Consider the following 115,343-nt stretch of genomic DNA (forward strand, 5'->3'; position numbering starts at 1 on the left):
AACTCCGGCAGCTACCCCGCGGATAACTTCTTCCCGGCCACCTTCGCGGCCGTGGGCTTCACCGACCAGGCCGGGGGCGATTACCGCCTCGCCGCCTCCAGCCCCTACAAGGGCGCGGGCACCGACGGCAAGGACCTCGGCGCGGACATCGGAGCCTTGACCGACGCCACGGGTGGGGCCGTCTCCGGGGTGATGCCCGTCGCGGTCGCCTCCAATCCGCCCGCCCAGCCCTCCGTGACGCCCCCGTCCTCCGATCCGGTCCCGTCCAACCCGGCTCCCTCGACGGCCTCCAACACATCGTCCCCCACCCCGTCCACTGCGACCTCCAGCGCGACACCGTCGACCGTGTCCAGCACCGGCAGCACCAGCTCCACCACCACCAGCCCCGCCGGCAGCAGCAGCGGCGTCAGCTCCGGTGGAGCCGCCGGCACCGGCTCCGGCCCCGCCGCGATCGCGGCCACGAGCGGGGGAAGCGGCGGCGGAGGAGGAGGGGGGGGCGGGTGCACGATCCGCTTCCAGCCGGGCGAGGGCGAGGGCTGGCTGAGCGGCCCCCTCAACATGCTCCTCCCCTGGCTGCCCCTGCTCCTCTTCGCGACGCGCCGCCGCTGCCTCAAGGCGAGGGCCCGCGTCCAAGAAGCGTGAGGGGCGGATGCTCCGGGCGGGGATGTGGGCGTATGGCCGGGGGGAGATGCTCGACGCGTCGATGGCGGCGCTCATGTTCACGGCCTTCGCCGGGAGCGCGGCCCCGCTGGCCCAGGGAGCCAGCCCCCCGGTGCCCCCGTACGCGGTCACCGCGATCGCGGGAATCCTGACGGCCGCCGGCTGGATGGGCTGGAAGCAGATCGGCCCGAAGGAAATGGGTTTCGCCTGGACTCTCCGGACGGCGCCCTGGACTCTCGCGGCGCTCGCGCTGGCGCTGCCGGGCGCGGCCCTCTGGGCCTGGACGGCGGGGGGAGATCGGGGAGGGGCCCCGGACGGCCTCCGGATATGGCTGGCGCTCATCGGCTTCCAGCTGCTCTGGGTCGCGCTCCCGGAGGAGCTTCTCTTCCGCGGGGCGCTTCAGGGGATGCTGCGGAGGGGAGACAGCGCCCAGGATCCTTTCCCCATTCCTCTTTCCGTCATCTGCTCCGGCATCCTCTTCGCCCTGGTCCATGTGATGGCGGAGCAGTCGGTGGGGGGACTCAGGGTCTTCGCGCCGGGGATCCTCTTCGGGGTCCTGCGGGAGCGGACGGGTTCCCTCCTCGCGCCCATCCTGGTCCACGCCGCGAGCAACGCGGCGCTGGCCGTGTTCCTGGGGCGCGCCGGCTGAGACTTCTCGCGGCACAACGGGTGCGGCACAACCGGCGGGCGCGCCGCCCGCGCGGCGGCGGACGGCCCGTCCCATGAGGGAATCGATGAAACCGCTTCCGGCCGTGCGAAAGACCCTGGCCGCGCTCGCGCTCCTCGCCGCGCTCGGCGCGGCCCTCCCGGCCGCGGGCGCTCCGGCCGGCGGCGAGGACCCCCTTTGGATGGGCCGGGGGGCCATGGAGAAGGAATGGGGCAAGGTCCTCCGCCTGAGCGGGGAGATTGGCCCCGCGGCGTACCGCTACGAAGAGCACTTCGGCGCCACGTCGAGCCGCTTCGAGTCCGAGGGAGTGTCCTGGACGCTGTTGGGGGAACTGGAGCTGCTCCCTCCGCTGGGGGTGGGCGCCGCCCTGGAGGTCACCCGCATCGGCCGGGACATCGAGACCTGGAGCAACCTCCCGGCCGGCACCGTCATCGGGACCCAGGTCGACCAGACGAACGACACCCAGGTGGACGTCGGCATGCTGGATATCTACGCCAGCCTGGCCGTCGTCCGCGCCGCGAGCCTCGAGCTGGAATTCCTGGCGGGGTGGCACTTCCTGCGCCACCGGTTCGAGCGGTCGAACTTCGCCTTCCAGGTGTCCGGGTTCACCATCCATTCCATCCTGGGGCCGGTGAGCGAGGACGTGTCGGCGGACGGGCCCTCCCTCGGCGCCCGCCTCACCGCGAAATACAACGGGTTCGTCCTGGGAGGGGGGCTCCAGTGGGCGTACCTTCCGAACCTGAGGGCGGAGAACAGCCTCCTCGGCAACATCGAGTCGGAGGGAAATTCCCTGCGCTGGAGGCTCGGCCTGGGCTACCGGGCGCGGGAGTGGCTGGAGCTGGGCCTTAGCTACCGGGGCACCTACATCGAGGTGGAGGAAGGCCGGAGCGTCAACGCCGTCCTCCCCAACAACCGGACCTACATCAACTCCATCTTCTTCCAGGCCGAGATCCGGTTCTAGCGGCGCCCGGTGGGCCGGGGCGCTCAGCCCTCCGCGGAGACGAGCCCGATCCGGATCGCGTAGCGCACCAGGCCGGGCACGTCGAAGATCTGCAGCCGCTCCATGATCTGCGCCCGGTGGGCCTCCACCGTCTTCGCGCTCACCTGAAGCGTGAACGCGATCTCCTTCGTGCTCTTTCCCTCCGCCATGAGCTGGAGAATCTGCCGCTGCCGGGGCGTGAGCGGGTCGAAGGGGCCTTTCGACTCCTCGGCCCGCTTCAGGTAGTCGTTCACCACTTTCCTGGAGATCCGGGGGCTCAGGTAGCTCTCCCCCCGGCAGACGGCCTGTATCGCCACCTCGAGCTCCGCCGGGACGGAATCCTTCACCAGATAGCCGGCCGCTCCCGAGCGCAGCGCCTGGAAGACGTACTCTTCGCTGCTGTACATGGAGAGGATGATGACGCGGACGCGTGGATGCTCCTTCACGATCCGGGCCGTCGCGTCCAGGCCGTTCAGCCCGGGCATCGCGATGTCCATCAGGATGACGTCGGGGGCGTCGCGCGCGGCGACTTCAAGCGCCTGGGGGCCGGTCGAGGCCTCCCCCGCCACCTCGACCCCGGCCATGCGCTCCAGAAGGGAGCGGATGCCCGCACGGACGATGGCATGGTCGTCCGCCAAAGCCACCCGGACGCTCGTCATCCAATTCCGGCCTTGCTTCGCCCTTGGATCCCTTCGTTCGAGGGCCGAAGGGGCACCTTGAGGCATATGCGGGTTCCGTTTCCGGGGGTGGACAGGATGTCGAGAGAGGCCCCGATGAGGGCGGCCCGCTCCTGCATCCCGACCAGCCCCATGCTCAGCCCGGCGGCGGCGTACCGCAGCTTGGATTCGGCGTCGAAACCCCTCCCGTCGTCCTGGACGACCATCTCATAGGCGCCGCCCGCGCGCCGGAAGGTGAGCTCGACCTCCTTGGCCTCCGCGTGGCGGCTGACGTTGGTCAGCGCCTCCTGGGCGATGCGGAAGCAGGCGGTTTCGACCTCGATGGGGAGCCGGCCGCCGACCGGATCGGCGTCGAAGTGGAGGCGGAACCCGCTGCGCTGGGCCTGGCGCCCGGCCGACCACCGGAGGGCGGCCACCAGCCCCAGGTCGTCCAGGATGGACGGGTGCAGGTCGAGCGAGAGGTTCCGGACCTGCCTCAGTAGGCTGTCGGCGAGGTCCGCGCTCTCGGCCAGGTACTTGGCGTTGGACATCGCCGGCGTCTGCAGGGCGAGGTCGAGGTTGATCTTGAGGGCGGTGAGGGCCTGGCCGGTTTCGTCGTGGAGCTCCCGGGCGATGGCCCGGCGCTCGGTCTCCTGCAGCTCCAGCAGCCGGCGGGAGAGGAACTGCAGCCGGTCGGCGTACTCCTTGAGCTTCTCCTGCTCTTCCTTCCGGGCGGTGATGTCCTGCGTCACCTTGGCGAAGCCGCCGAGCTGGCCGTCCTCCGTCCTCAGCGCCGCCATGAGCACGCTGGCGAAGAACCTCGATCCGTCCTTCCGGACGCGCCAGCCCTCCTCCCGGTGGCGCCCGTTCTCGGCCGCCAGCCGCAGCGCCTCCTCGGGCCTCAGATCGCGGAGGTCCTCCTGCGTATAGAAGCAAGAGAAGTGCCGGCCGACGATCTCGTCGGCGCGGTAGCCCTTGATCCGCTCGGCGCCGTCGTTCCAGGTGATCACGTTCCCGTGGGGGTCGATCAGGCAGATGGCGTAGTCCTGCACGCCCTCCACCAGCAGGCGGAACCGCTCCTCGACGCGCCGCATCTCATCCAGGGTCCGCTGCCGCTCCACCGCGATGGCCGCCATGCGGGCGGCCGACTCCAGCAGCTCCCGGTCCTTTTCGCTCGGGGAGAGGTGCGGCGAGGGGTGGTGCATGATGAGGGCCCCGAGGACCTCCCGCCCGGCCGAGACGATGGGGGCGCCCCAGCACGCCGGGAAGCCGTGCCGCGCCGCGAGACGGCGGTACTCCGCCCAGGGCGAGGCCGGCAGGGCGCCGTCCGCCCCCTCCCCCGGGACCGCGGGCAGGAGGGTGGAGGGGAGGTCCGAGTCCGGGGAGAGGGCCAGCTCCGGAATCGCCTCCGCGAACGCGGCGGGCAGGCGGGGCGCGGCGGCGACGCGCAGCCGCGTACCCTCCGGACCGTGCAGGAGAAGGGCGCAGAGGTCCCCGCCGCTCTCCCTCGCGGCGAAGGAGGCGATCGAATCGAGGATGGCCGGAAGGGGGGCGCCCGAGGCCATCTGGAGGAGGATCTCGTTCTGGTCCCGCACCAGGGCCTCGGCGTGCCTGCGCTCCTGTATCTCGGCGGCCAGGGTCCGGTTCGCCCGGGCCAGGGAGAGCGTCCGTTCCTCCACGCGCATCTCGAGCGATTCGTTGACCCTCTGGAGCTCCTCGGCCGCCCGCTTCCGCTCGCTGATGTCCCGGGTGAAGCAGCGCGTGTGGACGAGCCGGCCGTTCTCCCGGTGGGCGTTCAAGTCGAGGAGGACGTGCACGAGCGAGCCGTCCTTGCGCCTCAGCCGCGCTTCGTAGCCTTGGACCTCCCCGCCCCTCTCCAGCCTCCGCAGGATATCGTCCACCATCCCCGCGTCGGCGTGGAAATCGGCCGCCCGGCGGCCGATATACTCCTCCGGCGCGTATCCCAGAAGGGCGAGCTCGGCCTTGTTCGCCCAGATGATGATCCCCTCCGCGTTCACCCAGTGCATGCCCAGGACGGCGTTCTCGAGGAAGTTCGAGAGCTCCTCCTCCCGCCGCCGCAGCATCTGGTGGGTGGCCTGCCTTTCGTGGACGGAGGCCGCGAGGGAGAGGGCCATGAAGGAGATCAGCCCCAGGAACACCTGCAGGGAGAGGAGGGACTCGTGGCTCCAGGCCTCGTAGTCGGTCAGCCTGCCCCAGACGGCCATCCCGGAGAGGACGAAGACGGCGCCGGCCGTCTCCCGCGGGCCGAACCGGATGGCGGCCCAGAGCAGGGGGGAGACGCAGAGGTAGGAGAGCGGGTAGGGGCGCTCCCAGAGGGGGAGCCCGCTCTTGAACACGAAGATTCCGACGGCCAGGGTGAAGGCCGCGAGGGCCGCGAACTCCGGCAGCCGCCCGGGCATGCCGAGGTGGCGCTCCCGGACGGCCGCGAGCAGGATGAGGGGCGCGATGGTGAGGACGCTGGTCCCGTCCCCGAGCCACCAGGTGAGCCAGACCACCCCAGCGCCCGCCTCCCCGAAGGCCCCTCCCAGCCAGATGCTGAACAGCCCCACGGTGGCGCTGATCGAGGTCGCTCCCATCCCGGCGAGGATGGCGTACCGGAAGGTGTCCTGCGGCCGGTAGAAGCAGTCCCGCCCGTTCGCGAACCGGTTGACCAGGGCGGCGCCGGCCAGGGCCTCGAGCGTGTTCCCCATGGCGATGAGGAACGAGGGGAGGAGGGCTCCGTCGACCGTCGCGTTCGCCAGGAGCGCCCCCAGGAACACCCCGGGCCAGGCCCGGTGGCCCAGGAGCAGCAGGGAGGCCAGGGCGATCCCCGTGGGGGGCCACACCACGGTGGCATAGGGGCTGACGGTCGCGAGCTGCAGCCCCAGCTTGGCCGAGCCGAAATAGGCGGCCGCGAGGAGGGAGACGGCGGCGGCGTACCGGAGGGAGCCGCTCGCGGCCATCCGGGATATCCGGGGGGCGGGGCGGGGAATCGCGGGCGCCGGGGGACGCGCCTGGGCGGGATGAGTCTTTGCGTCCTGCGCGCGAGGCAGCATGAAGGGAAATGCCTTTCAGCAACGGACGGCGCAGGGCTCAATTTTTGTAAATTGAGACGGCCGCCTCTCCGGGCACCGTTTAACGTTCGTTTAATTTAAAAATCAGGCGGTTAGATTCTAAACCCGGAAGGAGCAGGAGAGATATCGGGGAAAAACCGGAGTTTCAATTAGCGAAACGAAATGGTTTCATGGCGGCGGCGCCCGGGAATTCGGCATTAGCTAAATGAAATCAACCGGTTGCGGACGGACGGCGCGGGTTTAGGTGCGGACCCGGGAGGCCCAGCTCCGGTTCGCCATGTATCACTCGACCAAGCGGGCCACCCCGTCCCCGAAGGCCACCTGGGGCCGCCAGCCGAGGAGGCGCCCGGCCTTCTCGATGCTGGCCCAGGTCTTCAGGACGTCGGCCTGGTGGCGATCCTGGTATTCGATTTGCGCCTTCTTCTCCAGCCGCTCCTCCACCTTCCGGACCGCATCCATGAGGACCACGGGCCGGTCCGAGCCCAGGTTGCTGGTCTCGTAGCCGAGGAGCTTGACCGCCGCGACAATACCTAGTCTATATAAAATCCAAAGAAAATCTTCTCTGCAAGTGTCCCAAAATCTGTCCTCAAACCTATAATATACGCCCCAGGCGCGAGGAGTTGGACGGGCGGCGTAACATGGAATGACCGACGACCCGTGAGAAGCGATCTGAGCCCACCACCCAGGTGGAAGCGAAGCCCCGAAGAAAGGAGGCACGGGCTGATGGCCGTATGTGCTTCGGAGGACTGGTATAGACCCTCTGGGCCGGGGCGTTAAGGCCGAAGCACTCAACAGGGGCGGTCGGAGATTCCAGCGCTTCCGTCAGCATCGGAAGGCAAAAAACTTGCTCCGTTCGGTTCTCCGGTTATGGCTGCCGTTGCAGAAGGTGTATCATGGAGTATTGTAGCGCTACCCGGAGATAGGTCACAGGAAGGTCGGGAGGACATTGCCCGGCGACTGCAAGGAAAAAATTGCGTATCATGGGGGTTAATTGTGGCTATCCTCCTTCTTGGTTGGAATTCCAAGCTCGGCTCAGCTTTGTACGAAAAAATCATCCATTCGGATCAAGAAATTCGGACCGAAGGAGGGGCAACAGAAGGCCTAGATTATGCGAAAGATCCGCCATTTCGTACGCTTTTTGCCAAACATAAGCCAAGGTGGATTATCAATTGTAATGCCTTGACGTCTCACAGCGAATGTGAGCACAACCCCGCCAAGGCTTTTGCGGCAAACGCATGGGCACCCGCACTTCTTGCAAAATTATGCCAAGAAGAAAATGTGGGATTGGTTCACTTGTCTACCAATTTTGTTTTTTCGCGTCCTCCGGCACATGGAGGATTTCTGACCGAAGAGGATCCTGTAGAGCCTTTTAACATTTATGGAAAGACCAAAGCCGAGGGGGAACGCTTAATTCAAGCGGTTATGGAATATTCTGATTGTTCTTATTATATTGTTCGTTCTTCATGGCTGTTCGGAAAGGGAGCGACCTGCAATCAGGTCGATGCCGATTTATTAGAGGACATGGCAAGAGCCGCGCTGCCAAACAGAAGAGTAAAAGCCACCTCGTTCGGATTTGAGCGGCTGTATGCGCCTACCAATGTGCATGAACTTGCTGACACTATCTTGCAAATGATTAATCAGACTCCTCCAAGAGGCATATATCATGCCGCAGGGTCGCTTGCATCACCAATCGGTTCTTTAGCTCAATACGTTTCGGAAATTGTCACGGAGATCACCAACGAATTAGTGCATGCCGAAATCGACGTGCAGCCGTTGGTCCCGAATGGCCGATCCCAAGTCCCTTGCAATGCAATTCTAGATTGCAATAAATTAAGAAATCAAGGAATTCGGACGCCGAGAGCTTGGATCGAGGGAGCCGAATCCTACATTAGAGATGTTATTTTTCAGTTGCTCAGCGAAGAGATGCAAGCATAATTTTTTCGATTCTTCGAAATTTTTGACCTGACAAGGTGATGTCCCAACCTTCCTGAAAAAGTGAAGCGGTGTAGGCTACCTTTCGCGGTCGAGCAATCAGCCCAAAGCACCTTGCAGGAGGGGCGGAAAGGAGGCCTACGCCGATGAAGAGGATACTCCCCCAAGGAGGCAGATAGGGGAAAAGAGTTTTCGGAGCGGCTCCGGGAGGGAAGCGGGGGCCACCTCCTGGACGAGGTGTTCACCTTCTCGGCTCGCCTCATGCTCCAGGAGGCAGTGGGGGGGCTGACGGCCTATTTGGGCTGGGCCCGCTACCGCCGGAGAGGCGGCAGCTCTGAGTGGCGGAACGGCTACGAGCCGAGGCGGCTCAAGACGACCGAGAGTTCTCTTCTCGTCCACTTTCCCAGGTGCGCGGTACCGGGAAGCCCTTCCACTCGCGCCTGGTGGAGGGCTTGGCGCAGGGCTCGGCCCGCCTTCAAGGGCTCGCCGCCCAGATGTACCTGAAAGGGCTCTCTGCGCCCGACGCCACGGGCGAGCAGATTCTGAACAAGAGCACCGTGAGCCGGGTGACGGAATCCTTGAACGCCGACTTCGAAGTGTTCAAGCGGCGGGCGCTCTTGGGGCTGGCGATGGCCCTACCTCTTCCTGGACGCCCTCTACCTGCGGTTTAGGCAGGGAAGCGCCGAGAAGGAGGGAGTGCTCCGCGCCTACGAGGTGCTGGAGGAGGGGAAAAAGGTCCTCCTGGGGCTGACGCTGGGAAGCAGGGAGTCACATGACGGTTGACCTTCCTACCCTACATGACTTGGCGGAGCGGGGCCTCAAGGAACCCCTTCTTGTGTGTTCGGATGGAATGCCTGTCCTGAGGCGCGCCCTCCTGGAGGTCTTCCCCCGCGCACTCAAGAAGCGCTGCCAGGTGCAGAAGATGCGGGACATCATCGCCAAGCTTCTCCGCCAGGTGGGCCGAAATCACGTCTTCACGGCCGGGAGCTTCGAGAAGGGTCTGCGGCGGGGCAAGTCCCTAATCGCCCTCTTCAGGGGGCGATTCCCCCGTGGCGATGGAAGCATTAGAGGTGAAGGACCTGGAAGAGGCTCTCGCGCACCTTAAGTGCCCACGTGAGCATCACAGGTACCTTCGGACCACGAACCTCTTGGAGCGCCTGATCGGGGAGGGCAGACGAAGGAGCAAGGTGTTCCCCGCTTCCCAGGCGGGCAAGCCTGCTTGAAGCTCCTCTACGCGAATCTGGTCGAGTCGGCCGGGGAGGGGCTCCTCTATGATTCTATAATTTCAACATCTTCTTGACGATGGAGGCCTTGATGGCACAGCGGGTGCTCATCACGGGCATCACTGGTTTCGCTGGAAGCCACCTAGCCGATCATTTGCTCTCCCTTGGCCACATAGTTTCGGGTCTCGTCCAGCCGGGCGCCAGCCTCGACAACGTTGCCCATCTCATTGGCCGGATCTCCCTCCTCGAAGGCGACCTTCTCGACGCTGGGCGGATTGCCGAAATTCTGGACGCCGAGCGGCCCCATCGGGTTTTCCACCTCGCAGCACAGAGCTACGTTCCGTCCTCTTGGGAGGACCCCGTCGCGACCTTCGGTGTTAATGTCACGGGTGGGATCCGCCTTTTGCAGAGTTGCCTCCCCTTTCGGGAGAGACTTCGTTTGGTGGTGGTGACCTCCGCCGAGATTTACGGAGGCGGTCCCCCCGACGGCCTTTTGACGGAAGAGTCTCCCTTCCTCCCCCGCAATCCGTACGCCGTGAGCAAGCTTGCACTCGATCTGGTGGTCGGCCAGTTCGGGAAGGCGAAGGGGTTACCGATTGTGAGGTTGCGGCCCTCAAATCACATCGGTCCGCGGCAGTCCCCTCGCTTCGTCATCTCGCGTTTCGCCAAGGAGGCGGCCGAGATCGAAGCGGGGTTGCGGGAACCCCTCATCCGAGTAGGGGATCTAGAAATCGCACGGGACTTCACTGATGTGCGCGACGTGGTGCGGGCCTACGCGCTCGTGGCCGAGCGGGGAAAGCCTGGTGAAGGCTATCTCGTCTGCTCGGGGATTCCGCGTCGGGTGGGGGATGGGCTCGACCTTCTTCTCGGAATGCTCCAGGTGCCCGTGCGAGTGGAGCGCGATCCTTCTATTGGCCGCGCGGCCGACAGCTCGCACCAGCGCTTCTCTTATGCCCGGTTGGAGGCCGATGCGGGCTGGCGGCCTGAAATCTCCTTCGATCAGACCCTGCGGGACACTCTGGCTTACTGGCGCGGAAAGGTCCAGGCAGGCTCTTGATCTCCTTGGGACGAACCAGCAACAAGTTAGGGGGAGAACGTGCTACACAGTCTGTATTCCGGCGAAATACGGTAATTGGATTCATTGTCTCAGGTCCGGATCTGAGAAGTCCAACTCCGGTTGGCCATGTACCACTCGACGAGACGGGCGGCCCCGTCCCCGAAGGGTACCTGGGGCCGCCAGCCGAGCAGGCGCTCGGCCTTCTCGATGCTGGCCCAGGTCCTGAGGACGTCGGCCTGGTGGCGGTCCTGGTATTCGATTTGCGCCTTCTTCTCCAGTAGCTCCTCCACCTTCCGGACCGCGTCCATGAGCATCACGGGCTGGTCCGAGCCCAGGTTGATGATCTCGTAGCCGAGGGGCTTGAGGGCCGCGACCGTGCCCCGGGCGATGTCCTCCACGAAGGTGAAGTCTCGCTCCTGGCGGCCGTCCCCGAACACCTGCACGGGCTTCCCCTCCGCTATCCACTGGACGAAGCGGAAGAGGCTCATGTCGGGCCGGCCGGCGGGGCCGTAGACGGTGAAGTAGCGCAGCACCGTCACGTCGATGCCGTACAGGAAATGATAGGTGCTGCAGAGCACCTCGGCCGCCTTCTTGGACGCGGCGTAGGGGGAGAGGGGCCGGTCGGTGGGTGCCTCCTCCCGGAAGGGGACGGGCGTGCCATCCCCGTACGCGCTCGAGGTCGAGGCGAGCACAAACTTCCTGACCCCGAACTCCCGGCAGAGCTCGAGGAGGTTCAGGGTGCCCATGACATTCGTCTCGTAATAGACCCAGGGGTTCTCGACGGACTGCCGTACCCCCGCCCGGGCCGCCAGGTTCAGGACGGCGGCCCAGGGGGGCTCCCCGGCCCGCGGGGCGCCCCGCTCGAAGAGGGCCCTCAGCCCGGCCAAGTCCCCGATGTCCAGCCGGTGGAACTCGAACCCCGGCCGCCCCTTGAGCTGGCCCAGCCGCCACTCCTTCAGGCGCAGGTCATAAGCGTCGTTCAGGTTGTCGAGGGCGACGACCCGGTGGCCCTGCTCCAGGAGCCGCTCGCACACCTTCGAGGCGATGAAGCCCGCGGCGCCTGTGACGAGGTGGGTGGGCAAAGCGGTATCCTGCTCATTACTCATGAAGGGGCGAATTCATATCAATTTGGGGCCGCTGCGCTTGCCAAAGCACATTATCATGGCCTGGATGGGCCCGAGTATGCAAGATGAGCCTGGCGGGAAAGTTGCCAGAACTTTCTCGTCCGGCTATTTTCATTTCGCAGATCTGAGCCAATCGCCATTGAGGCAATCATGAATCGCGTGGCCATCACCGCGAGGCTATTCGCAGAAGTGGACCGCGCACCTCTCGCCCTCCTGGAAAAGGCAGGGGTGGAATGGGCGCTCAATTCATCGGGAAAGCATCTGGACGAGGATGGAATTATCGCCCTGGCCGCGGATTCCGAGGCCTTGATCGCGGGCACCGAACCCATCACGGCGCGTCTTATGAGCCGCTTGCCGCGGCTTCGCCTGATCTCTCGGGTCGGGATCGGGCTGGACAGCGTAGACCTGGCGGCGGCGAAGGCACAGGGGATTCAGGTCGCCTATACGCCGGATGCCCCTTCCACGGCCGTAGCGGAGTTGACCGCCGCCTTCATGCTCTCGATGCTGCGGGGCATTCCCATCGCCGACGCCTCCATCCGGCGGGGTGAGTGGAGCCGCGTCCTCGGACGCTCGCTGTCGGAGACGACCGTCGGCGTCGTGGGAGTGAACCGGATCGGAAAGAAACTGATACGGCTGCTGGCCCCTTTCGGGCCTCGCTTCCTGGGGAATGATCTCGTGCGGGACGAGGCCTTCGGCGCCGAGTTCGGCCTTCAGTGGGCGGAAAAAGAGCGGCTTTACCGGGAAGCCGACGTCATCACCCTGCATGTGCCTCTCACGGCGGATACGAGGGGCATGATCGGCGCGCGGGAGCTGGCGATGATGAAACGGGATGCCATCCTGATCAACACGGCGCGCGGGGGGGTGGTGGACGAGGCGGCCTTGGCCGAGGCCCTGCGGCAGGGTCGCCTGGGCGGGGCGGCCTTGGACGTTTTTCAGAAGGAGCCCTATGCGGGCGAGCTTGCCCGGCTCGACAACTGCCTCCTCACCTGCCACATGGGCTCGAGCACGCGGTCCTCCCGCCTGCGGATGGAGATGGAGGCAGCCGAGAACGTGGTCGCATTCTTTATGGAAGGCCGCCGCGCGACCTTGATCCCGGAGCACGAATACGATTCAAAGGGGCAGGACTGAAGCTTGGTCCTGACAAGACTGCGGCGGAGACCCGATCGCTGAAGATCTACGGGGTCATCGGGGGACGAGCGCCCGCTTCTCCTGCCCGGCGGCCTTCAGCACGACCCCTCCCAGCACCACATGCATGGTCTCCAACATTTGTTTTCCTCTCCGCCTCCCCCCGTGGCAGTCCACGAAGGTGAACCTCCCCTCCTTCACCCGGAAGACGGCGGCGTCCCCTCGCGCTCCGGGCCGCAGGGTGCCGATTTCCCTCTCCAGGCCCAGCCAGCGGGCCGTCGTCTGGGTGCTGAGCCGGATAACTTCCGCTAAAGGAAAACCGAGCGCCAGGAACTTGCCGATGAGGTTCGGGAAGCTCCACACCGGCCCGTTGATGCAGTGGGCGTGGAGGTCGGTGCTGAGGTTCCCCGGCATGAGGCCCTGGGCCATGGCGGTCTCCAGGGTCTCGAAGCGGAAGCTGGCCTGGCCGTGCGCCACGTCGAGGAGGATGCCCCGGTCCCGCGCCTCCCACACCGCCCGGCGCACCTTCCCCCGGCGGTCCAGGATGCTCTCCCGCCGCCCGTGAAAGGCGTGGGTGAGCACGTCCCCCGGCCGGAGGCGCCGGAGAATCTTGGGGAGGCTCTCCGGGGTGTCCCCCACGTGGACCATGAGGGGGACGCGGAGGGCCTTGGCGGCCTCCAGGGCCGGGTCGAGGGGCCTCCCGCCGCTGCGGCCCACCACGTTTCGGCTCAGGCGCACCTTCATCCCCACGAGGAGGTCACGGTGCGCCTTGTAGCATTCGAGGGCGCGCTCCACGCCCAGGGCGCGCATGTCAATGTTTTCTCCAATGCCCGGCAGGAGGAGGCCCCCCGCCGAGATGTTCAGGAAGGCGCGCACCGTGGGCCGGGCGGCATCGAGAATCCATCGGCGAAAGCTGGGGAAGGTTTGCGCCCCGGCGCTGCCGGTGTCCACGGCGGTGGTCACCCCCCGGGCCAGCATGCCCTTCTCCAGAGAGACTCCATAATGCGAAATTCCCTCGAAGAAATGGCAGTGGAGGTCCACCAGCCCCGGGGTCACGAGCTTCCCTCGGGCGTCGAGGGTGGGCATTCCCCGCAGCTCGATGTGGGGGGCAATGCGGCGGACGCGTCCCCGGCGGATCTCCACGTCCATCGTCCCCTCGATGCCCTGGGAGGGGTCGGTGAGGTACCCGCCGCGGATGAGGAGGTCGCCAGTCATCGCCTACTCTCAACCGCTCTTCTCGAAGTCTAAAACGACGTGGTATGGCAGTCGAGGAGACTTTGCGCTCGCCTTCACAGGACTCTCACCACTGCTTCTTTGTCATGAGAGTTCTGGAAGACTATCCTATACAAGTCCTGCCGTCGGGAAAAATAATCTAACAACGTATTATAATAATGTCCTCTAAGGAGGATATAATCGACGGAGTGGCGCTTTAAATACGACATAAGCTGAGGATCTTCAATCTCATAGGGTTTTTCCATGGGTTTAAACAAAGGATGTTCCATCTTCTTGGCCTGGCTGTATGTATTGGCAAATGCGAATAAAGGTGTTTTCGCTGGAACAATAACAAGATCATGGGGTGCATAAATGGATACGACATCCCCTCCGAGAGGATCGACCAAGATGTTGCTATATGGGAGCGAGCGAATAAAGCCAATCAAGTCCCCGGAAACTCGAAGGGGATTTCCTTTCCCCCACCAGTCCATGGCAGGTCTTTTCCTGAGAAAAATATCGCTAAGCGATCGAACGTAATTTGCGCTGAATAGTGGCAGCGTGAGCAGAAAAATGCCGAGAACGGTCGAAAATACATTAGGAGCGGGCCAACGGTGTTCGCGCAAGATTCTCTTCCAGGGAGTGAAAGGGATGAAAAAAATAGAAAATACAAATCCGAGAGTTATAATTGTAGTGCCTGTTCCTGCCAATATCATCCCGCTCCTCCACCACAACCAAAGCAACAAACCCAAAACTAGCATTATCGAAAGGGGGGCAGCCATACCCGAAAAATGATCGGCGCATTTTGCGAAAATCATTCGGGTGAATCTGGCGAAAGCGGCGCCGATTACGAGATAAGAAAAAATGTAAAGCAACCGGATCGTCGACACGAAAAATTCACTATACGTCAAATAAAGAATCACAAGCAGGCTAAAGTTCCATGCGAGGGATAAAAACCAGAATAATACATAAAAGTAAGCCAGATGCCGCTCCTCCTTATCTCCGGCAAAGAGCAACCAAAGGGCCGAAATGGCGGAAATGACCAAAAATGGGGATATGTCCCACCCCTTGTATAAAAAAGGTTCAGAAGAAGGAGGAGAAATGTACACTGGGGAAACCTTGGCGGGAAAATTAAAAATATTCCTGAAACCCACGAGGTTTTCAGGCCGGAGGAGAAGTTGAACCGCCCCCGACTTAACTCGCCTTTCGTTCTGTGCTGACCAATTCATCGAGACAGACGGAGACAATACAAAATGATAGAAAATCCCGAATGAGACGGCCACGGCGAAAGCCGCCGCCCATCTTGTCAACGCGGCTTTTCTTCGGCGAAGAGGAAACAATACAAGCGTGAGCCCAAGCATTCCCAGATACAAAGCGGTTTGGACATACTCCCTGGGATGCCATAGGAACGTCGCCACCATCCCACCAAGAACCAGAAGGCCGTTCTTCCAGTCGAAGCGCCTCACCGCCTGTATCATTAACCCGATAATTAACGCCAGCAGAATATCCATGGCCGAATCGCCGTGATGACTGGAACCCATAAAGATCGTCGCAGCGCGCAAATGCACCCATATCCATGCCCAACGAGTTGGTGGGACGAAAATGAGGGCACCGAGGCACATCATGAGGACTGCCCAGAATATTATCTCGCATTTCTTTCTGTGGATGAATATTCTGGCCGTCATCAGATAGAGACCCGAGAGCCCCAGGACGGGGATTACGAAGCGCGCCCTGAAAATGAGGGGGAGAGGATCCAGATTGACAGAACGCGCCCAGGCGGCGAGGAGATACTCCCAAAACTGAACTAAATTCGGGGGGAAATCGGCCGGACTAAGCCCCAACTGATCCATTACCATTGGGGCACCGAAATATTTCCGTACGAATATGGCTTGAAGGAGGATTTCCGCTGCAATGTCTTTAACTGTTTCCGTTCCCCAGCGGTAAGTCCCGTAGGCCATGAGGATCAAGACGAGAAGAATCCCCATCGAGCTCCAATTTAAGGGAGCCGGATATTTCCACAGGGCAAAGGATGGAAATATGAAGTCTGACCGGCCGGAACGGAAAATCTTCAAGGTTGACAGAAACAGACCCACCGCGCTGATCGAAAAGAGCAGCATGACCCAGGTGCCTATTCTTGCGCCAAGATAAAAGGGAACAGGCAGAAGAAAAACCTCGATCGTCATCGTCAGGGCAAAAGAAAGAGCTGTGGCTTCCAGGAAGTGGCGGGAACGGAAGCCCAGCGCCTCGCCCCAGAAAAGCCCCGGAAGCACAAAGATGAAGAGGCTGCCCCAGAGGATGCGTACGTGTTGCTCTGCCGTCAGAGGAGGGCCGCCCGCGGCGAACCAATAAAAGGGGACGCCTAGAAAGATCAGAGATATTCCCAGGTATAGGAAATGAGATCTTCGCTCAAGCTTCACGGAAGATGGTTCCCCTCGCCATCTGCCTCATCCTCTGCGTGGGTTGGATCGGGATGAAAAATGAACGCGCCAGCACTCCCCGACGGCAAGCATGTCCCATTCCGTGGGAAGGCAATCCGTCAAGCGTCGTGACCCGTGCAATTATATGCGCAGTTCGATCTGACACAATATCTAGAGTTTCTCAAATTCGCAGCGATGAAACAACTAATAAGGGCGCCCCGCCCCCTTTCTCGTCCGGGACCCGTCTGCCAGGAGCACTTGCCCTGAATAAAAATATCCGGCAAGCTTAGGCTCACGCAATGTCCCGGCCGCGAAGGAGAAAGGGCCCTCAGTAGGGGAGGCACATCGGGTTGGTTGCCTGGAACGGGCCGAACCGGCGGAGGATGCTCTTTTCCCTCCGGGCAATGCTATGTGTGGCCCTCTTGTTTCTCCTCTACCGCTACTTTCCGGCCGAGGGTTTCCAAAAAGAACTGTTCCGGCTGCGGCTTGCTCCCCTCCTCCTGGCCGCATTGGGATATCTGGCCATCCAGCTCGCCGCATCGTTGCGGTTTTCCCTCGCCCTGGGGGCGATGGGGTTCCGCGTGCCCCTCGCGCGGGTGATTCATCTTCATTTCGTCTCTTTGTTCTTCAATATGCTCCTGCCCGGGGGGATTGGTGGGGACGCGGCCAAGGGCTACTACCTGCGGGCCTCCTCCGACCACTGGGGCAAGGGAATCCTCGCCGCCCTGCTGGATCGCTACCTGGGACTCGTCAGCCTCACGGCGCTCGCTCTCGCCTCGGGTATCATGCTCCACACGCCGGGACTCCGCGGCGCCGCCCCTCTTCCCTGGATCCTGGGCTTCTTGGTCCTCACCTCCTCGGCCCCCTACGCCTTGAGGGCCGGATGGCTCCGGGGGATCCTCCGCCGGGGGCTCGGGCGGTTTGCCTGGGCGTCGGGCGCCACCGGCGCCGCGGATGAAGGCATCCGGGCCGCCCGGCGTCCGAGGCTGCTCGCGCTGGGAGCGATCCTCACCCTCTCGTATTACATGGGTTCCTCGGTTGTCCATCTGCTCCTGGGGAAAGCCTTCGGGGCCGAGCTGGAGTACTGGCCGACGTTCCACCTTCTCATCGTCGTCGCGCTCGTATCCTCCCTCCCTCTCCTGCCGGGCGCCCACGGCCAGCGGGAGGCAGCCTACGTCGTCATGTTCACGGCTTACGGCCTGAGCCGGAGCCAGAGCTTTCTCCTCGCCGCCCTCGCCCTGGGCATGCTCCTCCTCGGGGCTGTGGTGGGGGGATTCCTCTATTTGACGCTTCGGGCTTCCCGAGAGGATGGCCTCACAATCCAGAGGCCGACTTTGGTATCTTGAAACGGATTTCACCTTCTGGACGCCGGGATTGGCGCTCGGCCAGCGGGTCCACGCCGGATGGCTGGGCCAGCCTCTCGCACCCGTGATCAGGAGCGCTATGAGTCCCGCCCTGCTCCCCAAATTCCCGCACTCCATTTCCCTCCTCACCTGGGGCTATGACGAAGAGGCGCTCATTGACGAGTTCATGGAGCGGGCGCTCCGCATGCTCGAATCCGTCGCCGATGAGTTCGAGATCATCTACGTCAACGACGGAAGCACGGACCGGAGCGCGGAAATCCTCCGCAGATGGGAGGCCCGCGAGCCGAGGCTCAGGGTGATCACGAATGAAAGGAACCTGAACGTCGGCTGGAACACGCGGATTGCCGTTGCGGCGGCGCGGAAAGACTATCTTCTCTGGCAGATGGTGGATTGGTGCTACGATATTTCTTCTTTGCGGGACCACCTCGAATTGCTGAATTCGGTTGACGTTGTACAGGGCGTGCGGATAGGCCCCTCCATGTGGATTTACCGCGTCCCGATCCTGGGAGCGATCATCTGGGGCGTCCGCCGATCGGACAATCTTTACAAGGGCTTCATATCACTCATGAACTACGCTCTCTTACGGATCCTTTTCCGGGTCCCATTCCACGACTTCCAAAACGTGACGATTTACCCTCGCGGGCTTGCGCAGTCGCTTCATCTTGAAAGCACCACCTCATTCATTAATCCCGAGATGCTCTTGAAGGCATACTGGAGCGGTGCCAGCTTCGTCGAGGTACCCGTTGAGTTCATCCCGAGAGATAAAGGAACAGCCAAGGGATCCAAGCTAGGCTCGATCTTCAGATCTGTGCGCGAGATATTGGGATACTGGTGGAGATGGACCGTCCGCGGAGAAATCAGAGACCGGAACAGGGGGAAAATCGTCAGACTGAGTCAGATTCTCAAGGAACTCAGGAAGAAGGAAGTTGCCATCAGGGAATGGGCCCGATAGCCACGGGCCTCCTCCGCCATCTTTTACGCGAGAGCGGCTGATCAGGGTTTGTTGTATGCGGTGCGCTCGCTTTCAAACCTGTCAGCGGTCATGTCCACGGGCGGGGGAAAGAGCAATCCCTTCATCGCGGCGAAGTACTGGTCCACCTTGTCCCATCTGAAGTTGCTCAGTTCCCTGAGGATGACCCGCTTGCGGAACATGGCCTTCCGCATCCCGATTTTCTGGAGGCGAATCAGGTCCTTGTACGTCCTTCCCGCGGGAACGTATGCGGCCTTTCCCCCCGTATACGTGGGGTAAGAAGTGTATTCATTGAAGTCCATGTTTGTTAATTCCCCTCTCGCCTTAAGCACATCCCACAGCTCGGAACCGGGATAAGGAACGAAGAGGTTCAGCTTGATGTGATCCAGATCCAGCGACAGCGCGAAATTGATGGTGTCCCATGTGTCCCGCTCCGTCTCCCCCGGAAGGCCGATGATGAAGAGCCCTTCCGTCTGGATGCCGGCCTTCCGCGTCCAATCCACGGCTCTTCGGACCTGCTCGATCGTGAATCCCTTCTTGATGGAATCCAGCATCTTCTGGTTCCCGCACTCGATCCCATAATCTATCCGCGCGCACCCCGCCTGCTTCATCTTGACCAGCAGCGGGTAGGTGACGCTGCTAACCCGGGTTTCGCACATCCACCGGGTCGGCAAGCCGCGTGCTATCAGCTCGTCGCAGAACTGAATTCCGAGACGCTCCGAGATGGGGAAGGTCAGGTCCATATAATAAAAGGTTTCGACGCCCCATTTGCGGTGAAAGTACTCCATTTCGTCAACGGTACTCTTGGGAGTCCGCATCCGGTACTTGTTGCCGATTGTGTTGATCGGCGAGCAGAATGTGCACCGGTGAGGGCACCCGCGCGTAGCCAGGATCCCGAGGGCTTGCACTCCCTCGTCGTGTATCCGCTTCTTGGAACCCGGCGCCTGGAGCCGGATGTCCGGCCGGAATTGATCGACCGGAAAAAGGTCCCAGGCGGGGTACGGCATTTCATCCAGGGACATCTTGTCGATCCAGGGCCTGTCAGGGTTATGGATGATCTGTCCGAACACGTTCCGGTAGGAAATTCCCTTGACATTCGACGTGCCCCGGCCGTCCCGGAGGGATTCCACCAGCTCCAGCATGGTGAACTCGCCTTCGTGATGGACCATGTAATCCGCCAAGCCGTTCGACAGATAATGATCGGCGAAAGCGGAAGCATGAATATTGCCCAGCACGATCTTAAGCCCGGGCAAGCGCTCTTTCAGCAGGGGAGCGAGCCGGTCATACAAGGGGGCGGCCGGAGTGAGGAGGGAGACTCCCAGGACATCGGGGGCCTCGGCCACAATCCGGTCGCGCATCTCCTCGACGGTGAGGCATTCTATGAAGGCGTCAAGGCCGACAACCTCGAAATCATTCTGCCGAAGAACGGCCCCCACGTAGGCGAGCCCGATGGAGGGGATTGGGGTATAGAACTTCTTCAGGGTCCCGAACTGCTTGTCGAAATGGACAGAGGGATTGAGCAGAAGAATTTTCATCGTTCGCGCCCTTCCATTCTTGCCGATCTTTTGAAGGACCTATTTCGCAACTCACATGCAATCATCGCAGGCTTGGGAACAGCGACGTCCCACTTGCTTGCGATGAGGTAATCTCTCTCCCAAGACCAATTTCCGCTTCGGCTGGTCGCGTTACGCGGAACAGATTTCTTGAATTTGGAATTCATTCTCATCCCGAACTCACTTGCGACTCCCAGGCTTAGAAATCCTGGAAGTCGGCGAATCGATCTGCAATAAATCCAATGAAACCTGGTATCCATCCTCCGTTTCGGACTCCGCGAGTGCCTTAAAGCCTTGTCCCAGTTCATTGGGCGGAATCTGAGTGGCCGAAGAGGGCATCGGGCGAAAATCAAGAAGTTGCCTGATGATACCACGAATGAACCATCGCAACCAATCTGGGCTTGCATCCATTACAACAAGGCACGTAGATAAGATAGGCCTGAGAATCTTGGCAAGCCGTGAGCGCTTCAGACCGACCAGCTTATACGCGAAGGTTTCTGCAATGACCCGGTTCCTAAGTTTGACCAACTTCTGATCGTCAATATTGGTTAGGTTGATGAAAGGTCGATTCGTGAAGTCAATATGGGCAAGAGTACCAAAATAGGAAGACCAATCCTTCACTTTTTCGGAGGCGTATTCATGAAACATCTTCGAATTCGGGAAAAGCGTGGTGAACGTGGGCAAGTATACCAAATCCATCTTCTTGCAAAACTCGACAGTCTCTCGGATGGTTTCCTCGGTTTCTCCAGGATGGGCAAACATGAAATTCGCGATGAAATTCATCCCTACTTTTCGCGCGCTGTTGAGCCCAAGTATCACTTTCTCTTTCTTGGCATTCTTGTGCATCAGGTCCATCATTTTTTGACTGCCCGTTTCGACCCCAAAGAGGACATAGCGGCAACCGGCTGTGCGCATGGCATGCAGCTTTTCTTCTGTCGCCCAGTCCGCGCGCCCAGATGTTGACCACGTAATGCCAAGAGGCCGGATGGCATCGCACACCTCGAACAGGCGCGATTTGTGAGTGATAAATTCCTCGTCCGCAAAGTGGAAGTCGGAGATGCCGTAATTGCGCCGCAGGAAATCGATTTCCTTTACAATGTTGGCCGGAGAGCGGAAGCGTTGCGCCGCGTTGTTCCGCTCGTCCACTATGCTTCCATGCAATTGCTTCAGAAAATCATTGTCGTTCAGCACAGAGTTGATGCAGAATGAGCATCTAAAAGGACACCCCCGAGATGTCATCATATGGATCGAGCGGGAACCCTCGCCGTTATACGACCGCTTGCATATGTACTCGATATCGAAATGATGGAATGCTGGAAAGGGGAGTTCATCTAAGTCTACCTGGACCGGGCCTTTGGGGTTTTTAACGAAATTTCCGTTCTTCTTATATACAAATGTAGGCACATGCTCAAAGGGAGCACCAGCCTCGATCGAGGCGAGCATGTCTGGAAGAACGGCTTCGCACTCCCCAATCGCAACGGCGGAGGCGCCGGTGTAATCCAGTGCGATTTCGGGAATGTCGCTGACGCCTACACCTCCAATCACCACGGTTGTCCGGGGAGAGAGTTCTCGCACGAGACGCGCGACCTCACGCATCCCCTGGACTTGCATGGCGAAACCTCCCATGAAGCATAAATCATATTCATCCTTCCGCAGCTCTTTCTCTAAAATCCTCATCGGCAGTCTCAGATTATGCATATCAACTACTTTGACCCGATGGCCCTGCTTTTCCGTGATCGAGATAACGTAGCCCAAACCAAGAGGCATGAAGACAATCTCTCTCTTGCCTGGGTACGGCGGGTTGACAACCAGGATATTTAGCGCCATTTCCTGAACTCCTTGCTCCAGTTTCGTTTCAGAGGAAACCTCCAGGAGATTTGACCTTCGTGAGAACAGCTCAACTATATCCAACCCTCCTGGATAATACACACTCCTAAATTCGCGAAGGCGAACCGAGTCGCTTAACTCATTCCATTTCAATGGGTTCAATGCCCACTGCCAAATAGCACGGCATCAGGGAAAGCGCAGGCCTTGAGGCCATAAGCGGTCCACCAGACCTGCCGGAACAACGCGACCAGATGGGCCCGCCATATTTCATGGGAACTTCTATTCATGGGGACTTCTAATGGTACACAGTTTTCCCCGGCTCGAGCTCGATGGGGATCGTTCGCATCCAGAGCTGATCCTCCCACCACTTCCGGTTTTCCTTGTACCAGGTGATGGCACGCTCCAGTCCCTGCGCCAGGCTTATCCGGGGCTCCCAGCCGAGGAGCCGCTTGGCCTGCTCGTTGTTCGCGGTGTGCCGCTCGACCTGGCCAGGGCGGTCGGCGGTGAGTTCGATGTGCGCGCGGGGCACGTCCATGGCGTCCGCGATCATCTCGGCCAGGCGGACGATGGACGTGCTGGTGCCCGTTCCAAGGTTTATGGCCTTGCCCGCCACCTTTTCGATGGGGCAGTGCAGGAGGCTCTCCAGCGCCCGGCAGGCGTCCTCCACGTACATCCAGTCCCGCGAAGCCTCGCCACTCCCGTGGACTCTGAGCGGCTCCCCCAGGAGGCATCCGGTGACGAACCGCGGAATCGCCTTCTCCAGATGCTGGTAGGGGCCGTAATTGTTGAAGGGGCGGACGATGACGACGGGAAGGTTGTAGGTGCACCAGTAGGAGTACACCAGCCGGTCGGCGCCCACCTTGGCCGCCGCGTAGGGGCTCCGCGCCAGGAGCGGATGGTCTTCGGCCATCTTCGGCTGGACAGCACTGCCGTACACCTCGGAGCTGGAGATGTGAATGAAGCGTTCGATCCGGTCCCGGTGGGCCAGGACGGCGCTGGCGAGGACCTGCGTCCCCATGACGTCCGTCTCGAAAAAGAGGGAGTTGTCGAAAATGGAGCGGGTGACGTGGGTCTCGGCCGCGAAGTGGACGACGGTCTCAACCCGGGAGACGAGCGCGGAGACAATGGCGCCGTTGCGGATGTTTCCATAGTGGAAGTGAAGCCTTCCCCCTTTCCCCGAGTTCTCGGCGAGGGGAAGGTTCTTGATGCTGCCAGCGTAGGTGAGGCAATCGAGGACGTGGATTTCGCAATCCTTGTAGCGATCGAGCATGTGGCGGACGAAGTTTGAGCCGATGAAACCCGCGCCGCCTGTCACGAGAATCTTGCGCATGTACGGCTTTTCCCCTTCTGGAGGAGGAGATTCAGGCTATACGGAATCCTTCACTCATAGCCCCCGTCTGCCGCTTGTCGCACGGCTGCGATCACGTCCTCGACATCCTGGTCGGTCATCGCCGGAAAGAGCGGTATAGAAAATACATTGTCTCCCACCCGTTCGGCAATGGGAAAATCTCGCGGGCGAAACCCGTACGCCCGGCGGTAGTAGGGGTGCAGGTGCACGGCCCGGAAGTGGACGCCAACGCCGACCTTGGCGTTCTGGACCCGCTCCATCATCTCGTCCCGGGTGAAGCCCAGCTTCTCGGGATCCACCAAGAGGACATAGAGGTGATGGGGGTGCGACCAGCCGGCGGGCACCTCATGGGAGAGTGGGCGAAGGCCGGGGAGGCCCGCGAATGCCGCGTCGTAGCGGGCGGTAATCTCCGCCCGCCGCGCGTTGAATTCGGCCAGCCTGGCCAACTGCTGAAGCCCGAGGGCGGCCTGCAGGTCCATCATGTTGTATTTGAAGCCGGGCTCGATAATGTCCCAGTGATGGTAGCCGGATTCCCCATAGCGCTTCCAGGCGTCGGCGCTCAGGCCGTGGAGCCGAAGGACCCGGGCCCGCGTGGCCATCTCGTCATCCTCTAGGACGAGCATGCCCCCTTCGCCCGTCGTCATGTTCTTGGTCGCGTAGAAGCTAAAAGAGGTGAGGTTCCCGCGCGCCCCAATGGGGCGACTGGCGTAGACGGATCCGGCGGCGTGCGCCGCGTCCTCGATGAGGACGAGCCGGTGCAAGCGGCACAGATCCTCGAACTCCTCCATGAGGCATGGCATGCCGGCGAAGTGGACGACTATCACGGCGCGCGTCGCGGGGGTGATGCGCGTTTCCACGTCGGCCGGATCGAGGTTGAAGGTGCGCTCGCTCACCTCGGCGAAAGCGGGGCGCGCCCCCGTGTGGACGATGACATTCACGGTGGATGCAAAGGTGATTGGGCTCGTAATCACCTCGTCTCCGGGCCCTATGCCGTGGAGGAGGAGGGAGAGATGGAGGCCCGCCGTGCACGAGTTGAGGCCGACGGCGTGCTTCGCCCCGACACTCTCGGCGAATCGCGCCTCGAACTCGCCCACCTTGGGGCCGGTCGAGAGCCAGCCCGAGCGCAGGGACTCGACGACGACGCGCTCCTCCGCAAGGCTCATCGAGGGACGCGCAAAGGGAAGGAACGTCTCGCGGACGGCTTGAATCGCACGGCTCATGGAAGACGCTTACGCCTCACTGGAAGAGGGGAGGGGATGGACCCCCTGGCTCAAGATGATGGCCATGGAATCTTTGCCGTGGTTGAACAGCAGGTCGATCACCGACAGGTGTGAAACGAATCCCGGGTACTGCTGCGCATACACGGGGTGCTCATAGTCCTGGTATGCCAGTTGCACGCCCGCACGGGTGAAACGCTCCTCCTCGATGTAGTTGCGTCCCGAGGCACCCTCGTACAAAGAGGATGCGCCCACCGCCAGGCAGATCTCGACGAGCCGCTCCGTCGGGTTGAGATTCTCGGGAACCCTGAGCTCCGACGACAAGCACACCTTGCGCTCAAGCCCAAGCCAGCCTGCCGCGAGGTGCAGCAGCTCCAGGTTCAGGCCGAGGAGCGGTCCATGAGCGTGTAGAATTGCACGCTCGAGCTGAGGGTAGTGCAGATCGAATGCTTTCGTCATTCCGTAGTGCTGCCGGATGGCACCGAGATGCTTCTTCTTCCAGCGCCCGCCCTCGGAGATGCGCACCTCATTGTTCCGCTGACCGAACCGGCCCTTCGTCTGGACGGGCACGGTGAGCCACTCGGTGCCCTCCTTCGTGCGTATCCGGTTGCGGTTTCGCCAGCCGTGCTTGTCAAACTGGACATCGTCGTACACGACGAAAACGTCCGCTTGGTGGAGCTGCTCGAAGTATCCCACCCAGGGCAGGTATGAGGGCTGGAGGATAACTGCTCGCATCGAATCCCCCGGAGAGCAACAGCTCGAACTTTATCTTATTGAGATATAGAGAATTACGAGGGCCTTCTAGCACAAGGGACTTGCTTATTGCAAACCGGCCGTGACACGCTGGCACTCATGGTCGGAACAGAATCCGTGTGAAGAAACTCCGGTTCCTAGCCACCATCCAGTAGGCTGTCTCCACCGCCCAGACGAAAGGAGGAAGTGAAAAGACGGCGGCGGTCCTTCGCCAGCCGATGATTCTCAGCGCGGCCAGCACTGCACGGCCAGCGGAGAGAACGGAGCCATCCGGCTGGACGACCTGCACCGCCCGCCCGCACCGCTCGTAGAGCTGCGGCGTCATGGGGGGCGAGGGCACCCGCTGGTAGGGGAACGTCTCGATGCGGCCCTCGGGGTCCCGCGCACGGAGCCACTCCACCGAGCGGCGGCAGAAGCCACAGTCCCCATCCCATAGCAGCAGGGGTCTGTTTTGGGAGGAAGCGGGTGACGGCCTCATAGGGGCTCCCCCTCAGTGGATATAGCGCTCGTACCAGAGCTGGAATATGGTGAGCATCCAGAGCTTGTTGGCTTGGAGGTGCCCGCCGTCCGGCCGATCCGCAAGTAGCCTGGCTACATACTCCCCCTGGAAGAAGCCGTGCAGCCCCAGGCGCTCCGGAGCCAGGGTCTCCTCCACGAAGGGGCGCAGCTTCTCAGGCATCCACTGGTGGATCGGCATCACGAAACCCTCCTTCGGCCGGTTGACGACCTCGGGGGGCAGCACTTGGGCGAGTGCCTCCTTCAGGATGTGCTTCACCCGGCCGTTCTGCATCTTGAGGCGGCCGGGAATGGTGGCGGCGAACTCCACGAGGCGGTGATCCACGAATGGAGGACGCACCTCGACGGAGTGCGCCATCGAGAGCCGGTCCACGAAAGCCAGCACCTGATCCGGGAGAATGTGGCTGCACTCCACCTCAAGCACCTCGTTGAGGGGGTCTCGGGCCGTCGTCTGGCCGTACCACTCCCCCATCGTGGCGAGGGATTGGGCGTCCGCCATCTCGTCTTGGATCGCAGGGCTAAAGAGCTGTCGTTTCTCCTGGTCCGGGAAGACGGAGAGGCGGTGACGCCACCGCCAGCCCTCCTCTCGAGCGAGAGAGGCCAAGAAATCCATCTGCCCAGCGAAGGCACCGAGTTCTTGGCGATCCTCTGCGTTCAGGGGGTGCGAGAGGACATGTCCACCGAACCGCTTCCGGAAGTAGGCGATGGGTTGGGCTAGGCGGTGGGGCAGGTAGCTTCCGAAGATCTCGTCCGCACCGTCCCCAGAAAGAGCGACCTTCACGTGCCGACTGATGAGCCTCGTGATGAAGTAGGTCGAGATCACTCCAGCAAAGGGCTCGTCGAAGGCGCTGACGATGGCATCAAGGCTCTCGATCAGGTCCTGGTAAGACAGAATGCACTCATGGTGGGCGGTCCCGAAGCGCTGGGACATTAGGCGGGCGTGATGGAGATCGGCCTCCTTGTTCTTGAAGCCGTCCTCGTAACCGAGGGAGAATGTCATCACTGGCCTGGAGGAGTGACGGCTCATCAGGGCCACCACGGCGCTGGAATCCATCCCGCCGCTGAGGTAGGCGCCGATGGGCACGTCGCTCACCATGTGGGACCGCACCGCCTCGTCCAGGCGCGCGAAGATGCCCTCGGCCGCCTCGTCGGCGGTCATCCGCTCGTTCTCCTGGTAGCGGACCTTCCAGTACTGCGACCGCCGGACGCTTCCCTCCTCCGCGATCAGGCAGTTCCCCGGCCGCAGGCAGCGGATCCCGGAATAGATGGTTTTCGGACTCGGCACATGCTTGAAACTGAAGAAGTCGTTCAGGGCAGCAAAGTCGATGCCGCGCGAAACCCACGGGCAGAGGAGAAGGGCCTTCATCTCCGAGGCGAAGGCGATCTTTCCCCCTGGGGCCTGGTGGAGGTAGAGCGGCTTGATGCCCAGTCTGTCCCGAGCCAGCAGGAGGCGCTTCCGCTGCTGGTCCCAAATGGCGATGGCAAACATCCCGTCCAGGAGGGAAAGCAGCCCCTCGCCCTCCCGCTCGTAGAGATGAACGAGGACCTCGGTGTCCACGCGGGAGTGAAAGCGGTGCCCCTGAACCTCCAGGCGCCGCCGCAGGGCTGCGGCGTTGTAGATTTCTCCGTTGAGGGCGGCCCAGACGGTGCCGTCCTCATTGGTGACGGGTTGGCGGCCACCTTCAACGTCGATGATGCTGAGGCGCCGGGCCCCCAGCACGATGCGATCATCCGCAAGGACGTGGCCGTCGTCCGGCCCCCGGTGGGCGATCTTCAGGAGCATCCGCTCCATGACCTCGAGGTCCGGAGCGCCGAGGATGCCCGCGATGCCACACATGGAAGGGCGTTCTCCTTCGGGTCAGACGCGGGGAAGGAACAAGGGCAAGAGCGGACCCGCCGGAATGGGGTGGAAATCCCGCTCAGTCACGCGGGTGGATGGGGGCGGGCGCGTTAGCCCTCGGCTCGCGGAGAAGGCTATCGGAATGCTCCAGGCCGCCGGCAGGCCAGGTGGCTTCACCGGCCATGCGGAGGGGGGCCATGTCCCGGCGCTTGGCGGAGTTACGCAGCACCTTCTCCCAGTTGTGGTTCCAGGAGCGGTACTGCCAGTCCGGGCACTCGCGGCACAGAGGGATCTCCCCTCCCCGGCCCTCGGCGTGCATGCGCCGCCACCAGTCGAACATGGGGCCCAGCCAGATTTCCCGGATCGAGCGCTCCGAGATGTCCCCGAAGTTCGTCCGGCCCGAGATGTCGTACCCACAGACCTCCACCTTGCCCCGGCTGTCGATGTTGAGGCGGTGGAAGGGGTAGGGGCAAGGCTCTCCCTCGAACTTGTCGAGATACGCCGACGGGTCAGCCGACTGGGAGGGGTCGAGAGTGGTGTTCGAGCCCCAAGTCAGGAACTTGCGGCGGATCACCTCGTCCACCCCGATGTCCTCGAGCCAGAAGTCGGAGATTCCGTCCATCTTGTCGCGCACGATGGCCTGGTTGATGACGCTCACCACGATCCGAGTGGCGCTCCCGATCTCCCGGCGGATCTCCAGCAGGCGCCGCAAGGAGGCCACCAGGCGGTCCCAGTCCAGCCCGGCGCGGACGATCTTGTAGATGCCGGGATCAGCGGCGTCCACGCTGCACTCGATCATGTCCGTGCCGCAGGCGAGGAGGCGCCGCATGTTCTCCTCGGTGAAGAGCGAGCCGTTGGTGTTCAGCCACACGCGCGAGTTCACGCTCTTGGCGTGCGCGATGAGCCGGGACATGTCGTCCGGGTGCATCATCGGCTCTCCGCCCCCGGTGATCCGCAGGTAGGAGCCGTACTGGCCGCATTCCTCGGCGATCTTGCGGAACAGATCGGGGAGTATGTAGGGCCGGTCGGCGTACTTCTTCCGGATGTCGGAGTTCGTCTCCGTGTAGGGGCAGTTTGGGCACAGCGCGTTGCAGGGGTATGCGACGGAGAGCACCACCATCTTGGGGAACTCCTCCGCCCCCTGTTCGATGCCGTACTTCTCCCGCGTGTGGACGATCAGGGAGTCGCCGCGCACCGCGAAGGCGACGCTTTTCTCCCGGCTGGGGCCCAGGATCAGGGGGGACTCGCCGAGGAGGCTGGCGGCGTCCCCGGGCGCGACGTGGATCTGGATCATGCCGTCCTTGGTCTTGACGTCGAGCCGCTCGCCCTGCTGCCGGGCGATCAGGCCGGGCGCGACCTCGTAGGAGTCCCGGTTCAGCATCTCGCTGCCGAGGATGCGGATCTTCCTGTCACCCAACCAGGTGAAAGCACCGGGGTAGGGGGTCGTGCCACGGATCCGGTTGTAGATCTGAGCGGTAGGCTCGTTGAACTGGATCAGGCCATCGCGCTCCATGACGCGCGGGAAGTAGGTCACCTCCCCGCCATGCTGCGGCTTGGGAATAATGGACTCGCCCCGCTTCATGGCCCGGAGGTACTCGCGGATCACCTCCTCAGTGAGTGCCGCGAGTTTTTGGCGCAGCCCTCCGTCCGTGTCCTCTATCGAGACGGGGCATTCACGCTGGAGCAGGATATCCCCCGCGTCGATCTGGTTGGTGAGGACGTGGAGCGTCACACCGACTTTCTCCTCCCCGAAGATGATGGCCCAGTTCGTGGGATTGGGACCCCGGAGCTTGGGCAGGAGGGAGGGATGGAGGTTGACGCCGCCCAGGGGAGCGATCTGGATCAGCCGGCGCGGGACGATGTGGTGGTAAGTCGCGCAGAGGATGAGGTCCGGGGCGAGATCGCGGACGAGGTCGTGCGCCGCCGTTTCCTTGAAGGAGATGTCCTCATGGACGGGAATCCCGAGCTCCCGGGCCTCCTCCGAGATCGAGCGCTCTGCGTAGTAGGGAAATGGACCGGATTCCGCGCGCGTGAAGACACCTGCTACCGGAACCGATTCCGAGGCGAGGGCGCGGAGCGCGGCGTTGCCGAATCCCGTCAGCCCCATCAGGAGGACGCGGGGCGCCCGGGCCGCTCTTACCGGTCCATCCGCCATGATGTTTGTCTCCTCTCCTATTTCACGGGAGGGGTGGAGCGCGCGAGGGCTCAACAAGTCAGACTTGGGGAGACACCTCCCCGCCCGCAGCCAGGGATGAATTGTGCTCTTGAAAGAAGACTCTTCCCTGGCGAATATAGGTTTCGTAGCGTTCCTGAGTCGCCGCATCGGGGAAATAGGCGTGCGCCCGCTTCACCTGCCAGTCCGGGCATTTGCGGCAGATCTCGGGCAGCTCCATGAAGCGGCGCCGCATTTGCAGCTCCCTCATCCACTTCAGGGGACCGTTCCAGATTTCCTTGAGCGGCTGTGACTCGACGTTCCCGGCCACGTACTTGCCATCGCAGTCAATGGCACACATCACAACGTTCCCGTTCCAATGGATAGCGCAGGTGTCGAGAGACCACAGACATGGCAAGCGGAGGTTGGAGTCGGTGATTATCCTCGAATCGCCCCCCTCGACCGAGCCCGACCAGTGGAGTTTGGGCCGCACTTTCACCACCACGTTCCGCCCCAGCCAATGCTTGATGAAAGCCTCGGTCTCGTGTTCGTTTTCCTCAAATATGGAAAACTGCATCTCAATGAGAGGAACTTCTGACCCAAACTGGCCAATTGATTCAAGAAGTAGGTCCATTCCGCGGTAGATGACATCCAATCCACCGGCCGATTTCAGCCCAGGGCGAACCCGGGCGTGCGTTGCCGGAGTGTGGGCATCGCAACTGATGATCAGCCGATTAATGCCGCATGTCAGGATTCGTGGAATGGTCTTCCGGTTAATTCTGGTTCCGTTCGTATTTAGGGTGATCTTTCCACAGCCAGTTTCTCGCGCAAACTCGATCATATCGAATAGGCGGTCTCCCAGGAGCATCGCTTCGCCCATGAAAGTCGGCCAGATCTCGGTGTAGGGACTTTCTCGCCCGGATTCGGACGCGATTCTCTCGAACAGGGCGCGCGCCATGGTTTTCTTAGGCCGATCCATGTAGGTGTGGCCACAGAAGACGCAGAGCTGGTTGCAGGCGGCCGTGGTTTCGATGATGAGCTGCTGGGGGAATTCGGTGTGGAAGTAGCCCTGCTCTCGCTTGGGGGCGAACGACCGGCCCTTCTCGTCTCGCCGGTGTCCGACCCGGAGGGGGAGAGCGTCAGCGGCCAATTTATTTCCCTCCTCGGGGGCATGCAATGAGAACGTGTTGCTGCGTGATACCAAGCCACGAAGACATCCACAATCGGAAAAAAGAGTAACAAAATTCCAATCTAGAAACAAACTTGGAGTATGTCCCATCCTTAGTTGAGGTTTGGGGTGGTTCCGTCCCCTGTGGTTGCATGGTGTCGCCAAACGCCATCCGCCCACAAGGGAGGAACCACCGATGGAGAGCATTCTACAGATAGCCAAAAGGCCAAGAAGGGCCGCCGGATGGGCGAGCCCCGGGTGCTGAGCCGGGAGAGGCCGAGGGCCCGGAGGTGAACGCCCGGGCCGAGATCATCCGGGCCCTCATCCCGCTGGGTCTGATCGGGGCGTATGAGATGTTCAAGGCCGAGCTGGAGGAGCTGACGGGGCCCGGTGGGCACCGAGAGCGCGAAGGTGTTGGCCCCCTTCCTAATGGGCCTCCTGGAGCGGGGCCTAGACGTCTCGCGGGGGATCCTCGTGGTGATCGACGGGGGCAAGGGCCTGCGCAAGGCGGTGGAGCTCGTCTTCAACCGGGGGGCTCGGCGAGCCCTGGTTCAGCGCTGCCACTGGCACAAGCGCGAGAACGTGGTGAAGCCGCTTCCCACTCGCGCCAGAAGCACCGCTGGCTGACCGCCTCCCTCCTCCGACATCGAGGGGAGGCTCAATCGCGTCATGGGCTACTGTCATCTGCCAAAGCTTCGCGAGGCGCTCCAGCGGGAGCTGGGAATCGGGAAGGAGCGTGCGGCTTCAGAGGAGACCGCCTGACGTGCCACGGGACGGCGCCACTTCAAACGCAACTAAAGTTGGGATTGACTCCAAACTTGGTCCCAACCGCTGAATCTTTGCAAGGATGATGAATCTTCGGCAGAAGCGTCTCACCCGACACCTTTTGTCTTTTCCGCTTGCTTTTGACACTCTTCAGCCGAATATAAGTCCTTCGCCTAGGGCACGGATTGGCCGGATGCCGCACTTGCTTTGCCTGGGGAGAAGAATATTGATGCCCATCATGCAGGTCAGAACGCCAGGCGCGTCTCCTTTTCCCCGCGCGGAGATCATTGCCGCGGTGATAGTGGGGCTTGTGGCCCTCCTTTTCCGAATCAGTTGGGGGGGAATCTACTCCCTGCACGATCACTATAGCCAGTGGGCCTATTTCAATTCTGTCCTGGACCCGGTGCTTTCCGCGGCGGACCCGCTCATTCAGACCGCAACGTTCAACGCCCCTCCTTTGACGCTCCGTGCTCAGGCGTTCATTTATTCTCTCGGAATGTATCCCGCCTTCGCCTTTTTCCTGATTCATGCCTGCATCGCCGTCTCGTATGGGACGAGCTATCTGCTGTTCCGCGAGGGAGGTGCATGGCGCCCATTGGCCGCCGCCGGAGTGATTGCCCTTCCGTTCACGATGGAGACCCCGCTGGGGCTAGCGGGGGGTCTGAAATTCTACAGCGGCCCTATTTTTTTGGTTTTCGCCACCGGCGCGTTACTCTCCATTTCGAGGCGGGGATATCTCTTCGGCGGGCTCCTCCTGGTTGTCTCGTTCCTGAGCCACCCGATGAATTCTTCCCCCTTCATCCTTGCTGTCATCGCGTTCACGGTGCTTCGGGCCCGGTCGGACGGTTGTTCCTGGAGCGGATCGCTCAAGGCCGGGGCGCTGTGCGCCGCCCCCTTCATGCTCTACGCCCTCTGGTTCTTTTTCGGGAAGCTGGCAGGTGCGGGTCATGCCGCGGGAATTCAAGCCGCCGGCCAGCCCCTGGGCATCCTGGAATGGAGAAACCTATGCTGGCTGGAGGATCCCGACGACTGCACCGTGCTGTTCTGGCTCTTCCACGGGTATCCAACGTGGCGCGCCTGGATCTGGCTGCCGGCCGTGGGGGCGTCCGTCATCGCCTTGGCGGTGCACCGTTGGTCTCCCGCGAAAGGTAGAATCCCCGAGGCGCTGCTGCTGACGATATGTGGCTTCATGGCCCTTGGAGCCATCATGGAGCTCACGCTCTACCGGATTTTTCCCGGGCAGCTTCTGACGCTGGCCCTCCCGGTTCAGTTCCGGAGGTTGTTCTCCTGGGTGAGCTATGCCGCCATCTTCGTGCTGGCCGTGGCGGCCTCGCGGGTGTTGGAGGATGCGGAGAAGCGGCAACGCATAGGGTTGATCGAGATGCTGATCGCCCTCTTCACCACCATGTTGCTCTTGGCCCCGCGCGTGCGTTACTTCGTTCCCACGGTCCTGCTCTTCGTGCTTTGGCCGGTGTCATCCAGGCTCCCGTTCGTCCGGGGCTGGTACTGGCAGATCTCCGCTCGCGCTTTCGCGTGGACGGTGCTCATCCTCATTGTGTCTCTCTGGTCGATCCAAAACGCAGCGGCTGTCCGTCAAGCCCTTTTGATCACCTTCCCCCAAACCATCAGGATGGTGAAAAATCTGCCTAAAGGGGACCTCTTCACCCAGATTGCATCCTCCGGTGAGTCGCCTTTCTATATCGGACTGGCGGAAGGCCTTCGCATCCGGGAGTGGCTGGAGAAAAGCACTCTTCCCGATGAAATCCTGATCGTACAGGATGAGATTTCAACCCCGCGGATGATTTTCCGCCGCCCCGTCCTGTCGAACATCAACGACGCTGGGCTCGCGAACGTTAACTACGACGCCGGCAAGGTGTGGTGGAACCAGGTAAGGGTGCTGTACCCGATCCCCGACGCCACTGTCTCGGCCCTCCACGAGAACCTTTCGCCCTTGGATTTTATGACCAGGGCATGCTCCCCCGGTAAGAAGGACCCCCGTTGCATCCCCCGGATCAAGGAAATGGACCAGCGCATGATTCCAGCCGAGCGGCTGAAAAAGGCGAAGGAGATATTTGGCGCGAGGTTCTTCATCTCCCGGGAACGGAGCGAGCCCTTTCTGGTCCCCGTCTTTCAAGCGGGTCCCTGGGTGATCTACCGGATTTCTTAGCTCTCCATGGTTATTACTTAGCGGGGGCATAACTTCCAGGCCGAGACGATTCCGTCACGGGCCAGCGAGGCTGAATTTCCCGGGAGAAGAGCGTCTCGTCGAGTATTTCGCGGACAATGGTTCCGGAGGCTGGATCTACGGTGAATTGCGCGAGCGGCCGATGGACAAAGCGCCCCTTCTCTTTCAAGAGCACAATGTACTCGAAGGACAAAACCGAATTTCCCGGGCAGCCTAATGTCCAGGCAAAGCGCATCAGGCGTTCCGCGAACAAGTGCGGCCTGCTCGGGTAGTACTTCAGGGTCGTGAAGAGGGACGCCAGCGCGATGCTCTCGGCCACATGGCTGAAGCGCAAGCCCCCCGCGCGCCAGCCGAACCGAGTGACCTCTTTTTCCGCCGCTTCGGGCTGACCCCGTTCCCGCTGATAGATCCGGACAAAGAAGTTCACGATATCGATAGAGAATACCCGCCAAATCAAGATGCCGAAAAGATTTGTATAGGCCTCCAGCGCGCTCTGGAGCCAAAGCCACGGCAACTTCCGGCGCAGATAGAGGTTGTAGTAAAGCCCAGCGTGCGCGAACGGCAACAGGATGAGGTACATCCAGAGTGCTGGCTCGAGGAGAGCGGCCACCCAAGGTGTGATCGCAGGTGCCTGTATGACGGCGGGCGCCGCCTCGCCTATGAATCCGCTGACAAAAGTATCTCCAGCGCTTCCTGGGTGGAAGAACAACACGCAACCCGTCACGACCATCTCGGGGAGCAGGCAAAGCCGGATCTGGGTCGCGACGAAGAGGAAGCTCAGGAGGATTAGCATGGCGCCGATGAAGCGCATCGACGGGATCAGCATCATGATTCCCGCTGCCACTTCGGTGGACCATGCCATGTGGTTCAGGGTCCGTATCATCCAATGGTTCACCGGCATCTTTAGATAAGCCTTCCACCAGTAGCCCCACATGGGATTCGCCAGCCCCAATTCCATCCCATCATTTTTCGCGTAACCCGAAGTCAGCTTATAGATACCTGCCGATAGCATGATGAGTGCGAAGTCAGTCTGCACCACGAGCAGTGCCAGAGGACGCACGGAAGGAGCCAGTTGCAGGGTGCACTCCAGCAGAAGCACAGCGGCCGCGAGCCAGTACGTCATGAAGCCGGGAGCCCCCATCCCACGGAGCAGGCTTTTCCACCGCATGTGGATGAAGTAGTAACGACATAGGGCAAAGTTCAAGAGAGCCGCCAGGAGGATCCAACGGCCTATGATGAGCAGCACGGCGCAGATCAGCCAACCCCCGAGGATCCAAGGCATTCTTTTTGGATGGTGAAGCAAGTTTACTGTCCAATCCGAGTACGCATAACCGCCCCAGCGCTCGCCCAAGAAGTAGCGGCGCGCGTGGGGCAGTACAGAGAGCAAAGTGCCGAGCAGAAAAATGCCATATCCAGCGCGGAAGAAAGTCTGCGTCGGGATAGAAAGTGCAGGGAAAAAGAAACTATCAGGAGAAAGGATGGTTGGCATATGGCCAAGTCCTTGTTAGCCGAAGGATGCGTAAATAACTGTGTTTCGCCAGTGAAGATTCATCGGGTGCATTAGCCTGTCAATCGTTCCCGGCCGAAGCTGGTTCCATGGTCCGGACAGCCGACCCGTGGCAGCGCATCGGCTTATGCCGGGGCTCGGATCATGAGGTCCATGACGAGGGGGAGTAGGTGAGCCTGGTAGCCGCCACGGATGAGGAGGTCGCCGGCCGCCGGATGTTTGGTCAAGGAAATCCTCCCGCGGGGCGCAGTGGGGACCTCCTGCGGCATGATACGTGAACCCAGGCGAGAATCTTACCCCGATTGCACACCGGCGGGAGGATCTAAGGACAATGTTTTTATCGAAGCCGGGGCGCCAACCGAAGCGGATGTGACTGGAGGCCATGGGGGCACGGGCGGACCCATCGGTCGTCTCGGATTTCCATCCGCAGGCCATCGTTGCAGGAGTATCGACCGGCATTACCCATGGGGGGAATTCTGGCGCAGATGCGAGGGTAGGCGGCAATGATCGGTCTCGGTCGAAACGCCAATTTGCACGCCTGTTCGGCTGATTTATCCTGTTGATTTCTCGCCCCTGCCCGAGTTGCACCCCTTTTCGATAGATTGCCGCAGGGTTGCCTCTCCTCCCCTTTTCGGGGGCGTGGAAAAAGCGAAATTAAGACAAAAACATTCTGCCGCAGTCGAGAAAAATTTATTCATGTGCCTTCATGCTAACATTGACAACCTGCTGTGGAACAAAGTAATTTCTCGGTCGGTTCAGTGATTGAACACATGGGGATTCGTGGTGCCCGTTGATTTCCCGGGCTCCGGGGTAGATGCCTTGTCCGTGCTTATGCCAGAAGCCAGGCATTCGTTCTCCCTCCATGAAGCTTGGTCCTCGTGGTTCGTGGTCCATACCCGCAGCCGCCACGAGGACAAGGTCGTCGATCTCCTTCGCGAAAAACGCATCCCCGTATTCCTCCCCAAGATGCAGGTCTGGAGCCGTCGGCGGGACCGCCGCCTGAAGGTCCAGGTGCCGCTTTTTCGCGGCTATTTGTTTGTGAATCTTCCCGAGCCGGAATTCAGGTGGTCCAATCTCCTTCAGACTCGCGGAGTGGTGCGTGTCCTGGGGGCGGGGGGAAAGCCCGTCTCGCTGGTCCAAAGGGAGGTTGAATCCATCCTCCTGATGGTGGCGAGCGGCGCCGACCTCCATCCGCTGGACGCCTTGGTCCGGGGCGACCGCGTCCGCGTGGTCGATGGGCCGCTGGCCGGGGTGGAGGGGGTGGTTCTCCGCCGGAAGGGGAAAGAGCAGATCGCGGTCTCTATCGATCTTCTGGCGCGCTCGGTCGCGGTCGATTTGAACGAGAGCCAACTGGAAAGAGTTGGACGTCCAAGACAGCGAAACGCGCACTCGTAATCTTGAACGCCGGCCAAGGCCGAGTTCGATGTAAGTCATTTATTTTCAGTTTGTTGCATGTTTTCTTTCATGTAACCGAGAGGGCGGAGCTGTCTCTATTTCCCCATCCGCCGGCCTATCATCCGCATCCCATTTCCCTCTCCAAGGAAACCCTGTTGCGCAAAGAAGACCTCCACCAATTCCGTCTTATGGAAGAGGTGGAAAAGGAAGGGGGCATTGTCACCCAGCGCGATCTGGCGAGGCGTCTCAACGTCTCGCTGGGTCTCACCAACGCGTTCTTGAAGCGGATTGTTCGGAAGGGTTATTTCAAGATCACCACGGTCCCGGGACGCACGGTGCGTTACATCCTCACCCCAAAGGGCTTTGCGGAAAAGTCCCGCCTGACGATGGAGTATATTCGCTATTCCCTCGCGCATTACCAGGAGATCCGCCACCGGACGAGGCTCTTGGCAAACGTGCTGCGGGAAAAGAACATTCAGCGCGTGGCGATGGTGGGGACGGGCGAGCTGGCAGAGCTGTTCTATCTGAGCCTTCGAGAAGCGGCTATCGAGGTGATGGTTGTTGTTTCGCTCGGCGCCGAGGAAGGATTTTTCCTCGGCTATCCAATCATGTCTCCCGACAGCCTTCGTGAATCCTCGGCTGATGCAATCTGCGTGGTGGACATGGATGAGGAGCATTTCGCCTTGTTCCTCTCCCGTGCCGGGGAATTGGGCCTGCCGAAAGACAAGATCATTCGCGTCGGGGCCAATTCCGGAATGGAAAAGGCACCGACAGGCAAGACCGCGGCGGTCGGTTCACCGTCCGAATCCCATCACAGATGAGCGAGGCAGTGAACTCATTCGACGGAAAATCCATTTTGGTGACCGGGGGCACCGGCTCCTTCGGGCGGAAGTTCACGGAGATAGTTCTGAAGCGATATCATCCTCGGAAGCTGATTATCCTCAGCAGGGATGAGCTCAAGCAGCATGAGATGCGTCAAGTCTTTCCCGATGGAGACGATTCGCCGATGCGCTATTTCATCGGCGACGTCCGGGACCGCGAAAGGCTCCACCGGGCATTCTACGGCGTGGACATCGTCGTCCATGCCGCCGCGCTGAAGCAGGTCCCCGCGTGCGAGTACAACCCCTTCGAGGCCGTGCAGACGAACGTCATGGGGGCGCGGAACGTCATCGACGCGGCCACGGATCGCGGGGTACAGAGGGTCCTGGCGCTCAGCACGGACAAGGCGGTGAACCCCGTCAACCTCTACGGCGCCACCAAGCTCTGCGCCGAGAAGCTCTTCGTGCAGGGGAACGCCTACTCCGACCTCGACCGCACGCGCTTCAGCTGCGCGCGTTACGGCAACGTGATCGGCAGCCGGGGAAGCGTCGTCCCCCTGTTCTTGGAGCAGCGGAAGAATGGCACCGTCACCGTAACGGACCCCCGGATGACGCGCTTCTGGATCACGTTGGAGGAAGGCGTCAACTTCGTTCTGAACTGCATCGAGAGGATGCAGGGGGGGGAGATTTTCGTCCCTAAGATCCCAAGCATGGAGATCATGGACCTGGTGCAGGCCCTCGCGCCCGGCTGCAAGGTCAACGAGATCGGCATCCGCCCCGGCGAGAAGCTTCACGAGGTTCTGCTCTCCGAGGACGAGGCGCGGCATGCCTTCGAGCTTGATGACATGTACATCGTCGTCCCGTCCCATCCGTGGTGGAAGATGCAGGAGATTCCGGGAGCCAGGCCGGTTCCCGACAACTTCCGCTACACCAGCGACGTAAATCCCCTCCGGCTCTCGACGAAGGAGCTGACCCGCTTGGTCGGACAAGGTTGAACCCGGGCCGGAGGCAGATGGCGGACCCGCTGGCCATCCACGGCGGCAAGGCCGTCCGCGAAAAGCTGCTCCCCTACGGCCGCCAGTCCGTCGACGAGGAGGACATCCTCGCCGTTGGTGAGGTGCTGCGCTCCGATTGGCTAACCACCGGCCCGAAGGTGGATGAGTTCGAGGAGGCATTCGCCGGGTATGTCGGCACCCGGCACGCGGTGAGCTTCAGTTCCGGGACGGCGGCGCTCCACGGAGCGGTCTTCGCCGCGGACCTCGGGCCCGGGGACGAGGCGGTGACCACCCCGATTACATTCTGCGCGACGGCGAACTGCCTCCTCTACCAGGGCGCTTCGCCGGTCTTCGCCGACGTGAGCCCCGACACGCTGAACCTCGATCCTGACGGACTGACGCGCCGTATTACCCCTCGGACGAGGGCGATCCTCCCGGTGGACTATGCGGGCCATCCGGCGGACCTCGGGCCCATCATGGAGCTGGCCGGGCGGCACGGCCTGACGGTCATCGAGGACGGATGCCACGCCCTGGGCGCCGAGCTGGGCGGGCGCCGGGTCGGCCGGCTGAGCCACATGACCGTATTCAGCTTCCACCCGGTCAAGCACCTCACCACCGGGGAAGGCGGGATGGTGGCGACGGACGACGAGCGTTTCGCCCGCCGGCTCCGCCTCTTCCGCAACCACGGGATCGACAGCGACGCCCGGGACCGCCAGTCCCGGGGCGAGTGGTTCTACGAGATGGTGGACCTCGGCTGGAACTACCGCCTGACCGACATCGGGTGCGCGCTTGGGCTGGTTCAGCTCCGGAAGCTGGACCGCAACCTGGCGCGGCGGCGGGAGATCGCGGCCGCCTACACTGAGGCGTTCCGGAAGATGGAGGGCATGGCTCCTCCTGCGGTCCGGCCGGGGGCGAATCCGGCTTGGCACCTCTATCCGGTGCGCATTGAGCCGGACAAGCTTGCCGTCGGCCGGCGGGAGATCTTCCGCGCCCTGCGGGCGGAGGGCCTGGGCGTGAACGTGCACTACATCCCGGTCCATCTCCACCCGTATTACCGGGACAAGCGGGGCCACCGGAAGGGGGAGTGCCCCGTCGCCGAGGACGCCTATGAGCGCCTGATCTCCCTGCCTATCTTCCACGGCATGACGGACCAGGACGCCGAAGACGTCGTGCATGCCATGGGCAAGGTGATGGAGCACTATGTCCGGTAGCCTCGCCCTTCGGTTTCTGGTCGCCGGCTGCGGGTCCGTCGGAAAGCGCCACCTCCGGAACCTTCGGACGCTCGGCGTGACGGACCTCCTGACGTTCGATGTCCTGGCCGAGCGGTGCCGCGAGGCGTCGGCGGAGCTTGGCGTGGAGGCCGTGGCCAGCCTGGAGGAGGCTTGGGCGCGCGGGGTGGATGCCGTTCTGGTGACGGTCCCCACCCGTGAGCATTATCCGTTGGCGCTCGAGGCCGCGCGGCAGGGCTGTCACCTGTTCATCGAAAAGCCTCTGTCGGACCGCCTGGAGGGCCTGGACGCTCTGGCCGGGATCGCGGCGGAGAAGAGGCTCATCGCCCTGGTCGGCTGCAACATGCGCTTCCATCCCGGCCCCGCCGCCGTGAAGCGCCTCCTGGACGAGGGGGCCATCGGAGCCCCCGTTGCCGCCCGGCTCCAAACGGGCTCCTACCTGCCGGACTGGCGGCCAAGCGTGGATTACCGCCAGAGCTACAGCGCGTCGGCCGAGGGCGGGGGTGGCGCGGTCCTCGACTGCATCCACGAAATTGACCTGGCTCTCTGGTATTTCGGCCCGGCCGAGGTCGCGGGCGCCGCGGTTCTCCCGGCCGAGAGCCTCGGATTGGACGTGGACGGGCTGGCCGAAATGCTGCTCCGGCATCATTCAGGCGTGCTTTCGAGCGTCCATCTCAACTTCGTCCAGCGTGACTACCGGCGCGTCTGCCAGATCATCGGCACCGAGGGAACCCTGTACTGGGACTTCGAAGAAGAGGCCGTCCGGTGCTACCGCCCGAAGGAAGGATGGCAAGCGTTCCCCCAGCCGGCCGGGTGGGAGCTGAACCGGATGTACCTGGACGAGATGCGCCATTTTCTGGCCTGCCTCGTCGGCGAGGAGAAGCCCCATGTGGACGTGACCGGGGGGTGGCGTGCACTGGAAATCGCCCTGGCGGCGAAGGCCTGGCCCGGCGCGCGCCCGGTGGTGGGGGCATAGGAATCCGTGATGGGGAAGCCGAAGGTCGTCGCCACCGTCCAGGCCCGGATGGGCGCCACGCGCCTTCCGGGCAGGTGCTCGCCGAGATCTCCGGCCGCCCCATGCTCTGGTACGTCGTGGAGGAGGCCCGGATGGCGGCGGAATTGAAGATAGGTGCCCTCGTTCCCGTCCGGCTTGCCTCGGAACGGCTACCCCGGAAGGCACTTCAGCCTATCGCTGGACGGCCGGTGATCGTGCATCTCTTGGATCGCTTCTGTGCGTCTAAATTCCTCGCACCCGAGCGGGTGGTGGTGTGCACTACCGAGGAGCGGGAGGACGACCCGCTTGTGCCTGTTGCTGAGGCGGCCGGGGTATCCGTCTTTCGCGGCAGCCGGGACGATATCATCGACCGCTTCCACCGGGCAGTGGAGCACTTCGGCTTCGGCGCTGTCATCCAGGCGGATGGAGACGACCCGTGCACCGACCCCGCATACATGGACCTGTGCATGGAGCGCCTGCTGGCGGATCCCTCGCTGGATATCGTTTTCGGGGAGGAATTGCCCCTCGGGCTGGCCTCCAAGGCGATCCGGGCCTCCGCCATCCGGAAGGTCCGGGAGCATTACCTGACGGAACGGAACGACACCGGCTTCATCTACTACTTCACCAAGACCGGGCTGTGCCGGGTGGACAAGGTTCGTCCCGTTTCCGAGGCGCACCGCCACGAGACAGCCCGCCTGACCTTGGATTACCCGGAGGATCTGATGTTTTTTCAGGCTCTTTTCGACGAGCTCTATGAGGAGGGGAAGGTTTTCGGAGTTGGCGAGATCGTCGCATTGCTGCGCCGCAGGCCCGATCTTCTCGCGATCAATGCGGGGCTCGCTGAGCGCTACATGAAGCGAACGCGCGAATTGGCTCGGCTCGAGTACCGAGTGGATGGGCAGGTTCACAAGGTGCAGGTCTGATGCGCTACGGGGTGGTGGGTCTGGGCTCCATGGGCAGCCGGCGGGTGCGCTGTCTTGCGGCGCTGGGCCGCGAGGTTGTGGGGTTTGATATCCGTCCCGACCGGATGAGAAGCGCAGAGGAGCGGTTTGGCATCCGCACGGCGGAGAGTTTCGAGGCGATGCTCCGGCTCGAACCAGAGGCCCTCGTGATCTCCACCCCTCCGGACCAACATTTGCCTTATTACGAACGCGCTTGCGCCCTGGGGCTTCCGTATTTCAGCGAGGCAAGCATCTTCGTCCCCCGAGCGGAATGGTTCGCCACCCGCGAGAAGGAAAAGGGAGCCAAGGGCTATCCCTCGGCAACGTGGCGGTTCTACCCTTGGCTGCGTGAGCTCCACCGGCAGCTCCGGCACGAGGGGCGGCCTCGTGTGCATACGGTCCACTACGCCTACGGAGGTTTTCTGCCCCGCTGGCACCCCTGGGAGCCTTACGAAGACTTCTACGCCGGCCGCGAGCGCAAGACCTGCGCTGCCCGGGAGACGGTTCCCTTCGATCTCGAGTGGCTATGCTGGATCTTCGGCCCGGTGCGGGCGGTCTCCTGCGCGTATGGACGGACGGCGGAGTGGCGGACCGACATCGACGATACCTATCTCCTCCTGCTCGAGTTCGAATCGGGATTGCTCGGAACGATGACGGCCGAACTGCATCAGGTCGCCCCGTTCCGCAGCGCCCGGGTGGGCTGCGAGGGGATGAGCTTCGAGCTCGATTTCACGACCCACAAATTGCGTACTTGGGGGCAGGAGGAGGCGCAAGGGCGCATACTGAAGCCTGCGGAATCGGAGGGGTCCGAGAATTTCGACTTCGAGCGGGTCTACATGGCCGAGTCGAGCGCCTTCGTCGATGCGATGGAGGGCCGTTCAACCTACCCCAAGACGTGGGTTGAGGAGCGGCATCTTTCCAATGTCCTCTACGCGGCGGAGGAGAGCTGGCGCCGGAGGGCATGGGTGGATGTAGCCGAAGCTGAGAGCGCCCACGACGGATGTTCGTGGATAGAGGTGGATAGCTGATGATGTTTCCGCGCCGTCTGTGCCCGGCCGGGCGCGGCGAACGGCGCCTTCTGCCAGCCGGATGTATTGCGATTGCTTGACCAGGAGCCTGCCTTGGGGAATCTCAACGCCGCGGCGATCCGCAACGAGGGTTACTACAAGTCGCTGGCCGCGGAGCCGCCCATCCCTCCGCGCGATCGGAGCCTGGCCCGCTCCCTCGCGCTGAAGGCGAAGGCTGAGTCGCTCATCCCCTCCTGCTCGCAGACCTTCAGCAAGGGGCCGACCCAGTTCGTGCAGGGGGTAGCGCCGGTGTTCCTTGCCCGCGGCAAGGGGAGCCGGGTGTGGGACGTGGACGGAAACGAGTACATCGATTTCCCCATGGCCCTCGGCGCCATCATTCTGGGGCACGGCTACCCCGCCGTGGACGAGGCGGTTAGGCGCCAGATGGAGGAGGGGAGCACCTTTTCCCTCCCCCATCCCCTCGAGGTGGAGCTCGCCGAGCTTCTCACCGGGGTCATCCCCGGCGCGGAGATGGTACGGTTCGGCAAGAATGGCTCGGACGCAACCTCCGGGGCGGTGCGAGTCGCCCGCGCGGTCACGGGGCGGGAGGTGATCGCCTGCTGCGGCTACCACGGCTGGCAGGACTGGTACATCGGGACGACCACCCGATCCAAGGGCGTGCCGAAGACGGTCCGGGAGCTGACCGTCCCCTTCGAGTACAACTCGCTGGAGGGCCTCGAGTGGATTTTCGAGGCGCATCCCGGCCAAGTGGCCGCGGTCGTCATGGAGCCGGTCGGGGTGGTGGAGCCGCGGGAGGGTTTCCTGGCGGCTGTGCGCGACCTCGCCCGGCGGGAGGGGGCGCTCCTCGTCTTCGACGAGATCGTCACGGGCTTCCGGGTGGCCCTGGGCGGGGCCGCGGCGCACTACGGCGTGACGCCCGACCTCACGTGCATCGGCAAGGCCATGGCGAACGGATTCCCCATCTCGGCGGTCGTGGGACGGCGGGAGATCATGGAGGCGTTCGACGAGATCTTCTTCTCCTTCACCTTCGGCGGCGAGGCGCTCTCCCTGGCGGCGGCCCTCGCAACGATCCGCGAGATCCAGGACAAGGGCGTGATCCCCTACCTGTGGGGCCAGGGACGGAAGCTGAAGGATGGCTACAACGCCCTGGCGAGGGAGTACGGCATCGAACGCTTCACCCAATGCATCGGTATCCCGCCACGCACCGTCATGACGTTCCGGGACGAAGCAGGAGCGGAGTCACTTCTCTTCAAGAGCCTCTTCCAGCAGGAGTGCCTCAAGCGGGGGGTGCTCTACTCCGGCGGCCAGAACATGTGCTTCAGCCACACGGAGGAAGACATCGAGCACACCCTGCGGGCCTACCGGGCGGCGATGGAGGTACTGGCCGCGGCCATCGAGCGCGGCGACGCGCGCAGCCGGCTGGAGGGAGAGCCCGTGCAGCCCGTCTTCCGGAGGGCCTAGTGGGCGTCCTGTCGGGCATTATCGAGGTGGGCGGCCGCCGCATCGGCGCGGGGGAGCCCTGCTTCGTCATCGCCGAGGCGGGCAGCAACCACAACGGGAGCCTGGAGAAGGCCCGGGAGCTCGTCGAGACCGCCGCCTCGGCCGGCGCCGACGCCGTGAAATTCCAGGTGTTCCGGGCCGAGCGTCTCTACCCCAAGAGCGCGGGGCTGAGCGGCTACCTGAAGCTGAGCAAGCCCATCTACGACATCATCGCCGAGATGGAGATGCCGCTCGGCTGGCTCCCCGTTCTGAGTGATCTCTGCCGCGAGAGGAGGATCCAGTTCCTGGCCTCGGCCTTCGACGAGGAGTCGGCCGACCGGCTCGACCCCTACACCCACGCCTTCAAGGTCGCCTCCTACGAGATGACGCACATTCCGCTCATCCGGCACTTGGCCCGGAAGGGGAAGCCCCTCATCATTTCGACCGGGACGGCCTGCCTCGACGAGGTGGCCGAGACGGTGGAGGAGGTCCGCGCGGCGGGCCGTGCGCCGCTGGCCCTGATGCAGTGCACCGGGGCCTACCCGGCCCCGCTTGAGTCTCTCAACGTGCGGGCCATCCCCACCATGAAGTCCGCCTTCGGGGTTCCGGTCGGGCTCTCCGACCACTCGCGCGATCCCTTGGTCGGCCCGCTCGCGGCGGTCGCCGTGGGGGGGAGCCTTCTGGAGAAGCACTTCACCCTGAGCAACGACCTCCCCGGCCCCGACCACCGCTTCGCGGTGGAGCCCGGCGAGCTGCGCCTGATGGTCCGGAAGGTGCGCGAGACGGAGCGGGCGCTGGGGAGCGGCGAGAAGGTGGTGGACCCGGCCGAGGAGGAGCTGCGGAGCTTCGCCCGGCGGAGCGTCTTCTCCCTGCGGGCAATCGCGGCGGGCGAGTTGCTCTCCCTGGGGAACATCGCCGTTCTGCGCTGCGGAAACCTCCCCGCCGGGGTGGAGCCCAGGCGCCTGGGTGAGATCCTGGGGAAGCGCGCCTCGCGCGCCATCCCGGCCGAGCAGGCCCTCCGGGAGGGGGACTATGTCTGAGGCCGGCATCCGCCTGCGCCCCGCCGGCCCGGCGGACTCCCGCCTCCTCTGGGAGCTGCGGAACGAGGACTCGGTCCGCCGGGCGTCCTTCCACCCGAAGGCGATCCCGATCGAGGAGCACGAGCGGTGGTTCGCCCGAAAGATGGGCGACGCCCGCTTCCGCGCCTTCGTCGCGGTGGACCCTGCGGGGAAGGACGTCGGCTACGTCCGCTTCGACCTCGATGGCGAGGAGGCCGAGATCAGCGTGGCGATCGACAAGGGGGAGCGCGGGAAGGGCTACGGCCTCGCGGCCATCCGCGCGGGGTCGGAGCGGATGCTGGCGGAGGGCCCGGCCCGCCGCGTCATCGCCCTCGTCCGCCGCGACAACCCCGCCTCCCTCGCCGCCTTCGAGCGCGCGGGCTACCGGGCGGCGGGCGGGAAATCCCTCCAGGGCGTTGAGGGCATCGTGCTGGTGTTCGGCGATGGCGGCTAGGGCCGGCTCGGCCCGCCGCGGCGGGGTGCTCATCCGGGCGGATGCCGGGCCTGGGGTCGGCCTGGGCCATCTCCAGCGGTGCCTCTCGCTCGCGGAAGCCCTCCGGCGCGGCGGCGCGGAGTGCGCGTTCGTGCTGAACGAGAGGGCCGGGGCGGCCGGGCGCGTCGAGGCCGCGGGTTTCGAGGCCCCCGAGGCCGCGGGGGCGCCGTCGTGGTCCGGTGCAGACATGGAGAGGACGATCGGCCTCGCCGCCCAGCGAGGATGCACTGCCGCCGTCGTTGACGGCTACGGCGCGGGGCCAGACTTCCTGCGCGGCCTCCGGGAGGGCGGGCTCTATGTCGCAGCCGTCGATGACCTCTGCCGGGAGCTCTTCCCCTGCCAGCTCGCCGTCAACGGCGGGGTGCACGCGAAAGAACTCCGGCCCCAGTCCTCCACGGGAGACACGGCGTTCCTGTTCGGTCCGGAGTATGCGCTGATCCGGCCGGAGCTCTGGAACGTACCCGCCCGCGCGGTGCGGGCGGAAGTTTCTTCCATTTTGCTCACCTTGGGGGGGACGGATGATTTTAATCTGATGCCAGTCCTCCTCCGCGCCCTGGACGCGCTTCCCGGGGTCTTCGCCGTGACGGCGATCCTCGGCACCTACTTCACGGATGGGGAGGCAATCCTTCGGGCGGCCGCCGAATGCGGGAAGAAGGTCCGCCTCGTGGAGAGCCCGACCTCTGTCCGGGACCTCATGCTCGGGGCCGACCTCGCGGTCTCGGCGGGCGGGCAGACGCTCTATGAGCTCGCGGTGGCGGGCACCCCGGCCGTCGCGATCCAGCTCGCGGAGAACCAGGCGGGGCAGCTGCGGGGCTTCGCCGGGGCCGGGTTTGCCCGCCTCGCGGGGGTGGCGGGCCGGGACGACGTCGTGGCCGGGGTGCGGGAGCAGGTCCTGCCCCTCCTGGCGGATGCCGCCGCGCGGGAGGCCATGGCGGCCGCCGGCCGGGCGCTGATCGACGGGAGAGGGGCGATCCGCGTGGCGGAGAGGATCCTCGGGGAGGTGTCCCCAGCGGCCGGGCGCCCCATTCCTTCCCGGCAGGGGGCGGTGGGGTGAAGCGGCTCATCCTCACGCGGCTCGACCCGGTGGCCGAGGACGGGCGGGCGGTTCACTTGGGCCCCTGGTCCCTGTCGGAGGCGGAGCACCGGAGCGGCGCCTGGAGCCGGTACGGATTCCAGCGGCCCTTGCCGAGCGAGGCCGTCGCCGGGACCGCTTCGGCCTTGGAGGCCGTCTCCGAGTATCTCCTGGCGGGCCTCCGCGAGGAGCTGAACGCGCGGCACCGGACGAATCGCTCGATCCGGTTTTGGCGCATCCTCCTGATGCCGTGGCTCATCTGGCTGGCGATGTGTGTTTTCGAGCGGTATTTGCGGCTTCGCGGCCGCGCGGGAGAGGGCATCCCCTACGAGGTCTTCCTCTCCCCCCCGGGGGAGCGCCTACCGCTCGATTCCACGCGGCACTTCAGGAACCTCCTTCAGGACGATTCCCTGAACCGACTGGTCCTCACCCGGATCATTGAGGACCTGCGCCCCCCCGGGTGGGTCCTGAGGCCGGGGCCGCCCGCCGCGCCCGAGGGCGGCCTGGTGTCCGTGAACCGGCGGCGGAAGCTCGCTCTCGTCCACTGGGCCTCCCTGCTCGCCTCCAACCTAGGGCGGGTCCAGTTCTGCATGGTGTACGGGATGACCCTCTGGGACACGGCGGCGCTCGCCCTTCGCCTCGCGCTCCGGCCCGGCCGTAAGCTGGAAAGCGGGTCCGCGGGGCTCCGCTGGCAGTCGCCCCCCGTCCCGTCTCGTACGGAGGCGGCCGAAGGGCTCGAATCCGCCGCCGGACTGGCCGGGGGGGAGGGGGAGCGGTTCCTGCGCATCCTCGAAGGCCTCTCCAAGGAGACGTTGCCTAAGACATTCGCCGAGGATTTTCCCCGAGAGGTCCGGCTCGCCCGCGCGAAGCTCGCCCTCACGGCTCCCTGGACGCGCGCGATTGTGTGCGGCCCCGCCCTCGGGGCGGACGACGAGGCCAAGTTTTACATCGCTCACATGGTGGAGCTCCGGGGGGCGGCGCTGATCGGCCACCAGCACGGCGGCAACTACGGCCTCATGGAAACGTTCACCTACGTGAACCAGACCGAGTACCAGACGTGCGACCGGTACCTCTCTTGGGGCTGGGAGGCGCAGTCGGGGTACCCCCTCCGGGCGGTGCCTGCCGCCTCCCCCCTCCTCTCCAAGCTCCGGCGGGGCGGGGAGCGGAACGGGAGCCTCCTGCTCGTCACGAACGAGCCGCCGCTCTACACCCAGGATATCTCCTCCAACCTCTTCCCCGAAGATGTCGAGAAATACAGGGAGGACCAGGCGGTGTTTGTCCATGCCCTGGAAGAGGGCCCCAGGGCGTCGCTGGTGTACCGCCCCTACATGAGCCGGCTCGGCCGCGTCTACGGCGAGGCGTTCATGCGGGAGCGTTTCCCCGGCCTCCAGTTGTTCAAGGGCACCCTTTCCCGGAACCGGAAGGGCTGGCTCTCCCCCTTCGTCGCTGGGTGCCGGGCGTGCGTCGTGGACCACCCGGGGACGACCGCCGCCATGACCCTCGCCGCCCGCATCCCGACCGTCCTGTTCTGGGACGAGGACGTGTGGCGGACCCAGGGGGAGCAGAAGCGGGCGCTCGACGGCCTCCGGGCGGCGGGCGTCTTCCACGGGACGCCCGAGTCGGCGGCCCGGCACCTGAACGCCGTCTGGCCCGATGTCGAGGCGTGGTGGGGCGATCCCCGCAGCCGGGAGGCGGTGGATCGGTTCGCCCACAGCTACTGCCGGTCGAACCCGGGGTGGATGAAGGAATGGGAGGCGCTCCTCGCCTCGCCGGACTCGCCCCTGTGGAGCGGTCTTGGCGGAAGCCAGGAGGCGGGCCGCGTCCGGAGCGGGGAGGGGGAGAAGGAGCTAGCCGGCGGCGGGGCGCGCCGGCGGGCCTGATGTCCGGTTCGGGGCAGGGCACACGAGCGGAGGAGGGTGATGCGGATTTCCCTGACCAAGGACATCTTCGGGAAGGTCGAGGTCCCTGAGGGCCGCCTCGCCGGCGCCTACGGCCCCCGCCGGCCGGAGCGTCCCGGCCTAGAGGATGGGGATCTCCGGGACCGGATCCACAACCCCATCGGCACGCCCCCGCTCCGGGAGATGGCGCGCGGGGCCCGGAGGGTCCTCATCGTAACGGACGACATCACGCGCCAGACCCCCCTCTACCGCGTCCTGCCCCTCATTCTGGAGGAGTTGGCGGAGGCCGGGGTTCCGGAGAGCGGGGTCCGCTTCCTGATTGGGCTGGGGACGCACCGGGGGATGACGGAGGAGGAGATCGCCGTGAAGTTCGGCGAGGCCATCCCCAAGCGGTTCCCGGTCGTGAACCACGCCTGGGACGATCCCTCCGCCCTGGTTTCCATGGGCCGGAGCGGGCTCGGCTTCGAGGTGATGATCAACCGGCTGGCGCTGGAGACCGACCTCCTCATCGGGGTGGGGAGCATCATCCCGCACGCGACGGCGGGCTTCTCCGGCGGGGGCAAGAGCATCATGCCGGGAATCTGCGGTGAGGCCACCATCGAGGCGACCCACTGGGCGGCCCTCGGTTACGAGATGTCGGAGATCCTCGGGAACTTCGACAACAAGGTCCGCGAGGCCGCGGTGCAGGTCTGCCGGAAGGCGGGGCTGCGCTTTATCGTGAACACGGTGATGTGCGAGGGCGGGCGGGTCTATGGCCTGGTCGCGGGCGACGTCGAGGAGGCCCACCGGGCCGGGGTGCGGCTTTCGCTCGAAGTGTACGGCGTGCCGGTCGCCGGGACGGCCGACGTCGTGATCGCCGAGGCCTATCCGACCGACATCGATCTGCGGCAGGCGATCAAGGCCGTCTGCTCGGCCGACATCGTCTGCCGGGACGGCGGGGTCGTCATCCTTCCGGCGGAATGCCGGGAGGGGGTCTCGCCGCAGTTCCCGGATTTCTCGCGCTACGGGTTCCGGGAGCCGGAGGCGCTCTACCGGGCGGTCGAGGCGGGGGAATTCCGCCAGAAGCTGCTCGCCTACACCCTCGTGGCCATCGGGCGGATCATCTCCCGGCGGGTGAAGGGGATGCTCGTCTCGCCCCATATCGGCGAGGCGGAGGCCGCGCGCATGGGTTTCCTCTGGGCCCCGACCCTCCAGGCGGCGGTGGACCGCGCGCTGGAGATGTGCGGCCCCCGCTCCCGGGCGATGGTCCTGCGGGAGGCCGGGGAGATCCTTCCCCTGGTCCCCGCCTCCGTCCCTTGAGACGGTGCCGGCAATGAGTGTGAATCGGTGAGAATGCTGTTCTTCGAGTCCTATTCGATCCTGCAGATCGTTTTTTTGTGGCGGGCGATCCGCCGCGCCCGGCGGATCTGCTTCCACGAGAAAATCTATCCTCCGCTGCGCCGGAGGTTCCGCCTCCCCCGGCACGAGGCCATCTGCCGGGCGCTCATCCGGCTGATCAACCGGGAGGTCGAGTTCGTCCGCCCGCCGGAGGAGTTGCTGCTCCGGCACAACTGGGAGATGAACAAGCGCGCCATCCCTGTTACGGACCGGATGGAGGAGATCCTCTCCGGAACCGGCGCCTGCCGGGCGCTGCACTCCCTGCTCAAGGATGATGCGCTCGTCCGCTTCTTCCAGGGCCTCTATGTGAGCCACGCGGCCGAGCGCCTGATGTTCTACGCGGTGGGGAGCTCCCTCCGCGCGGAGGATAAGGGTTGGGTGCTGGTACCCGCCTGGAACGGGGGGGACCGCTACGCGGCCGAGGTGGAGGGCGGGGCGGAGGCGGCGCGCCATTCGGCGGAGGTCTCCTTCGTCAACGGCCTCCGGGAGGCGGTCCGGAAGCTGCTGATCTTGACTGCGGCCCTCGCTTATCCCCTGATTTTCGTCCTCTCCCGCCTCATCCGGGGGAAGGTGGCGCTGCGCCCGCCCCGGCGGCGGGAATATGACGTGCTGCAGCCCGTCCTCTGGGGAATCTTCGAGGCCGGCTCCGGCCGGATGATCTCCGGCACCAAGAAGGCCCAGGACGACAGCTACCTCCAGTGCGAGCGCCTCTCCCCGGATCGCATTCTTTATCTCTTCCGAAAGTGGAGAAGGAGCCTTGAAGAGGAGGCGGACCTCAAGGCGAAGATGGCGCGCAACGGCTGGCCGTTCGCCGACAGCCGCGACTTCGTCCTCACCCCGTCGTTCCTGAGATACGCCCTCCGGGTCCAGTGGTGCGCGCTCCGGCTCCTGGCGGGGGGGCTCGCGGGGGGGGACGGCGCCGGCATGTGCGAGTCGGGGGCGCTCGCGGTCCGGGCGATCCTCCACAAGCGGCTCGAGATCGAGAACGTCGCCTGCAAGGTCGAGTTCGTGCGGGATGACTACAACGCGGGCCATGTGATCGAAACGATCCTCAACAACCGCGCCGGCCGGCTCTCGATCGGCATCCAGCACCACATGAACGCCTGGGACTACCCGGCGCTCTCCTACGTCCACTTCGACAAGTACATCGTCTACGGCGACCTGACGGCCCGCACCTTCCGGCCCCACTGGGACCGCCTGGATCTGCAGAAGACCGGGCGGGAGAACATCGACTGGGCCGTCTCCCTCGTCCGGGACCGGGAGGCGGTGGAGCGGATCGCCGAGAGGCTCGACGCGCTCTACGGCAAAAGGCGCGCCCGCGTGCTTTTCGTCCTCCCCACTCGCAGGCCCCTGAACCGCCGGAAGAAATGGGACGAGCTTTACGCGGCGCTGGAATGGCTCACCCAATCCGAGCTGGAAATTCAGGTGTTCCTTCGCTTCCGGAGCCTCTCGGACCTCGAGGCTTCCCGCCTCGCGCGCTTCCGCGGCCTGGCCGGACGGGATCCCCGCGTCATCATCGACCAGGAGAACTTCACCACCCAGGAGCTCATGGCCGCGGTGGACGTGACCGTGGGCAACACGGTCTCCTTCTCCATCTGGGAAGCGGCGGCCGCCGGGCGGAAGGTATTTTCCTTCGACATGATCGGCGTTACCCCCTATTATTTCGCCGGCTATGGAAAGGACTTCGTCCTGACGGGCGAGGAAGCGCTGCGCGCCCTTTTTCGCGCCGCCGTGGAAGGCCTCGCGGGCCTCGACGTCCGCTGGGAGGACCTGGCGCGGGATTGCAACTACCATGCCGACGGCGGGAACCTCCGGCGGATCCAGGAGGTCGTCGTGGAAGGGGTCGCGGAGGTGAACGGCGCCGGCGAGGGCCGGCGCGCCGCCGCGCATTCGGGTGGCGAGGGGGCCGAGCCTACGCAGGCCGCTCCGGCGGAGGAGCTTCGCCCCCGCCCTTTCCCCGCCAAGACCCAGCGCTAAATAAAGAGGAATCGGAATGCAGTTCTGCAAGCGATGTTTGGTCCCCACGACGCGCCCGGGCATTACGTTCGACGCGGAAGGCATCTGCTTCCCGTGCCGGGTGGCGGAGAGGCACGAGGCGATCGACTGGGACGCCCGGCGCAAGGAGCTCGAGAAGATCGCCGAATGGGGGCGGGCCAACAGCCGGTGCGACTACGATTGCCTAATCGGGGTGAGCGGCGGCAAGGACAGCACCCGCCAGGCCCTCTTCGCGCGGGACGATCTGGGCCTCCGGCCCCTGCTGGTCTGCTGCACCTATCCCCCAGAGCAGCAGAGCGACCTCGGGGCCTACAACCTCAACAACCTGATCTCGCTCGGCTTCGACACGATGGTGGTGGGGCCTTCGCCGGAGAAGTGGAAGCGGCTGATGCGGAAGGCCTTCTTCAAGTACGGGAACTGGGCGAAGCCGACCGAGATGGCCCTCTACGCCATCCCCCCGCGGATCGCGATCGCCTACGGCATCCCCCTGATTTTCCTGGGGGAGAACAACGCCCTGGCGTCCGGGGACCTCGGCGGGTCGCATACGGGCGATGCCAACCGGATCAAGTACAACAACACCCTCTCCGGCGGGGACCCGAGCGAGTTCCTGGGGGACGGGATCGCCGAGAACGACATCTACTGGCACACCTTCCCCTCCGACGAGGAGATGGCCCGGGCGAACATCCGGATCGTCTACATGGGCTACTACATCATGGACTTCGACCCCTTCGTGAACACGGAGATCGCCAAGGCGCACGGCCTGAGGGCCCGCGACGTGAAGGAAGAGGACATCGGCGCGCTGAACCTGAACGAGGACCTCGATGAGGATTTGGTCCACGTCAACCAGATGCTGAAGTTCATGAAACTCGGCTTCGCCCGGGCGACGGACGATGCCTGCCAGATGATCCGGCGCGGCCTCCTCACCCGGGAGGAAGGCGCCGATCTCGTCCGCCGGTACGACGGGAGATGCGCCGACCGCTACGTGAGGATGTTCTGCGATTACCTGGGGATCACCGTGGAAGAGTTCTGGCGCCATGCGGAGAAGTTCCGGAACCCGGACATCTGGGAGAAGAACGGCACGGGGGAGTGGCGGCTCAAGCATCCGGTCGAATGATCGAACACTGAGGAAGCACGGAGTGGAAAAGAAGAAAATAGCCATCGTCAACTACGGCCTCGGCAATCTCCAGTCCGTGGAGAACGCGGTGCGGTACTTGGGCGTGGAGGCGGTCCAGGTGGCGCGGAAGGAGGAGTTCGAGGAGGCGGACGGGTACATCCTTCCCGGCGTCGGGGCCTTCGGCGAGGCCATGAAGCGGCTGAGCCGCTCCGGGATGATCCCCTCGATCGAGAAGGAGGTGCTCGGGCGGCGGAAGCCCTTCCTGGGCATCTGCCTCGGGATGCAGCTCATCGCGATAGAGTCCTGCGAGAACGGCCGGCACAAGGGCCTGGGCTGGTTTCCGGGCCGGGTGAACCAGCTCGCATCGAGCGACCAATGGCGGCTGCCGCACGTGGGGTGGAACGAGGTCGAGGTGAGGCGGGAGTCGCCGCTGCTCCGCAAGGTGAAAAGCGGCTCCACCTTTTACTTCGACCACAGCTACGCCCTGGAATGCGACCCGCAGTTCGTCTCGGCGACGTGCGAGTACAGCCAGTCCGTGGTCTCCGTCATCCAGAAGGACAACATGTGGGGCACCCAGTTCCATCCGGAGAAGAGCCAGAAGAACGGGCTGCGGGTGCTCTGGAACTTCATCGGCCAGTTGGGCGGCGGCGCGAACGGAGCGGGCGGATTGAACGGGGAGGCCCGCCGCCCCGGCTTCATCCTCCCGCAGGCGGGGCCTTAGGGCTCACGAACGGGGCGGGGCGGTTATCACAATGCTGAAAAAGCGGATTATCGGGTGTCTCATCGTCCGGGACGGCATCGTCGTCCAGAGCATCAATTTCCGGTCCTATCTCCCGGTCGGGAGGCCGAAGATCGCGGTCGAGTACCTCAACCGCTGGAGCATCGACGAGATCGCCGTCCTCGACATCACGGCCGGGCGGAACGGGGACGGGCCGAATGTCCGGCTCGTGAAGGAGGTCTCGGACCGGTGCTTCGTTCCCCTGACCGCCGGCGGCGGGATCCGCAGCCTCCGCCACGTCGAGATGCTCATCCAGGGAGGCGCCGACAAGATCAGCGTGAACACGGCGGCGCTGGAGACCCCGGAGCTGATCACCGAGGTTGCCAATGCCTTCGGGAGCCAGTCGGTCATCGTCTCGATCGACGCCGTATCCGACGGGCGGGGCGGGCACCGGGTCTGGTCGTTCCGCGAGCGCCGGGCGCTCGACGCCACCCCGGTCGAGCATGCCCGCCGGGCGGAGGGCCGAGGGGCGGGGGAGATCCTCCTGAACTCGGTGGATCGGGACGGCTCGAAGGCCGGCTACGACATCGGCCTCGTCGGAGAGCTCGCCTCGAAGGTGGGAATTCCGGTGATCGCCCTGGGCGGAGCGGGGCATCCGCGGCACTTCGCCGAAGTGTTCCAGAAGACCGCCGCCGCGGCCGCCGCGGCCGCCAACTACTTCCATTTTACCGAGCACAGCGTCATCACGACCAAATCGTTCCTGGAGAGGGACGGCTTGGGCGTCCGCCTCGACGGGGAAGTGAACTATCAGGACTCGGGGTTCGCCCGCACGGGCCGGATCCGGAAGAAGGACGACCTCGTCCTGGATGAGCTGCGGTTCGTCCCGGTGGAGCCCGACGAGCTATGAAATACTGCAAGCGCTGCCTGTACCCCGAGAACCACCCGCTGAACCTGACTTTCGACGACGCGGGCGTATGCAGCGGCTGCCGCGTGCACGAAGAGAAGGACGCGCTGGACTGGGAGGAGCGTTTCGCGCGCCTGGAGCGCATCGCCGGGGACCACCGGCGGAAGGCCGGGCGGGGCCCCGACTGCATCGTCCCCGTCAGCGGCGCCCGGGACTCCTATTTCATCGTCCACATCGTCAAGAACGTCCTGAAGCTGAACCCGCTCCTCGTGAGCTACAACAAGCAGTACAACACGAAGCTGGGCATCCGGAACTTGGCCTACCTGCGGACCCTCTTCGACTGCGACTACGTCATGAAGGCCCTCGACCCGAGGTTCGTGAAGCGGATCAACCGGGTGACGCTCAGGCGCATGGGCAGCATGTACTGGCATTGCCTGGCTGGGACCACCGTGTTCCCGGTGCAGATGGCCGCCAACCTGAAAATCCCGTTGATCATCTGGGGGGCGCACCAGGGCCTGGACCAGGTGGGGATGTTCTCCCATCTCGACGAGGTCGAAATGACCCGCAAGTACAGGAAGGAGCACGATCTCATGGGCTGGGAGGCGGAGGACCTCGCGGCCCTGGGCGAGGGACTGTCGGCAGGGGATCTGGAGCCTTTCGCCTACCCGGACGACAAGGAGCTCGAGGTCGTCGGCGTCCGGGGGATCTACCTCGGCAACTACATCCGCTGGGACTCCAAGAAGCAGCACGAGAAGATGATCCAGATGTACGGGTATGAGTCGCGGGAGCAGATCCGGACCTTCGACACCTACAATGACGTCGACTGCTTCCACTATTCGGGTCTCCACGACTACATCAAGTTCCTCAAGTACGGCTTCGGCAAGGTGACCGATCACGCCACGCGGGAGATCCGCCTGAAGCGCCTCACCCGCGAGGAGGGAATAGGCCTCGTGGAGCGCTACGCGGGAGCCGAGCCCTCGGACATGGCTTTCTTCCTCGACTGGATGGGGATGCCGAAGGAGGAGCTGCTCGAGTGCGTCGACGCCCACCGGGACCCGACGGCCTGGGAGAAGGGCGGGGCGGGCGAATGGCACCTCCGGGACAGCGTCACGAAGCACCTGAATGACGAAGGGGTGGAGGAAGCCAGGCTCAGGAAGAAAGAGGACTGCCGTTTCGTCCTGACGCCTTCCCGGAGGCCGGGCGAGGCCGAGGATCGGTATGTGATCCTCGCGAAAGGATATGTGAATTGAATCTCCCGGCCGGCGCCCGCCCAGCGGCGAAGGCATGCGGGCGGAGGTCCTGAGATCATGACGGGCGATCCCGGCGCGCCCCGCCTGCTCGAGGGCGGGAAGGTCTTCCTGCGGGCCCTCACCCGGGCGGATATCCCCGTCTGGCACGCCTGGTTCAACTCGGCGGAGGTCACCGAGCACCTGAACAAGGGCGCCTTCCCGGTCACCGAGGAGGCGCAGGCGGACTATTTGGCGCACCTCTCCAAGAGCCGGGCCGACGTCCAGCTCGGCATCGGGGCGAAGGAGGGCGGGCAGCTCATCGGGGTCATCGGGATCCACAAGATCGACTGGGTGCACCGCCACGGCGACATCAGCATCGTGATCGGGGACAGCCGGTGGTGGGGCAAGGGGGCCGCGACCGAGGCTATCGGGCTCATGGTCCGGCACGGCTTCGAGAAGCTCAACCTGCACAAGCTGACGGCGGGCATGTGGGCCACGAACGAGGGCTCCCGGCGGGGCTTCGAGCGGAACGGCTTCGTCCTGGAGGGCACCCTCCGGCAGAGCTACTTCCACAAGACGGGCTACGTGGACGAGTGGCGCCTCGGGCTCCTGCGCGCGGAATGGGAAGCCAAGGGGGGAGGAAGGGCCTCGTGAAGGTCGTCGCCACCATCGAGGCCCGCATGACCTCCAAGCGCCTGCCGGGGAAGGTGCTGCGGGAGTTGGATGGCGCCCCCATGCTCCAGCGCATCATCGAGCGGGCGGGCCGGGCCGGCCGGGTGGACCAGGTGATCCTGGCCACCACGGTGAACCGGACGGACGACCCTCTGGAGGACCTCGCCCGCCGGCTGGGCGCCGCCTGCCACCGGGGGAGCGAGGACGACGTGCTGGATCGGGTGCTCCAGGCGGCGCGCTCGTCTGGAGGAGACCTCATCGTGGAGCTGACCGGAGACAGCCCCTTCACCGACCCTTCCCTGATCGACGACATGGTGGACTTCTACCGGACGGGCGGGTACGACTACGTGGCCAACACCGCCATGCGCCACAGCGCCCAGTGGGAGAAGGACCCCACCTTCCCCATCGGCACGAGCGTGGAGATCTTCTCGGCGGATCTGCTCGGCAAGGTGGCCGGATGGACGCAGGACCCCATCGACCACGAGCACGTGAGCTCCTACATCTTCGAGCGCCCGGACCGGTTCCGCCTGGGGGCCTTCGAGGCGGAGGGCAAGTGGGAGCGCTGCCGGCGCCCGGACGTGCGCCTGACCGTGGATACGCCGGAGGACCTCGCGCTGGCGCGGGAGGTCTACGCGCGCCTCCATCCCCGGAACCCCCGGTTTACGCTGATGGACGTCATCGAAGTCTTCGAGAAGGAGCCGGAGCTCCTGGCCATCAACGGCCAGGTGGTCCAGCAGCGGGTGTTTGAGCAGCGCCAAGCCAGCGCTTAAAGCTGCGGTCATCGGGTGCGGCAACGTGGCCTCCCGCTACGACCGCCTGTCCGACGGCTCCTGGACCTCCACCCACGCGGGGGCCTACCGGCTGTGCGCCGCGACGGAGCTGGCCTGCGCGGCCGACACCGACGCGGGCGCCCTGCGGGAATTCGGCCAGAGGTGGGGGGTGTCTTCCCTGTATCCCGACTACCGCCGGATGCTGGAGCGCGAGCGGCCCGACATCGTGAGCATCTGCGTCCCGACGCCCCGGCACGCCGCCGTGTTCCATGACGTGTGCGCCTCCGGCGCGGCGGCGGTGTTCCTGGAGAAGCCCGTCGCCGCATCCTCCGCGGAGGCCCGCGGCTTTCCGGCGGCGGCGGCCGGGCGGCCGGTGGCCGTCAACTACTTCCGCCGCTGGAACCCGGCGCTCGCCGCGTTGCGGGAGGAGATGGCGGCGGGCGGGCTGGGCCGCCCGTTCCGGGCCACCGTCTATTACGTGAAGGGCCTGCTCGGGAACGCGTCCCATTACATCGATCTGATGCGCTGGTTCTTCGGCGAGCCGGCGAAGGTCCGGGCCTGGCGGCGGTTCGCCCATCCGGGCCAGGAGGAGGCTGCGGATTTCGAGATGGAGTTCCCGGGCGGGATGATCGCCGCCTTCCTGCACGTGCCCCCGCCCGGCTACGTGTTCCTGGAGGCGGACATCCTCCTCGAGCGCGGCCGGGTGGTCATCGGCCAGCGGGGCCAGCGGATCGCGCGCTACCCGGTCGCCGACGAGCCCCACTTCGGCATGTTCCGGATCCTGGCGAGCGAGGGCCGGGGCGAGGAGACCGGCTGGCGGAACTGCCCCCTCCGGGCGGTGGAGCAGCTGGTCGCCTGCGTGGAGCGGGGCGGGGAGCCCGCCTGCGCGCTGGAGGACGGCCTGCGGGCCCTCGCCCTCTGCGAGGAGATTCTGGATTCCCATGATGGGGAAGTTCTGACGGAGAGCGCGCCGCGGTGAGCCAGAAGCTCGCCTTGCTGGGGGGGGAGCCGGTCCGCAGGGAGCCCTATCCCGTCCACTCGACCATGATCGGGGAGGAGGAGGAGCGGGAGGTCCTGGAGGTCCTTCGGAGCCAGCACCTCTCGGGCTTCTCCGGGACCTTCACCGACCGGTTCCTGGGCGGGGAGAAGGTCCAGGCCATCGAGAGGGCGTTCGCGGATTTGTTCGGGGTGCGGCACGCGGTCTCGGTGAACTCGGCGACCTCGGCCCTGCACTGCGCGGTCGCGGCCACCGGGGTGGAGCCGGGCGAGGAGATCATCACCTCCCCTTATACGATGAGCGCCACGGCGAGCAGCATCCTGATGGAGAACGCCATCCCCGTCTTCGCGGACGTCGAGGATGAAACCTTCTGCATCGATCCCGCCTCGGTGGAGGCCTGCATCACCCCGCGCACCCGGGCCATCCTCACCGTCAACATCTTCGGGCACCCCTCCGCCCTGCACGAGCTGCGGGCCATCGCCGACAAGCACGGCCTCATGCTCCTCGAGGACAACGCCCAGGCGCCGCTCGCGGCCTGCCGCGGCAGGATGGCGGGGACCGTCGGGGAGATCGGCATTCAGAGCCTGAACTACCACAAGGTTATCCAGACGGGCGAGGGCGGCATCGCCCTCACGGACGACCCCGAGATGGCCCTCCACATGCAGCTCAAGCGCAACCACGGCGAGGTGGTGGCGGGCCCCATGGGGCGCGAGGACCTTCCGAACATGGTGGGGTTCAACTACCGGCTGACGGAGGTGTGCGCGGCGATCGGCCTGGGGCAGATGAAGAAGCTCCGGCGCCTGACGGACATCCGCGCGCGGCTGGCGGCCCGCCTGACCCAGCAGCTCCGGGAGTTCGACTTCCTCACCCCGCCCGCCGTGGCCGAGGGCTGCACCCACGTGTACTACCTCTACACGATGAAGTTCGACGAGGCGAAGGCGGGCATCCCCCGCGGCCTCTTCGCCAGGGCCCTCCGGGCGGAGGGGGTGAACGTCCTGGAGGGCTACCTGCGCCCCATCTACATGGAACCCATCTACCAGAAGCGCTCGGCCTACGGGACCCGGGGGTTCCCTTTCCGCCAGGGTTCCTGGGAGAGCCCCGTCTCCTACCGGGAGGGCGCCTGCCCGACGGTGGAGCGGCTCTGGAAGCGCGAGGCGCTCGTCACGAACATCTGCCGGCATCCCAACACGGAGCGGGAGGTGGAGGAGTTCGTCCAGGCGGTGGACAAGGTACGCCGGAACCTCGACGAGCTGCGAGGGATGGCGTGAGCCGCCGGGAGCCCCTTCTTCTCGTCTACGCCCAGGACGCGGGCGGAGCGCGGGCCCTCGCGCCGGTGGTGCGCCGGCTGCAGGGCCGGCCCGGGTGGAGGGTCCGGGCCGTGACCCATCTGTTCGCGGGGGAGGTTTTCCGCGAGGCCGGGATCGAGGCGGCCGACCTGGCGGGGTGCGCCGGTGCGATCCCGCTCGATGGAGAGGGGGCCTCCCGTTTCCTCGATGAGGCGTCCCCGGCCGCCCTGGTCTGCACGACCTCGGAGAACCGCCACGACCCCTCGAACGGGATGCTCATCGAGGCGGCGGGCCGGGCGGGGCTGCCCTCCTTCGCCCTCATGGACCACTGGAAGGGGTGGGGCCGCCTGCACCGGGAGCCGGGCGACCTCTCCTACCTCCCGGGCGTTCTGGGCGTCATCGACGCGCCCTCTTTCCGCCGGGGAACCCGCGAAGGAGTTACGCCGGATCGGATGGCGGTGGTGGGCCACCCTCATCTGGAGATCCTTGCGGAATCGGGAGAAGGAGACCGGGAGGCGCTCCGGGCCGAATTGGGAATCCTTCGGGGGGATTTCGCGGTGGCGTTCTTCTCGCAGCCGGCCGTGGGCGCCCCGGGCGAGGGGCCGCTGGTCCGGCCCTTGCTCGAGGGGGCGAGGAAAAGAGCAGTGAATGAACTGGCGCTCCGTCTCGCCCAGCTTCTGGAACGCAGGGGCCGCCGGTCGCGGTTTCTCATCCGGCTGCACCCGCGGGAGCGGGGCGGGGGCCGGCCGGACCTCCGGCCCGCCGCCGAGTGGGCCGAAGAATCCATTCCCTCGCTCGGCCTCGCCCGGGCGGCGGACCTGGTCCTGGGCCTGGATTCGATGATCCTTTATGAGGCGTGGGCTTGCGGAAAGCCGGTGCTATCCCTGCGGTTCGGGGAATTCGCGGACGTGCCGGGCGCGTTCGAGGACGATCCAGGGTTGCTCCCCTGCGTGGAGGGTCCGGCCGGGGTGGAGGCGTTCGTGGAGGAGCAGCTGAAAGGAAGGGCGACGCGGGCACATGCGGGATATCCGCTGCCCGCGGGTTCCCCCGAGGCCTGCGAGCGGGCCATCCGGGGGTTGATCGAGCCGGGCGGGCATGCGGCCCGCCGAGAGGAGGCCGGAAGGTGATCGTCGCTGTCATTCCCGCCAAGGGCGAATCCGGAAGGCTTCCGGGGAAGAACACCCGGGAGATCGCGGGGGTCCCACTCCTCGTCCATTCGATCCGCTACGCCAAGGCGGCCCGGAAGGTGGACCGGGTCTACGTGTCGACGGACTCCGACGAGGTCGCCGCGGTGGCCGAGCGGAACGGAGCGGAAGTCATCCGCCGGGGGCCCGAGCTTGGCGGCGAGGCGCCGGCCGCGGCGCTGTGCGTCCACGCCTGGGAGGCGATCGGGCGGGAGAAGGTCGAGTACATGGCCTTCATCCAGCCCGACCACCCCGGCCGGCGGAGCGACCTGGACCAGGTCCTCGATCACGTCCGGAAGAGCGCCATCGATTCCCTCTTCACGGTGGACCGGAACGGGAAGCGCAACGGCTCGCTCCGGGTGCTGAGCGCCAAGGCTCTCGCCGGGGATCCGTACCTGCTCTCTTACAGCCTGATGGACGATTGCGTGAACGTCCACACGCAGGCCGACCTCGCCATGGCCGAGCACGAGCTCTCCCCCTACCGCCGGGAGATCCAGGTGGAGGGACGCAGGATCGGGGAGGGGCACCCCGCCTACATCATCGCCGAGGGCGCGTGCAACCACATGTGCGACCTGGGCATGGCGCGCCGGATGATAGACCTGGCGGCCGAGGCGGGGGCGGACGCGATCAAGTTCCAGACCTACAAGGCGGAACGGCTCACCCGGAAGAGCGCCGTCACCTACTGGCAGGGGAAGGAAATCCCCCAGATCGAGTACTACAAGCGGCTCGACCGCTTCGGGACGGAGGAGTACGAGGAACTCTTCGCCCACGCGCGGGAGAGGGGCATCGTCGGCTTCTCCACTCCGTTCGACCTCGACAGCGCCTCCATGCTGAACGACCTGGGGATGCCGCTGTTCAAGATCGCCTCGTGCGACCTGCCCGACAGCCGGCTGCTCCGGCACGTCGCCGGGTTCGGGAAGCCGGTCATCCTCTCCTCGGGAGGCTCCACCCCGGAGGAGATCGACCGCGCCGTGGCCACCATCTTCGAGACGGGGAACCACCAGCTCATCCTGATGGCCTGCATGCTGAGCTATCCCACCACGAACGAGAACGCCCACCTCCTGCGGGTCCGCTCCCTGAAGGAGCGCTACCCGAGCATCATCATCGGCCTGTCGGACCACACCGAGCCCGACCCCCACATGGTCATCCCCTCCCTCGCCTTCGCCCTCGGGGCGAGCGTCATCGAGAAGCACTACACCCTGGACCGGTCCATGACGGGATCGGGCCACTTCTTCTCGGTGAACCCGGAAGACCTGAAGAAGATGGTCGCCAACATCCGGCTGGCGGAGACCGTCCTGGGAAGCCCGAGCCTGGGCGTCGCCCGCCAGGAAGAGGCGGCCCGCAACAGCGCGCGCCGGAGCGTCGTGGCCGAGCGGCTCATCCGGGCGGGGGAGGTGATCGAGTCCTCGATGCTGGGGATGAAGCGGCCCGCGGACGGCCTGCCCGGCTGGATGATGGACCAGGTCGTGGGCAAGCGCGCCAGACGCGACATCGAGGCCGACGAGGCCCTTTCCTTGGAGGCGGTCGAATGATCGGCCCCCGCCGGCTCCCCCTTTCCGCTGCGGTGATTCATGTCCGTTAAGGTCACGGTCTACATCCCGACCCACAACTACGGCCGGTTCCTGGATCGGGCCGTGCAGAGCGTGCTGGCGCAGACCATGGAGGACTGGGAGCTGATCATCGTCGATGACGGCTCGACGGACGACACTCCGGAAATCCTCGGGCGCTACCGCTCGCATCCGAAGATCCGCATCCTGGAGCAGGAGAACAAGGGCCTCAACGTCACGAACAACATCGCCCTCCGGCTGGCCATGGGCGAGTACATGATGCGCCTGGACGCGGACGACTACCTCGACGAGAACATCCTGCTCATCCTCTCGAACGTGCTGGACACCAAGCCGGAGGTGGGCTTGGTATACCCGGATTACTACCTCGTGGACGAGAAGGGGGAGGTGCAGGAGCTGGTCCGCCGCAAGAAGATCGGCGAGGAGGTGGACCTGCTCGACCTGCCGGCCCACGGGGCTTGCACCATGATCCGGAAAGAGATCCTCCTCGATCTTGGAGGCTATTCCGAGGAGTTCAGCCGCCAGGACGGCTACGGTCTCTGGCTCAAGTTCATCCAGCGATACCGGCCATACAACGTCAACGTCCCGCTTTTTTACTACCGTCAGCACCCGAACAGCCTCACCCAGGACCGGGCCCGCCTCCTCGAGACGCGCAGGCAGGTCAAACGGCGCTTCGTGGAGGGGTCCAATGCCACGCCTCTTCAGGTGCTCGCCGTCGTGCCGGTCATGGCGGACCCGCCCTTCACGCTGGGGGCGCCCTTCACAAAGCTGGCGGGGAAACCGCTCATCGAGTACACGCTGGACGAGGTCGTGAAGGCCAAGCTGCTCACCCGGACGGTCCTCTCTTCCTCGAGCCCGGAGGTCCTCCAGGCCGCCGGCAAGTACCCCGGCGTGGTCCCTCTCCTTCGCCCCCGGGAACTGGCCAAGCAGACGGCCTCGGTGGTGGACCTGCTCAACCACATTCTGGCTTCGCTGGAGGGCGATGAAGGTTTTCGCCCCGACGCAATTTGCATCTGCTACATCAACGCTCCTTTCCGGCAGGCCGGGCACATCGACAAGGCCATCGACACGATGGCCATCTTTGACGTCGATTCGGTGATTTCGGTCCAGGAGGAGCTCTCTCTTTGCTACCACCACGGCCGCCATGGGCTGGCGCCTCTCAACGGGTCCCGCGACCGCCGCATGCGCCTCGAGCGGGAGGCGATATTCAAGGAGAACGCGGCCATCTTCCTGTCGCGGATCGAGGTGATCCGGGCGGGACGCTTCCTCGGCGATCGGATCGGGCACATCACAATGCTTCCCGAGGAGAGCGTCCGGATCAACAGCGAGTTCGAGTTCTGGATGGCGGAAAAAATCGCCATCGAGCGGGAAGAGCGCCGGCTCACCCTGGAGAACCAAGGCTAATGGATCTCTCATCGAAGGAAAGATCGGGCCACTCCCGCCGCGCCGAGATGGTGGGGCGCTACCGCCACCTCCCGATGCGGGAGTGGCCGCAGGAAGCCTACGATTCGGTCGGCATCATGAATCCGGTGACGACGGGCAATCTCCGCTTCTGGCTCCAGCTCCTGGAGGAGACGAAGGGAATGGGCGGGGCCGTCGTGGAGTGCGGAACCTACAAGGGGGAGAGCATTGCCCCCCTGGCCTGGATCATGCGGGAGACCGGCGATGACCGGCCGCTGTACGGCTTCGATTCTTTCGAGGGCCTTCCCGTGCCCCGCCCGGAGGACGCCACGAAGTCGGGATACGAGGGCCGCCCGGCGCAATACTTCGCCCAGACGAGCCTCGAATACGTGCGGGGTCTCCTCGATGCCCTGGGGGTGTCGGACCGGGTCGAGCTGGTCAAGGGGTTCTTCGAGGATACCTTGCCCGGCGCGGCCACGGGGCCGATCAGCGTCCTGATCCTGGACTGCGACCTGTATGAATCCTACAAGGCTTGCCTCCAGTACCTCTACGGCAAGGTCCTCCCGGGCGGCTACATCGTCTTCGATGAGTATTACTCGCCGAGGTACCCTGGCGCCCGGATCGCCATTGATGAGTTTTTCGCGGATAAGCCCGAGAAGCCCACGCTGGCGAGCCACCTCCTCGAAATCGACCCTTACGAAAGGTGGTTCGTGCGAAAGCGGTAGCCGCGAAGCGAGGGCCCATGGCCTTCACATCGGCGAGGGAATCCATGCGCGGTGATGTGAGAGCCGACGTTGGCTCAATAGCGGAATCCAGGGGGTGGTTTTGAACATCGTGTCGTCCTCCCGGAAGATCCTGCCCCATCTCCGCCCCTTCGCTGGCTTGATCCTTCTCGCGGTGGCGGCGTTTGCGGCCGCGATGCCCCTGGGGAACACGGGCGCCGCGCCCGAAGCCATCCGCCTGAAGATCGGCTCCGGCTATCCCGTCGCGAACAACGCCTGGGTGCGGGGCGCCCAGGAGATCTTCAGGCCGACCGTGGACCGTATCCTGGCAAGGCGGGGGCGCTACCGTATCGAGTGGACGCAGATCTACGGCCCCTCCTTCAGAGGGCTCGGGAACGTGGCGGACGCGGTCCGGGAAGGTGTTGTGGACTTAGGGCTGATCATCTATCCCTACGAGGAGACCCGGTTTTTTCCGCACAACTTCACGTTTTATGCGCCCTTCGCGACCTGCGATCAGGTTTTGGTCCAGCGCATCGCCGCCGAAATGCACCACCGATTCCCCCGGCTTCGGACGATCGCCGAGGAGAGGCTGGGGCAGAGGTGGCTCGGCGTCATGGCGTCGAGCTGCTACGGGATGATCGCGCGCTTTCCCTGGAGAGGCTTCCGGGAGCTGAAGGGCCGGGCGATCGGTGCGGGAGCCCAGCATATCCTGTGGCTTCCCGGCGCGGGGTTGGACGGCGTGCTCGCGGGGATCACGCGCGCCCGCGCCAGCCTGGAATCCGGCCGATACGACGCATTGGTCGCCTCGCTCGATGCCGTGCGCCGCTATTCGCTGGCCGAACCGGCCCGCCACTGGATCGAGACGGGCTTCGGCGCGGTCGCCCCGTACGCCCTCACCATGAACCTCCCCCGGTTCCGAAGCCTTCCGCGAGAGGTGCAGGATGCCATCGTCGAGGCCGGGAGGGCGTGGGGGAGCGGATCGACCGCGCTCGACCAGGAGCTGGCAGAGGCCATCGCGCGCCGATTGCGGGAGCAGGGCGTGCAGCTTCATGAAGTTCCCCTCCAAGAGCGGATCGAATGGATGAACGCGATGTCCAATGTTCCGAACGACTGGGCCCAAGAGGCGATCCGGAGGGGATATCTCTTCGGCCCGGACCTCATGCGCGCCTACATCGGGGAATTGGAAGCGGCCGGAGCGAAACAGCTCCGGCGATGGAGAATCGATTGAGTCCCGACTCGCGGCCGGATGCAGGAGGCCGTTCATGAATATTTTTCGCTCCTTTCGGGTCATCCTGCCCCACCTCCGGCCGTTCGCCGGGGTGATGCTCATGGCGGTGGGGATGATGCTGGTCATGTCCCTCGTGGAGGGATTCGGCCTCGGCATGCTCGTCCCCATCCTCACGGTGATGCAGGACGGCGACCAGGGGCCGGGCCGGGACATCTTCAGCCAGTACAGCGCGGCCGCCATCTCGTTTCTTGGCCTGAACTACACGTTCCTCACCTTGGTGGCCTTGTTCAGCGCGGTCATGGCCGTCAAGTTCGCCCTGCAGGGCCTCCTGGATTACATCGGAAGGTACCTGAGCTCGACCGTGCGGTACCACCTGTGCGGGAAGATATTCGGCGGGATGATGCGGGCGCCGATGTCGTTTTTCTACCAGAGGACGACTGGAGACATGATCTCCACGGCGCACAATTCAACCATCTTCGCCGGCTCCCTCGCCGACTCCTCCGTGCGCATCGTCTCCGGGATCCTCTCCCTTGTGATTTACTTCGGGCTCCAGCTCATCATCTCGGTGCCGCTGACGCTCACCGCGCTCGTCCTCTCCGGCATCTCCTACTGCTTCATCGTCCCCCGCTTCCGGGTCGCGTTCGACATCGGGGAGGACGCCAAGGCGGTAATGGACAAGATCGTATCCTATCTGCAGCAGACCATCTCCGGGATGCGGACCGTGAAGTCCTTCCGCCGGGAAGAGAGCCACATCGAGGAGTTCGACGGAATCATCTGGAGCTTCCGCCAGATGGCGATTGCGGTGATGCGGAACAAGGTGATCGCCAACCTGTTCATCGAGCCGTTTTCCACCGCCCTCGTCGTCGTCCTGATGGTCATCTCCGTCACCGTCCTGAAGGTTCCATTCGCCCCGCTCCTCACGTTCTTCATCGTGTTCAGCCGGCTGGCGCCGAAGTTCAAGCAGGTCTACAACGAGATACTGGAGATCCTCCAGTATCTCCCGCACTTCATCAAGGTGCATGAGTTCATCGAGGCCACCGGCGTCGAGGTGCCCGAGCGGACCGGCGATCCGGAGATTCCCTCCGGGGCCATCCGCTTCGAGGACGTCTGGTTCCGCTACGAGACGCGCGAGGAGCCGGCCCTGGCGGGCGTGAGCATCGAGATCGGCGAAAACCGGACGGCCGCCCTCGTGGGCTCCTCGGGGGCGGGGAAGACGACCATCGCCGACCTCCTCCTCCGCCACCAGGCTCCCAGCCGGGGGCGCATCACCGTCGGCGGGCGGGACCTGCAGGAGCTCGACCGGGGCAGGTGGCTTGAGCGAGTGGGCGTGGTCGAGCAGGAGCCCTTCCTCTTCAACGCCTCCGTCGGCGACAACATCCGCTACGGCAAGCCGGACGCGGGCCAGGAGGAGGTCGAGGCGGCCGCCCGGATGGCGAACGCCCACGCATTCGTCATGGAGCTCCCGAAGGGCTACGAGACGGTGGTGGGCGACCGGGGGGTGGCGCTCTCGGGAGGCCAGAAGCAGCGCATCGCCCTGGCGCGGGCGCTCATCCGCGACCCCAAGCTGCTCGTCCTGGACGAGGCCACGAGCGCGCTCGACAGCGCCTCGGAGCGGCTGATCCAGGAGGCGATCGGCCAGTTCCGAGGGAAGAAGACCATCCTGATCATCGCCCACCGGCTCTCCACGGTGGCCGACGCGGATCAGATCATCCTCCTGGAAGGCGGCCGGATCGCCGAGGTCGGCACGCACCGCTCCCTGCTCGCGAGCGGCGGGGCCTACTCGAAGAACTGGCATCTGCAGACCGTACAGGCGAGGGACCGGGCGGAGGCGGCGCGCTGAGCGCGCCCCGCGTTCTTGGGGAGGGCGTGGCGCCCCGGGGCCATCCCGGGAAGTCATGCCCGAATCAAGGTCTCCTGGGCCCGTATCCAACAAAACATTCCGGCCCGGCGGCGATGCCCTCGCCGGTGGGCTTTCAGCTCTCGTGAATGGAAGGAGTCACTGCGGAATGGTAGCCCAACTCAGCGGCGTGGCCTCCCTGACGAGGAGGGCCCGGGCCAAGTTCGTCATCGAGTGCGTCCGGCGGCCGGGCCGAGCGGTGGCCCGCTTCCTCGTGAACCTCAGCACAGCCGTCTACTTCCTCACCAACGGCACGTACCACCCTGTGGAGATCGGGGGGAAAGTCCGAAGCTGGAGAGGGACCTCCCGCGAGACGGAGAAGCGATGGGAGCTGATAAGGAAACATCTTCCCGCGGACTCCAAGACGGCCGTCGATCTCGGCTCGGCCGAGGGGTATTTCGTCTTTCAGATGGCGAAGCAGGGAATCATGGCGGTGGGCGTGGACAACTTCTGGCCCGTCCTTTACGCCTGCTGGTGCAAGTGCATCGTCGACGAGCCGCGGGACGCGGCTTTCGTGAAGGAGGATATCTCTCACGATCTGATCCGGAAGATGCCCGAAGTCGACGTGGTCTTGTGCCTTTCGGTGATGCACCACCTGATGGATGCGAACGGGCTGGAATGGTGCGCGGAGCTTTTGAGGCTCATTCACGCGAAGGTCAAGCGAGCGCTGTTCTTCGAGGTTGCCCAATCCGACGAATACACGCAGCGTCCCGGCTGGCAAATCCCCGAGATGGGCGCCGACCCGCAGAATTGGGCGAAGGAGTTCCTGTTGAAGCAGGGTTTTTCGAGGATCGAGAAGCTGGGCGAAACCCTGGCCGACTCGCATCGCGATCAGAAGAAGACCCGGGCGCTCTTCATGGCCATCCCATGATGATCAGGAAGAGAAGCGGATACACGATCTTCCAGAAAGAGGGAGAGCCTGGGGTCTGTGTCCGCGAGACGAAGTCCGATGAGGGCAAGGAGCGCCTCCGGTGGCAGCAGGAGGGCTGGCAGGCCATTCACGAAGCGATGGGCCGGTTCGCCGTCTCCTGGTCCCGGCTCGTCCATCCCGAGCGCCTGGAGAAGGAGTTCATCCCGGGCGTTCCGTTGGTCTGGGCCTATGGCTTCCAAAAATCTCAGATCACCCTCCCTTCTCCCGATGAATGGGGGGAGTTCTGGGAACAATTGCGCGTTCTTTGGAGTGCGGATCCTCAGGGCGTGAGCGAAACGCGGATGTCGGAGAACGACCTTTGGCATACGTGGTTCTCCATCTCCGACCTTCGCAAGGCCAAGCATTGCATCTTGACCTTCGCGTGGCTGAATCCGCTCTGGTCGGTGGAGGCCTTGTCGCTCAAGATGAAGTTTGGGCGTGGATATACGGAACCTCCCGAGGTGGCGCGGCGAATCCTGGAGTCTTCCGAGAGGGGCCTGATCCTGGGCGACCTGCATTTCGAGAACCTCCTGGTCAGCGACGGAAGGCTCGTATTTATCGACTACGAAACGGTGGCGCGTGGGCCCATCGCGTTCGACTTGGCGTGGATGTGGATGGAATGGTGGCTGGCCCAGGGGCTTCTTCACGGGGACGACGGCTTCCTCCCGGGCTTCCGGCGGAACTGGCGGGACTTCGTGGGCCCGGAGGCCATGTTGTGCGAGATGACCCGCGAGTGGGCGAAGCGCGTCTTTTCATGGCTTCTGTTCGCCCACGCCCGCTATCCCCGGAACTTGAGCATTCGCCAGTCGCAAGCCCATGGAATGCTGGCGCCTTCCCTGCGGTCCATGGCGGAAGGGGGCCGGTTTGACAGCCGGAACCTGGATTCATTCCTGAATGTGCCCGCCCTGGTATCCGGCCAAGGGACTTGAGAGCGTATCCCGGGCGGCAACCGTCCGGTGAATGCCCGTTGAATGATCGGAGGCAATCGGATGGCATCGAAAGGCAAAGCCGTCGCCGCCTTGCTCCTGGGGAGGAAGGGGAGCACCGGCTTCCCGGGCAAGAATACATATCCCGTCCTGGGCAAGCCGCTGGCTTACTATCCGATGAAGGCGGCTTTGGACGCGGCCGCGGTCGATTGCCTCTACCTTTCGACCGACGACGAGGACCTGATGGCGCTGGCGCGGGGGCTGGGGGCCGAGGTTATCGTCCGCCCGCCCGAGCTCGCCACGAAAGAGGCCCTCGGGGAGGACGCCTATGTGCACGGCTACAAGGTCATCCGCGACCGGGAACGGGAGGCGGGCCGGGAGGTCGAAATCGTGGTGCTGCTGTTCTGCAACGCCGCCACCATCTTGCCCGAGACCATAGATGAAGGGGTCCGGGTGCTGAGGGAGAACCCTTCCTACGACTCGGCGGTCACGGTCTCCTGCTACAACATGTGGAGCCCCCTTAGGGCGCGCCGGATTGGACAAGACGGCCTCCTCCATCCATTCGTTCCCCTCGAGGCGTTCGGCGACCCGGCCACCATGAACTGCGATCGGGACTCCCAGGGGGACGCCTGGTTCGCCGACATGAGCGTCTCCATCGTGCGCCCGCGCTGCCTGGAGAACATCGCGGACGGCCTCCTCCCCCAGAAGTGGATGGGTCGCAAGATATATCCGCTCAAGCAATGGGGCGGCCTGGACGTGGACCAGGAGTGGCAGATGCCCCTCGTCGAGTACTGGCTCATCCGGCACGGTTTTAACGAAACAGGGGAGCGCAAGGCGGCGAAGTGAGGCGCCTCCAGGGCGGGAAGCACTCCGACGGACGGGCTCCAGGAGGGAGTCTGCCCCTGGGGGGTCCCCCGAGTCCGGGGTTTTCTAGAGGTTCGCCCGGTGAAGGTCCTTTGTGTTCTTTTCCGGGCTCATTCCTGGTCGCCATCGGCCGGGATTCGATGCATGGGCAATCGAAAATGATACGTGGAACGCCGCCGGCGAGAGGACGGTTCCCGGCGCGCTCTTTCCGGACGATCCGTGCATCGCGTCTCCTTCGGGAATTGTGGGGATAGCATAGTGGAGCGTGCAAACAGAGCCTTCGTCCTGCCGTTCCGGCTTCCCATGCCATGGGACTGGTTTTTGGCGGCGGGCGGGGTCTGCTTCCTCGTATTGATGGCCGGTTTCGGGGCCATGGGGCTCGACGCGGGCGTTTACGGCCTTTTGTTCCTCGCCTGCGCCGGGATCGTGCTCCTCTCGATCCTGGATCTCGGCTGGGCCCTCGTCGCCGGGATGTTCGCCGTTCCCTTGTTGTCCATACAGTTTCTCCTTCCGTGGGGCCGGCTCAATATCGCCTTCGATAAGGTGTTCATCGTCGCATTTTCTTTCGTCTGGGCGGCAAGGTATCTCCGTCCGGGGACGCTCCGCCGCTACTTCTGGGAATGGCGGGCCGGCTTCGCCTGGTCGGCGGTATTGTTCCTCCTGGCGGCGAGCGCGGCCCTCTCATGGGCGGGGGGGAGCGGCATCTCACCCCTGGACATCCTGGAGCCTAGCCTCTCCGCCTTGTTCTTCGTCGCGGCCTTCGATGTTCTGTCAAGGGAAAAGGAGCTCTTTTCCCGGCTCATGTGGGCGCTTGTCCTGAGTGGCGCGCTCGTCCTCCTGGGAGCCGCGGCGCAGGTCATCAGCCAATCGATGGGCATCCGCCCCCCCCGGCTCGCTCTTCTGCCCGGCATGGATCAATTCCCCAGCCTCCCGTTGTTTTCCACGATCGTCCATCCCAACTACTACGCGGTGTTCGTAGGGGTGGTCCTGGTCCTGGCATTCGGTTTCCTGGCGCATCCCTCCCGGCATGGCCGGCTCGCGTGCGCTTGGACCGTGGTCTGCGGCCTGGTCACGGTCATGGTTTCGCGGAGCCTGGCCGGCATGCTTATCGTTTCCTCGATTCTGGTCCTCACCTTTTTGCTGGTGGGCCTCTCATCTCGTCTCCGCTGGATTTCGGGCGCCGGATTTCTCGTCTTGCTCGCAGCGTTCTGGGTCTGGGGGCTGCCCAAACTGGAGAGAGGGAATTCGTATTTGGTGCGGGCCTATGTGTACAAGACGGTCATTCCGGAAATCTGGGAGAAATTCTTTTTTGGCGCGGGCCCCGGCAGTTTCGCGGCCGTCTTCCGGAAAGGGGAGTCGAAGATCAAGCCGGACGACCGGCTCGAGTGGAGGCGGATGCTGAGCGATCCCATGATACGGACCATCCTCCGGCCAGGGGAGGGGGGCGTGACCCTCACTGCGGGAAAGGCAGGGGCGGTCCGCCTCGAGTATGACATGGTAAATGCCGGCTGGACGAAAAGGGAGGGCCATACTTCTACCATGCTGGCTGGGATTTCCGCCAGTGCGCGAATTAAGGCCGAGTATCCCGGCAAAGTCCGGTTGTTCATTTTTGACGGGGGAAGGTACCTTTTTTCTCCCTATCACGGAGGAAAAGGCGAGGAGGAAGTTCTGACGGCTCATGTTCCATATCAAATCAGGAATTATGAAGGATGGTCGTTCCCCTCGGTACGTTCAGGCTTATCCGTGGTCGAAGCTCCCGGCCGGGATGGAGAACTTTCGGGAATCCTTCTTCGGGGCGCTCCCACCGAGTTGCGCTTTAACCTCAAGAGTATCTTGAAGGGAAACACGGACCTTCTCAAAGGAAAGGCGGTGGCCGCGGGGGCCTGGATCAAGGTCGGCGGAACGGGTAGCCAGGACGCCTGGGGCAAAGTTAGGCTTCAAATCACGGGCGGAGTCCGGTCATATCATGGCGATTATCATCCTGGGGATGGCCAGTGGAGGTTTCTCTCCGTTAATGGAAAGGTCGGCGGGAATGAAGAGGGTCTCCTTCTCGATGTGAACATCGGAGACGGAAGCCCGCCGGTGCAAGTCGATGGGATCTTCTTTGACGACGGGGAAGCCGTTGTGAAGCTGACTCCGGGGGAAGGACAAGCGCCTCCTGCCGATTGGCCCATTAGGGCCATTACGGGAGTGAGGCCGGTCGTCCCCGTCGGCGAATTCGCCCGGCGCTCCGGCGGGGAGGTGCGTGCAAGTATGCGCTTGCGGGGGGGGCCGCTAGAGCTAGAGGCGAGGTTCTATCTCACGCACCTCTTGAGACGGAAAGATTTTTTTCCCGAGGGAGGAGAGGTGGCCGTGGGGGCGTGGATTCGGGCGGGAAGGCCGAGCGCCCGGGAGGAAGGCCGCAAGGTCCGGCTTCAGCTCGTGACCGGCCAAAACTCCCGTTACAGCAATTATTACAGCGATTATTATTCTGGGGACGGCCGGTGGCAATTTCTGTCCGCAATCGCGAAGGTGGGGCCGGACACCCGGGAGATGATCTTGGATGTCGAAGTGGCGGGAGGAAGCTCTCCGGCCGAGATCGGCGAAGTCTTCGTCCGGGACGGGACATCGATCATCCGGTTTACGCCGGATGGGCGTCAGGCCCCTCCGGCGGATTGGGTGAGCTCGAGAGAAAAAAATGTAAGGCCGGTTCTTAGCCTCGATGAGTACGCGAAGCGCTTCGGCAGGGAGGACCACCCGAGGTTTCTAGTCCAGGGCGCCCCCTTTGAGGCGAGGTTCTATCTCAGAATCCCCGGGCTTGCCGCCGGAGGGGAGATAAGGGCGGGTGCCTGGATCAGGAGCCGGCGCCAAGATGTACGGCTTCAACTCGTCACCGGCGGAATTTCCTATTACAGCGCTTACCATTCTGGAAACGGCCAATGGCAGTTTTTGTCGGCGGTTGCGAAAGCCGCGCCGGGAACCAAAGGGGCGGTATTGGACATCGAATCGGAGAAAGCTAGGGGTCCGTCGGCCGAAATTGGCAGCGTCTTCTTCCATGATGGAATATCCATCATTCGGCTGAAGCCGTATGGGCGCCAGGCCCCCCCGGCGGAATGGGCGGGAACGGGGGGCGGTCCAAGGACTCCCGCCTCTTCTGCGGGGACTGAGGGGGGGGCCCCGGCTGGGATCGGTTTCTTTGGTTCCCCTCTCGCCCTCCAGTTCGACCTCAGTGACTTATGGAGGTGGAATCCGGCGTTCGGCCGCGGCGGGGAGGTGGCGGCGGGGGCTTGGGTCCAAACGGCGGCGCCGACTCTCCCTGGGCGCGGGCGCAAGATCCGGCTCCGGGTGACCACGGGCTCCAGTGTCTACTACAGCGATTTCCATGCCGGGACGAACCAGTGGCAGTTTTTGGCGGCACGAGGCAAAACCTCTCCAGAGGAAAAGCTTTTGCGCATCGAACTCGAGGCGGCCGAAGGGAGCGGCCCGGTCCAGCTCGGCGGCCTGTTCTTTTTCGACGGGACATCCATCGTTCTCCTGAATTCGGGTGGCAGGCAGAGCCTTCCGGAGGACTGGGCGAGAACCCTGGGCGACCCGAGGCCGATCGTGTCTCTTGAGGCGCTTGCGGGACGCGGCGAGGTGGAGGAGCGGCCGGGAATCCTCTTTCTTGGAGCCCCGCTTGGCTTGGAATACGACCTCGGAGAATTCCTGAAGGGCAGCGCTGCGGCGGCGCGACGGGAGGAGGTCGCCGCCGGAGCGTGGGTCAAGGCGGAAGGCCCGACCTCCCCCGGCGGCGAGCCCAGGGTCCGCCTCCGCCTTGAGGCGGGCCCCGCTTCGTATTCGAGCGAGTCTCTTCCCAGGGATGGACGATGGCACTTCCTGCAGGCGAGAGGGCGCGTCAGGCCCGATGCCCGTGATCTCATGCTTCTTATTGAAGCCGGCGCCGGGAGCACCCCGATTCAGATTGACGGTGTCTTCTACGACAATGGTGATTCCATCGTGGGACTGATGCCGGAGAGCCGCCGTCTTCCCCTGCCCGTCTTTTCCAAGGCAGGGGTAAGGCCTGTCCCTGTTATCCCCATGAATCGGTATCGAAAGAATGAAGCCGCCGGTTTGGGGCTGGGGAAAGAGGCGTTTTCCCGGCTCATGTCGATCTTGATACCTTCCGCGCCGGGCAGCGGTAGGTCCTCCCTGGCCGGTTTGACCCCGAGGACTGTCGTGGGAGAGGACGGAGGCGATTCCCAGGGTTTGAAGTCGCTCCTCCGTGGGTGGCGGGCGGGGGTAGCGGTGGAGAGGGGTGGCGGGCCGGTCCGATTCAACCGGCTGGATTTCGACTTTTCCGCAGTGGCTACTGCCCGTTCGTCGAGTTGGCCCGAAACCCGCCGGCCGGGCGCCGCTTCCGGCGGCCTCGAAAACGACATGCCGGCTGGCTGGAAGCTCCATGTGGACGGTTGGGGCCGCCACGTGGACCCAAGCCTATCGGCGCACAGCGTCTACTTGCTCGTTTTCGTGGAACGAGGGCTTCTGGGCCTCCTCGCCCTTTGCAGCCTGCTGGTCATTTTGGGCATCGAAATTTTCTCCTGCTGGAAGACGGACGGAACCCGGTGGTGCGGTTTCCTGGGGATGGCTCTCCTGGCGGTCCTTATTTCTTCGCTGGTGGAAGACACGCTGATGATCGCTCGCTACAACCTCTTGTTCTGGGTGCTCGCCGCCGCGGCCCTTTCGAGAAGAAGAGAGGCCTCCGCGGAGATGGAGGCATGAGAAGGTTGGGCGCAACATGAAAGCGGTTGTCATCGGCGGTTCTGGATTCGTTGGCAGCCACTTGGCGGATGCTCTCCTCGAAGGGGGCCATCAGGTGCGGGTGTTCGACCGGCGCCCGTCTCCCTACCTGGCCAAGGGGCAGGAAATGTTCCTCGGGGACATTCTCGACGGGGATCAGGTCAGGGAAGCCGTGTCGGGCCAGGACATCGTCTGCAATTTCGCCGGCATTGCTGATCTTGATGAAGCGCGCGTGCAGGCTCTGGAAACCGTCCGCCAGAACGTCCTGGGCACGGTGAACCTTCTGGAAGCCTGCCGGGACGCGAGCGTCCGCCGCTACATGCACGCGAGCACGATCTACGTCTACAGCAACCGGGGCGGTTTCTACCGGTGCAGCAAGCAGGCCGCCGAGCTCTACGTCGAGGAGTATCAAAAGCACTTTGGACTGGACTTCACCATTGTCCGGTTTGGCACCCTCTACGGACGCCGCGCCGACAGGCGCAATAGCATCTACAGGTATCTTCGCCAGGCGCTGAGCGAGAGGCGGGTCCGCTGCGACGGGACGGGAGAGGAGCTTCGTGAGTACGTCAGCGTCCGGGACGCTGCCCGCCTGTGCGTCCAGGCGCTCTCGGAGGAGTTCCGGAACGAACACGTCATCATCACCGGCGCTTATCCCTTGCGTTTCCGGCAGCTCCTCGAGCTCCTCAGCGAGATTCTCGGGGGCGACATCGAGGTGGAATTCACCGGCAAGGAGAACGAGGCACACTACCGGATGACCCCGTACACTTTCGAGCCCAAGATCGGCCACAAGCTCACTTCCAACAAATATGTGGAGATGGGGCAGGGGCTTCTCGAGTGCCTGCGCGAAATCTACGAGCAGATCGAATCCGAGCGCGCGGAGACTCTTCCAAGTAAGGATGACAGTCACTAAGAGAACCCCGCGCCGGGGACCGCCTGGCGCTCCGGTGCCCTATTTCCCAGGTGCCGCGTTCCCACACTGGAGAAGCGTCGCGCGCCCCGTCCTTCCCGGCGGCAGTCGCGTATTTCGAGGCGATCCGTGAAGAAAGTGGTGTATAGCTTCGTGGTGGCCGACCTTTTCCACTACGGCCATCTGCAACTCCTCCAGACGGCCAAGTCCCTCGGCGACCTGCACATCTGCGGCGTCCTCACCGACGGGGCGGCGGAGAGCTACCGGCCGAGGCCGATCACGAACCTCGAGGAGCGGGTCGCGCTCATCTCGAGCATCAAATGTGTCGACCGCGTGATGATCCAGGATCAGAAAGACCCGACAGAAAACCTGCGGAAAATTCACCGCGAGTTTCCCACCGCCGAGCTTGTCCTTGTCCACGGGAACGATTGGTCGGCGATTCCGGGCCGCGAATACGTGGAGTCCGTCGGCGGGCGCGTTTTTCAGCCGGAGTACTACCGGCGCCTCTCGGATTCCCAAGTGCGGGCTTCTCTCGCACGGCAAACCGGGGAGGCCCATTTCTACTACGAACAATTCACAGAGCACTTCCGCGTCGGCGATATCGAAGTATTCGACGGCGGCCCGAAGCACTTCATCATGTCCACCAAGGCCAACACCCTGAAGTCCCTCTGTCCCCTCTTGCGGAAGTCCCGGATTGAGCAGATGTTCATTTTCCGGGCCAGCGAGTGGCAAGAGAACGCGGCTGACATCCTGAGGCGGATTCGGTCGGAGTTCGCCCCCGGCCCCGTCGTTGTGCGAAGCTCGGCGGTGAACGAGGACACCTACCACACTTCCCAGGCAGGTTCCTATCGCAGCGAGCTGAACGTTTCACTTGCTGACGCGTCCCTGCGCAGGGCCGTCGAGAGCGTCCTGGGTTCCTACCGCGAAAAAGCGAACCTGAATCCGGCCAACCAGGTTCTTGTCCAGCCGTGCGTGGAGGGCGTCCGGTGCAGCGGTGTCATATTCACCTGCAATCCCCGGAGCGGCGCGCCTTATTACGTCATCAACTACGACAACAGAACCGGGAATACCGAGACCGTCACGGGAGGTCACGAATCGGACAGTATTGAAATCTTCCGTATGTGCGGACCCGATGGCTGCCCGCGCGAGTGGCGCCCTCTCCTGGAGGCCGTTCGCGAGCTGGAGGAGGTCATCCCGGGAACCCCCTTGGACATCGAGTTTGGAATCGCCGGGCGGGGAGAGGTGTCGGTCTTCCAGGTGCGCCCTCTCGTGTTGTCGAAGGAGAACCATCACGCTCCTGCGGAAGCGGTGGCCGCTTCCCTTGCGCGCGCAAAGAAGGATTTTCGGAAATGGGCTCGTCCCGTCTCCCGTCTAGCCGGCCGGACAACCGCCTACAGCGACATGGCCTTCTGGAATCCGGCGGAGATGATTGGAGACTTCCCCACGGCCCTCGCCGTTTCTCTCTACCGGCACCTTATCACGGACCGGATCTGGAACCAGGCCCTCCTTCCGCTCGGTTATAGCGATGTCGGGGGCGCGCCCCTTCTCGTTGAGTTGGGCGGAAAGCCATACATTGATCTTCGCGTTACGTTCAATGCCCTTCTTCCCGCGGGTCTGCCCGCTGGCCTCCGGGGGAAGAGCGTCCAACACTATCTCAATCTGCTTCGTGAGCGACCCGAGCTCCACGACAAGGTGGAGTTCGAGATTGTGGACAACTGTTATCATTTCACGCTGGACCGTCGGCTGAAGAGGTTGGAGCGGGCGGGTATCAGGAAAAGCGACCGGGAAACGCTTCGGAAGGCTCTCCACGAGCTCACTTCCGCCGCCCTCGAAAAAGCGCCTAGGCACCTTCGTTCAGCCGAGGAGGATTGCCGCCGACTCGAGGAAAGACGGGCGCTCATCATTTCTGCCGTCCACTCGCCGGGCAAAGACGCCGCCGGAGCGGAGAAGCTCTCGGCGGCCGTGGTCGCCCTTCTCCACGACTGCAAGCGTTGGGGGACGCTTCCCTTCTCCCGGGTCGCCCGGCTGGCTTTCATGGCTTCCTCTCTCCTCCGCAGCGCGATCGAAGCCGGTTATGTCGATGAGGACGTCCGCGAGGAGTTCATGGATCATGTCCGGACGGTCGCCAAAGAGATGGCAGAGGACTTCAGGGCGCTCGGGGCGGGTGTTTTGGGCAAGAGGGAATTTCTGATCAAGTATGGGCATTTGCGCCCGGGGACCTATGACATATGCTCGCCGCGATACGATGGGGGCGCGCTTTTTGAGGAAATCGCGGGCTCCCACCCTGCCCAAGCCAAGGCCTCGAGGCCGTTCGCACTCTCCCGCGGGGCCCGGGCGCGGCTGGACGCGGTCCTCTCGCGGCACCGGCTCGGCTGCGACTCGGAGGGGCTATTCGGGTTCATCCGGGCCTCGCTGGAGGGGCGGGAGCGAATCAAGTTCGAGTTCACAAAAAGCCTGAGCGAGGCTCTCGAGCTCACGGCCCGGGCGGGCGAATCCCTCGGCCTGGACCGCGACGCCCTCTCTCACCTGGATGTGGACGCGATCCGGCAGGCCAGCCAGATGACCGGGCGGGATTCGATCCGGAAGCTGTGGGCGGAAGCCATCGAGCGGAACCAGAAGCGCAGGGCGGTTCAAAGCTCGTTGTCCTTGCCCGCCTTGGTTTTCTCTGAGGGGGACCTGGAGGTGGTTCGGCACTTCCGGTCCAAGCCCAATTTCATCACCCGCCGGCGGGTCTGGGGGCAGCTCGCCCGCATCGGGCCGCACGGGCACGTGAGGGACGAGAACCTGGAGAAGAAGATCGTCCTCCTGGAGAAGGCGGATCCGGGATACGACTGGATCTTCACGAAATCGATTGCGGGGCTCGTCACGAAGTACGGAGGCGTGGCCTCCCACATGGCGATCCGCTGCGCAGAGTTCGACATCCCGGCCGCCATCGGGTGCGGCGAGACGATTTACCGGAGCCTTCTGGCGGCGGATGCCGCAGTGCTCGATTGCGGGACCGGGCAGGTGCGGGCGATCTGATGGCAACCATGTGGGTCTTCATCTCCCAGCGCCAAGTCGTGGGGCCGCACGGTGACACCCGGGATGCCCTGGAGAACTCCTACGTGGAATTCCTGGAGCGGAACGGCGTCCTTCCCCTCCCTGTGCCGAACGCGCTCCGGGATCCGGCCTCATATCTCAAAGCAAGCCGCCCGATCGACGGGGTGGTGCTCACGGGAGGGAATGACGTATGCCCTGCCGAGTACGGAGAAAAAGCCCTTCGGGAGACCGATGTCTCACCCGCCCGGGACCGGACGGAACGCGCCCTTCTGGACCTCGCGGTCCGGAGGAGGATTCCCGTCCTGGCCATCTGCCGGGGCATGCAATTCCTCAATGTCTACTTCGGCGGCCGGCTTGTTCAAGATGTATCCCGACAACTCAGGCGAAAGGGTCATCCTCCCGCGAAGGATCACGCCGTGGATTTCGTCGAGGAGCGGATGAGTCGTTTCCTTGGTCGCCCAGAGGCAGAGGTCAACTCCTACCATAACCAGGCCGTCATCGCGGAAGGAGTTGCCCCCCTACTCAAGCCGTTCGCCATCGAGCGGGAGGAAGGAATCATTGAGGGGCTGTTTCATCCTGCTCTGCCTATTGCAGGGGTTCAATTCCACCCGGAGCGGCGGCCCCAGGAAGACCCCGTATCTTTGTGCCTCATCGAGGCTTTTCGGGGCCGTAAGCTTTATTGGGGAAAGGATTAGTTTCTAGTGAAGGCAATCATTCTCGCGGCGGGGAAAGGAACACGGCTCGGCGAGTACACTCGGGATCTCCCCAAGGGGATGCTGCAGTTTATGGGGAAATCCCTGGTCGAGCGCCAAGTGGAAACCTACCGGCGCTGTGGCGTCAGTCGGATCATCGTTGTTGGGGGTTACCGAGCCGACCGCCTAGACCTTCCGGGCACCATCCCCTACGTCAACGAGGACTACGAGATCACGAACATGGTGGAGTCCCTGATGTGCGCCCGTGGGGAGCTGGAGGGCGACGTGCTGGTTTCCTATGGCGATGTGCTGTTCGAGGACCGGGTGCTCCGCCAGATCATGAGCGCGGCGGTCGAGATCGGCGTGACAGTGGACAAAGCCTGGCGCCCCTACTGGGAGTTCCGCTACGGGGATCCTTCCCGGGATACTGAGTCCTTAGGCCTCGGTCCCGACGGGCGCATCGTGGACATCGGCCGCCCTGATCCTCCGATCGAGCAGATCGATGGCCGCTACGTCGGCCTGCTGAAGTTCGCCGCCCGCGGGGTGTCCACCCTGAAGGAGGTATACGACAGCGCCCGGGCGGCGCACTGGGGGCGGCCGTGGCGGTCCTCGAGGTCGTTCCAGACGGGCTACATGACCGATCTCCTCCAGGAGATCATCGACCGGGGGCACCGGGTGGATCCCCTCCTGATCGAGGGCGGCTGGCTCGAGTTCGACACCACTGAGGACTACGAGAAGACCTGCCGGGCGGCCAAGACGGGCGAACTGGGCCAGTTCTTCCGGTTGATGGATCTGCCCCCGGGCGGACAAGGAGGATGAGGCCTGCGGGCCTTCGCATGACACCGTTCCTGGAAACCTGGAAATACGCTTCCTCGCCTGCAAGAGCGGCCTTATTCATCCTCTTGCTCGTTCTCGCGGGTTTGCTGGCGCTCTGTCTCGCGTCGGGCCGCTATCTAGCCGCGGCGTTCATCGTCATCGGCCTGGTGCTGGCCGAGCTGGCCGCGCGGACGTTGGTGGCGGTCCTCAGCGGCCGGGGAGCGGCCCTGGTCAGGGAAAAGACGCCCCGCATTACGGCTCGTCTCCTGGATCAATTCTATGACGCGGGTTTCGATCCGGAGCTCGGATGGGTTCGCAAGCCGAACACGTCGAAATTGGACTTGGGGAAGTATCCGTACTCCATCGACGCGCGGGGTTCCCGCGCCAACCCGGGCCACGAGGGGCTCCCCCTCCAAATTGGGACTTACGGCGACTCCTACACCTTTTGCCGGGAAGTGGAGGACGAGAACACCTGGCAGTGGCATCTCGCGGAGGAACTGGGCTGCAACGTACTTAACTTCGGGGTGGGCAACTACGGTCTGGACCAGACCCTCCTGCGAATGAAGCGGGAGTTCCCCCGAAATCCCACCCCCATCACCGTTGCCGCCATGGTCCCGCAGGGGATCGCGCGCAACCTGAGCGTGTGGAAGCATTATAATGAGTTTGGAAATGTCCTGGCCTTCAAGCCCCGCTTCGAGATCGAGAACGGGCGGCTGCGCTTGATCCCCAATCCTATCGACGAGCGGGAGAAGTTCTTCCGCCTCGAGGAGTTCCTCCCCGAGATTCGGCGAAACGATTTCTTCTACGAGCGGCGCTTCAAGCGCGAGGCCTTCCGGCCGCCGTACCTGGCCTCCTGCGTCACACGGTTGCCGAGCCTCCTGCTGGCCGGGGCTAAGGCGGCGCGGCGGGCCCTCGGGGACAAGGGAGCGCCAGCGGAGGCGCTCGACGCCCTCATCTACGGGCGGCTGGACGGGGGCGGCGTGCTTCAGCTCGAGGCGCTGTACCGGGACGGCCAGGCGACGGAAATTCTGTTGCGGCTGGTGGACGCCTTCGTCGATTACGCGAAGGGCGTGGATACCTTTCCGGTGCTGATGGTGCAGCCCATGCGGGACGACCTCTGGTACATCCGGAACCGCCGGCCCTTCTATCAAGAGTTCATGCAGGAGGCGGGCACCCGCCTTCTTGCCCTCGATTTGGCTCCCCCCCTCCTCGCGTCGGGCGCGGGCCGGGATCTCTTCCGCATCTGGCACTACAGCCCGAAGGCCAACCGGATCGTGGCGAAGACCCTGGCCGAGGCCCTCCGGCGGCACGCCCCGGAACGCCTCTCCGGGCGGGGAGCCGATGACTAGGCTGTCCCTCGCCGAGGCGATCGGATGGGGAAGCCTCCGCTGCCCCCGCTGCCGCGGCGGATTCTCCCTGGAGGCGGAGGAAGGGGAGGAAGCCGTCCGCTGCCAGGAGTGCGGGGCGGCCTACCCGGCGCAGGCCGGAATTCCCTCCCTCCTGCCGGAGGCGGATGGCCGCAACGACCGGGTCCGCGAGTTCTGGGGAGCGCTCTACGACGCGGCCTACCGGGAGCACGACGAGCGGATGGGGCGGGCGGATCTCCTCTCTCGGCTGGACGACCTCCTTGAAATGTTCCGTCACCGCCGGCACTTAGCGGCCGTCGAGATGCCGTTGGGGGACCTCGAGGGAAAGCGCGTTCTAGAGGTCGGAAGCGGCGCGGGGGGGCACAGCGCCCTGTTCAGCCGGCTCGGTGCCCGGGTTTTCTCGGTCGATATTACTCCCCAGCGCGTGGTGGCGACGGCGGCGAAGCTCGACCTCCTCGGCGGTGCGCCGAAGGACCTCGCCCTCCAGGGGGACGCGTCGGCGCTGCCTTTCCCGGACGACTTCTTCGACATCGCCTACTCGAACGGTGTCCTCCACCACACGCCGTACGTCGGACGCGCCGTTGAGGAGCTCCACCGGACCTTGAAGCCGGAGGGTAGAGCCGTCGTCATGCTCTACGCGAAGAACTCGTTCCTCTACCGGGGTGTCCTCTTCCCCGTGAAGGGGATCCTCCTCGGAGGTGCCTCCCGCAACCGGGACTGGCTGGGCCGGGCGACCGAATGGATGTCGAGCCGCCGGCAGCGCGTTTACAACCCGAAGACGGAAGTGTTCTCCGGGCGTGAGATCGAACGCTTGTTCGCCCGGTTCCGCACCGTGTCCATCCGGAAGGGTTCTTTCACCTTCGACCAAATCCCCCTCATCGGAAAGCTTCTCGGCAAGGTGGCCGGCAGGCGGACGGGCTACAATCCGGGAGGTGTCCTAGTGTATGGGTTCCCTTGGCGCAACGAGACCAGCTTCGAGCTGTGGGCGGGCCGGGGGATTGGCTTCGCCCTCAACATTTCGGCGACGAAATAGGTCAAGGAGGTTCCTTCTTGTCGGGTAATTCCAGCAGCCGCTCCGTCTGGGGGAAGGTTCGCTCCCTCTTCGTGAAAGAGCCTTCGGGGAAGATCCGGCCGAACGTGATCATGATCCTCATTGATCAGTTCCGGAACGACGCGCGCGATGTTCACCCGGTGTTCGAGGCGCTGAAGCGCCGGGGAGTGCTCTTCTCCCGCGTCATGACCTATGCCCCCTACACGCTGGCCTCCCTCCACGCCACCTACACCGGGCTCTACGGGCGAGATACCGGGGTGGACGGCTACACCCGCTCGAGCGAGTACGACAGCCGGAGCTGCTACACCATCGCCGAGTACCTTAGGGACGAGGGCTACCACACCCGAGGCTATGCTTTCAGCCCGATCCTCTTTCCACACGGAGGTTTCGACGAGCTCAAGATTGTCCCGGAGCAGGAGGAGACCGGAATCCTGGAGAACCATTTGTGCGAGATCGATGCCGCCTTCTCCCAGGACCGGCCCTTCTTCCTGTACTTGCACTACGGGGAGATCCACCATGGCATCGTCCGCGACGTCCTGCGGCGCTACGATGCCTTCGATCCGGAGTACTTCGGCGACATCGAGCGCAACCAGGAGCGCTACCGGAAGTATGCTCATGAGGCGGCGGTCCACCTTGAGCGCCTTCTCGAGGCCATCGACGCCCGAGACCCGGGGCGCGAGACCCTTCTTGTCGTGATGACGGACCACGGGGGCGGCGTAGGTGAGCGACCTGGTGAGAAGGCCTACGGGGTCTACGCCTACAACTACACCATCTGCGTCTGGATGTACCTGTCTTGCCGAGGAATTCTGCCCGAGGGGGTCGAATCGCGGGCGCAGGTCCGGTCGGTGGACCTCCTCCCCACCCTCATGGACCTTCTCGGGGTCGCCCCCTCGAAGAAACACAAGCCCCTGCGCGGGCGCTCCCTGATGCCGATCGTCCGGAGGGAGGAGTCCGGCGACCGCCTCGCCTTCAGCGAGACCGGGGGGGTCGAGGGCCCGCATCCTTCGCCCGACTCGGCCAACGTCAAGACGGTGTCGGACGGCCGGTGGAAGCTCATCTACAACACGACGACGAATCACATGGAGCTCTACGACCTGGCCGAGGACCCGCACGAGACGAAAAACCTCCGCGCGGTCCATCCCAATAAAGTCCAAGAGCTTTGGCAGAAGATGGCCGAGTTCCTCTAGCCCTGGAACCCGTCCGCGCGGTGAGCCATTGAGAAGGATTTTTCGGGGCATCGCGGCGGCGGTGGGCTCGCCCTATCACCGGCGGGAGGTGGGGAATTACGTCCGCTACGTCGTGAGGCGAGGTGTGCTCGCTGGGGCGGCGTGGCAGGCAATCCGGGGCGGCGTGATTCCGGGCGGCGTGGCTGAGCCGCCGGGTTTTCCGGCGCTCTCCTCTCTGGAGAGGGCTGGCGCGTGCGGGGTAATAGACTCGTCCGATAGGTTCCACGCATTGGGTTTCCTTCCCATCGGGAATGGGGGGGAAGATGCTCAGGAGCTCCCTCTGATAGGGAAGCCCCCCTGGGAGGGCTGGTTCGACGATCCCGAGGATCGGCTCCTGGCCCACCGGTTCGGCTGGGTCCTCCCGTTTCTGGCTGCGGGTGCATCCCCGGGGACAGTCGGCCGTCTCCTGGATCTGGCCGGGCGGTGGATCGAGGCATTCCCATCCGGTGACGGTGCGGAGGGTTGGGACAGTTACTCCGTCGCGGAGCGGACGGTCCACTGGATCTTCCTCCTCTCAGCGGCACGGGTGCGGGGTATTGATCGCGCCTCGACCCTGGCAGCGATGGTCGAGGAGAGTCTCCGGGCCCATCCAGGGTTTCTCCTCCACCACCTGGAACTCCGGGGTGCTTCGACCAACAACCACCTCATCAACGACGCCCGCGCCCTCTACCTCGCTGGCCTCTACTTGGGCGAGGGCCGGTTCGGGGACGTGGGGAGGGAGATCCTCCGCTACGGCGCGCGGGAGATGTTCGCCCCCTCGGGTTTTCTCCGGGAGGGCTCCACGCACTATCATGTTCTCCTTTGCCGGTCCTTCTTGGAGGTGCTTTGGGCCGCTCGGGCCAGCGGGGACCATGAGCTGTTTGAAGGACTCCGCGGCCGGGTCGAAGGGATGACGCGCTGCACGGGCTTCCTATGGGCGGGCGTGGACCTTCCCTTGATCGGCGACGTCTCACCCGATTTCCCTCCCGCATTTCATGCTGGTGTGCCCGCGCTGGGGGCGGAGCTGCTCGGCCTTGAGTCGATAGAGGGTCCGGCCAGTCCAGGCTGGCATTCTCTCTTCCCCGAAGGGAGGGCACGGGAGCGTATGGCCGACGAGGAAGATTGCCCGTCCCCGAAAGCCGGCCCGATTCAGGCTTTCTCGGACGCCGGATATTATCGCCTCGCGTGGAAGAAATGGCGTCTTTTCCTCTATGCGAACCCGCTTGGGCTCGTTCCTCCCTGGTCCCACGGCCACGCAGACCTTTTGGGTTTCCTCCTTTACTGGGAGGGGACGCCCCTGCTGGTTGATCCCGGGCGGGCCACTTACATCGACGGCCCGATTGGCCGCTACGGGCGGAGCGCCCGGGCCCATAATGGGCTCATGGTTGACGGGCTCGAGCCCTCCGTCGTCCATGCCCACAATGGTTACACACCCACGCTGCTCCCCGGCTATTACGACCACCCGGCCTCGGTCCTCCCGGAGGAGAAGGAAGATGGTGTCCGGGTGGTCGTCCGATGCCCGGGCTTCGGGCGTCTCGCCCCGGGGCTCTCGGTCACGCGCGTGCTCGGCCTGAGCGGCGCGGGCCTTCGGGTGGAGGACGAGATCACCGGTTCGGGTTGCCACCTCGTCGAGCGGTTCTTCCATTTCCATCCTGCGGTCGAGGTCTCGCGGGATGGCGGAGGGGTGCTGCGCTGTGCCGTGCCCGGAGGGGGGGCCTTTCGTCTCCGGGAGGAGGAGGCGGACAGCGGAGCAGTCGACACGAGGAAAGAGGGGAGCTTCTCCCTCCACCGAGGGGAGGCGGGGCACTCCCCCATGGGGTGGTTCAGTCCCCGCTACGGGGAGCTCCAGTCATCCTGGACGGTTGCGTGGCGCGGGCGGTTGAGCCTCCCCGATAGGCGGCGATTCGTCCTCGAGAAAATCGGGTAAGGAGAGCAGAGACAAGATGTGCGGCATCGCTGGCATCATCACCGAGAAGCTGTCCCCCTGGGCGCGCCGCGAGGCGGTCGAGCGCATGTGCGCCGCCATGGTGCACCGGGGCCCGGACGACGCCGGGGTGGAGGAATTCTCCTCCGCCTGCCTGGGTATGCGGCGGCTGAACATCATCGACACGAGCGCGCGGGGCCGGCAGCCGATGCCGAACGAGGACAAATCGGTCTGGGTGGTCCTGAACGGCGAGATATACAACTTCCAGTTCCTTCGATCCGAACTTGAGGGCCGGGGGCACGTCTTCCGCTCTGGCGCGGACACCGAGGTTATCCTTCACCTCTACGAGGAGATGGGAGAGGGCCTCTGCCGCCACCTGCGGGGCATGTTCGGGTTCGCCGTTTGGGATGGACCCTGTCGGCGTATGCTCTTCGCCCGCGACCGCCTGGGCATCAAGCCGTTCTACTACGCCGAGGTTCCAGGCGGGTGGGTTTTCGCCTCCGAGGTGGGCGCCCTCACCGCGAGCGGTCTCGTCGGGACCGAGCCCGACTACGCCGCCCTCGACCACTACCTCTCCTTCGGCTACGTGCCTCCGCCCCGAACCGCTCTCCGGGGCGTGCATGTGTTGCCTCCGGGCCACCTCGCCCGGATTCGGAATGGCCGCTTCTCCGTGGAGCAATGGTGGGACTTCCCAGAAGCGGGGGAGGGTCCGGATCCGGCGGACGACACCCCTGCCCGGCTCCGGAGTGTGCTCGAGGAGAGCGTCCGCCTGCATCGGATCAGCGACGTCCCCCTCGGGGCCTTCCTGAGCGGGGGGATCGACTCGACTGCCCTGGTCGGGCTGATGGCCCGGATGACGGAGCGGCCAGTCCGCACCTTCTCGGTCGGCTTCTCCGACGCTCCCGAGGGTTTCGACGAGAGGAGCTACGCTCGGGAGGCCGCCGCGGCCTTCGGGGCGGAGCACACCGAGGTCGTAATGAACGGAGCGGTTGTGCGGGAGGAGTTGCCTCGGATAATCCGCCATCTAGACCAGCCGAGCTTCGACGGGGTGAACACCTACCTCGTCTCGCGTGCCGCGCGCGAGGGAGGGGTGACGGTAGCCCTCTCGGGACTGGGCGGGGACGAAGTGTTCGGAGGCTACGACACCTACCAGATGATCCCCCGCTGGGCCAGCGCGGCGAGGATGTGGGGGCGGATCCCCTTGGCCCTTCGGCGGGCGCTGGGGCGGGCGCTCGGCGGGGGGGTAGCGAACGGCGTATCCGCGACGAGCGCCCGTGCCCGGAAGCTGGGGCGGCTACCCTGGGTGGACTCCCCACTGGGTCTTTACGCGCTCGCCCGCCTTACCCTCTGGCCCGCAGAGAAGGCGGCTCTGTACGGAGAGGACGGCCGCTCGCCGCTCGCGGAGGCTTCAGGCGCGGATAGCGTGCTGGACCTCTTGCCCGCACTGGCACGCGGTGGGGGCCGGCCCTGGACCATGGTGAGCCGCCTTGAGATGCAGATTTACATGTGCTGGCGGCTCCTGCGGGACACCGACGCGATGAGCATGGCCCACTCGCTGGAAGTCCGCGTCCCTCTCATCGACCACGAGGTGGTGGAATTCGTCTGCAGCCTTCCGGCGGGGTGGGAGCGGAGATGGGGCCACCCAAAGCGCCTCTTGACCGAGGCCCTGTCGGATCTCCTGCCACCGCGCATTGTGAGCCGTACGAAGCAGGGTTTCGCTTTTCCCATGGAGAAGTGGATGAAGGCCGAGCTCAGGGAGGTGGTGGAGGACGCCCTTTCGGTACAGTCAGTCCGTCGGCGGGGGTTCTTCTCGCCGCTCAAGGTGAGAGCACTGTACGAAGGTTTTCTGCGGGGCGAGTACGAGTACCCTGTGATCTGGCAGTTCGTCGTCCTGGAACTCTGGCTCCGCGATATGGAGAGCCGGCGGGCGGAACCATTTCGCGGCACGGTCTCGCCCGCCGGGCGGGAGAATCATCTTTGATTAGCGTTCTCATCACGGCCTACAATGCCGCGCCTTTCGTCGGCGAGGCGATCAATAGCATCCTTGCCCAGACCGCAGATGACCTCGAGTGCGTTGTCGTGGACGACGGCTCGACAGACGGCACCGTGCGGTCTGTACGCGCCGTAGAGGATCCCAGGGTACGCCTGATCGAAGGAGGGCGCCTGGGGCGCGGCCGCGCCCTCAACTTGGCTCTGGCGCGGAGCCGGGGGGACTTGGTGGCCATCCAGGACGCGGATGATCTCTCCCACCCGAGACGCCTCGAGATCGAGAAAGAAGCGCTCGCGAGGCGTCCTGATCTCGCCGGCGTCGGAGCAGGGCAGATGTTGACGAAGAGCGATCGGCCACCGTCCTGGCCCGCCTGGGAGGTTGGTTCAAGCCTCTTTTCCATGAAGGACATTACGCGAAAGCTGGTATTCCTGAATCCTGTCTCCCACACTACTCTCCTGCTCCGCCGGGACGCTTTAGAGGCTGTGAGGGGATATGACGAGAGCCGAAAGAGCCTGTACGACTGGGATATCCTCATTCGACTCGCGGTTGCGGGTCACAGGGTGGGGAGGTTATCCGTCCCGCTGGCCGCGAAACGGATTCACCGGGGCCAATTCTTTGAGGGAGGCGACCAGCTTGGATACATGGTCGACTGCCTCCATCTTCAGAGAAGGGCGGTGCGCCTTCTCGGACGGAGTCCCTTGCTTTGTGCCGTTTTTCCGCTCTTGTTTGCGTACCGGATGCTTCCCCGCCGCGTCCGGATCGGGGTCCGACAGGCGATTGTCCAGGTGGCCGGGCGGGCCGGCTGATGGCGAGCACGGGGAGGAAGAGAAGGGGTGTCCGGGTCGTTGCCCTCGATTTCGATGGAGTAATCCTCGAATCTAGTCGGATCAAGGCGGAGGCTTACGAAGCGCTCTTTCAGGGATTCACAAGTCACCAGGAGGCAATCCGGTCCTATCAGAGAGAGAATGGAGGCCTGCCCCGGAAGGTCCAGATCGCCCATGTCCACGGTGCCATCCTCGGACGCGCTCTCTCGGAAGTGGAGCTGGATGCCTGGTGCGGGCGGTACAGCTCCCTGGTTTTGGATCGTGTCATGCGTGCGCCCTTCGTCGCCGGAGCGCTGGAGTTTCTGCGGGAGCAGCGAAGCGGCTACCGTCTGCACCTTGCCTCTGCTACACCGGAGGAAGAGCTTCGGATGGTCGTCCGCGAGCGGGGTATTGCACCCTTCTTTCGGGATGTGCGCGGCGCGCCCCGGAGAAAAGCCGATATTCTGCGGGACATTTGCGGTAGCGAGGCGTGCGCGGAGGGAGATATGGTCTTTGTGGGGGATTCCCCCTCGGACAGGGAGGCGGCACAGGAAGCCGGTGTTCCCTTCATCGCGCGGTTGGGCGACGTTCCAGGTCTGGAGGATGTGCCCTGCTGGATTCGCGACCTCCGGGAACTCCCAGCTCGTTTGAAGGAGCTTTCTGCGGAGTGAGCATTCTTTTCGTCTTCGATGGGAGTTCATCGCCCGCGGTGGCGCTGCCTGCCCTCGGAAACGCCTCGGCCGTCACTCTGTTGCCCCTCACGGGAAACTGGCGTTCCATCCGGCAGGTTGAGGACGCCATGAAAAGCAGCGGCCATGAGGTTTGCACCCTGGACGCGGCTCGTCGCGTGGACGCGCAGGTGGAGAGGCTTTGCCGGGTGCTTCCTGATTGGGTCGGCCGGTGTGCAGGCTTGAAGATTAAGGGAAAATCCCTCGCCGAGTGGCTCGAGTTGCCCGATGGGGAGGGGAGCGCCTTTTGGCTAGGGCCTATGGCGGAGAAAAATCCCCTGAAGACGAATTCGTTTCTTCTGATGGCCCAAGCTCTCGCCGTTGAGGAAGAGCTTCGGGCCGGAAGATATGTAGCTTGCTTGGTTGCGCTTGATTCCCACCTCCTCCGGACCTCGGTCCGGACAGCGGCCGAATTGCAGGGAGTCCGTTTCGAGGCGATAGGCGGTCCCTCTCCTTTCAAAGCGGCACTGCGGCGATGGACGGCAGAGCGAGGGTTCCTCGCAGCGGGGGCTGGGCTATTGCAGATTCTCTGGCGCGCCCTTCTTGTCCGGTTCATCCTGCGCCGGAGGCGCCCTTCCCTCGGGCCGGGAGCGGAAGCTCTGATGGTGACGTATTTTCCCTACCTTGAGGTGAAAGCCGCTGCACGGGGAGAGTTCCGCAACAAGTATTTTCTGCCGCTCCAGGACCTGGCGCGCCAGGATGACATCTCTCTCGCCTGGCTCCTCATCTTCATCTATGTGGAAGGAGGGTCGTTTGCCGAGGCGGCGCGGACCGCCCGCCGACTGGCCGAGGGCGGTCTGCGGCTTGCGTTTCTTGAGGAATTCCTCGGTTTCCCGCAGATGCTCGCGCTCATCGGAACATGGATGGCTCGGCTGCGCCTGTATTTCCGCCTGTGTGCGCATTTTCCAGGTGCGTTGGCGGAAGCGCTGGAAGCGCCGGTTTGCGTTCCAATGGCGGAGAATTTGTTGCGCCGCACTTTCTATGGCCTGGAAGCCGTGCGCGGGCTCTTCGCCTACCACGCCTTCCGGGAGGCTCTTTCCTCTGCGGACTTGCCCACGGTCTGTATCTACCTGTACGAGATGCAGGGATGGGAGGCCGCCTTGAACGTCCAGGCCCGATCGGCTCGGCCTCCTGTCCGGACGATGGGCTACCAGCACACCTCGGTCGGACGGAACGACGTGTTCTACCGTCCCACGAAAGTGAAAGAGGTGGGAGCCTTCGGACCGCCCCTGCCGGAGAGGATCCTCAGCAACGGGAACTTCCCTTACTCCCTCCTGAAGGAATGGGGGTATCCGGATGTGGCCGTTGTCGAGTCCCTGCGACAGCTTCCCCTAGAGAAGCGGATGGCGGAAAGTCTCCCTCCCAGGGGAGAGCGGCCGGTCCTCTTGGTCGCGAGTTCCATAGAGCGGACGGAAACGGCGGCCCTGCTCTCCCTCATCGAGGAGGCGCGGCCGAGACTCGGGGCGTGGCGGATCGTCCTCAAGGGCCATCCTTCCATGCCCTTGGATTCGTTCCTCCGTGAGATGGGCGTGGATGCCGCTGGGGCGGGCTACGAAATCGGCCGGGGGGACATTTCGCGGTGGCTGCGGGAGGCGGACGTGGCTCTTGTCCCGACGAGCTCGGTGGCGGTCGAGGCGCTCGCCTACGGATGCGAAGTTTTTGTCCCCATCTTTGCCTCCGTGTTCGTCATGAATCCCTTGAGCGGGAATGAGGACTTGGGCTGGAAGGTCCATTCGCCTGATGAACTGGTCGCGGCCCTTGGAGAATTCCTGAAGAAAGGAGGGCGGAGAAGCCTGGAGGAGAAGCGCGCCTTCGTGCGCGATTATTGGTGCATCGATCCTGCGCTTTCCCGCTGGGAGCGGGTCCTCGAGGAAGAGGTCCGCGCGCCGCGGGAACGGGCGCGGCGGATTTCGGCGTAGGCGTCCGGGTCACCGCCTGGGAAATAGTGACAGGCAACGGAAAGGAAGGGTCAAAGATTCGCATGGCGACGAAAGAGAGACCGAACGTCATCCTGGTTATTCTTGACTCAGCCCGGAAGGACATGTTCGGCTGCTACGGCTCGGACCTGGGCCTGACTCCGAACATGGACGTCCTTTCGGAGAGGGGAACCCTCCTCCTCGACCACTACGCCGCCGCATGCGGCTCCGCGCCGGCTCACGTGAGCATCTTCACGGGCCACCACCCGGCACGTCACCGGATGCTCCATAACCTCTGCGAGATGAAGAGCGACCTCGTCTCCCTCTCGCTCCTGCTCCGGCGGCTCGGGTACAAGTGTTTCGGCCACGTCCGGGCGAGCTTCATCCCGCCTGCCGGATACGATGATCTCTTCGCCTTCCACGATATGTACTACCCTGGGCGGCTGAGCGCCGGCGGCGGCCGGAAGTCCCTGCGGGGCATCTTGCAAGACAACCTGCGCGCCTTTCCGAGGCTCTACCAGCTCTTGAAGGAGGGCTACGGGGCGATTGCGGGCAAGGCGGGCGAGGTTCGGGCCGCTGCGGCTCTTGTGGACGGTATCGACTCTGTCAGGTACCTTCTTGGCCGCATCGAGGCGAACCGGGGAGAGCCGGTTTTCGCCTACACCACGCTCCTCCACCCGCACACGCCCTACTATCCTCCCAAGCCCTTTCTCGATCGGGTCTTCAACGGGGCGCGCCCGCATCCGGTCTCCTATGAGATTCAGCGGAACGTCAACGCTTTCGCCAACGGCGACTTCGGCCCCGCTGTGGAAGCCATGGAATCGGTGCGCAAGTGCTACCAAGCCGACCTCCTCTATGGCGACCACCTGGTGGGAGAGCTTGTCCGGGGGCTGGAGCGTATGGGATTGCTCGATGAGAGCATCCTTGTCGTGACCTCCGACCACGGGGAGCTCCTGGGCGAGCACGGCCTCATCAACCATGGGGCAACTGTCTGGGAGGAACTCTTCGCAACCCCCTGCATCCTCCATTGCCCAGCTCGGATCGGCGCGGGGGTGAAGGTTTCCCGCCTGACCTCCGCCCTCGACATCGTGCCCACAATCTTCGATTTGCTCGGCGAAGAAGGGTGGCTGGCGGAACAGACGCCGCTCGACGGCGAGTCGATGCTCTCTGCCGGTTCGGATGGGGCGGAGCGGTGCCTCATCGTGGATTCCCCGCCTGCCGTCCTACCCGAGCGATTGAAAGCTTACCCGAACCATCTGTTTCGTATGAGCATCATCCGCCGGGCGGCTCGAACTTCCTCATACAAGTACATCTGGCAGTCGGACGGCGACCACCGGCTCTATCGAAGAGGGGAGGCCGAGACGAGCGACAACAGCCTCCACGCCTCGCGGCCCGAGATGGCCTCCGAGCTCCACGCAAGGATGGTGCGCTTTTACGAGTCGCTCGACCCCGGTTTTGTGGTCGACCGCTACCCGATTGCCCTCAGCAAGAAAGTGGGGGAGAAAATGACCGACCCGGCCATCCGCCGGGAACTCCAGCGGCTCGGCTATCTTTGACAGCCTTTGCGGGGTGGAATTCGCGGTGAAAGAATACGATATCCGGCCCAAGGCGGTCTTCGACGAGTTCCTCGATATCTCCCGCCGCGAGGCAGAGCGGCTGTTCCGCGACAAGTCGTTCTTTGTGGAGATCCCTTGTCCGGCCTGCGACTCTTCCCGCTGCGAGCATGCGTTCGACAAGTATGGATTCACCTACCTTACCTGCCTGGGTTGCGGGTCCCTCTACCTTAGCCCACGCCCCTCCTACGAAAGGCTCGACGCGTACTATCGTGACTCCCAGGCCGTCGAGCATTGGGCCGAGGTCTTCTACAAGGAGACGGAGCGCGCGCGGCGGGCCCAGATTGTCCGGCCCCGCGCTCTCCTGGTGAAGGAGTGGGCGGAGAAGCTGTGCCTCCGCGGGACATTCGCCGATGTGGGCTCTGGCTTTGGCGTCCTGCTCGAGGAAATCCGCGACCTCGGTATGTTCGATCGGATCGTGGGCGTCGAGCCCTCGGCTGCCCTCGCCGAGATCTGCCGCGGGCGGGGGTTCGAAGTCGTCGAGAAGAAGATGGAGGAGATCGTCCCTGGGGAGATCGGAGCGGTCTTCGCTACCAACTTCGAGGTCATCGAGCATGTTTTCAACCCGTACGAGTTCCTGGAGGCTCTCGGGCGAGCGCTCGTCCCCGGGGGGGTGGTCCTGTTCACCACATTGGTGGTTTCGGGGTTCGACCTTCAGGAGTTGTGGTCGGCTTCGAAGTCCATTTGCCCGCCGCTTCATGTAAACCTGATGTCCACTGTCGGGATCGAGGCACTGCTCGGGCGATGCGGGATGGAACCGCTCGAGCTCAGCACGCCAGGGCGACTCGATGTGGATATACTGCGGAACGCTCTGGCGGAATGCCCCGGCGTGGCGGTGTCCCGTTTCGCCCGCGCGGTGGCCAGCGCGCCCGAGGCGACCCGGGCCGCCTTTCAGGCGTTCTTGCAGGAAAACCGCTTGAGTTCGCACGTGCGAGTGGTGGCGCGCGTTCGGTAAGAGGGTGGGAGAAAGATATGGGACGCTATTTGGTGACGGGTGGGGCGGGGTTCATCGGCTCCCAGATGGCCGAGCGCCTGGTAGCGCGTGGCGACTCTGTCCTCGTGATGGACGATCTGGCCAGTGGGCACCGGAGGGCGGTCCCAGAGGGAGCGGAGTTCCTCGAGGCGAGCGTCGCAGACCCGGGAAGCTACAGCCGGATCGACGCGAAGGGAATTGATGCCGTCATGCACCTTGGGGGGCAGTCTTCCGGAGAGGTCTCGCACGAGGATCCTCTTCTCGATTTCGACGTGAACGCGCGGGGCACGTTCCTCCTGCTCCGATGGTGCGAGCTCCACGGGATCAGGCGCGTCCTTTTCCCCAGCTCCCAGACGGTCTACGGCCCCTCGGTCGGTCCGCTTGCAGAGGACGCCCCAAAGGATTTCCATTCTTTTTACGGAGCCTCCAAATCGGCGGCGGAGGGGTATCTGAACCTGTTCGGCCGGCGCGGAGGCGCCCCGACCATTTTCCGCCTCTTCAACGTGTACGGGCCCGGCCAGAACCTGGCGAACCTCAAGCAGGGGATGGTGAGCATCTATCTCGCCTTCCTGCTGAAGGGGGAACCCATCCTCGTGAAGGGGTCTCTGGAGCGGTTCCGCGATTTCGTCTACGTCGACGATGTGGTGGACGCCTGGCTGAAGGCTCTGGAGGCCCCTGCTTCCGGCGGGCGGACTTATAACATCGGCTCAGGCCGCAAGACGAGCGTCCGCGAATTGCTCGATGGGCTGACCGACGCGTATGGCTGCGCTCCCGGGACGTATCCCATCGTCCAGGCGGAGGGGACGCCTGGAGACATTGCGGGGAACTTCGCCGATATCTCCAGGGCCCGGCGGGAGCTCGACTGGGAGCCGCGGGTGGATCTCTCCGAGGGGCTGCGGCGGATGGTCGTCTGGGCGCGGGGGGCGGGGAAGGTTTCCGTAGCGGCTTCGGAGGGAGGGAAATGAGCGGCGGGCCCGAGCGGTGTTATCTATGTGGGGGAAGGGAGTTCGAGATCGCGGCGACGCAGCTTCGCTACGAGAGGGATCAAGTCGGTTATCGGTGCCGCTCTTGCTCCCTCGTTTTCCTTCACCCGCCAATGACGCCTGAGGAAGAGAGGCGCTTCTACGAGGAAGAATACGGAATTATCTATAGCGCCGAGAAAAGCACCACCCCGCGGGACCTCTTCCAGGCGCGGCAAGGGGACGCCCGCATGTACCTCGACTGGGTTGAAAGCTACCTCAAGCCCGCCGACGCGTGCCTGGAGGTAGGGTGCGCTTCGGGATATTTCCTCGACCAGCTCCGCGGGCGGGTCTCCTCAGTGGCAGGGATAGAGACACACCTTGAGCTCCGGCGCTACTGTGAGGAGATGGGCATTTCCATGATCTCTTCCCTCGAGGCATGCGAGGCGGCCTCGATGGACCGCCTGTTCGCGTTCTTCGTCCTCGAGCACTTGGGGGATCCGCGGGAGTTCCTTGACTCGGCCCGGCGGGCCTGCCGGCGCGGAGGAAATATCTTCCTGGTTGTCCCGAACGTGGATGACGTCCTCCTTTCGGTGTACGACATTCCTGCATTCCGGGATTTCTACTTCACCCCGGCTCATCAATTCTATTACTCGCAGAAAACCCTAGACCGTCTCTTTCGGGAAGCTGGTTTTTCCCGATGGGAGATCCATCCCAAACAGCGCTACGATCTGTCCAACCACATGCACTGGATGATGGCGGGGAGGCCTGGCGGGATGGGACGGTACAACCGCATTTTTAGCCCGGCGCTCAACGAGACCTACGCCGAAGATCTAAAAGCCAAGTTTCTCTGCGACACCTTGTTTGCAGTCGTCTTCGTCGACTAGCCGATGGACAAGCTTCGAGCGGGGATCGTCGGCTTCGGCGGGATGGGGCAGCGGCATTACCGTGCCTACCAGGGCACGGGCTGTGAGGTAGTGGCCATCTGCGAGTTCGTGCTCGAGCGGGTCGTGGGGTACCTCCCAGATTTCCCGAGGAACCGGATCTATTCGCATTACGCGGACCTGCTCAGGAACGAAAAGCTCGATATGCTGAGTGTCGTCTCAAACGGACCCACGCACGCCGAAATCACTGCCGCCGCCGTCCAGGCGGGCATCGGCCGGGTGTTCTGCGAGAAACCGGTCGCAACGAATTTGAAGGAGGCGGAAAGGCTGGCCGAAACCATCCGGCACTATGGCGCGCGCGTGGCGGTGAACCACCTCCGGCGATGGAGCGGCGCGTACCGGAGGATCAAGGCCCTCATCCGGGAGGGAGTCATCGGCGAGTTGCGCCACATTTACTTCCAATGCGGCAGCACGGGGCTCGGGAACTTCGTGATCCACGCCTTCGACCTCATGCGGTTCCTCTCCGACTCGGAGGCAGGCTGGGCCATCGGGATGCTGGACAAGACCGGGACCCCAAACCCCCGCGGGCTCCAGTTCCGCGATCCAGCCGGGTACGGAATGGTCGTATTCCGGAACGGGCTTCGCTGCTTCGTGGACTCGAGCGAGGATACCGGAATCCCATACCTCTACGTTCTAGCCGGCACCTACGGGAGAATCGTCATCGACGAGCTGGCCGGCTCTTGGCAGGTCTTCACGCGGCCGCCCGAGATGCGCGCGGAGAAGCTGACCCGCTATGGGACACCGCTCGCCCCCGTTCCCTTCGGCGGTGGTGTATACGACATTGTGGAGTTGACGCATAACGGTCTCGTGGAGCTGGTGGGCGACGGGCCCCTGAGCTGCACCGTGGAGGACGGCATCCGGTCACTCGAAATCGTGATGGCGTTCCACGAATCGGAGGCGCGGGGGAACGCCCGGGTGGAACTCCCCCTGAGCGGGGCTGCCCGGGAGCGCGTGGTGGAAATCGCCTGAGCATGAGCGACCTGAGCGGAAAGCGCGTGCTAGTGACCGGCGGGGGCACCGGGATCGGGGCGAGCATCGTCGAGGTGTTCGCCGAGGCGGGAGCCGGGGTGGGGCTCCACCACTGGAGGAGCGAGGCGGGGGCGCGTGCCCTCGCCGAGCGGCTCTGGGCCAGGGGTGTGGAGATCCACCTCTTCCGGGCGGACCTGCTGGATCCCATCGCCCGCGACGGGCTGGTGCCGGAGTTCTTGGCCCGGTTCGGAGGGATCGACGTCCTCGTGAACAACGCCGGCGCGCCTCTTGCGTTGGCCCATTACTTGGAGCTGGGACCAGAGTCATGGCGCCGGGAATTCGCACTGAACGTGGACGCTCCTTTCTTCCTCGCCCAGGCGGCGATGCGGAGCATGCGGGAAAACGGCGGGGGGCGCATCGTCAACATCAGCTCGATTGGGGTGAAGTACGCCGGCTCCGCGCAGACCCTCGCGTACAGCGCGGCGAAGGCGGCCCTCGAGGCCGTTACGCGCGCCCTGGCGAAGCTGGGCGCGGAGCACAACATCCTCGTGAACGCGATCCGTCCCGGGGTAGTGGGAGCGACGCTGCAACGGATGATGCCCAGCGAGGAGTTCAACCGCCGGGTGGGCCTCATCCCCCTGAAGCGAGCAGGCGATCCGCGGGAGGTTGCGGAGATGGTCCGCTATCTGGCCTCGGACGCTGCCGCGTTCATCACGGGGCAGATCATCGCCGTCGCGGGGGGGGATTAATCTCCACACCGCAGTGCTCGCATCACAAATTCCATTCAGGGGCGATCGGGGTTCCTGGAAACATCCGGGAGGAGGGTGGCTTTTAGATCCTTAAGCATTTCGAGGAATCTGCGCGATACCTGCTCCCGAAGCACCCCTCATTTGGGGAGATGTCATGATTCAGGAACGCAGAGGTCCGTGCGGTGCTTGACTCTCCATTCATTCTGCGGATCGGAATTTCACCCTGGCTTATTCCGCGCCTCCCGTCTGGGAATTGCGGAGGATTGTGCCGATCCGCCTTTAGTGGAATGGTTTTCCTGAGCTTTTTGACCCTGTGTTGTTCGGTGGCAAAAGGGTCCTTCATCGATTGTCGAAGTCCGAAATTCCTGGGAGACGAACCGTGATTCTTGGGTTTCTTCCGCCGCTCGCCGTCCTCGCCGGGCTCGGAGTGGGCGCCTACAGTCTCCACGCGGGGTTGCTCATCCTGGTCTTTTTCGGGCCCTTCTTCACGTTGCTGCACGAGATGTCCTCCGGCAGCGCTTTGTACTTCCTCTGGCCGTTCGCCCTGTGTGGGGTGATGGCGGTGTCCATCCTCTGCCGGGAATCCGCACAGTGGGTCCGTGAGCACGACGGGCGCGCCTGGGGGCGCTACCTGGTGGTTTCCGGCCTGCTCGCAGCAGGAGTTGCTCTGGCGGCGGGGTGGGCCTCGGGGTTATTCGCCTCGCTTTTGTTCGACACAGGGCTCCAGGGCTTCGGCGCATTCCTGTCTAACCGCACCCTCCTCGCCGTCAGTCTCCCCGCCCTCGGCGTCCTTCTGGCGTTTTTGGGGTTCTACTTCCGTGCGATGAGGCGCAGGGAGGGCAGGGTCCGCTTTCTTGACATCGTTGTGGCAGGGCTACTGATCTATGGCGTCTTTCAGGTGGGGAACACAGCGTTTCGGTCGGGTTACCTGTTCTCGGGCCTGCAGGGTTTCCGCTATTACTTCTTCATGGTCATCGTCTATTTCCTCGCCCGCTACTCCATTCGGACCGACGCGGAGGCGAGGCGGATCCTGATCGCTTTCGGGTTCGCGACACTCGCGGGTGCGGCCCAGATGCTGACGGAGAGCTATTTGCTGAACGTAGCCAAGGTTCCTCATCAGCAACTTCCCTGGGTGGGCCACCTGACCAAGAACTGGGAATTCGAACCCGATTGCGGCCGGCCGTTCATAACCGGATGCGCGCCGCTCGGCCCTATGTACATGACGCACATCAGCGGCCTGCTCGGCCTCATGGGGGCGGTCCTATGGCTTCCTGGGTTCCTTGCGGCGAGGCGGTGGAACGAGGGTTTGGGCCGCCTCGCCCTGGCCGCCTTCCTCCTCCTCGCGGCGTTTTGGACCTCGCGGACGGTCTTGCTGCTCCTGTTCGTCTCGTTCGGCCTTGCGGCATTCCTCGTTCGGTCATCCTGGGTGAAGGCGCTCTCGGGCGCCGCCGGTCTCGTGGTCTTTCTTGTCTTCGCCTCCCAATTCCTGATTCCGGGACTCCGGTATGATTTCTTCACGACAGTTTATAACATTCCGACCCGAACGATCCCGGACCTCCTGCGAGCGGCTCGCGTCGATGTAAGCCAGATGGCGGGCAAGCTCCCCAAAAACACTCATCAGATCCGGGACTCGCGGCTGAAAGGCTGGGAGGTGAGAGACGATAAACTGCCCGAGGCCCGGGTGAAGCGCTCGGATGGCATTATCCGGAAGGTGGACAAGGGGGGGATGAAGGGCGGGTGGGCCGTGGAGGTCATTCCACCGCTCGGTGGCATAGTTTACTTCCAGTTCTTCCATCCGAGCCCGAACTTGCTCAGAGGCCAGAATATCACCATCGGCGCGTGGCTGAGAGGTCCCGCTCCGAACTTCATGCGCCTCACCGTCAAGGACAATTTGGTCGTGGGAGGCTCGGCTGAATACTCGGGATCGGGAGATTGGGAGTTCATCATTTTGCGTCACACAGTCGGTAAAATGAGCGACTTTTTGCAGATCGAACTGGTCGCAAAGGATGTGGGAAAGCCGAATTTAAAGGGACTCGTTGACGGTATTTACCTGGTCACCGGCGGGGAGGTCCAAGACCTGATGGGCAAGCCGGAGAACTTCCCCTGGGAGAAGTTCCTCGGTTTGCATCGGGAGGGAAAAGAGAAGAAGGTTGTAGAAGGTTTGAAGCCCGAAGAAACGAAAGAAAGAAAGGTCGTCGACCTCCAGGGTGTGCTGGCCACGCGGAAGGCAACGCTCTACCGGCTCCATCATTATCTTCTCGGACGGGGGGCGTCGTTTGGCGCCTGGGACACCTTGTTCTTTCCCAAGGGGAGGGAGGCCGCGGATTCTTTCCAAGCGGTGAGCTACAGCGACGTGGAACTCCTTCCTTACTTCGAGCAGTTCGGCGCAGTAGGGCTCGCCCTTTTCTTGATTTCCGGCCTTCTGCCTTTCGGGATGGGATTGCGGCTGAGTTGGCGCGCGCCCGGCCCCCCGGAGCGGGCGATGCGGGCGACCCTCACCCTCATCGTGTTCCTGGGATACGCCGCCATGATTCACCTTTCCTCAATGTCCCGGGTCGGAGTCACCAGCATAGTGTACATGGCTATGGCAATCCTTGTGCTCAAGGAGGGGAAGCGGGCGGACGCCTGATGGTGTCCCCAAAGCGAGAGCCGTAGGGTCGAACCCATCGATTGCGCGCTTGGTGCTGTTTCATCCGCACGTGAGGGGAACTCAAAATGGCTCGGCGGGTGCTCATCACGGGTGCTACGGGTTTCATCGGCAAGGCGCTGGCGCCAAGGCTTCTCGCGCGGGGGTATTGCGTGGCGGGCCTGGGGCGCCGCGCGCCCGGCCCGGAATGGGATGCCGGCGCGGAGTACTATGAGTGCGATCTGAGCGGAGCCGCCCGTGATGTGGCCAGAGTCGTCTGGGATTTCTCGCCGGAGGCTGTCGTGCACCTCGCCGCAAACGTACCCGCACATGGGTCGGCCGAGGGGTGGGACCTGCTGAAGGCGGCTGCCTGGGCGGCCCGGAACCTTTTTGCAGCTTGTGGCCGGGTGCCTCGTCTGCCAAAGGTCATCGTGGCTTCCTCGAGCGCGGTCTACGGGGCATGCCTGCCCGGCGAGGCCATCTCCGAGCGGAGGCCCTTGTCCCCCGCCAGCCTGTATGGGGTGAGCAAAGCCCTCGTGGAGATGCTCTCGATCCGGGCGGAGAAGACAGCCGGCATCCCTGTGGTCCGTGTCCGCCTGTTCAACGTCATCGGACCTGGGCAAAGAGGAGAGCATGTCGCCTCCGCCTTCGCCAAGCAAATCGCCTTGCTGGCGGCCGGCCCTGGGGAGGGGGAGGTCTTGGTCGGCAACCTCGATTCCTGGCGCGATTTTGTGGACGTCCGTGACGTGGCCGATGCCTTCGGGATCCTTGTCGAGAGGGGCCGCCGCCGGTCCGTGTACAACATCTGTTCGGGCCGGGCGACGCGGATAGGGAAGGTCCTCCATCTCCTGATCGCCTCGGCGGGGCTCAATGGTAAGGTCCGCGTGCGGGAGCGGGAACCCCTTCCGGAGCTCGTTCCCTATCAATGTGGAGATATGGGAAAACTAAGGAGGGCCGGGTGGCGTCCGCGAATTTCCCTCCGATCGACGTTGGCCGATCTCCTTGCGGAGTTCACCGCTGAGCAGAAGAGGAAATGAATGACATGATCGGCGAACCGATCAGGGTCATGCACGTGACGAGCCGCCTGAACGTGGGCGGGCTCGCCCAGATGGTGCTCACCCTGTGCCGCGAGATGGAGAGCATGGGATTCAACTGCTGGATAGTGACCGGGACTCCGGGCCCGGCGGAAGGAGAGATGCTCGACTTCATGCCCGCTCCACGTCACCTTGTGCGAATTCCTGAGATGGGCCGATCAGTCCGCCCTATCGCCGACTTGATTGCTCTCTGGAAGCTCTACCACCTCTTCCGACGACTCCGGCCCGACATCGTGCACACGCACGCCTCCAAGGCGGGGACCCTCGGGCGCCTTGCCGCTTTCCTCGCCCGGGTTCCAATCCGGATCCACAGCAACCACGGCCATGTGTTTGAAGCGTTTTTCAGCCGTGTGGTTTCCGCTGTGGTCGTCGCCATCGAATGGGCGCTTGGGCGCCTGACTACCATGATGACGTTGCCATGCGAAACCATGCAGCGAGAGATGGTTGAGGTCTTTCATCTCATGCCTCCTGAGCGGACTCGGGTCGTCCCGTATGGCATCCCGGTGGAAACCTTCATCGAACTCCCGCCCCGAGAGGGCCTTCGGGCGCGCTTTGGACTTGCGGAGAAAGCCGTGGTGATTGGTTCGATCGGGCGGATGACAGAGGTGAAGAACCAAGTCCTCCTGCTCCACGCATTCTCTCGGATGGAGAAGGAGACGGATAGGTTTTCGACCCAGCTTCTTTTCGTAGGAGGCGGCGAGCTGCAGGGGGATCTCCAAGAGCTTGTACGAGACCTCGGTCTTTGCGAGAGGGTCCGCTTTCATCCCTGGGTCGAAGATCTCCGGGACGCCTACGCTGCGATCGATATCCTGGCCCTCACCTCGCGCAACGAGGGAGTCCCCATAGCGGTCCTCGAAGCGATGGCTTCGGGGGTGCCTGTGGTCTCCACCGCGGTCGGCGGTCTTAGGGACATTATTCGGGACGGGGAGACGGGGATTCTGGTGCATGAGCAGGAACCAAGCGCCTATGCCCGGGGGCTTCAGCTCTTGGTCGGGGATTCCGCCCTCCGGGAAAGGATCGCCCGGCAGGCCCGCGCCTACGTCCGGAAGGCCCACTCGAAGGAACGATTCGTTTCTGACTATGCCAACCTGTATCTGTCCCTTTCCGGACGCTTTGTGTGATCTAGGCTATAGAAGTCCAAGTTGCGCCCTTTGCCATCCTCTTCCGATACATGAGCGAGGCCCTGCTTGAGTCAGTCCACTGAATCCACCGTTCGGCCGGACGCTGGGAACGGTGCTGTCGGGAATGTATTCACGGTGGATGTGGAGGATTGGTGCCACGGCTTGGAAGTCATCCCGATCACGGAGTGGCACAGGTACGAGTCACGGTTGGTAGGGCCGTGCGAGCGGATCCTGGAGCTTCTTGACCTCTACGGCTCCCGGGCGACTTTTTTCGTGCTGGGTTATGTGGCCGAGAAGTTCCCGCAGTTGATCCGGCGGATCGCGGAGAATCATGAGGTGGCCACACACGGGTACGACCACCAGCTCATTTATCGGCAGCCCCCGGACCTCTACCGGAAGATGCTGCGCCGCTCGATTCAAGCTGTTCAGGATATTGCCGGAAAGCCAGTCCTCGGCCATCGCGCCCCGTTCTTCTCGGTGACCAGCCACTCCCGCTGGGCGCTCGATATCATGGCGGAACTGGGCTTGGTGTACGATTCGAGCATCTTCCCTGTTTTCAACTATCGTTATGGGATTCCGGGCGCGCAGCGGCATGCGTCGATTCTCAAGCTCTCCGGGGGGAGGCGCCTGCTGGAGATCCCGATGGCCACGGTGAGACGCTCCGGGCTCAACATCCCCATGGCAGGGGGCGCCTACCTCCGCATCTACCCCGGGTGGGTGATCCCATGGGGTATCCGCCGAATGAACGCCGAGGGCCTGCCGGCGGTCATCTACATCCATCCATGGGAGCTGGATCCCGGCCATCCCCGTCCCGCCCTTCCCTGGCGCATCCGCGTCACGCATTACCACAATCTCAACAAGACCGAGGAACGCCTAGTCCGTCTCCTCCGCGAGTTTCGCTTTGGCCCCATGTGTGAGGTATTCAGCCGGGAAGTCGAGCAGGTGCAGAAACAGCAACCATGAAGATCCTTCTGCGCGCGCAAGAGGAGCTTCTCAAACTTCCCCTCATCGGGGATAGCATCTGCCGGGAAAGAGGAGCCAGAATCGCGAACGACATCGCTCCGGACAGGGCCTTCGAAGAGGAGATGAAGCTGGAGTGGGCGGAGAAAGACCGGATCTTCCGGAAGGCTGACGTGACCACTCTGCACTTGCCTCTCACCCCGCAGACGAGGCGCCTCATTGGGCGCGGTCAGATCGGCGTGATGAAGCCGGATGCCTCGCTCATCAATACTGCCCGCGGAGGGCTCATCGACGAGGCGGCGCTCGCGGAGGCGCTTCGGGCCGGTCGCATCGGAGGCGCCGCCCTTGACGAGTTCGGCGAAGAGCCTTATTCAGGCGAGCTGGCGCGGCTCGAGAACTGTCCGCTGCCCAGCCTAGCCACCCGCGCCGCTCGGCGCCGGATGGAATTCGAGGCACGGAGAATGTACTGTACTTCCCCCGGGGCGAGCAGATTCCCCGGGTCGTGCCGGAGCGGGAGCATCTCTTGCAGCGGGGGACGGCGCCTTGAGCTGCCGTGAATCCTGGGTGAAGGAATCAAGGGAGGTCAGCGGGGTCAGATGAGTGAAAACGGGAGCACCGTCCTGGTGACGGGGGCTGGAGGTTTCATTGGCAGCCACGTGGTCGAGGCCCTTGTCGCGGAAGGACGCCATGTGCGTGCATTTGTCCGCTACACCGGACGCCAGGAGATCGGCGCCCTTCGCTTCGTCCCGAAGGAGACGCTGGAGAAAATCGAGATCATCCAGGGTGACCTCCGCAACTTCGACTCGGTGATGCGAGCGATGAAAGACGCGAGGTGGGTGATCCATCTCGGGGCGCTGATCTCAATCCCGTATTCCTACGTCAGTCCTGAGGAGACGGTTTTGTGCAACGTCGTCGGCACGCTCAACGTGCTGCAGGCGGCCCGGACGGCGGGGGTAGAACGGGTGGTGCACACTTCATCGAGCGAGGTGTACGGAACGGCCCGCTACGTTCCAATGGACGAATCGCATCCGCTTCAGGGTCAGTCTCCCTACTCGGCGAGCAAGATCGGAGCGGACAAGCTGGCGGAGAGCTTCCACCGGTCCTTCGGCGTGCCCGTGGTGACGATCCGCCCGTTCAACGTCTTCGGGCCCCGGCAATCCACCCGGGCGGTGATTCCCACGATCATCACCCAGATTCTTCGAGGAAAGGATCTTCATCTGGGAAGCCTTCATCCCACTCGGGATTTCACGTATGTCGACGATACCGCCTCCGCCTTTTTGATGGCTGCTACGGTACCTAGCATTCTCGGAAGGAAGATTAACGTGGGAAACGGCCAGGAGGTTTCGATCGGCGACCTGGTCTCCCTGATCGCGGAGCTTATGGGGAAAGAGGTCCGCGTCGTGCAGGATGCGGAGCGGATCCGCCCAGGAGCGAGCGAGGTGGAACGTCTCTACGCAGACTCTTCTCTGGCCCGGAACCTTCTGGGCTGGGAACCGAAGATAGGCCTCGAAGAAGGCCTGCGCAAGACAATTGACTGGGTATCCCGGAACGTCAATTTTTACCAGAGCGAAGAATATGCTCGATAAAACCTTTCCCTCGGAGAAACCGGCGCTTGTGCGCAGGGCTGTCGTCCTGGCCGGGGGGAAAGGGACGCGCCTCCGTCCTTTTACATTCGCTTTTCCCAAGCCTCTGTTGCCTATCGGGGAAACCCCCATCATCGACATTGTGATGCGGCAGTTGCAAGCGTCCGGCGTTCAAAGGGTAACGCTCGCGGTAGGTCATCTCGCCGAATTGTTGATGGCCTACTTCGCGAACCGGCATTATCAGGGCATGACCATCGACTACTCCCGAGAGGAGAGGCCGTTGGGTACGGCGGGGCCGCTCGCCCTTGTGGACGGTCTGAACGAGCCGTTCTTCGTCTTGAATGGCGATCTCCTCACGTCCCTGGATTTCGCCGACCTCGCCCGCAGACATGTTGAATCGAAGGCGCAGGCCACCATCGCCTCGTACGGGAAATCCTACCAGGTGGACCTGGGCATTCTCGAACTCAATGAAAGAGGGGAGCTAAGCGCCTACCGCGAGAAACCAACCCACTATTACAAAGTAAGCATGGGCATATACGTGTTCGAACCGGAAATCGTGAAGCTGTTGCGGGGGGGAGAGCCGTGTGACCTTCCCGACCTTGTTGCGAGGATTTTGGAATCTCAACGGCGCCTCTTTGTGTATCCTTTCGATGGCTACTGGGTGGACATCGGGACGCCGGGTGAGTACGCCCGCGCCGTCGAGGAGTTCGAGGGGATCAAGGCGACTCTCTTCAGAGGGCACGCCTGAAAGGGGCTTATTTGTCTCTCTTGCCAGAGGATGCCGAGTGGCATTACGTTTTGACGAGGCGCGCTTTCGACTTTTCCGAGAAGATTGAAGGGGGCGACGTTAGGTGATGTCGTCCGGGCTCGCCGGATTTTTTCCGTGCCGACGGTTGTGGCCTTATTGGATGTCTCGGTTTCCGTCTCTATTATTCGGACCTTTTTAATGTCTGCATATCTTTCGTTTTTGCTATTTTTTCGAATCGGCGCTCCTGGCCGTGTTCGAGACTGCTTCCTTGAGAGGAGGAGGAGCCAAGTCTTTTTCCACCCAAATTTGCCACCAAAGGGATAGGCATAATATCCCTTTCATCTCTCCTTCATTTTCTTCTTCCTTATTTCAGATGCATACAAGGCGCATGTTGCCTTCGTTGGTTTTCAGGTACTTTTTCTACTCGTGGCTTCATTCTGGTACTTCACTCGAAGGCTGCATGTGCCGCCCCTCGTGGGGTTGCTGGCCTCGGGTTTATTGGCCTTCACGCCAGGTCTCTTGAACGAGTATCTGTTTAATTCATTTGGGGCGATCGGCGTCATACCTCTTGCTCTCGTTGCGGCGGATAGATTTCATGAAAAAGGTTCCCTGAATTCTTCGTTCCTACTTGCAGGGTTATTGGTGCTCGCCTATTGGATATCCAATCTTGCATTCGTCCAGTTTTGTTTAATCTATCTGGCGGCTTATTCTCTCTTTCGGAAATTAAGCCGGAGGGAAGTTCTCCCCTCGTCGTTCTTGCGGCTCTTGGCGTTCTATGGACTGAGCTTATTTCTGTTTCTTGGGCTGGTGGCTTACTATATTTTTCCTTTCGTAATGGAGTCGCTGCGTAGTGACCGTTCCCACCTCTACCGGCTCACCGGTTCTTACTCCCTGTGGATATGGGTGAAGTCTCTTCTCTTCCCGTTTACGTCATGGATCTTTCTTGACGAGAAGATGATGACGACGGGAATATTAACCTATTTGGAAACCCTTCCCTTGTATTTCAACGTTCTCCTTCTCCCGTGCCTTTTCCTGGGCTCCGCCTCGCGAAATACGTTTCGCCCGCAAGAGATGTTTTTCTTTTGGTACGTGATTGGCTACATGGTTCTAAGCGTGATCAATCAATATGTGCCTGTCCTGGGTGCTATCGTTTGGCTGACACGCGGAACGGGCTGGCACCGATCCGATCCGTTCTTTTTCTTCAGCGCAGCGGCTTGCCTGGCGGTTATCGGCGGTCGGGTGTACCGCGATAGATTTTCCTTTTCCCAGGGTGGCGTCGCCAGATTTCTGTTTCCCGTTTATCGAGGTCATTTGTTGCTTGCAACCGGTCTTTTCGCGACAATAGGTATCGGGCTGGCAGGAGTATGGGTTGCCGTCTCTGTATTCGATTGGGGTGGAATATATTCATTTGCGGCGTTGTTCACGGCCAGGTCAAGAGAGCATCTTGAATTTTACTTACACCACCTGTTTTCTCTGGAGAGATTTCCTTATTTGCTGAGCGTCCCGGTCGGTATCGCTCTAAGTCTCTGGGCATTCGAATGGCTACGGGTTCAAGGAAAGGAGAAAAAACGGATTCATTGGTTGGGGGTTCTTTTCGCCGTGGCGGCCCTGGCGAGCCAGTATTCCCTGAGCAAACTTTACTACCCGTTCAACCGCGGGGCCCTTTTGCTCGAAAATCTTCCGGAAACAAGATTTCTGCGGAATCTCTCTCTCTTGGATCGGGTGGGAATGGTAGCCTATCGTATTGGCGAGGTTGAGAAGCATGTCATCTCAGAAAATTATCCCGGACGAAATCTGCCGAGTGACCTGACGTCAGGTCCTCAATTCCAGCTGCTCATGCAGAGATACCCTGAGTTTAGTCGCTTCCAATCCAACAACACAATGCTGGGGACATTCTTTGTCACCTTGGGAGTTCCGATTTATAATCGGGGAGCTCCATTCACTTGGACGCGGTTTACAGAATTTAATTTGGCGATTCTCCCGAAGGACGACTACTACCGGAAGAAATTCCAAAGGGCGAAGGAGTATGTGTGGATTTCGGCGGCAGGGGCTTGCTCGCGCTTGCTGGATGTCGCCGGGCTCGCCTACATTATGTCCTCATTGCCCTTATCGTGCGAGAATTTCGAACCAGTCTTCAAGGGGAACATGTATCAGATATATGGAAATAAGCAGGCAGTCCCTCGCTTCCTCCTTGTGGATCGGGTACGAAAAGCCGAAAGCCCTGAGGCCGCCCTGTCGATGATTCGAGCTCCGGGGTTCGATCCCCTGCGGGAGGTTGTCGTCGAAGAAGAGCTCCCCGTCAGGTCCATGGAGGGCACTGGGGAACCTTCCATTCAGGTGGTCTTGTTTCATCCCAACACCGTGCAATTGAGAGTGAATACTCCTTCTGAAAAAATCCTTGTTTTCAGTGACTCCTATCATCCTGGCTGGCGGGCTACTATCGACAGCAAAGAAGTGAAGATTCATCATGCCAATTACGTCTTCAAGGCGGTTCAAGTACCGGCGGGAACTCATAAGGTGGAATTCCGCTTCAGTCCTCCTGGGTTTCTGGCAGGTATGGCGATTTCTCTTTTCTGTACCGTTTTTCTTGTAGGCGCATGGGTTCTCGCGGTTCTGCGGAAGGAGGATCCGCGTTAGGTGGGGATGTATTGCGAGGTCGATTTGGGGGTTGTTGCCATGAGAAATGGCGGCAAGAACCTCGAAGCTGTCCCAAGACCTCTTCTAATTAATGCCTTATGGTCACGCCATATACCGCCCCCGCAGAAGGAGCGGGACACGTGGCGTCACAAGGAGTGGCCGACGCCCAGTGATGTTTTCAGATGCGCGATACCCATAGGGTAAGGATTGGCGGCCGCAAATTCGCTGGGATCGTGAACCGCTGGGTGCATCTGCCGGTAGGGAGCGACCCCTGGTTATGGGGTTCTCTCCTGCTATTTTAGGCCGATTTTTTAGGCACTGCATTCGGTCTTGAGCGCCAGGAGGTAGGGATTGCGAATTCTCGGGATCAACGGATTCGGCGAAAACCCCGCTGCCTGCCTTCTCCAGGACGGGAAGCTTGTCGCGTTCGGCGAGGAGGAGAGGTTTACCCGCTTGAAGGGCAGCGAAGGCATCTTCCCCGCCAAGGCGGCAGCCTATTGCCTCTCATCCGCCAAGCTGGGGCTCAGGGACATCGACCGCATCGCTTTCGGATGGGACACGTCCAAGTATCCCTGGGCCATGGCCCGCAACTTCGGCCGGAACTATTTGCGGTACCGCGGCCGCGAAAGGCAGACCTACCACAAGGGGAAAGATCCGTCGTCGTTCATCACGGCGCTCGAAACCCTGTTCCAGTTCCACCCGACCGCGGTCCGATCGAGAATCCAGGAGGGCCTCCGCGCTGCGGGCCTCGCCGGGGATGTCCCGCCGGTCGACTTCGTCCCCCACCACCTCGCCCATGCCTACAGCACGTATTTTTGCAGCCGCTTCGACCGCGCCGGCATCTTGACGATTGATGGGAGCGGAGAGGACGTATGCACGCAATTGGCCATGGGCGAGGGTAACGAAATCCGGGTTCTGGAGTCTTACCCTATCCCTCACTCGCTGGGCTGGTTTTACGCCGCGATCACGCAATACCTCGGGTTCATCCCCTACCGGGACGAAGGGAAGCTCATGGGGTTGGCCGCCCTGGGAGAGGAGAGGAAGGGAAAGAACAAATGGGTGGAACCCCTTTCCCGGGTGTTGAAGATCGGAAAAGGATATTACGAAGTGGATCCAATCTACACGAAGTTCGGAGGCCACTACTACGGCAGCCGGTTTACCGACGCCCTGGTCGATCTTCTCACCCGCGTAGATCCCCATGCGGTTCCGATATCCTACGGAGAGAAGGCAACAGTGAACGGCCGCGTCGAGAGCAAGTACCTGCTGGAAGGCTACGTGGACATCGCCTGGGCGGCGCAGGAACTTTTGGAGCGCGCCGCTCTTGTCCTCGCGAAGAAGCTCGTGCAAGAACACGGTGCCGAGAACATCTGCGTCGCCGGAGGCGTGGGGCTCAACTGCAAAATGAACGGGGAGATTATCCGCCAGTCGGGCTGCAAGAACATCTTCGTCCAGCCGGCCTCGAGCGATTCGGGCACGGCCCTTGGCGCGGCGATGTACGTGGCCAAGCAATTCGGGGAGAAGATACGCCAGCCTCTGCGGCACGTGCATTTTGGCCCAGCCTTTTCCAACGACGACATTTACAGCCTCCTCCGGAATTCCAAGCTTCGCTTCGACAAACTCGATGACCCCGCTGGCGAGGCCGCCCGGCTGCTGGAGGAGGGCAACATCATCGCTTGGTTCCAGGGCCGGATGGAGTTTGGCCCCCGGGCGCTCGGCGGGCGGTCGATTCTCGCCAGCCCGGTGTTTCCCAACATCAAAGACAAAGTGAACGCCCAGGTGAAGTACCGCGAGGCATGGAGGCCTTTCTGCCCCTCCCTGGCGAGCGAGCGGAAAGAGGATTACCTGGACGGGCCCAACGAGGCCTCCTTCATGATCGTGGCCTATCCGATCAAGCCTTCGGTCGCCGGGGCGGTGCCGTCGATCGTCCATGTGGACGGGACGGTCCGGCCGCAGACTGTCGAGCATGAGGTCAACCCGATTTTCTATTCCCTGCTCGAGAATCTGGGCAAGCGCACGGGGCACCCGGTCGTCCTGAACACATCTTTCAATGTGCGGAGTGAACCCATCATCTGTACTCCTTCCGAGGCGCTCCGCTGCTTTTACTCTTCCGGGCTTGATGCCCTCGTGATGGGCGATTTCATCCTCAAGAAGGCGTAGCCGCGCGCATTCATGACCATTCGATGGGTGTTGCAGGGCTCGACTCGCCGAAGCGCTGGCGTCTTAGGCGGGCAAGGCTTCCCATCTTCTGCCGGCGCGTAAAGATATGAGGGACTAGGTTTGCTTTCGACTCTGAAGCAATACGTCTACGATAGGTACGCCCATGACGAGAACTGCTGGGTGCGGAGGCTCCACCGGGGCTTCTTCAGATCCCGCTTCGTGGTGAAATCCCTTTTCGGATTGGACGTTCCGCCGGCAGGCAAGGCCCTGTACTTCGATCTGACCACGATCCTGCTGCGGAATCTCGTCCGCGATCGGCTTAGGCGCTCACCGGATCTTCGTCTTCTCGAGATCGGGGTGGGCTCCTTCGTGATCCTGAGCGGCTGTCTTTCGAGACGTGCCCGCCACCGGATCGACGCGGTGGACCTTGAGCCCAGCTATGTGGAGTCCTCCAGGAAATGCTGTTCGATGAACCAGCTCAACGTCAAGGTGTTCCAGTCGGACCTGTTCGAAAACGTGGAGCGGCGAAAGTACGACGTAATTTTCTGGAACCTGCCCTATTACGTCGATCCGCACAAGTACCTTGGGAGGCTGTTCGCTTCGGCGCCGGACTATATGGACGAGGGCTCCGAGCTGATCCTCGGATACAATTCCAAGCCCTTGCCGCGGGATACCGCCTTGAGGTTTTTCGATCCGGAAGGCCGGCTCCGTCTTGTGAAGACTGTAACGTGGTGGTGGAACCTTCATGAGGTTCTGGTGTTCCAGCGGAAACAATAAAATCGAGGTGACGTTTCCCTGGGTGCTTCTCGGCCGTCTGCCGTTCTTCCTGACATCCTGCGCCACCCATAAAGTGGATCCTCGGACAATGTTCCACCCATCTAAGAAGGGTATTGCCATGTTGCAGGCCGGTGCCCACCGGAAGCCCAGAATTTTCAAGCGGCGGGCGAAGTGCTCGCCACTTCCGCTGTTCGCCAAGATGAGCCAAGCCCATCCGGAATATGTGGCGGAGACGTTGGCCGGGTCGATGGGGAGGCGGCTCCGCTACTCCCATGAAGAAGGGTTCACCGCCTTCGCCGAGTGGTTCCTGGGCACACGCCTCTCCGCCCGCCAGCGAATGTCCGCCAAAGGCGGGTGAGGGGGATGAGCCGGCCGGGAACATGAACTTTCTGGCCTGCGGCTTGTTCTTCGGGGCGGGTTGCTGTAAGTTATTGGAAGAGAAGCGGTCAATACATCAGTCCATGCCGGGCGCCCCGCCCGGGTGCCGCGCGGGGGAACCCCGGCCGGAGTTTGCAGACGCGGACGATGCCGACCTTCACCCTAAAGCTCGTCCTGATCCTCGCTGTCATCCTCTCCACCTGCGCGCTCTCGCTCGTCCTCACCCCTCTCACCCGTTCCCTGTCCGCCCACTTCGGCTGGGTGGCCCGGCCCAGCGGCTCCCGCTGGCACCGGCAGCCCACCCCCCTCTTCGGCGGGGTCGCCATTTTCCTGAGCGTCGCCATCCTCGTCGCTCCTTTTCTGCCTCGCTTGTGGGAGCCCCGCCTCCTGGCGCTGTTGGCGGGCGCCGTCATCGTCTTCGCGGTGGGGCTCTGGGACGACTTCGTGAAGCTCCGCCCGGTGACCAAGCTGCTGGGCCAGATCATCGCGGCGTGCATCGTGGTCGCCGGGGGCGTCATGCTGAACATGGGGGAGCACAAGTTTCTGTCGGTCCTCGTGACGATCCTCTGGATCGCCGCCGTCACCAACGCCTTCAACCTCATCGACAACATGGACGGCCTGTGCGCCGGGACGGCCGTGATCTCAAGCGTCATGCTGGTGGTTTACTCGGTGATGAGCGCCGATCCCCTGGTGGGCCTCTTCGCGGCGTCCCTGGCGGGGGCCTCCCTGGGATTCCTCCGCTACAACTTCTCTCCCGCCTCCATCTTCATGGGAGACTGCGGGAGCATGTTCATCGGGTTTCTTCTCGCCGTCCTGTCCGTCTGGGCCACCTCTTCCTATGTCGGGGACTTGGCGGCCACCCTGATGGTGCCGGTGCTGGTGCTGAGCGTCCCCATCTTCGACACGACGTTCGTCTCGTTCACCCGGCTTCTGCGCGGTCAGAGCATCGCCCAGGGCGGGCGCGACCACGCCTCCCACCGGCTCGTGATATTGGGCCTGAGCGAGCGGCGCACCGTCCTGCTCATCTACGCCTTCAGCCTCATCATGGGCGCGACCGCCGTTCTCTATTCCTACTTCACGATCTCGATATTTTTCGTGGTTTCGATGGTCCTGGTGTCGGGCGCGGTCGTCTTCGGCCTCTTCCTCGGCGAGGTGAAGATCGGCGAGGCTCAGTTGCCCGCCGTCATGGCCCAGCGCAAGTCGAACCCGCCCGCGGTGCTCTTCGCCACCGTGCTCCACAAGCGGTCCTTCGTCGAGATGCTCCTCGACGTGGTGAGCATCTGCCTGGCCTATTACACGGCCACCCTGCTGCGCTACGAGAACGAACTCACCGCGGAGCGCCTGACCATCGTGTGGCGCACCCTCCCCGTTCTCATCTCGGTGAAGCTGGTCTCCCTCTACGCCATGGGGCTCTACCGCAGCATGTGGCGCTACCTGGCCTTCGCCGACCTGATACATGTCTTCCGGGCGGCGACCATCGCCTCCGTGCTGAGCGTCCTGGCCGTCCTGATGATCTGGAATTTCAAGGGCTACTCGCGGACCGTCTTCGTCATCGACTGGCTGATCACCCTCATGCTCCTCTCGGGCACCCGGCTCCTCTTCCGGGGGCTGCGCGAGACGCTGCCGGGCATCCGCCGCAACTCGGGCAAGCGGGTGCTCATCGTCGGGGCGGGGGACGCGGGGGAGATGCTGGTGAAAGAGATGCTCAACAACCCCCGGCTGGGATACCAGCCGGTCGGCTTCCTGGACGATAACCCCGCCAAGCGGGGCCTGCGGATGTACGGAGTCGAGGTCATGGGCACCCGCGCCGACCTCGGCCGCATCCTGATCGAGGAGCGCGTCGAGGAGGTGGTCATCGCCATCCCCTCGGCCGAGGATGAGGCGCTCCTCGACTTTTTCGTCCGCTGTGGCGAGGTGGGAGTGCCCTGCCGGAGGATGCAGGCGGTCATTTGAGCCCGGCGTGCGGATGGGGTATTTTCCCTGTCCGTTGCCAGGTGCCCTTGCTCGCCCGCCCATCGGCGATTGGCTGTCGCAGGAGGACAGGAGGAGTGAGATGGCCCGCGCGATAATCGCTACCGTGGGTGAGTTGTTCGCCTTCCTCTGGGCGAACAAGCTGTGGTGGATGGCCCCGGTGGTGGTGGTCCTCCTGCTGTTCGCCGGGCTGATGTTCCTGGCCCAATCCAGCGCCCTGGCCCCCTTCGTCTACACCCTTTTTTAGCCGGAGCCGGGATGCCATTCCTGAAGCGCCTATGGGCGGGATGGAAGCGCGTTGCCCATAAGATCGCGCGCATCAACTCTCTGGTCCTGACGACGGTCCTGTACTATCTCCTCCTCCCGTGCGTTGCCATCCCCTTCCGGCTGGCGAAGGACCCCTTGCGGCTGAAGGAAGAGGCGGGATTCCTGCCGCGCTCCGCCGCGAAGCCCTCCCTCCAGGACGCAGGGCGGCAGGGCTAATTGATGCATATTCTCGGCATCAGCTGCTTTTACCATGATGCCGCGGCGGCCCTCCTGCGGGACGGGGTCCTCGTCGCCGCCGCCGAGGAGGAGCGCTTCAGCCGGGTAAAGCACGATTTCGGCTATCCGGCCCTGGCGGCGGAGTTCTGCATGAGGAAGGCGGGCATCCGGGCCGGCGACCTCGACTACGTCGTCTTCTACGAGAAGCCCTTCCTCAAGTTCGAGCGCATCCTGCTCACCGTCCTCCAGACCTACCCCCGCTCCCTCAAGGTGTTCCGGGAGGCCATGATCAACTGGTTCGGGGACAAGCTCTGGGTGAAGGGCATCATCCACAAGCGCCTGGGGGTCCCCCTGGAGAAAATATTGTTCGTCGAGCACCACCTCTCCCACGCCGCGAGCGCCTATTTCGTGTCCCCGTTCGAGGAGGCCGCCGTCCTGACCGTGGACGGGGTGGGGGAGTGGACCACCACCACCCTGGGCCGGGCCCGGGGCAACGAGCTCATCCTCGAGAACGAGCAGCGCTTCCCGCATTCCCTAGGCCTCCTCTACAGCGCCTTTACCGCCTACCTGGGCTTCGAGGTGAACGAAGGCGAGTACAAGGTGATGGGGATGGCCCCCTACGGGCAGCCTAAGTATGTCGAGGAGGTCTGGAAGACCGTCCAGCGCCACGGCGAGGGCGCCTTCTCGCTGGACATGGACTACTTCGCCTTCCACCGCTCCACCACCCAGAGCTTCAGCCCGAAGCTCGTGGAGCTGCTGGGCCCCCCCCGCAGGCCCGATAGCAAGTTCTTCACCCGGAGCTCCGGCTACCCCTCCTACTACGGTCCCAAGCCGCCCGATTTCGAGTCGGCCTGCCGGCTGAACGAGCACTACGCCGACGTGGCGGCGAGCATCCAGCGGGTGACGGAGGAGCTCATTCTCGATATGGCCAAAGAGCTCCACCGCCGCACCGGGCTCGACC

At 63.6% G+C, this 115,343-nt stretch carries 95 protein-coding genes (1 of these 95 running past the window's edge); 79 read left to right on the forward strand and 16 right to left on the reverse strand.

Annotated elements, in window-relative coordinates; genetic code table 11:
- From HYZ11_00005 to HYZ11_00015, 3 genes are all read left to right on the forward strand, one after another.
- The coding region (locus tag HYZ11_00005) for a hypothetical protein (GenBank protein MBI3125969.1) at positions 1-642 on the forward strand (642 nt) is incomplete at its 5' end.
- 7 nt (positions 643-649) lie between these two features.
- Entirely contained in the window at positions 650-1,309 is a 660-nt protein-coding gene (locus tag HYZ11_00010) for a CPBP family intramembrane metalloprotease (GenBank protein ID MBI3125970.1), read from the forward strand.
- An 85-nt stretch (positions 1,310-1,394) separates the two neighbouring features.
- A complete protein-coding gene (locus HYZ11_00015; protein MBI3125971.1) occupies positions 1,395-2,288 on the forward strand; it encodes a hypothetical protein in 894 nt (297 codons plus the stop codon).
- Positions 2,289-2,311: 23 nt separating this feature from the next.
- On the opposite strand, the gene HYZ11_00020 is transcribed toward HYZ11_00015, so the two are convergent.
- The 3 genes from HYZ11_00020 to HYZ11_00030 form a co-directional block, all read right to left on the reverse strand.
- Positions 2,312-2,965, reverse strand: coding sequence for a response regulator transcription factor (locus tag HYZ11_00020; protein MBI3125972.1), 654 nt, complete (start codon positions 2,963-2,965; stop codon positions 2,312-2,314).
- Entirely contained in the window at positions 2,962-5,925 is a 2,964-nt protein-coding gene (locus tag HYZ11_00025; GenBank protein MBI3125973.1) for a PAS domain S-box protein, read from the reverse strand. Before HYZ11_00025 ends, HYZ11_00020 begins: the two co-directional genes overlap by 4 nt.
- Before the next feature lie 393 nt (positions 5,926-6,318).
- Positions 6,319-6,504, reverse strand: coding sequence for a hypothetical protein (locus tag HYZ11_00030; protein MBI3125974.1), 186 nt, complete (start codon positions 6,502-6,504; stop codon positions 6,319-6,321).
- A 525-nt stretch (positions 6,505-7,029) separates the two neighbouring features.
- Here HYZ11_00030 and HYZ11_00035 point away from each other — a divergent pair.
- From HYZ11_00035 to HYZ11_00060, 6 genes are all read left to right on the forward strand, one after another.
- On the forward strand, positions 7,030-7,971 hold the full coding sequence (locus tag HYZ11_00035) for a sugar nucleotide-binding protein (GenBank protein MBI3125975.1): 942 nt from the start codon (positions 7,030-7,032) through the stop codon (positions 7,969-7,971).
- A 335-nt stretch (positions 7,972-8,306) separates the two neighbouring features.
- Positions 8,307-8,639 carry a hypothetical protein gene (locus tag HYZ11_00040; GenBank protein ID MBI3125976.1) on the forward strand — a complete coding sequence of 111 codons (333 nt, stop codon included), beginning with the start codon at positions 8,307-8,309 and terminating at the stop codon, positions 8,637-8,639.
- A complete protein-coding gene (locus HYZ11_00045; GenBank protein ID MBI3125977.1) occupies positions 8,614-8,751 on the forward strand; it encodes a hypothetical protein in 138 nt (45 codons plus the stop codon). The genes HYZ11_00040 and HYZ11_00045 overlap by 26 nt, the downstream gene beginning before the upstream one ends.
- Positions 8,741-9,073 carry a transposase gene (locus HYZ11_00050; GenBank protein MBI3125978.1) on the forward strand — a complete coding sequence of 111 codons (333 nt, stop codon included), beginning with the start codon at positions 8,741-8,743 and terminating at the stop codon, positions 9,071-9,073. The genes HYZ11_00045 and HYZ11_00050 overlap by 11 nt, the downstream gene beginning before the upstream one ends.
- A complete protein-coding gene (locus HYZ11_00055; GenBank protein ID MBI3125979.1) occupies positions 9,039-9,191 on the forward strand; it encodes a transposase in 153 nt (50 codons plus the stop codon). Before HYZ11_00050 ends, HYZ11_00055 begins: the two co-directional genes overlap by 35 nt.
- A gap of 91 nt (positions 9,192-9,282) precedes the next feature.
- Positions 9,283-10,248, forward strand: a complete 966-nt coding sequence (locus HYZ11_00060) for a GDP-mannose 4,6-dehydratase (GenBank protein ID MBI3125980.1) — start codon at positions 9,283-9,285, stop codon at positions 10,246-10,248.
- 89 nt (positions 10,249-10,337) lie between these two features.
- On the opposite strand, the gene HYZ11_00065 is transcribed toward HYZ11_00060, so the two are convergent.
- Positions 10,338-11,354, reverse strand: coding sequence for an NAD-dependent epimerase/dehydratase family protein (locus HYZ11_00065; GenBank protein MBI3125981.1), 1,017 nt, complete (start codon positions 11,352-11,354; stop codon positions 10,338-10,340).
- A 168-nt stretch (positions 11,355-11,522) separates the two neighbouring features.
- On the opposite strand from HYZ11_00065, the gene HYZ11_00070 reads away from it, so the two are divergent.
- The gene (locus HYZ11_00070; protein ID MBI3125982.1) at positions 11,523-12,500 is read left to right on the forward strand and encodes a phosphoglycerate dehydrogenase; all 978 of its coding nucleotides are present in this window, start codon (positions 11,523-11,525) and stop codon (positions 12,498-12,500) included.
- Between the two features lie 54 nt (positions 12,501-12,554).
- On the opposite strand, the gene HYZ11_00075 is transcribed toward HYZ11_00070, so the two are convergent.
- Both HYZ11_00075 and HYZ11_00080 read right to left on the reverse strand, forming a co-directional pair.
- Complete coding sequence (locus HYZ11_00075) at positions 12,555-13,712, reverse strand: amidohydrolase/deacetylase family metallohydrolase (protein MBI3125983.1); 1,158 nt, start codon at positions 13,710-13,712, stop codon at positions 12,555-12,557.
- 74 nt (positions 13,713-13,786) lie between these two features.
- Positions 13,787-16,123: a hypothetical protein gene (locus tag HYZ11_00080; protein MBI3125984.1), complete on the reverse strand. Its 2,337-nt coding sequence runs from the start codon at positions 16,121-16,123 to the stop codon at positions 13,787-13,789.
- Between the two features lie 413 nt (positions 16,124-16,536).
- Between HYZ11_00080 and HYZ11_00085 the strand changes: the two genes are divergently transcribed.
- Positions 16,537-17,469 carry a flippase-like domain-containing protein gene (locus tag HYZ11_00085; GenBank protein ID MBI3125985.1) on the forward strand — a complete coding sequence of 311 codons (933 nt, stop codon included), beginning with the start codon at positions 16,537-16,539 and terminating at the stop codon, positions 17,467-17,469.
- Between the two features lie 28 nt (positions 17,470-17,497).
- A complete protein-coding gene (locus HYZ11_00090) occupies positions 17,498-18,439 on the forward strand; it encodes a glycosyltransferase family 2 protein (GenBank protein MBI3125986.1) in 942 nt (313 codons plus the stop codon).
- Between the two features lie 41 nt (positions 18,440-18,480).
- Here HYZ11_00090 and HYZ11_00095 read toward each other — a convergent pair whose 3' ends face one another.
- The 9 genes from HYZ11_00095 to HYZ11_00135 form a co-directional block, all read right to left on the reverse strand.
- Complete coding sequence (locus HYZ11_00095) at positions 18,481-19,992, reverse strand: cobalamin B12-binding domain-containing protein (GenBank protein ID MBI3125987.1); 1,512 nt, start codon at positions 19,990-19,992, stop codon at positions 18,481-18,483.
- A gap of 198 nt (positions 19,993-20,190) precedes the next feature.
- Complete coding sequence (locus tag HYZ11_00100; protein MBI3125988.1) at positions 20,191-21,837, reverse strand: radical SAM protein; 1,647 nt, start codon at positions 21,835-21,837, stop codon at positions 20,191-20,193.
- 295 nt (positions 21,838-22,132) lie between these two features.
- Positions 22,133-23,167, reverse strand: coding sequence for a GDP-mannose 4,6-dehydratase (locus HYZ11_00105; protein MBI3125989.1), 1,035 nt, complete (start codon positions 23,165-23,167; stop codon positions 22,133-22,135).
- 50 nt (positions 23,168-23,217) lie between these two features.
- Entirely contained in the window at positions 23,218-24,405 is a 1,188-nt protein-coding gene (locus HYZ11_00110) for a DegT/DnrJ/EryC1/StrS aminotransferase family protein (GenBank protein ID MBI3125990.1), read from the reverse strand.
- A 9-nt stretch (positions 24,406-24,414) separates the two neighbouring features.
- Positions 24,415-25,137 carry a WbqC family protein gene (locus tag HYZ11_00115; protein MBI3125991.1) on the reverse strand — a complete coding sequence of 241 codons (723 nt, stop codon included), beginning with the start codon at positions 25,135-25,137 and terminating at the stop codon, positions 24,415-24,417.
- Positions 25,138-25,252: 115 nt separating this feature from the next.
- Positions 25,253-25,633, reverse strand: coding sequence for a DUF393 domain-containing protein (locus HYZ11_00120; protein ID MBI3125992.1), 381 nt, complete (start codon positions 25,631-25,633; stop codon positions 25,253-25,255).
- A 12-nt stretch (positions 25,634-25,645) separates the two neighbouring features.
- Complete coding sequence (gene asnB, locus HYZ11_00125; GenBank protein ID MBI3125993.1) at positions 25,646-27,508, reverse strand: asparagine synthase (glutamine-hydrolyzing); 1,863 nt, start codon at positions 27,506-27,508, stop codon at positions 25,646-25,648.
- An 82-nt stretch (positions 27,509-27,590) separates the two neighbouring features.
- A complete protein-coding gene (locus HYZ11_00130) occupies positions 27,591-29,666 on the reverse strand; it encodes a radical SAM protein (protein ID MBI3125994.1) in 2,076 nt (691 codons plus the stop codon).
- Between the two features lie 58 nt (positions 29,667-29,724).
- Positions 29,725-30,813 carry a radical SAM protein gene (locus HYZ11_00135; protein ID MBI3125995.1) on the reverse strand — a complete coding sequence of 363 codons (1,089 nt, stop codon included), beginning with the start codon at positions 30,811-30,813 and terminating at the stop codon, positions 29,725-29,727.
- Positions 30,814-31,221: 408 nt separating this feature from the next.
- Here HYZ11_00135 and HYZ11_00140 point away from each other — a divergent pair, with 408 nt between their 5' ends.
- Together HYZ11_00140 and HYZ11_00145 are read left to right on the forward strand one after the other, a co-directional pair.
- Positions 31,222-31,458 carry a transposase gene (locus HYZ11_00140; GenBank protein ID MBI3125996.1) on the forward strand — a complete coding sequence of 79 codons (237 nt, stop codon included), beginning with the start codon at positions 31,222-31,224 and terminating at the stop codon, positions 31,456-31,458.
- Positions 31,459-31,825: 367 nt separating this feature from the next.
- The gene (locus tag HYZ11_00145; GenBank protein MBI3125997.1) at positions 31,826-33,763 is read left to right on the forward strand and encodes a hypothetical protein; all 1,938 of its coding nucleotides are present in this window, start codon (positions 31,826-31,828) and stop codon (positions 33,761-33,763) included.
- Positions 33,764-33,776: 13 nt separating this feature from the next.
- Here the strand turns inward: HYZ11_00145 and HYZ11_00150 are convergent, their stop codons facing one another.
- Positions 33,777-35,270, reverse strand: coding sequence for a hypothetical protein (locus HYZ11_00150; GenBank protein ID MBI3125998.1), 1,494 nt, complete (start codon positions 35,268-35,270; stop codon positions 33,777-33,779).
- Positions 35,271-36,071: 801 nt separating this feature from the next.
- Between HYZ11_00150 and HYZ11_00155 the strand changes: the two genes are divergently transcribed.
- The 65 genes from HYZ11_00155 to HYZ11_00475 all read left to right on the forward strand — a co-directional run.
- Positions 36,072-36,683: a UpxY family transcription antiterminator gene (locus HYZ11_00155; protein ID MBI3125999.1), complete on the forward strand. Its 612-nt coding sequence runs from the start codon at positions 36,072-36,074 to the stop codon at positions 36,681-36,683.
- A gap of 155 nt (positions 36,684-36,838) precedes the next feature.
- Complete coding sequence (locus tag HYZ11_00160; protein MBI3126000.1) at positions 36,839-37,504, forward strand: winged helix-turn-helix transcriptional regulator; 666 nt, start codon at positions 36,839-36,841, stop codon at positions 37,502-37,504.
- Positions 37,501-38,496 (forward strand): UDP-N-acetylglucosamine 4,6-dehydratase (inverting), encoded by a 996-nt coding sequence (pseB, locus tag HYZ11_00165; GenBank protein MBI3126001.1) that lies wholly within the window; start codon positions 37,501-37,503, stop codon positions 38,494-38,496. Before HYZ11_00160 ends, pseB begins: the two co-directional genes overlap by 4 nt.
- Positions 38,497-38,513: 17 nt before the next feature.
- A complete protein-coding gene (gene pseC, locus HYZ11_00170) occupies positions 38,514-39,707 on the forward strand; it encodes a UDP-4-amino-4,6-dideoxy-N-acetyl-beta-L-altrosamine transaminase (protein MBI3126002.1) in 1,194 nt (397 codons plus the stop codon).
- Complete coding sequence (locus HYZ11_00175; protein MBI3126003.1) at positions 39,697-40,701, forward strand: Gfo/Idh/MocA family oxidoreductase; 1,005 nt, start codon at positions 39,697-39,699, stop codon at positions 40,699-40,701. The genes pseC and HYZ11_00175 overlap by 11 nt, the downstream gene beginning before the upstream one ends.
- Positions 40,702-40,832: 131 nt before the next feature.
- A complete protein-coding gene (locus tag HYZ11_00180) occupies positions 40,833-41,642 on the forward strand; it encodes a hypothetical protein (protein ID MBI3126004.1) in 810 nt (269 codons plus the stop codon).
- Complete coding sequence (locus HYZ11_00185; protein ID MBI3126005.1) at positions 41,642-42,688, forward strand: Gfo/Idh/MocA family oxidoreductase; 1,047 nt, start codon at positions 41,642-41,644, stop codon at positions 42,686-42,688. Before HYZ11_00180 ends, HYZ11_00185 begins: the two co-directional genes overlap by 1 nt.
- A gap of 183 nt (positions 42,689-42,871) precedes the next feature.
- A complete protein-coding gene (locus HYZ11_00190; GenBank protein ID MBI3126006.1) occupies positions 42,872-44,149 on the forward strand; it encodes an aminotransferase class III-fold pyridoxal phosphate-dependent enzyme in 1,278 nt (425 codons plus the stop codon).
- Between the two features lie 17 nt (positions 44,150-44,166).
- The gene (locus HYZ11_00195; GenBank protein ID MBI3126007.1) at positions 44,167-45,207 is read left to right on the forward strand and encodes an N-acetylneuraminate synthase family protein; all 1,041 of its coding nucleotides are present in this window, start codon (positions 44,167-44,169) and stop codon (positions 45,205-45,207) included.
- Positions 45,200-45,679: a GNAT family N-acetyltransferase gene (locus HYZ11_00200; GenBank protein MBI3126008.1), complete on the forward strand. Its 480-nt coding sequence runs from the start codon at positions 45,200-45,202 to the stop codon at positions 45,677-45,679. Before HYZ11_00195 ends, HYZ11_00200 begins: the two co-directional genes overlap by 8 nt.
- Complete coding sequence (gene pseG, locus HYZ11_00205) at positions 45,669-46,772, forward strand: UDP-2,4-diacetamido-2,4,6-trideoxy-beta-L-altropyranose hydrolase (GenBank protein MBI3126009.1); 1,104 nt, start codon at positions 45,669-45,671, stop codon at positions 46,770-46,772. The genes HYZ11_00200 and pseG overlap by 11 nt, the downstream gene beginning before the upstream one ends.
- A complete protein-coding gene (locus tag HYZ11_00210; protein MBI3126010.1) occupies positions 46,769-48,670 on the forward strand; it encodes a hypothetical protein in 1,902 nt (633 codons plus the stop codon). The genes pseG and HYZ11_00210 overlap by 4 nt, the downstream gene beginning before the upstream one ends.
- Before the next feature lie 39 nt (positions 48,671-48,709).
- The gene (larA, locus tag HYZ11_00215) at positions 48,710-49,987 is read left to right on the forward strand and encodes a nickel-dependent lactate racemase (GenBank protein MBI3126011.1); all 1,278 of its coding nucleotides are present in this window, start codon (positions 48,710-48,712) and stop codon (positions 49,985-49,987) included.
- Positions 49,988-50,014: 27 nt separating this feature from the next.
- Positions 50,015-52,042: a hypothetical protein gene (locus HYZ11_00220; protein MBI3126012.1), complete on the forward strand. Its 2,028-nt coding sequence runs from the start codon at positions 50,015-50,017 to the stop codon at positions 52,040-52,042.
- Between the two features lie 16 nt (positions 52,043-52,058).
- Positions 52,059-53,174, forward strand: coding sequence for an N-acetyl sugar amidotransferase (locus HYZ11_00225; GenBank protein MBI3126013.1), 1,116 nt, complete (start codon positions 52,059-52,061; stop codon positions 53,172-53,174).
- A gap of 22 nt (positions 53,175-53,196) precedes the next feature.
- Positions 53,197-53,895: an imidazole glycerol phosphate synthase subunit HisH gene (gene hisH, locus HYZ11_00230; GenBank protein ID MBI3126014.1), complete on the forward strand. Its 699-nt coding sequence runs from the start codon at positions 53,197-53,199 to the stop codon at positions 53,893-53,895.
- A 31-nt stretch (positions 53,896-53,926) separates the two neighbouring features.
- A complete protein-coding gene (gene hisF, locus HYZ11_00235) occupies positions 53,927-54,799 on the forward strand; it encodes an imidazole glycerol phosphate synthase subunit HisF (protein ID MBI3126015.1) in 873 nt (290 codons plus the stop codon).
- Complete coding sequence (locus HYZ11_00240; GenBank protein ID MBI3126016.1) at positions 54,796-56,046, forward strand: N-acetyl sugar amidotransferase; 1,251 nt, start codon at positions 54,796-54,798, stop codon at positions 56,044-56,046. The genes hisF and HYZ11_00240 overlap by 4 nt, the downstream gene beginning before the upstream one ends.
- Positions 56,047-56,103: 57 nt before the next feature.
- Positions 56,104-56,679: a GNAT family N-acetyltransferase gene (locus HYZ11_00245; GenBank protein MBI3126017.1), complete on the forward strand. Its 576-nt coding sequence runs from the start codon at positions 56,104-56,106 to the stop codon at positions 56,677-56,679.
- Positions 56,676-57,467 carry a glycosyltransferase family protein gene (locus tag HYZ11_00250; GenBank protein MBI3126018.1) on the forward strand — a complete coding sequence of 264 codons (792 nt, stop codon included), beginning with the start codon at positions 56,676-56,678 and terminating at the stop codon, positions 57,465-57,467. Before HYZ11_00245 ends, HYZ11_00250 begins: the two co-directional genes overlap by 4 nt.
- Positions 57,442-58,446 carry a Gfo/Idh/MocA family oxidoreductase gene (locus HYZ11_00255; protein ID MBI3126019.1) on the forward strand — a complete coding sequence of 335 codons (1,005 nt, stop codon included), beginning with the start codon at positions 57,442-57,444 and terminating at the stop codon, positions 58,444-58,446. The genes HYZ11_00250 and HYZ11_00255 overlap by 26 nt, the downstream gene beginning before the upstream one ends.
- A complete protein-coding gene (locus HYZ11_00260; GenBank protein MBI3126020.1) occupies positions 58,443-59,732 on the forward strand; it encodes a DegT/DnrJ/EryC1/StrS family aminotransferase in 1,290 nt (429 codons plus the stop codon). The genes HYZ11_00255 and HYZ11_00260 overlap by 4 nt, the downstream gene beginning before the upstream one ends.
- Positions 59,729-60,877: a hypothetical protein gene (locus HYZ11_00265; GenBank protein ID MBI3126021.1), complete on the forward strand. Its 1,149-nt coding sequence runs from the start codon at positions 59,729-59,731 to the stop codon at positions 60,875-60,877. Before HYZ11_00260 ends, HYZ11_00265 begins: the two co-directional genes overlap by 4 nt.
- The gene (locus HYZ11_00270; GenBank protein ID MBI3126022.1) at positions 60,874-62,466 is read left to right on the forward strand and encodes an N-acetylneuraminate synthase family protein; all 1,593 of its coding nucleotides are present in this window, start codon (positions 60,874-60,876) and stop codon (positions 62,464-62,466) included. Before HYZ11_00265 ends, HYZ11_00270 begins: the two co-directional genes overlap by 4 nt.
- 39 nt (positions 62,467-62,505) lie before the next feature.
- The gene (locus tag HYZ11_00275) at positions 62,506-63,903 is read left to right on the forward strand and encodes a glycosyltransferase family 2 protein (protein ID MBI3126023.1); all 1,398 of its coding nucleotides are present in this window, start codon (positions 62,506-62,508) and stop codon (positions 63,901-63,903) included.
- Positions 63,903-64,625: a class I SAM-dependent methyltransferase gene (locus tag HYZ11_00280; protein ID MBI3126024.1), complete on the forward strand. Its 723-nt coding sequence runs from the start codon at positions 63,903-63,905 to the stop codon at positions 64,623-64,625. Before HYZ11_00275 ends, HYZ11_00280 begins: the two co-directional genes overlap by 1 nt.
- 100 nt (positions 64,626-64,725) lie before the next feature.
- Complete coding sequence (locus tag HYZ11_00285) at positions 64,726-65,850, forward strand: hypothetical protein (GenBank protein ID MBI3126025.1); 1,125 nt, start codon at positions 64,726-64,728, stop codon at positions 65,848-65,850.
- Positions 65,851-65,884: 34 nt separating this feature from the next.
- Entirely contained in the window at positions 65,885-67,690 is a 1,806-nt protein-coding gene (locus HYZ11_00290) for an ABC transporter ATP-binding protein (protein MBI3126026.1), read from the forward strand.
- A 166-nt stretch (positions 67,691-67,856) separates the two neighbouring features.
- Positions 67,857-68,618 (forward strand): class I SAM-dependent methyltransferase, encoded by a 762-nt coding sequence (locus tag HYZ11_00295; protein MBI3126027.1) that lies wholly within the window; start codon positions 67,857-67,859, stop codon positions 68,616-68,618.
- The gene (locus HYZ11_00300) at positions 68,618-69,586 is read left to right on the forward strand and encodes a phosphotransferase (protein ID MBI3126028.1); all 969 of its coding nucleotides are present in this window, start codon (positions 68,618-68,620) and stop codon (positions 69,584-69,586) included. Before HYZ11_00295 ends, HYZ11_00300 begins: the two co-directional genes overlap by 1 nt.
- 60 nt (positions 69,587-69,646) lie before the next feature.
- The gene (locus tag HYZ11_00305) at positions 69,647-70,429 is read left to right on the forward strand and encodes a cytidylyltransferase (GenBank protein ID MBI3126029.1); all 783 of its coding nucleotides are present in this window, start codon (positions 69,647-69,649) and stop codon (positions 70,427-70,429) included.
- A 276-nt stretch (positions 70,430-70,705) separates the two neighbouring features.
- A complete protein-coding gene (locus HYZ11_00310; protein MBI3126030.1) occupies positions 70,706-75,184 on the forward strand; it encodes an O-antigen ligase family protein in 4,479 nt (1,492 codons plus the stop codon).
- 16 nt (positions 75,185-75,200) lie between these two features.
- On the forward strand, positions 75,201-76,112 hold the full coding sequence (locus HYZ11_00315) for an NAD(P)-dependent oxidoreductase (GenBank protein ID MBI3126031.1): 912 nt from the start codon (positions 75,201-75,203) through the stop codon (positions 76,110-76,112).
- Positions 76,113-76,238: 126 nt separating this feature from the next.
- A complete protein-coding gene (locus tag HYZ11_00320) occupies positions 76,239-79,130 on the forward strand; it encodes an adenylyltransferase/cytidyltransferase family protein (GenBank protein MBI3126032.1) in 2,892 nt (963 codons plus the stop codon).
- Complete coding sequence (locus tag HYZ11_00325) at positions 79,130-79,843, forward strand: gamma-glutamyl-gamma-aminobutyrate hydrolase family protein (protein MBI3126033.1); 714 nt, start codon at positions 79,130-79,132, stop codon at positions 79,841-79,843. Before HYZ11_00320 ends, HYZ11_00325 begins: the two co-directional genes overlap by 1 nt.
- Before the next feature lie 6 nt (positions 79,844-79,849).
- Positions 79,850-80,659 carry a phosphocholine cytidylyltransferase family protein gene (locus HYZ11_00330; GenBank protein MBI3126034.1) on the forward strand — a complete coding sequence of 270 codons (810 nt, stop codon included), beginning with the start codon at positions 79,850-79,852 and terminating at the stop codon, positions 80,657-80,659.
- Between the two features lie 83 nt (positions 80,660-80,742).
- Positions 80,743-82,005, forward strand: a complete 1,263-nt coding sequence (locus tag HYZ11_00335; protein ID MBI3126035.1) for a hypothetical protein — start codon at positions 80,743-80,745, stop codon at positions 82,003-82,005.
- Positions 81,998-83,056, forward strand: coding sequence for a methyltransferase domain-containing protein (locus HYZ11_00340; protein MBI3126036.1), 1,059 nt, complete (start codon positions 81,998-82,000; stop codon positions 83,054-83,056). The genes HYZ11_00335 and HYZ11_00340 overlap by 8 nt, the downstream gene beginning before the upstream one ends.
- A gap of 17 nt (positions 83,057-83,073) precedes the next feature.
- Positions 83,074-84,261 (forward strand): sulfatase-like hydrolase/transferase, encoded by a 1,188-nt coding sequence (locus tag HYZ11_00345; GenBank protein MBI3126037.1) that lies wholly within the window; start codon positions 83,074-83,076, stop codon positions 84,259-84,261.
- A 28-nt stretch (positions 84,262-84,289) separates the two neighbouring features.
- A complete protein-coding gene (locus HYZ11_00350) occupies positions 84,290-86,206 on the forward strand; it encodes an alginate lyase family protein (protein MBI3126038.1) in 1,917 nt (638 codons plus the stop codon).
- 16 nt (positions 86,207-86,222) lie between these two features.
- Positions 86,223-88,184 carry an asparagine synthase (glutamine-hydrolyzing) gene (asnB, locus tag HYZ11_00355; GenBank protein ID MBI3126039.1) on the forward strand — a complete coding sequence of 654 codons (1,962 nt, stop codon included), beginning with the start codon at positions 86,223-86,225 and terminating at the stop codon, positions 88,182-88,184.
- The gene (locus HYZ11_00360) at positions 88,181-88,999 is read left to right on the forward strand and encodes a glycosyltransferase family 2 protein (GenBank protein ID MBI3126040.1); all 819 of its coding nucleotides are present in this window, start codon (positions 88,181-88,183) and stop codon (positions 88,997-88,999) included. Before asnB (HYZ11_00355) ends, HYZ11_00360 begins: the two co-directional genes overlap by 4 nt.
- On the forward strand, positions 88,999-89,667 hold the full coding sequence (locus HYZ11_00365; GenBank protein ID MBI3126041.1) for an HAD family hydrolase: 669 nt from the start codon (positions 88,999-89,001) through the stop codon (positions 89,665-89,667). Before HYZ11_00360 ends, HYZ11_00365 begins: the two co-directional genes overlap by 1 nt.
- Positions 89,664-91,643: a hypothetical protein gene (locus HYZ11_00370; GenBank protein ID MBI3126042.1), complete on the forward strand. Its 1,980-nt coding sequence runs from the start codon at positions 89,664-89,666 to the stop codon at positions 91,641-91,643. Before HYZ11_00365 ends, HYZ11_00370 begins: the two co-directional genes overlap by 4 nt.
- Positions 91,644-91,705: 62 nt before the next feature.
- The gene (locus HYZ11_00375) at positions 91,706-93,196 is read left to right on the forward strand and encodes a sulfatase-like hydrolase/transferase (protein ID MBI3126043.1); all 1,491 of its coding nucleotides are present in this window, start codon (positions 91,706-91,708) and stop codon (positions 93,194-93,196) included.
- 25 nt (positions 93,197-93,221) lie between these two features.
- Entirely contained in the window at positions 93,222-94,208 is a 987-nt protein-coding gene (locus HYZ11_00380) for a class I SAM-dependent methyltransferase (GenBank protein ID MBI3126044.1), read from the forward strand.
- 17 nt (positions 94,209-94,225) lie between these two features.
- A complete protein-coding gene (locus HYZ11_00385; protein MBI3126045.1) occupies positions 94,226-95,191 on the forward strand; it encodes an NAD-dependent epimerase/dehydratase family protein in 966 nt (321 codons plus the stop codon).
- The gene (locus HYZ11_00390) at positions 95,188-96,072 is read left to right on the forward strand and encodes a class I SAM-dependent methyltransferase (GenBank protein ID MBI3126046.1); all 885 of its coding nucleotides are present in this window, start codon (positions 95,188-95,190) and stop codon (positions 96,070-96,072) included. The genes HYZ11_00385 and HYZ11_00390 overlap by 4 nt, the downstream gene beginning before the upstream one ends.
- Positions 96,073-96,075: 3 nt before the next feature.
- Positions 96,076-97,098 carry a Gfo/Idh/MocA family oxidoreductase gene (locus HYZ11_00395; GenBank protein MBI3126047.1) on the forward strand — a complete coding sequence of 341 codons (1,023 nt, stop codon included), beginning with the start codon at positions 96,076-96,078 and terminating at the stop codon, positions 97,096-97,098.
- Positions 97,099-97,100: 2 nt separating this feature from the next.
- Complete coding sequence (locus tag HYZ11_00400; protein MBI3126048.1) at positions 97,101-97,847, forward strand: SDR family oxidoreductase; 747 nt, start codon at positions 97,101-97,103, stop codon at positions 97,845-97,847.
- A 379-nt stretch (positions 97,848-98,226) separates the two neighbouring features.
- Positions 98,227-100,476, forward strand: a complete 2,250-nt coding sequence (locus tag HYZ11_00405; protein ID MBI3126049.1) for a hypothetical protein — start codon at positions 98,227-98,229, stop codon at positions 100,474-100,476.
- Between the two features lie 86 nt (positions 100,477-100,562).
- Positions 100,563-101,510: an NAD-dependent epimerase/dehydratase family protein gene (locus HYZ11_00410; protein MBI3126050.1), complete on the forward strand. Its 948-nt coding sequence runs from the start codon at positions 100,563-100,565 to the stop codon at positions 101,508-101,510.
- 5 nt (positions 101,511-101,515) lie between these two features.
- Positions 101,516-102,688 carry a glycosyltransferase gene (locus HYZ11_00415; GenBank protein ID MBI3126051.1) on the forward strand — a complete coding sequence of 391 codons (1,173 nt, stop codon included), beginning with the start codon at positions 101,516-101,518 and terminating at the stop codon, positions 102,686-102,688.
- A gap of 162 nt (positions 102,689-102,850) precedes the next feature.
- Positions 102,851-103,651 (forward strand): DUF3473 domain-containing protein, encoded by an 801-nt coding sequence (locus HYZ11_00420; protein ID MBI3126052.1) that lies wholly within the window; start codon positions 102,851-102,853, stop codon positions 103,649-103,651.
- On the forward strand, positions 103,648-104,205 hold the full coding sequence (locus HYZ11_00425) for a hypothetical protein (GenBank protein ID MBI3126053.1): 558 nt from the start codon (positions 103,648-103,650) through the stop codon (positions 104,203-104,205). The genes HYZ11_00420 and HYZ11_00425 overlap by 4 nt, the downstream gene beginning before the upstream one ends.
- A gap of 39 nt (positions 104,206-104,244) precedes the next feature.
- Positions 104,245-105,234, forward strand: coding sequence for an SDR family NAD(P)-dependent oxidoreductase (locus tag HYZ11_00430; protein ID MBI3126054.1), 990 nt, complete (start codon positions 104,245-104,247; stop codon positions 105,232-105,234).
- Positions 105,224-105,979: an NTP transferase domain-containing protein gene (locus HYZ11_00435; protein MBI3126055.1), complete on the forward strand. Its 756-nt coding sequence runs from the start codon at positions 105,224-105,226 to the stop codon at positions 105,977-105,979. The genes HYZ11_00430 and HYZ11_00435 overlap by 11 nt, the downstream gene beginning before the upstream one ends.
- A 462-nt stretch (positions 105,980-106,441) precedes the next feature.
- The gene (locus HYZ11_00440; protein MBI3126056.1) at positions 106,442-108,616 is read left to right on the forward strand and encodes a YfhO family protein; all 2,175 of its coding nucleotides are present in this window, start codon (positions 106,442-106,444) and stop codon (positions 108,614-108,616) included.
- A 351-nt stretch (positions 108,617-108,967) separates the two neighbouring features.
- Positions 108,968-110,773, forward strand: coding sequence for a hypothetical protein (locus tag HYZ11_00445; protein MBI3126057.1), 1,806 nt, complete (start codon positions 108,968-108,970; stop codon positions 110,771-110,773).
- Positions 110,774-110,893: 120 nt separating this feature from the next.
- On the forward strand, positions 110,894-111,550 hold the full coding sequence (locus HYZ11_00450) for a methyltransferase (GenBank protein ID MBI3126058.1): 657 nt from the start codon (positions 110,894-110,896) through the stop codon (positions 111,548-111,550).
- A 118-nt stretch (positions 111,551-111,668) separates the two neighbouring features.
- Entirely contained in the window at positions 111,669-111,908 is a 240-nt protein-coding gene (locus tag HYZ11_00455; GenBank protein ID MBI3126059.1) for a hypothetical protein, read from the forward strand.
- Positions 111,909-112,075: 167 nt separating this feature from the next.
- Complete coding sequence (locus HYZ11_00460; GenBank protein ID MBI3126060.1) at positions 112,076-113,881, forward strand: hypothetical protein; 1,806 nt, start codon at positions 112,076-112,078, stop codon at positions 113,879-113,881.
- 100 nt (positions 113,882-113,981) lie between these two features.
- Complete coding sequence (locus tag HYZ11_00465) at positions 113,982-114,146, forward strand: hypothetical protein (protein ID MBI3126061.1); 165 nt, start codon at positions 113,982-113,984, stop codon at positions 114,144-114,146.
- An 11-nt stretch (positions 114,147-114,157) separates the two neighbouring features.
- Positions 114,158-114,382, forward strand: coding sequence for a hypothetical protein (locus tag HYZ11_00470; protein ID MBI3126062.1), 225 nt, complete (start codon positions 114,158-114,160; stop codon positions 114,380-114,382).
- A 3-nt stretch (positions 114,383-114,385) separates the two neighbouring features.
- Positions 114,386-115,343, forward strand: partial view of a carbamoyltransferase gene (locus tag HYZ11_00475; protein MBI3126063.1) — the 5' portion only. 827 nt of this gene lie beyond the right edge of the window; 958 of the gene's 1,785 nt are visible here — the first part of the coding sequence; the start codon lies at positions 114,386-114,388; the stop codon falls past the right edge of the window.

The sequence above is a fragment of the Candidatus Tectomicrobia bacterium genome (assembly GCA_016192135.1).
Taxonomy (GTDB): domain Bacteria; phylum UBA8248; class UBA8248; order UBA8248; family UBA8248; genus 2-12-FULL-69-37.

Excerpts from the sequence above, each read along its gene's own strand:
- HYZ11_00015 (MBI3125971.1), top strand. The coding sequence starts at position 1,395 with ATGAAACCGCTTCCGGCCGTGCGAAAGACCCTGGCCGCGCTCGCGCTC.
- HYZ11_00100 (MBI3125988.1), bottom strand. The coding sequence starts at position 21,837 with ATGGCGCTAAATATCCTGGTTGTCAACCCGCCGTACCCAGGCAAGAGA.
- HYZ11_00410 (MBI3126050.1), top strand. The coding sequence starts at position 100,563 with ATGGCTCGGCGGGTGCTCATCACGGGTGCTACGGGTTTCATCGGCAAG.
- HYZ11_00275 (MBI3126023.1), top strand. The coding sequence starts at position 62,506 with ATGTCCGTTAAGGTCACGGTCTACATCCCGACCCACAACTACGGCCGG.
- HYZ11_00095 (MBI3125987.1), bottom strand. The coding sequence starts at position 19,992 with ATGAAAATTCTTCTGCTCAATCCCTCTGTCCATTTCGACAAGCAGTTC.
- HYZ11_00110 (MBI3125990.1), bottom strand. The coding sequence starts at position 24,405 with ATGAGCCGTGCGATTCAAGCCGTCCGCGAGACGTTCCTTCCCTTTGCG.
- HYZ11_00185 (MBI3126005.1), top strand. The coding sequence starts at position 41,642 with ATGCGCTACGGGGTGGTGGGTCTGGGCTCCATGGGCAGCCGGCGGGTG.
- HYZ11_00435 (MBI3126055.1), top strand. The coding sequence starts at position 105,224 with ATGCTCGATAAAACCTTTCCCTCGGAGAAACCGGCGCTTGTGCGCAGG.
- HYZ11_00150 (MBI3125998.1), bottom strand. The coding sequence starts at position 35,270 with ATGCCAACCATCCTTTCTCCTGATAGTTTCTTTTTCCCTGCACTTTCT.
- HYZ11_00145 (MBI3125997.1), top strand. The coding sequence starts at position 31,826 with ATGCCCATCATGCAGGTCAGAACGCCAGGCGCGTCTCCTTTTCCCCGC.
- HYZ11_00065 (MBI3125981.1), bottom strand. The coding sequence starts at position 11,354 with ATGAGTAATGAGCAGGATACCGCTTTGCCCACCCACCTCGTCACAGGC.
- HYZ11_00415 (MBI3126051.1), top strand. The coding sequence starts at position 101,516 with ATGATCGGCGAACCGATCAGGGTCATGCACGTGACGAGCCGCCTGAAC.
- HYZ11_00105 (MBI3125989.1), bottom strand. The coding sequence starts at position 23,167 with ATGCGCAAGATTCTCGTGACAGGCGGCGCGGGTTTCATCGGCTCAAAC.
- HYZ11_00465 (MBI3126061.1), top strand. The coding sequence starts at position 113,982 with ATGGCCCGCGCGATAATCGCTACCGTGGGTGAGTTGTTCGCCTTCCTC.
- HYZ11_00305 (MBI3126029.1), top strand. The coding sequence starts at position 69,647 with ATGGCATCGAAAGGCAAAGCCGTCGCCGCCTTGCTCCTGGGGAGGAAG.
- HYZ11_00020 (MBI3125972.1), bottom strand. The coding sequence starts at position 2,965 with ATGACGAGCGTCCGGGTGGCTTTGGCGGACGACCATGCCATCGTCCGT.
- HYZ11_00130 (MBI3125994.1), bottom strand. The coding sequence starts at position 29,666 with ATGGCGGATGGACCGGTAAGAGCGGCCCGGGCGCCCCGCGTCCTCCTG.
- HYZ11_00460 (MBI3126060.1), top strand. The coding sequence starts at position 112,076 with ATGCCGACCTTCACCCTAAAGCTCGTCCTGATCCTCGCTGTCATCCTC.
- HYZ11_00225 (MBI3126013.1), top strand. The coding sequence starts at position 52,059 with ATGCAGTTCTGCAAGCGATGTTTGGTCCCCACGACGCGCCCGGGCATT.
- HYZ11_00365 (MBI3126041.1), top strand. The coding sequence starts at position 88,999 with ATGGCGAGCACGGGGAGGAAGAGAAGGGGTGTCCGGGTCGTTGCCCTC.
- asnB (MBI3125993.1), bottom strand. The coding sequence starts at position 27,508 with ATGTGTGGCATCGCGGGCATCCTCGGCGCTCCGGACCTCGAGGTCATG.
- HYZ11_00300 (MBI3126028.1), top strand. The coding sequence starts at position 68,618 with ATGATCAGGAAGAGAAGCGGATACACGATCTTCCAGAAAGAGGGAGAG.
- HYZ11_00340 (MBI3126036.1), top strand. The coding sequence starts at position 81,998 with ATGACTAGGCTGTCCCTCGCCGAGGCGATCGGATGGGGAAGCCTCCGC.
- HYZ11_00060 (MBI3125980.1), top strand. The coding sequence starts at position 9,283 with ATGGCACAGCGGGTGCTCATCACGGGCATCACTGGTTTCGCTGGAAGC.
- HYZ11_00050 (MBI3125978.1), top strand. The coding sequence starts at position 8,741 with ATGACGGTTGACCTTCCTACCCTACATGACTTGGCGGAGCGGGGCCTC.
- HYZ11_00240 (MBI3126016.1), top strand. The coding sequence starts at position 54,796 with ATGAAATACTGCAAGCGCTGCCTGTACCCCGAGAACCACCCGCTGAAC.
- HYZ11_00200 (MBI3126008.1), top strand. The coding sequence starts at position 45,200 with ATGTCTGAGGCCGGCATCCGCCTGCGCCCCGCCGGCCCGGCGGACTCC.
- hisF (MBI3126015.1), top strand. The coding sequence starts at position 53,927 with ATGCTGAAAAAGCGGATTATCGGGTGTCTCATCGTCCGGGACGGCATC.
- pseC (MBI3126002.1), top strand. The coding sequence starts at position 38,514 with ATGGCGGACCCGCTGGCCATCCACGGCGGCAAGGCCGTCCGCGAAAAG.
- HYZ11_00295 (MBI3126027.1), top strand. The coding sequence starts at position 67,857 with ATGGTAGCCCAACTCAGCGGCGTGGCCTCCCTGACGAGGAGGGCCCGG.
- HYZ11_00115 (MBI3125991.1), bottom strand. The coding sequence starts at position 25,137 with ATGCGAGCAGTTATCCTCCAGCCCTCATACCTGCCCTGGGTGGGATAC.
- HYZ11_00070 (MBI3125982.1), top strand. The coding sequence starts at position 11,523 with ATGAATCGCGTGGCCATCACCGCGAGGCTATTCGCAGAAGTGGACCGC.
- HYZ11_00325 (MBI3126033.1), top strand. The coding sequence starts at position 79,130 with ATGGCAACCATGTGGGTCTTCATCTCCCAGCGCCAAGTCGTGGGGCCG.
- HYZ11_00375 (MBI3126043.1), top strand. The coding sequence starts at position 91,706 with ATGGCGACGAAAGAGAGACCGAACGTCATCCTGGTTATTCTTGACTCA.
- asnB (MBI3126039.1), top strand. The coding sequence starts at position 86,223 with ATGTGCGGCATCGCTGGCATCATCACCGAGAAGCTGTCCCCCTGGGCG.
- HYZ11_00010 (MBI3125970.1), top strand. The coding sequence starts at position 650 with ATGCTCCGGGCGGGGATGTGGGCGTATGGCCGGGGGGAGATGCTCGAC.
- HYZ11_00470 (MBI3126062.1), top strand. The coding sequence starts at position 114,158 with ATGCCATTCCTGAAGCGCCTATGGGCGGGATGGAAGCGCGTTGCCCAT.
- HYZ11_00120 (MBI3125992.1), bottom strand. The coding sequence starts at position 25,633 with ATGAGGCCGTCACCCGCTTCCTCCCAAAACAGACCCCTGCTGCTATGG.
- HYZ11_00315 (MBI3126031.1), top strand. The coding sequence starts at position 75,201 with ATGAAAGCGGTTGTCATCGGCGGTTCTGGATTCGTTGGCAGCCACTTG.
- HYZ11_00245 (MBI3126017.1), top strand. The coding sequence starts at position 56,104 with ATGACGGGCGATCCCGGCGCGCCCCGCCTGCTCGAGGGCGGGAAGGTC.
- HYZ11_00180 (MBI3126004.1), top strand. The coding sequence starts at position 40,833 with ATGGCGGCGGAATTGAAGATAGGTGCCCTCGTTCCCGTCCGGCTTGCC.
- HYZ11_00075 (MBI3125983.1), bottom strand. The coding sequence starts at position 13,712 with ATGACTGGCGACCTCCTCATCCGCGGCGGGTACCTCACCGACCCCTCC.
- HYZ11_00455 (MBI3126059.1), top strand. The coding sequence starts at position 111,669 with ATGTTGCAGGCCGGTGCCCACCGGAAGCCCAGAATTTTCAAGCGGCGG.
- pseB (MBI3126001.1), top strand. The coding sequence starts at position 37,501 with ATGAGCGAGGCAGTGAACTCATTCGACGGAAAATCCATTTTGGTGACC.
- HYZ11_00430 (MBI3126054.1), top strand. The coding sequence starts at position 104,245 with ATGAGTGAAAACGGGAGCACCGTCCTGGTGACGGGGGCTGGAGGTTTC.
- HYZ11_00025 (MBI3125973.1), bottom strand. The coding sequence starts at position 5,925 with ATGGCCGCGAGCGGCTCCCTCCGGTACGCCGCCGCCGTCTCCCTCCTC.
- HYZ11_00425 (MBI3126053.1), top strand. The coding sequence starts at position 103,648 with ATGAAGATCCTTCTGCGCGCGCAAGAGGAGCTTCTCAAACTTCCCCTC.
- HYZ11_00395 (MBI3126047.1), top strand. The coding sequence starts at position 96,076 with ATGGACAAGCTTCGAGCGGGGATCGTCGGCTTCGGCGGGATGGGGCAG.
- pseG (MBI3126009.1), top strand. The coding sequence starts at position 45,669 with ATGGCGGCTAGGGCCGGCTCGGCCCGCCGCGGCGGGGTGCTCATCCGG.
- HYZ11_00390 (MBI3126046.1), top strand. The coding sequence starts at position 95,188 with ATGAGCGGCGGGCCCGAGCGGTGTTATCTATGTGGGGGAAGGGAGTTC.
- larA (MBI3126011.1), top strand. The coding sequence starts at position 48,710 with ATGCGGATTTCCCTGACCAAGGACATCTTCGGGAAGGTCGAGGTCCCT.
- HYZ11_00400 (MBI3126048.1), top strand. The coding sequence starts at position 97,101 with ATGAGCGACCTGAGCGGAAAGCGCGTGCTAGTGACCGGCGGGGGCACC.
- HYZ11_00385 (MBI3126045.1), top strand. The coding sequence starts at position 94,226 with ATGGGACGCTATTTGGTGACGGGTGGGGCGGGGTTCATCGGCTCCCAG.
- HYZ11_00175 (MBI3126003.1), top strand. The coding sequence starts at position 39,697 with ATGTCCGGTAGCCTCGCCCTTCGGTTTCTGGTCGCCGGCTGCGGGTCC.
- HYZ11_00280 (MBI3126024.1), top strand. The coding sequence starts at position 63,903 with ATGGATCTCTCATCGAAGGAAAGATCGGGCCACTCCCGCCGCGCCGAG.
- HYZ11_00290 (MBI3126026.1), top strand. The coding sequence starts at position 65,885 with ATGAATATTTTTCGCTCCTTTCGGGTCATCCTGCCCCACCTCCGGCCG.